Here is a 115,343-nt window from a genome sequence, read left to right as displayed (position 1 = left end):
TGCTGGCTGCACGGCAAATATATCATCAGATCAACAAGATATCATTTAACATAAAAAATGAAGTGACGCAGTTGTGTCAAAGCAAGCCATCAAGGGCATGATCGGAGAATCTGTGGGCGTCATCGAAGTACTCCTGCAGGGTTCGCATATCCTTGTGGCGCGTCACTTCTATGATCTTGTTCATCGGCTTGCCGGCAGTCACCGCCGAGGTGATGAACCCGCGACGCAGGCTATGGCCACTGACGTAGAGATCGTCAATGGTTTGACCGGTTCGCCGCTTGATCATCAAATTGATGCCCTGGGGACCGAGCGGTTCGGCCATCAGTTGGCCCCAGCGGTTCATGCGCCGAAATAGCGGCCCCTCGCTGATCCGGCTTTTGTGTAGCCACTTTTGCAGTGCCGACACGGGGCAATAGTGTTTGCCCGGAATCAAGGCTATCTCGGTTTCGTGCAGCTGATGCTTACTCGGTTTGAGGCGAAGGCGGATCCCCTGCCCCACAAAATCGAGATCGCACACCTCAATCCGGGCTGCTTCCGAGCGGCGCAAGGCGCCACTGAACATCAAGAGCAGCAGGGTGTGATCACGCAAACCCGCGAGGTCCCTGGTGTCGATGCCATCCAGCACCTGGGTCAAAGGCTGCAGCGTCAGGGCACCGGTTTTGCGCTTGCGGTTATCCCCCAACCTGACAATACCGCGCATCATCTCCTTGATTTCGGGATGTTCGGTGGGCATGGGATGAATGCCTTTCTGCTTGAAGGCATAACGGATCCCGGCAAGCCGTCTCACCAGGGTTGCCGGTTTACGAGGTTCACCGTTGCGTAGCTCCCCTTTTCCCTCTTCTTTATCCAGCCATACCCAGTCTGCCAATACGCCGTCAGCCTGATCAGCAAGAAAGTTCATGATGTCGTGATGGGTTGTTTGTAGCGGATCCAGTCCATGCAATTGGCACCAGAAGACAAAAATACGGGTATCTGCCTGATAGGCATTGAGGGTGGAATCCGCTTTTGCACTGCGCAAAAAGCGGCGTGCCCGACTATTTAGCTGTGCATCGAAAACAGTCTGCAGTGACTGATGAGTCGGATTGGACAAGGATGGATATGCCACGGAACACTATGATTCATATGATGTTTGAGAGGATCTTACAGGATCCTTCACACACATCAAGTATCGATAATGAATATTATCGATACTAATAGCATGCTGTTTTAATACCCATTGGCCACGGTGAACGGACGAGAAACATAGAAGTATTATTCGACCCGGTTTTGTATGAATGAACGAGTTGAATTGGTTGGGCGAGTGAGAGATAACGTAGCGCGATGTTAATATTCAGGTGGGTAAAATCAGCTTGGTATTTGAAATGTAAAAGCCCCGAGCAACGGGGCTTCTGTGTTATTTTTTCGCCAGTTTGAATAGTTCAAAGAAATTCCGGCTGGTGGCTTCTGCCAATTCATTAAGCGGAATATGACGCAGATCGGCAATAAACTGCGCAACGTCTCGCACAAAGGCAGGTTCGTTCTCCCTCCCCCGATGCGGCACGGGGGCAAGATAGGGCGAGTCGGTTTCGACCAGCAATCTGTCGAGGGGCAGAGCCTTGACCACCTCTTGCAGGGCAGACGCATTTTTGAAGGTGGCGATCCCGGAGATTGAGATATAGAACCCCATCGCCATTGCGGCTTGCGCCATCTCGAGAGACTCGGTGAAACAGTGCAGCACACCGCCAACCTGATCCGCGCCCTCTTCACGCATGATCTGCAAGGTATCTTGCTGGGCATCGCGGGTATGGATGATCAGCGGCTTGTTCAGCGCGCGAGCAACCCGGATATGTTCGCGGAAAGAGGCTTGCTGAACTTCCTTGTTCTCGGGCGAGTAAAAGTAATCGAGACCGGTCTCACCGATGGCCACCACACGTGGATCGGCAGCTTGCTTGAGCAGCAACTCGGCATCGACACCGGGTTCCTGATTGAGCGGGTGTACCCCGCAGGAGGCAAACACCTGGGGATAGGGAGCGATCGCCTCGAGCATGGTCGGGAACTGTGCCTGAGTCACACTAACACAGAGAAAATATCCCACGTCCAGTTTCGCGGCCTTGGCAAGTACATCAGCCATGCTGGTCTGCTTGCTGCCATAGCTGAGGCGATCGAGATGACAGTGGGAATCAACGAGTAACATATAAAACCTTTCTGCTTGTCGGTACTTATAACCAGCGACTGAGCCAGTTCATCAGATGGATGGTGGGATTGGAGAGCTGACCCGGCTGACATGCGGCTTTCAGGGCAACCAGATCTTGTTCTGCCGCCAGCAGTTTTTCGCTAGAGTGCTGCTCCGCCAACCGTTGACTCAAGATGGCCAGATCAGGCATGGCCAGCTGATGGTGACCACATCCGGCCTGGGTTTTCAGGGCATCACACAAGATAAGCTGCAACCAGTGCAACCTGACCTGCGTCTCCTGACCAAGCTGGCTGCACAGTGCCGTCGCCTTGACCGGACTTTGACTCAGGGCGACAAACTGTTCCAGCAATTCACGGCGAGTACCGTCCTGTTGCTGCTCGATATAGTCGAGTACCCGCAGCGGGGCCCCTTGACAGATCCGCACCTGAGCCAACGTGGCCTGATGACCCTGCTCGGCCAACCAGCGTACTGTCTCCCCTTCTGCAGGCAACTGACAGACATGTTTGTGACAGCGACTGAGAATGGTGGGAAGCAACCGGGAAACCTGGGAGGCAATCAGCAACAGCAAGCTGTCGCCGGCCGGCTCTTCCAGGGTTTTCAGCAGGGCATTGGCTGCCGATTCGGTCATCCGTTCCGCATCAGGAATGATCACCACCTTGCCACGGCCGAGCTGGGCAGAGCCCTGCAGCCGGGTGCAGATCTCGCGAATAGCCTCGACCCCGATGGTCTTGCTGTCACGAGTTATGGTGCCGAGATCCGGGTGGTTGCCCTTGTCAAACAGTTGGCAGGAGTGGCACTGACCACACGGTTCTCCGCGATCAGGTTGCTGGCAAAGGTGCAAACGCGCCAACCGCTCGGCCAGCTGCTCCTTGCCAAGACCGGGATCGCCCAGCAACAACCAGGCGTGGCCGAGACGACCGGACTGGGCCGTCTGGCTCAGGGCATGCCAGTCGGGGATCAGCCAGGGATACATAGTGGCTCGTTCGACAGATAGTGATCCAATGCACGCTCGATGGCAGCTTTGACGAGTTCCGGCGTTTGCGCCGCATCGATCACCACAATGGAATCATCCTTGGCGGCCAGTTCGAGATAACGAGTTCGGGTACGCTCGAAGAAGCTCAGTTGCTCCAGTTCAATGCGATCCAGCTCGCCGCGATGGCGGGCGCGCTGCAAGCCAAGGGCAGGATCGATATCGAGATAGAGGGTGAGATCCGGCTTGAAGTTGCCGAGCACCGCCTGCTTGATGGCTCCGATAAGCTGGGCATCGATACCACGGCCACCGCCTTGATAGGCCTGGGAGGAGAGATCGTGGCGATCCCCCACCACCCAGACACCGTCGGCCAGTGCGGGTTTGATGCGTGTCTCCACCAGTTGTACCCGGGAGGCATACATTAGCAGCAGTTCCGCCTCGATGGTGAGGCGTTCGTCGTGCACCTCTTTGACGATGGCCCGCATCCGCTCGGCCAGCGGCGTACCACCCGGCTCGCGGGTGCACTCGATCCGGTTGATGCCGTGGCGCTGCAGATAGTCGGTCACATAACGCACGGCCGAGCTCTTCCCTGCCCCTTCCAATCCTTCGATCACAATAAATTTAGACATTAAGGTTTCTTCAATATGTATTCGCGAACCGCCCGATTGTGCTCATCGAGGGTCTTGGAGAAATAATGGGCACCGCCCCCCTTGGCGACAAAGTAGAGATAGTCGGTCGACTTGGGGTTGAGCGCAGCTTCGATGGAGGCCTTGCCCGGCATGGCAATAGGCGTGGGCGGCAGACCGTCGATCACATAGGTGTTGTAGGGATTCTTGTCGGTCAGATCGCTGCGGCGAATATTGCCATCGTAGCGATCTTTCACCCCGTAAATGACGGTGGGATCGGTTTGCAACTTCATGCCCAGACGCAGTCGATTGACAAACACCGAGGCGATCTGCGCCCGCTCGTCCGGCTGGCCGGTCTCTTTCTCGATGATGGAGGCCATGATCAACGCCTCATAGGGGGTCTTGTAAGGCAGGTTGGCCTGACGTTTCTCCCAGCTCTGCTGCAGGAAAGTCTCCATATCCTGATGGGCACGACGCAGGATCGAGAGATCGCTGGCATGGGTGGTATAGGCGTAGGTTTCCGGCAGGAACCACCCCTCCAGCTTGCCATTCTCGATGCCGAGCTCCTGCGCCAGGTCGGCTTCTGATTGCTCGACGGTCAACCGCTCAAGATATGGGGCGCTGGAGAGCTGCTTCTGCCAATCCTCGAAACGGGAACCTTCGACGAAGGTGAGGCTGAAGTGAAACTCCTTGCCCGATGCGAACAGAGAGAGGGTTTCCTTGAGAGGGGTCCCTTCCTTGATTTCATAGGTGCCCGATTTGATGGCCACCAGTTCGGGATGGCTGCGCAGCCAGAGCCGCACCGCCCAGGGGCTGGCTTCCCCCTCCCCCAGTTCGGCAATGAGGCGCGCCGCATGGGCGCCCTTCTCCACCGTAAAGAGCCGGGTCGGCCCCTTGTTGGTGAGCGTTTCTACCTGTTGCCATTTGTAATGTACATAGCCCCCGGCAGCGGCTACCGTCAGTGCCGCCCCCGCGAGCAGGGTGTAAAGCCGATTAAACTTCAATGACCAAACGCTCCTGTAAACGGCGACTCAATACCGCTGGGGGATAATGGATATCCTCGATGCCATTGACCGGCACGACCCCCATCAGGGTATTGGTGAGCCACACCTCTTCAGCCTGCCATAGTGACTCCAGCGGAGCCTCTACCACACGCAACTCAATACTCATCTGTTTCAACATCGCCATCACCTGGCGGCGCATGATGCCATCGACACCACCGCGGGCGAGATCGGGCGTAAACACCGTCTTGCCCCGACGCCAAAACAGATTGGCACTGACCCCTTCAATGAGAAAACTGCGACTGTTAAGTACTATCCCTTCGACTGCATTTCGGCTGACAAGTTCGCTTTTCAGCAATACCTGCTCCAGACGATTCAAGGTTTTAAGCCCGGCCAGCATGGGGGCATCGCCGATCCGCTGGCGGCACACCACCATCTCGATCCCCTCCTGTTGCCACTGTCCATAGTGAGTGGGAAATGGCGCCAGAGTGACAATCCGGGTTGTGTGCTGACATCCGCTGCCATCATAGCCTCGCCCCCCCTCGCCGCGGGTCAGGATCACCTTGGCCACGCATTGTGGCTGGTCGGCCACCATCTCTTCAACCTCCCGGGTCAAGAGAGCCCAGTCCGGCTCAACCAATCCCAGCCGGTTGTTGGCCAGCTGCAACCGTGCCAGATGGGCAGGCCACTGCAACACGCGACCCTCCCTGACCGCCATGGTGGTGAAATGACCGTCACCATAGGCCAGCCCCCGATCATGGGCCGAGATGGTATCAAGCTTCATTCCATTGATAAGCAAAGGGATCCCTCCGATAAAAAAGGCCCGATACCGGCAGTATCGGGCCTGTGTCTTTGCCCTGCGGCAAATTATACGCGTTTGAAGATCAGTGAGCCATTGGTGCCGCCAAAACCAAACGAGTTGGAAAGGGCGTACTCGAAGCTACCTGGCTTGGCCACATGGGGTACCAGATCCAGATCGCACTCATCATCCGGGTTGTCCAGGTTGATGGTGGGCGGAGCCACCTGATCACGCAGGGCCAACACAGTGATGATCGCCTCGATGGCACCGGCGGCGCCCAACAGGTGACCGGTCATGGACTTGGTGGAGCTGACCATCAGAGATTTGGCGTGCTCACCAAACACCGACTTCATGCCACGCAGCTCGGCCACATCACCCAGCGGTGTGGAGGTGCCGTGCGCGTTGATATAACCAATCTGCTCGGGGGCAATGCCGGCATCCTTGATGGCATTTTTCATGGCGCGAGCGCCACCGTTGCCATCAGCAGGAGGCGCAGTCATGTGGTACGCGTCACCGCTCATGCCAAAACCGACCAGCTCGGCGTAGATCTTGGCGCCACGGGCCTTGGCGTGTTCGTACTCTTCCAGCACCAGTACACCGGCACCGTCACCCAGCACGAAACCATCGCGATCTTTATCCCACGGACGGCTCGCTTTTTGCGGCTCGTCGTTGCGGTTGGAGAGTGCCTTGGCGGCAGCGAAGCCACCCATCCCCATCGCGGTGGAGGCTTTCTCGGCACCGCCGGCGACCATCACGTCGGCATCACCGTAAGCGATCATCCGGCCAGCCATGCCGATGGCATGGGTACCCGTGGTACAGGCGGTGGTCACGGCGATGTTCGGCCCTTGCAGACCTTTCATGATGGAGAGATGACCGGACACCATATTGATGATGGTGGACGGAACGAAGAAGGGACTGATCTTGCGCGGGCCGCCGTTGACCAAGCTTTCGTGGTTCTGTTCAATCAGACCCAGACCGCCGATACCGGAGCCAATCGCCACGCCGACACGTTCGGCATTCTCTTCATTGATGGTCAGGCTGGAATCATCCAGCGCCTGCATACCGGCCGCGATGCCGTATTGAATGAAGAGATCCATCTTACGAGCGTCTTTACGGTTGATACCGTACTGCTCGGGATCAAAATCCTTCACCAGACCTGCGAAGCGGGTTGCAAACTCGCTGGCATCAAAGTGTTCGATAAGGGAAATGCCGCTCTGCCCGTTGAGCAGTGCTTGCCAGCTGGATTCGGCAGTGTTACCCACCGGGGAAAGCATCCCCAAGCCGGTCACCACGACTCTGCGTTTTGACACTGAGGTAGTCTCCGAGAGGTGTTTTGAAAAGGAACAAATACAAAAGAAGCGGCCCTTGGGCCGCTTCTTTCAGAACAGGAACTTATTCCTGATTAGCGGTGATGTAGTCGATAGCCGCTTGAACAGTGGTGATCTTCTCGGCTTCTTCATCAGGAATTTCGGTATCGAATTCTTCTTCCAGCGCCATTACCAGTTCAACGGTATCCAAAGAGTCAGCGCCCAGGTCGTCGACGAAGGAGGCAGCGTTCTTAACGTCTTCCTCTTTAACACCCAGTTGTTCGATGATGATTTTCTTTACGCGTTCTTCGATGTTGCTCATGACCTGAATTTTCCTTTAAAAATACGCTATTTGCGTCTGGTTGGGGTAGTTTATTCAATTGACGTGAGTTTGCAAGTAGCTTGCCGCTGGTCAAACCACGAAATGTGCCAAACTTCGGCGTACTATCGCAAATTTGAACAGATCTTACGACAAATTGATTACACCATGTACATCCCGCCATTAACATGCAGGGTTTCGCCGGTGATATAGGCTGCTTCATCAGAAGCCAAGAATACCACAGCTGCGGCAATTTCTTTTGGATCACCCAAACGGGCGGCAGGCACCTGACTCATGATGCCGGCACGTTGATCGTCATTCAGGGCACGGGTCATGTCGGTTTCGATGAAACCGGGGGCAACCGCGTTCACTGTGATACCACGGGATGCCACTTCCCGCGCCAACGATTTGGTAAAACCAACCAGACCGGCCTTGGCGGCAGCATAGTTGACCTGACCGGCATTGCCCATGGTTCCCACCACGGAGCCAATGCTGATGATGCGACCGTGACGTTTCTTCATCATGGCACGCAACACCGGTTTGCTCAGACGGTAAAGCGAGGTCAGATTGGTATCGATGATCTCGTTCCACTCGTCATCTTTCATCCGCATCAACAGGTTGTCTCGGGTGATCCCCGCGTTGTTGATCAGGATGTCGATGTCGCCAAAGCGCGCCTTGATGGCGGCGAAGACGGCTTCGATGGATTCCTGGCTGGTCACGTTCAGTGCCATGCCGCAACCATTCTCGCCCAGATAGGCGCTGATCGCCTCGGCACCGCTCTCGCTGGTCGCCGTACCGACCACTTTCGCGCCACGGGCCACGAATGTTTCGGCAATCGCACGGCCGATGCCACGACTGGCACCGGTCACTAACACAACCTTATCGGTAAAGCTCATCACTTGCTCCTGTTTACTTGATCTGGGCCAGCGCCTGCTCGAAAGAGGCCGCATCGTTGGCGTGAATACCTTCCACGCGCTTGTCGATACGCTTGGCGAGCCCGGTCAACACTTTGCCCGGTCCCATCTCGATCTCGAGGGTAACCCCCTCGTTGGCCATCTGCTCGACAGTCTCGGTCCAACGAACTGGGCTGAACAGCTGACGTACCAGCGCTTGCTTGATGGCGGCCGGATCCTGTTCACAGGATACGTCGACATTATTGATGACCGCGATGGTTGGAACCTTGATCTCGATCCCGTCCAGCGCAGCTGCCAGTTTTTCTGCGGCAGGTTTCATCAGCGCGCAGTGAGACGGTACGGAGACCGGCAGCGGCAGCGCACGCTTGGCGCCCGACTCTTTCATCAGCACGTTGGCACGCTCAACGGCCTCTTTGTGACCGGCGATAACCACTTGGCCCGGGGAGTTGAAGTTGACCGGAGAGACCACCTGCCCTTGTGCCGCTTTTTCGCAGTTGGCTGCGATGGATTCGTTATCCAGACCGATGATAGCCGCCATGGCCCCGGTGCCTTCCGGTACCGCTTCTTGCATGGCCAGACCACGCAGCTCAACCAGTTTGACCGCATCGGCAAAATCGAGTGCGCCGCTGCAAACCAGCGCGGAATACTCACCCAGGCTATGACCCGCCATGACGACAGGGGTTGCCCCACCCAGCTGTTGCCACAGGCGCCACAGGGCGACAGAGGCAGTCAGCAGTGCAGGCTGGGTGCGCCAGGTTTTGTTCAGATCTTCAACCGGACCATCCATCACCAGGGCAAAAAGGTCATAACCCAGCACCTGACTCGCCTCAGCGAAGGTCTCCTTGATCACGGCATGTTGTTCGGCCAGCTCGGCCAGCATGCCTACGGACTGGGAACCTTGTCCCGGGAAGGCAATGGCAAATTGGGTCATCATTGATTCCTTTTAGATAAGACAAAAATGAAATCGGTGACGGGATGATGGGCGCACCATCCCGCCGAAGATCAGAGGCGAACCAGCGCCGAGCCCCAGGCAAAACCGCCGCCAAAGGCTTCCAGCAGTACCAGCTGACCCGGTTTGATCCGGCCATCCCGCACCCCTTCGTCGAAAGCGACCGGAACGGAAGCGGCAGAGGTATTGCCGTGCTTGTCGAGGGTCAGCACCACTTTATCGAGGCTCATACCCAACTTCTTGGCGGTGGCGCTGATGATGCGGAAGTTGGCCTGATGCGGCACCAGCCAATCCAGCTCGCTCGGTTCAATACCAGCAGCGGCCAACGTTTCAGTTACGATCTCGCTCAGACGGGTGACAGCGACCTTGAAGACATCGTTGCCCTTCATATACATGTAGGCTTCGAGCTCGGCACCCGGCATGCCGCGACGGGGATGAGGCAGCTTGAGCAGTTCGCCATAACGGCCATCGGCATGAAGATGGGTAGAGAGGATACCCGGCGTCTCGCTGGCACCGACAATCACAGCCCCAGCCCCATCACCAAACAGGATGATGGTGCCGCGATCTTGTGGATCGCACATGCGGGAGAGTACATCGGCCCCGACGACCAGCACATGGCGGGCGGCACCGGATTTGACGAACTGATCGGCAATGGAGAGCGCATAAGTGAAGCCTGCGCAGGCAGCTGCCACGTCAAAGGCAGGGATGCCCGGTACGCCGAGCAGCCCCTGCAGCTCGCAGGCGGCAGCCGGGAAGGCATTTTCAGCACTGGTAGTGGCCAGCACTATCATATCGAGATCGGCAGCGGTCAAACCGGCTGCATCCAGGGCGCGCAGGGCGGCCTGGTAAGAGAGGGTGGCAACGGTCTCGTCAGCCCCGGCAATACGGCGCTCACGGATACCGGTGCGTTCCACGATCCACTTATCACTGGTCTCAACCATCTGCTCGAGATCGGCGTTGGTACGCACTGAACTCGGCAGGTAGCTGCCAGTACCCAGAATTTTGCTATGCATAGAGTTCTTATAGATCCCTGTCAGAGAAGACAGCTTCAAGGCGATCTGCTATTTGCAGTGGAAGTTGATGTTTGGCCTCTTGTGCGGCCAGCAGGATCGCATTACACAGAGCGCGCCGTTCGGCCCGCCCATGACTTTTTACCACAATGCCGCGCAATCCTAACAGACTTGCCCCGTTATACTGGTCGGGGTTCAGGTAAGAAAAACGCCGTTTGAACATAAATCCGGCGATCCGGCCAAGAAAAGTGCGTTTCTTGCGGGGATATCCGGCCAGCTGGGCCATCATCCGCACCACCCCTTCTGCCGTTTTGAGGGCGACATTGCCGACAAAACCGTCGCAGACGATCACGTCGCTGTCGCCGCTGAAGATGCGATCCCCTTCGACGAACCCGACATAATTGAGCGCGTGGCACTGACGCAACAATTCGGCGCTGTGGCGCACCAGATCGTTGCCCTTGATCTCCTCCTCGCCGATGTTGAGCAAGGCAACACGGGGGGATGCAATGCCTTCTACCTTTTCGGCCACGACAGAGCCCATCACCGCAAACTGAAGCAAGGTATCCGCATCGCAACTGACGTTGGCGCCAAGATCCAGCATCACCGTGCGTTTGCCACTCAATGTTGGCAACGCCTTGATGAGGGCGGGTCTATCTACCCCGGGCAGGGATTTGAGCACGCACTTGGCCATCGCCATCAACGCACCGGTATTGCCGGCACTGACGCAAGCATCGGCCGCACCGGCTTTCACCAGATTGAGTACCACCCGCATGGAGGAGTCTTTCAGAGTACGCAGCGCCACGATCGGTTTATCGCCCATGCCAACCACTTGGGATGCATGTACGAAACGAACGCGGGGATGATTCAGCAAGCCATGTTGCTGCAGCAGAGAGGAGGTCTGGTGTTGGTCACCGACCAGGATCAGTTTTAGCTGGGGTAAAAGAGACAGTGCCTGCACGGCGGCAGGCACTGTTTCCGAGGGGCCAATATCTCCCCCCATGATGTCTAGCGCGACAGTTTGCGTAGACAAAGGCAATCCTTAAGCGATTACCTTTTTACCGCGGTAGAAACCATCGGCAGTCACGTGGTGACGACGATGAATTTCGCCACTGGTCTGATCAACAGTCAGGGCAGCGGTGGTCAGCGCATCGTGGGAACGACGCATGCCACGCTTGGCACGGGTTTTACGGTTCTGTTGTACGGCCATTGTAGGCTAACTCCTAAATTCACTTACGTTTAAGCTCTTCAAGAACTGCAAAGGGATTCGGCCGCTCATCAGCAGGCTCGATTTCACCCCAGGTCATCTCCATGTTTCCTCTCGGGCATGCATCCAGAGAATGCATTGCAACTTGAGGCAACGAGAGGATGAGTTCATCCTCCAGGATTTGATGAAGGTCTATCTCGCCGTTTTCGTCCAACTCAATGGGCTCATAAGCTTCCGGCAGTTCTTCCTCGTTTGTTCTTTCGAACAGCGGAGTGTAGATAAATTCAGCTTCACAGAGGTGTTCGAATGTCTCTCCGCAACGTTGGCAAACCAGGTCAACCTTGGCATGGGCAGTGCCTTTCATAACGGTCAACTTCTGGACATCTTTGCCAAAGTGCAGTGATACCTCGATATCATTCTGCAAGCCAGCGGTTGATTCCTCCAGCCTGGGCATCTGCGACTTTTCCACTATCCCGATGTAATCGAGCAGCTTCAAGGCACTACGGACTGGATCAACCTTAACGGGCAACTTCACCTTTTGCATAGGGCGCGAATAATATAGGTCCAACAACTGATAGTCAAAGGAAAAAGTCCTTACCGCCGATGATTTTAACGTCACAAGTCCCTAGAATGCCGGTACCTGCTTTCATCGGTAACTCGATTATGCCACAGAATCTGATCCTCGCCTCAACTTCTCGCTATCGCAAAGCCCTGCTGGAGAAGCTCGGACTCCCCTTTGAATGTGCCGCCCCCGATGTGGATGAGCAACCACTGGCTGGCGAATCCGCCGAGGCGCTGGTGGCCAGACTGGCTCGTGCCAAGGCTGATGCCATCGCAGGGCAACGTGATCACGGCTTGATCATCGGCTCTGATCAGGTGTGTATCTGTGATGGGTACATCCTCGGCAAACCGGGCACCATCGACAATGCCATCGCCCAGCTGATGGCGGCTCAAGGTCGCAGCGTCACCTTTTACACCGGGCTGTGCGTACTTAACGCTGCAACCAATGAGATTCATCAATTGATTGAACCGTTTACGGTCCACTTTCGCGATCTCGACGAATCCGCCATTCGCCGCTATGTAGAGGCTGAACTGCCCCTCGATTGTGCGGGCAGTTTCAAATGCGAAGGGATGGGGATCGTGCTGTTCAAGGGGCTGGAGGGGCGCGATCCTAACGCCTTGATCGGTCTGCCACTGATCGGCCTGATCGAACTGCTGGAGCGCCACGGTATTGCCCTGCCCTGAGTGCGGACGAATAGATAAGCTAGACACGAGAATATAAAAAGCCCAGTCAATAGACCGGGCTTCTGTTATCAATCAGATCGATGTCTCTTAAAGAGAGGCGTCTATAACAGCCCGCGAAGAGCCGTCATGGAGTCCACCACCGCCACAGGTCCGTGACGACTGAGGGCATCGCGGCTATCCACCCCCCAGGTGACACCAATACGCGGCATGGCGATCGCCTCGGCCATCGCCATATCGTGAACAGAGTCGCCGATCATTACCGCCTGCCGGGGTGACAGCCCCAGCTCGTCCAGGATCTGCTCAAGCATCAGCGGATCAGGCTTGGAGCGAGCCTCATCGGCCCCGCGACTGGTTACAAACAACGGACGCAGTCCGGTCTCGTCCAATACCCGATCCAGCCCACGGCGTGATTTGCCGGTAGCGACGGCCAGTTGCAGCCCTCGTGACTGCCAGTCATGCAGCAACTCCCCTGCCTCGGCAAACAACGGGCTGGGGGTGGTGTCGTGCAGATAGTGATGACGATAGCGATCGATGAGCATGGCAATCTGGCGCTCATCAATGGCGGTGCCACTGTCGCTACGTAAAGGGAACAGGCGGGACATGGCAACATCGAGGCTCAACCCGATGATCTGCCGGATCTGGGACGGTGCAGGTACCGCCAGCTCACAATCTCTGGCGGCACCCTGCACACAGGCCACAATCCGGCCCACCGAATCCATCAGGGTACCGTCCCAATCGAAAATGGCGAGCCGGATATCCTGCATCAGCGTGGCAAGGCGTTGAGGAAGTTGTCGAGTTCAGGTGCCAGCGGTGCTTCTACCTGCATCTCGCGACCATCGGCCGGATGGGTGAAGCTGAGCTTCCAGGCATGCAAAAAGAGCCGTTTCAGCCCTTGGCTGCGCATTTTCTCGTCAAACGCCGCTTCACCGTACTTATCGTCACAGGCGATCGGGTGACCTGCATGCAGGGTGTGCACCCGGATCTGGTGAGTACGACCGGTGATGGGGCTGCACTCGACCAGGGTCGCTTCGGCAAATTGACGCACGATACGGAACCGGGTTTCCGATGGCTTGCCATCGGCGCTGACCCGTACTACCCGTTCGCCAGACTGCAGGTCGTTTTTGCGCAGAGGTGCATTGACCACCTTGACGTGAGCCTGCCATTTGCCACGAACCAGCGCCAGATACTGCTTGCGCATGGTCTTGACGCGCAACTGCTCATGCAGGCTACGCAGGGCGCTGCGTTTTTTAGCAACCAGCAGTACGCCAGAGGTATCACGGTCGAGACGGTGAACCAGTTCGAGGAAACGGGCTTCTGGACGCAGGGCGCGCAACCCCTCGATAACGCCAAAACTCAGGCCGCTGCCACCGTGTACGGCCATGCCGGAGGGCTTGTTCAGCACGATCATGGCATCGTCTTCGAACAGGATCTGGCTCTCCAGACGCTGGATAACCCCGAGGTTTGCCGAAGGCAGCTCATTCTTCTCGGCAACCCGCACGGGGGGCACCCTCACCTCGTCACCTGCGCAGAGTTTGTACTCCGGTTTGATGCGCTTTTTGTTTACTCGCACTTCGCCTTTACGAAGGATGCGATAGATCAGGCTCTTGGGGACGCCCTTTAGCTGAGTCTTGAGAAAATTGTCGATGCGCTGCCCGTCATGCTCAGCTTCGATGGTGAGCAGCTGCACTTGTTGTTGTATCTGTGTCATGGCGCGGATTTTAACACTGCCAGCGCCCCTTGGCTGCATAGTTTGTTGAAAAATGGCGCCTTGCTATAAAAGAGGTTTAAATGGGATAATAAACAAGGTTTTGTCATTGTGTTCAAGCCTTGTACTAAGTGGCCAAAAAGTATGCCACCCAATCCCGAAACACCGTGTATACAAGAACATGACGGTTCCCGGGTGCGAGGTACAACGCATGGAGAACACAAACATCACCGTTTATTTGTCTCCATTTCGGCATCCTTATTCATTCCTTCTCGAGAAGTGATGACCAGAACGCCCTTAGTTTGCGCCTCATGCATACCCCAACCGGGAGGTTGCCCCAGTATGCTGAAGACCCGAGGCCGGCGCTGGCAGGACCCAGATGGAGGAAATCAAAATGACACAATAATGAGAACTCAATGAAAAGAATGCTTATCAACGCAACTCAAGAAGAGGAGTTGCGCGTAGCGCTGGTTGACGGACAACAGCTCTACGATTTGGATATTGAAAGTCCGGGACACGAGCAGAAGAAAGCGAACATTTACAAGGGTAAAATCACCCGCGTAGAACCCAGCCTTGAAGCTGCTTTTGTCGACTACGGCGCCGAGCGCCACGGTTTCCTGCCGTTGAAGGAGATCGCCCGCAATTACTTCCCCTCCGGTTACTCCTATCAGGGTCGTCCCAACATCAAAGAAGTGGTCCGCGAAGGTCAGGAAGTTATCGTCCAGATCGACAAGGAAGAGCGTGGCACCAAGGGTGCAGCCCTCACCACCTTTATCAGCCTGGCAGGTAGCTACCTGGTACTGATGCCCAACAACCCCCGTGCCGGTGGTATCTCCCGCCGTATCGAGGGTGATGAGCGGACTGAACTGAAAGAAGCCCTGAGCGGATTGACCGTGCCGGAAGGCATGGGCCTGATCGTACGTACCGCCGGTGTGGGCAAGTCTCCGGAAGAGCTGGAATGGGATCTGAACGTTCTGCTCAACCACTGGGACTCCATCCACAAAGCCTCCCAGGAGCGCGCCGCGCCGGTACTGATCCATCAGGAAAGCAACGTCATCGTGCGTGCCATCCGTGACTATCTGCGTCGCGATGTGGGCGAGATCCTGATCGACAATCCGGTGATTTTCGAACGCGCCAAGGCCCATATCGAGCTGGTGCGTCCGGATTTCCTCAACCGTGTGAAGCTGTACAAGGGTGAAGTTGCCCTGTTCAACCACTTCCAGATTGAGAGCCAGATAGAATCAGCCTTCCAGCGTGAAGTGCGCCTCCCCTCCGGCGGCAGTATCGTTATCGATCCGACCGAAGCGCTGACCTCCATCGATATCAACTCCTCCCGCGCCACCAAGGGCGGCGATATCGAAGAGACTGCGCTGCAAACCAACCTGGAAGCGGCCGACGAAATTGCCCGTCAATTGCGTCTGCGCGACTTGGGTGGCCTGATCGTAATCGACTTCATCGACATGACCCCGGTTCGCCATCAGCGCGAAGTGGAAAACCGTCTGCGTGAAGCGGTGCATCAGGATCGTGCCCGCATCCAGCTTGGCCGGATCTCCCGTTTCGGTCTGTTGGAGATGTCTCGCCAGCGTCTGCGCCCCTCCCTCAACGAGTCCAGCAGCCATATCTGCCCCCGTTGCCAGGGTCAAGGCGTGATCCGTGACAACGAATCCCTCGCCCTGTCCATCCTGCGTCTCATCGAAGAAGAGGCCATGAAGGACAATACCGAGCAGGTTCACGGCCAGGTGCCGGTGGATGTTGCCGCCTATCTGCTTAACGAGAAGCGTGCCGCCATCGCCAGTCTGGAACAGCGCAATGATGTGCGTGTTTACATCATTCCGAACCAGCATCTGGAAACCCCGCACTACGAAGTGACTCGTATTCGTCAGAACGAGATCCCGGAAGCGGCCAGCTATGAGCTGAAAACCGAGATTGCCAAGCCGGTCTACCAGCCGAAGCAAGCTCAGGTGATCGAGCGTGAGCAACCGCTGCTGCAAGGCTTTGCCCAGCCGACTCAACCCGCGCCAGTTGCAGCACAGCAGCAGACAGCCCCGGCCGTTGCCGCTGCACCTGCCGAAGCAGGTTTCTTCAGCAAACTGATCAAAGGCATTACCGGCCTGTTCAGCAGTGATGCAGCGCCTGCCGACGTGAAAGCACCCGCAGAGAAACCTGCAGCTCGTGAAGCACGCAAGGATGAAGGTCAGCGTCATCAGCGCGAAGAAGGTCGTGGCCGTGGTCAGCGTCCTCGTCGTGACGACAATCGTGGCAACCGCAACAATGCGGAAGCTGGCGAGAAGCGTGAAGGTGGCAACCGCGAAGCCGGTGAAAACCGCAATCGCCGTCCACGCAAAGAGCGCGAGCCTCGTCAGGAGCGTGAAGCTCGTGGCGAAGTGCGCAGCGAACAGCGCATGGAACGTGAACCCCGTCAGGAGCGCGAGCCTCGCGAACCGCGCCAGGAACGTGCGCCACGTCCGGCCCGTGAACCTCGTGCTCCGCGTGAGCCGCGCGCCGAAGTCGTTGTTGAAGCGGTAGACGCCGTTGATGCAACTGCCGTCCAGCCACGTCAGGAAAAAGAGCAGAAAGTAGCCGAGCGCCGCGAACGTCGCCAACTGCGCAAGCAGATCCGCGTCGATGTCGCCGCCGCTGACACCCCTGCCCTGCCGGTTGACGAAGTACCAGCGCAAGCTGAAGTGATCGATGCCACCGTGGGTAACGAGCAGGAAGAGCAGAGTGAAGGCCAGCGCCGTTCACGCCGCACTCCGCGCAGCCAGCGTATCGAAGGTCAGCGCCGCAAGCGCATCAACGAAGATGCCCGCAGCCAGCGTGACGAAGAACAGCAAGATACCACCACTCTGACCACCGCAGCCCAGGCAGATATTGCCAAAGCGCAGGTTGAAGAGCCGGTAGTGCCTGTTGTTACCATCCCGAGCGCTGAAGCCGTCGCTGCTGCCCTGCAAGCCTCTGCGGCACTGACCGAGCATGTGGTTGTCGAAGCCGTTGCTGAAGAAGCTGCCGAGCAGGCTGCTGCCCAGGTCGAAGCAACTCAAGTCGATGTGATCGCTAGCCCGGTTGTTGCAGCTGTCGCAGAAGTCGTGGTTGCTGCAGAGCCAGAAGTTGCCGTTGTCGCCGCTCCGGCTGTCGACGTGGCTGCCGCTACCGTGGTTGAAGAAGCCCCTGCAGTCAACACTCCTGTCGTGGAAGCTGAACCGGCTGCAGTCGAAATGCCAGTTGCTGTTGTCGAAACACCTGCACCTGTCGCTGCCGTTGCGGTGGAAGAGACTCCGGTCGTTACCAAACAGGTAGCTCACGGTGCTGGCCTGCTGGCTCGTGCCCGCAAAGCATCCGCCCCGATGGCAACCCCTGCCGAAGCCCCTGCCCTGCCCGCTCGTGAGCCGGTTAACTACCCGCCGCTGGTACGCAACGAAGTGAGCACATCAGGTCGTCATGGTGGCAGCACTGCCGCCGTCAACGTGGCCACCTGCCCGGCCGGTCGCCCCTAAGCAACCCGGGTTGACCCCCTAAACAAAAGCCACACCAACCGGTGTGGCTTTTTTATTTCTCTTTTCCCCTGTGCACTCACAGACACATTAATACCCATGCTCTGCAAAGCCGCTTTGTCTGTTATCTCTCTATCATTGAACACTGCGTTAACTCATGTTTACTTTTTCACGTAACAGAGAAAGCCAGTTTTTCAGCATTTATGTTCAGCATGAGGCCAACTGATTTTGTCTGTTTAAAATCTTGTTTGTTGGCATACAAAAAGTTGTATAGATGACGGTCTGCAATGGGCTGGTGTGGGGTTCAAGATTCATTTGATATGGAACCCTCTGGTTCAATGCATACTTGCCAACCAGGGCATTCGGTTGTACCGAAACCTGAATCCTCCTTTCGCAGAAATGAGGAGGTTCGACATAAAGCAAACCTGCCTCAGGTCTTGTTTAACTGATGATCAACTCAGGTTGCATCTACACAGATGTACATATAGGTAACTGTCGCTGATACAGATTTGCTTCCCGAAAGCTCGCCAGTTCCCCCCTATCCTAGCGGCAGCACAATCTATACACGGGATATTGGTTACGGCCCTTCCCCACACAATTAAGTGTTGAAACTGAGCCTGACGCTGGCCCTGATACGCGAGACTTCAGTAACCGCTGCTCAACGATTCTGTTTAAAAGGCATATAAAAATGCCGCCCGGCTTTGTAACCGGGCGGCATTGAACATCTTCTGTTATTGAGAACTAACTATCAGGCTGTTGCCAGCTTGGCCTGCTCTTCACCGCGCTTGAGCATGGCGTAGGAGACACCGGTCAGCAGCGAGCCTGCCGCAATCGCCACGATATACATCATGACGTTGCTGATGGCATGCGGGATAAAGAGCACGAACAGACCGCCGTGGGGTGCCATCAGCTCGCAGCCGAACAGCATGGAGAGCGCACCGGTCAGGGCGCCGCCCACCATACAGGCCGGGATAACGCGCATCGGATCCTTGGCGGCAAACGGAATGGCCCCCTCGGAGATAAAGCACAGACCCAGCACGAAGGAGGCTTTGCCCGCTTCCTGCTCCGCCTTGATGAACTTGGTGCGGGCCAGGAAGGTCGCGATCCCCATCCCCAGTGCCGGCACCATACCAGCGGCCATCACCGCAGCCATCGGGGCGTAGGTTTTGGAGGCCAGCAGGCCGACACCGAAGGCGTAGGCCGCCTTGTTGACCGGGCCGCCCATGTCAAAGCACATCATGGCACCGATGATGACACCCAGCAGCACGGCGTTGGCAGAGCCCATGTTGTTGAGGAACTCGGTCATGGCATTCATGATGCCGGCCACCGGGCCACCCACCACGTAGATCATCACCAGGCCGGTAAAGAGGCTGGCAAACAGCGGAATGATCAGGATGGGCTTGAGCGCTTCCAGGGTAGTCGGCAGGCGCACCTTGTCGCTCAGGTACTTGGCGCTGTAACCGGCCAGGAAACCGGCCACGATACCGCCAAGGAAACCGGCGCCCAGCGAGCTTGCCAGCATGCCGCCGATCATGCCGGGAGCGAGACCCGGGCGGTCAGCGATGGAGTAGGCAATGTAACCGGCCAGCACCGGGATCATCAGGGCGAAAGCGGAGCCACCACCGATCTTCATCAGGGCAGCAGCCAGGGTGCCTTCCACCTTGAACGCTTCGATACCGAACACAAACGAGAGCGCAATGATAAGGCCACCCGCCACCACCATCGGCAGCATGAAGGAGACACCGGTCAGCAGGTGCTTGTAGGGGCCGGCTTTTTCCTCTTTCTTGGGCTGGCTGGCACCGCTGTGGCGATAGAGTGTCGCCTCGTTCCACGCCTTGTCGAGCTCGGCGCGGGTTTTCTTCAATGCCGCGCCGGTGCTGGTGCGATATACCGGCTTACCGTCAAAGCGCGCCATGTCCACCTCGATATCGGTGGCGAGGAACACCAGATCGGCAGATGCAATCTCCTCGGCAGTCAGGGCATTCTGGGCACCGACCGAGCCTTGAGTCTCGACGCGGATCTGATAACCCAGCTGTTTGGCCATGGTCTCCAGCGCTTCTGCCGACATAAAGGTGTGGGCCACACCGGTCGGACAGGCGGTCACCGCCACAATGCGCTTGCCAGCGGCGGCGGGTTTAGCTGCTGCGGGAGCGGCTTGATGACGATAGACGCTGGCACCGCTGGTTGCGGCTTCCAGCAAGGCAGCCGGATCCAGCAGGGCGAGAGCCATGCTGCCCTGATAGACTCGCTTGCCATCATAGGCGGCGAGATCCACCGGGGCGCTGGCGACAACCAGCACCAGGTCGGCGGCGGCAATCTGCTCCTTGTTCGGCACCTGACGGGGTTGCACGCTGGAACCGACGTCGAGAGTGAGTTCCCAGCCAGCCAGTTTGGCCTGCTGTTCTATCCGTTTTGCAGCGAGAAAGCTGGTGGCAATGCCCGCCGGGCAAGCCGTAACCAAGATTGCTTTCATTGGGCATCTCCTGAGTTTTTCATTGAGGGGGTATTGCACTGAACCGGTGCCAGCTCATCCAGAGCCTTTACGCGCACCTGCTCAAGTAAAGGGTTGAGCACATTGATATCGTCAAAGCCGACCGCGACCTGACTGACCGCAAAGGCCGAGACGGCGGTGGCCAGCCGCAGAGTCTGCTCCGGCGCCCAGCCCAGGCTCAGACCATGGGCGAGACCTGCCACCAGAGAATCGCCAGCACCCACCGTGCTGACCACCTGCATCCGCGGCGGAATGGCTTGCCAAACGGCATCCGGGTCAAACCAGATGAGGCCATCGGCGCCGTTGGAGATCACCACGTTGGGGATGCCGCTGGCCTGCAGCGCGCGGGCACACTCGGCCTGCTCGCTCAGCGTCTTGATGGGGCGGCCCGCCCATTGGCTCAGCTCCTCCAGATTGGGTTTGACCAGGGTCGGCGCCGCCTTGATCCCTTCGCTTAACGCCGCACCGCTGCAATCGAAGATCACCTGCTTGCCCTTGGCCTTGAGCAGGCGGATCAGATGGGCGCAGTAATCGGGGGCCACCCCTTTGGGCAGGCTGCCCGCCAGCACGAACCACTCGGCGTGAGGTGCCAATTGGTCGATGGCCTGCTCCAGCGCGCTCACTTCCCCTTGCTGGATGGTGAGCCCCGGCAAGTTGAGATCGGTGACCCGACCGGACTGCTCGGAAATCTTGACGTTGATGCGGGTGCTGCCCGCGACACGGACAAAGTGATCATCCAGCGCACGCTCTGCAAACAGGGAGACAAAGCTCTGCTCATTGTCAGCGCCCAGCCAGCCGGTGACGCCCACCTCACGACCCAAGTCCTTGAGCACCATGGCGACGTTGATCCCTTTGCCCGCCGCACGCAGGTTGGCCTCACTCACCAGATTGACCTCGCCCAGGCTCATTGCCTCAAGGCGAGTAGTGAGATCAAGGGCAGGGTTAAGGGTAATGGTGACAATCTTCATCAATGCGCCCCCTCGCCGAGACCAGCGGCAATGGCCTCACCGATCCCCTTGAGAGCCGCTTCGGCATCTGCCCCTTCGGCGCGAAATGCCAGACGGTGACCGCACTTGACCCCAAGGCCGATCACCTTCATCAGGCTCTTGGCGGAAACCGCTTCGCCGCTGCCATCCAGATTGGCCACCCGGATGTCGGATGCAAACTCTTTGGCCACCTTGACCAGCATGGCGCCGGGACGGGCATGCAGGCCGTGGGGGTTGATGATGGTGAAGGTTTCGGAAAGACCGCTCGCGGGGCCCGCTTGCAGCATGGCCAGTCCCTCGCCGCCCGCCAGCGTCGCCAGCTGACCGGCAGCCGCCAGTTTGGCCAGATTCTCCAGCTGCGGCAGATGGCCGCTATCTGCGGCGCACAGCAGCAGCATGGCGCTGACCGGCAGCTCCTCTGCCGTGAGGGCGCTACTCGGGGTGGCCAGCACCCACCCGGTCTGAGCCGCTTGCGCCCGGGCCAGCCAGATGCCCTCGCCCAGATAGGCAGGTTCGCTTGCCAGCAGGGCGCTCACCATGGCGGCATCGCCCCAACCGGCGGACTTGGCGCGGGCAGCGGCGCCCAGCAGCAGCTGGTCGCGATCATCGGCCGGGAAGTCGGCCAGGGTCAGGTATTGCACCTCTTTGGCGGCAGTGGCGCCGGTCAGGATATTGATGATGGTGTCGGCATCGGTGGCCTCTTTGAGCTGGGCTGCCGCCTGCTCGTCACCCAGCACATGGGTGAGCTGGCGCAAGATGCCCAGATGCTCGTCTGACTTGGCGGCGATGCCGATGGCGACATAGGCGATCTGCCCCTCATCCCACTCGATACCATTGGGGAACTGGGCCACCATGACGCCTGTGCTCTTCACCAGATGACGGGTATCGGTGGTGCCGTGGGGAATGGCGATGCCGCTGCCAAGATAGGTGGCATGCTGCGCTTCACGAGCCAGCATCCCATCCACATAGCCCGCTTCCACCAGACCGGCTTCGGTCAGTTTGCCTGCCAGCAGGGCAATGGCGTCCGACTTGGTTGCCACCGACTGTCCCAGCAAGATCTGCTCTCGCGCCAACTTCAACATAGAGACTCTCCATCAGGTTCCGGCCGCGCCGGTACGTCACAATTGAACATTCGGGTAACTCGCCAGCTGACAATAGACCCGAACACGGTTGACTGTGATCGGAGCCTGATTTTCAGGCCACTGGGTCTCTTCGCTGCTGACAGGCTGAATCGTTTCACCTACACTCAGACTGAATCGTTTCAGCGAATTGATCAAGTACCCACAAAGAGTGCTTTTCAATGATATGATCCCGCGCACACTTTTCGGTGCCCTCACCCGGCAGTGACCGTGGGCCTTGCAACTCAAACAGAGCCAATATGATGAAACTGGATGAAATCGCCGCCCTCGCCGGTGTCTCGCGCACCACGGCAAGCTATGTGATCAATGGCAAGGCCGACCAATACCGCATCAGTCAGGCCACCCGCGACAAGGTGATGGCCGTTGTCACCGCCCATAACTATCAGCCGGACAGCCGCGCCGCCTCTCTGCGTGGCGGCCAGACCAAGACTCTGGGCTTTATCCTGCCCGACCTTGAGAACGCCAGTTACGCCAAACTGGCCAAACGGCTGGAACAGGGGGGCCGGGCGCAGGGCTATCAGCTGCTCATCGTCTGCTCGGAAGATGAGCCCGCCACCGAAAAAGAGCTGGCCCAGATGCTGGTGAGCCGCCATGTGGATGCCCTGCTGGTGGCCAGTTGCCTGCCGCCGGACGACCCCTTCTACGGCAAATTGCAGGCGCAAGGCAGCCAAATCCTCGCCATCGACCGGGCGATGGCAGCCGACAAGTTCGTCACCGTCGCCAGTGAAAACGAGAAAGCGAGCTTTGATCTCACCAGCTCCCTGCTCACCCCGAACTTACGCCATATCGCCTTGATCACCGCGCTGCCAGCACTCACGATCAGTAAGGAGCGCAAAGCCGGTTTCGAGCAGGCGGTCGCCAGTCACAGCGCGGCTCGCCACCTGTGCGAGGGGGATCACTTCTCTCGCCTTGAGGGGTATCGCCTGATCAAAGATCTGCACCAGCAGCTGGGTCAACTGCCCGAAGCGCTAATCACTACCTCCTATATCCTGATGGAGGGGGTACTCGACTACCTGTTGGAGCAAGAGATCGATATGAGCCAGCTCGCCATGGCCACCTTCGGCGACGATCGGCTGCTCGACTTCCTCCCCTTTGGCATCAACTCCCTGCCCCAGCAGCACGATGCCCTGGCCAGCCAGGCGCTGGAGCTGGCGCTCAAGGCGGTGAACGGCGAATACCAGAGCGGGCTGCACTATGTGAGCCGCACCCTCAAGCGCCGTCGCTAACCTGACCGCAGCAGACCCGATTTGCTGTCAATGGGTGGGTAAAGAAAGCAGATGACAATAAGGCTGCCAGCATCGGCAGCCTTATTGTTTTCCCCCACAACCCTACCCGCCCGCTTTGCTTTCTCTACCGTCTGGCCGACTAAACAACCGGCCTCCACACTCCTTTCACCCCGCAACTAAACGCCAACGCCACGACAAGGCACTCCCCCATCCGTGCTGCAACCACTTGGCTGACTCGTATCAATGAGCCCCTGCCAGTCATTTTTTCGGTGTTTTTTCTGCAACTAGCCATCACTGTCATCATTTATTTCCACTTGTTGCCATAAGCCAGCACAAGATCCGTATAAAAGGGGTTGTTTCCGCTATTTTGATCCGCTAACGTGGCAACCATCTTTTACAACTGACAGGTTTTAGGTACAGATGTTCCCGTTCCGATATTGCTAGCCTCCGGCCCTATCACCGGAGGCACCTTCTGATAACGCCAATCGGCCCCCTCTTGTTGACGTCACTGCTGACATCGCCTGTTTGCACTGATACCGCTACGTTCGGATGGATAACATGAATACCAAAACCCTAGGTTGTACCCTGTTGATTGCCGGCACCACCATAGGTGCCGGCATGCTGGCCCTGCCGCTGGCCTCCTCCTCCCTCGGCGGCCCCGCCACCCTGATGTTGATGGTCGGCCTCTGGGCCCTGATGGCCTTCACCGCCATGCTGCAAGTAGAGGCAAGCCTCAACACCGGCAAGTGGTACCTGCACCAGCTGGCGGATCATCTGCTCGGCCCCTGGGGCAAGCGCATCGCCTCCTTCTGTATCCTGATGCTGTTCTACTCGCTGGCCTCCGCCTACATCAGCGGCGGCAGCAGCCTGCTAGCACAGGCGCTGGTCGATGCGGGCATGACCCTCACCCAGGAGCAGGCCGCCTGGGCCTTTACTCTGCTGTTTGGCGGCATGGTCTGTGTCGGCACCCGCTCGGTGGATTACCTCAACCGGCTGATGTTCACCGTCAAACTGGTGATCATGGTGGTGGTGCTGGCGTTGCTGCTGCCCCGCACCGAAGGGCAGCATCTACTCTCGATGCCGCTGGGTCAGGGCCTGTTGCTGGCGGGCCTGCCGGTCATCTTCACCTCGTTCGGCTTTCACGGCTCCATTCCGAGTGTGATGCTCTACCTCGGTGACTGCCCCAAGCAGTTGCGCCGGGTCTTTGTCTGGGGCTCAGCCCTGCCGCTGATCCTCTACGTGCTGTGGCAGGTAGCAATCCTCGGTCTGCTCGGCCAGCAGGCCCTGCTGCAAACCGGCGGCGCGCTGGACAGCCTGCTGGCCAACGTCGGCAAGCTGGTGAGCTGGCCTGCGTTTAATCAGGCGATGCACCTGTTTGCCGATCTGGCACTCGCCACCTCCTTCCTCGGGGTAACGCTGGGGCTGTTCGACTTTATGGCCAAGGTAACCCGCCGCAAGGACAACTGGCAGGGCCGCACTCAGACCGGCCTTATCACCTTTGTGCCGCCCTTGCTGTTTGCCCTCTACTTCCCGCAGGGCTTTATCATGGCCCTCGGATACGCTGCCATTGCGCTGGCGATCCTCGCGGTACTGCTGCCGGTTGCGCTGGTATGGCAGAGCCGCAAACAGGCGCCAGCCCACCACTACCGCGCCCCAGGTGGCGTAGTGGCGCTGGGAGTGGCCGCCGCCATGGGCGTGCTGATTGTTGGCGTACAGATCAGCGTCAGCCTTGGAATACTGCCAGCGCTGTAATCCCCGATACTAAACGCTCCAAATAGCCAAGCCCCGCCAATTAACTTGACGGGGCTTTTTGTTGGAAAAGAAATCAAGTGGATACAGGCATCAGCCATTAATTAAGACAGCGCCCCTTACCAAACAAACACCCAAACCTTCAGCTATATACCGACCTTTTTACTACCCAACCCTGAATAATCAGTTCAAAAACCGTTCATGCCCCTTCGCTACACTGCCCGCTCGTTTATCGCTATCAGGAGTTTGAAAACAATGATGTTGCACCTCAAGAAGAGCACCCTTGCCCTCGTCCTGCTTGCCGCCAGCGGCGCACTCAGCGCAGCCGAAATCGCCAACAACAATATTACCGAGGCGGAGATCAAGGCCGCGCAGGATGGTTGGGGCGCGGCGCTTATCAAGATCAGCGATGACTATCGCGCCGGTGGGATTGAGCGCGCCAAGGCGACCGCCGAGTCGGTGCTCGACAGCGCTTATGGCTACCAGCAGGGGCCGGTGCTGTTCAAGCCGACCCTTGCCGGTGGCGAGCAGACCTTTCGCACCAACCGCGAGGGGGCGCTGGCCTACTTTGTCGGCAACAACAGCGCCTACCCCACCGACAAAGGGTTCGCCCTGAAAAACTGGCAGAGCTATCGCTATGACAATGCCGCCGTCTATATCAACGGCGACATGGCGCTGACCATGGGCAAGGTGCATCTGGTAGATCGCGACAACAAGGAAACTACCGTCGACAAGACCTGGGGTTTCAAGAAGGGGGATGATGGCAAGGTGCGCATCGTGCTGCACCACTCCTCCCTCCCTTACGAGGGCTAATGACGGAGCCCTGCTCTGCCCACCATCAATATGATCAAAAAACAGCCCTGCCACCTCGGCAGGGCTGTTTGTTTTGCGCCTGCGCTTGGCCGATGGCAAGTGAATAGATGACGGTCGTGCTAAAGCAGTTTGCTGCTACCCTCAAGGCAAGCCATTGAGATGCCGAGCAATATCGCGTCTCTGAACACCAGCCACTCGATATCATCACACAAGGAGCCAGATACCATGACCATACTGCCTGTTTACGCGGCCCTGCTCGCCCTGCTGTTTGTGTTGCTGAGCATTCGAACCATTCGCACCCGCCATAGCCGCAAGGTGGCGCTGGGGCATGGGGATGACCCCGCCATGTTGCGCGCCATGCGGGTGCATGCCAACTTTGCCGAGTATGTTCCCCTCGCCCTGCTGCTGATCTATTTCGTCGAAACCGGCAACCAGACCCCCTGGCTTATCCATCTGCTGGGGAGCGCCCTCTTGCTTGGCCGTCTCTGCCACGCCTTTGGCATGAGCCGCACGCCGGAGAACTTCCGTTATCGGGTGGCGGGAATGGGGCTGACCTTCACAGTGATCCTGATGAGCGCGGCCCATATCCTGATCACGGCGCTGCTCCCCTGACCCGGCCGTCACGAATAGCTGGCGAAGCGGTCTGGCAGCCATCCCCATCGGCTATTCTTCACTGCACAGATAGTCGCAACAGTGCTGCTTAAACAAGCCCGATTCAGGAGTACGATATGAAGTGGATTGTCTGGTTACTGCTTGTCGGGCTGACTCCCGTTGCCCACGCAACCCCGCTAAAGCTGGCGGCAGCGGTCGAACACACTGCGATATTGCGCCCTTTTATTCATGACTGGTTTGGCCGGGCCGGCATCGACTTTCAGTTGATCCCCTGCACCTATGCCCGCTGCGAAAAGTTGATTGAGGCAGACCATGCCGTCGATGGCGATATGGCCCGGATCAAGGGCTTTGATGAGACCTATCCCCACTTGCTGCAGATCGGTGCCCCCATCTCGGAGGCGGCGATTTATGGTCAACCAAGGGATAACCCGAGCTGGCCCCCTGCCAAAGGTACCGTGATTGGCTGCCTGCGCGGCATCCAGTGGTGCGAGCGCTTCCTCGGCAACTATCAGGTCATCTGGTTGAACGATGAGAAGCAGGGGCTTGCCCAACTGCATCGACGCAAAGTGGACTGGCTCATCAAGATGCGCCCCGCCTCTCAACCTGCACTGGCATCCCCCTGGCAGAAGATCACCAAAGAGCAGGTCTTTCTCTATCTCGATAAAAAGCACCGGGCGGAAATTGCAGCCCTGCTCAAGGTACAGCTGGCGTTTATCAATAACGGCCGCTGGCTGGCGATGCAAAAGCAGTACCTCTCCGCCATCTAGCGCGGTTCTCGCAGCACCACACAGTGCCGATTACATGGCTGAAAAAACAAAAAGCCCTGCCAGATTGGCAGGGCTTTTCAGTCAACCGCATAGCTGGGGAGTCAAGCTCCCGAGCCGCTTACTGGTTGTGGGTAGAGCGACGTGGACGACGGGCCTGAGCCGGTTTGCCAGCGCCATCAACAGGGCGCTGACCACCTTGCGGCTTGGGCTTGCCACCGTTACCGGTACGTGCACCACCCGCATTGCCATTGGAGGCGGAACGACCGGCCCCCTGACGCTGGCCTTGACCTTGCGGACGCGGCGCACGGCGCTGCTCGCTCGGATCGCGGGGCTCTTTGCGCAGCGGCGCGCCGATACCACGGGCGATGTTGTCGAGGGTCTCGCGGGAGGCTTCAAAACCGGCCACCTGCTCGCACGGAATGTTCTGCTTGGTCAGACGCTCGATCGCCTTGATAAGCTTGCCTTCATCGGCAGCAACCAGGGAGATGGCGTGACCGGCAGCACCGGCACGGCCGGTACGACCGATACGGTGCACGTAATCTTCCGCCACGTTGGGCAACTCGAAGTTGACCACTTGCGGCAACTTGTCGATGTCCAGACCACGGGCGGCGATGTCGGTCGCCACCAGCACCTTGACGCTACCATCCTTGAAACCGGCCAGCGCGCGAGTACGGGCACCCTGGCTCTTGTTGCCGTGGATGGCGGCGGCGCTGACGCCGTTCTTGTCGAGGGTCTCGGCAACACGGTTGGCCATGTGCTTGGTACGGGTGAACACCAGTACCTGCTGCCAGTTGTTGCTGGTGACCAGATGACTCAGCAGCGCGATCTTGTTGGCCTTGTCGCACGGATGCACCAGCTGCTCGATACGCTCGGCAGTACTGTTGCGCGGGGCCACTTCGATCACCGCCGGGTTATCCAGCAGACCGGTGGCCAGTTCGCGGATCTCGTCGGCAAAGGTGGCGGAGAAGAGCAGGTTCTGACGCTTCTTCGGCATCAGAGCCAGGATACGGCGGATGTCGCGGATAAAGCCCATGTCGAGCATGCGATCCGCTTCGTCCAGTACCAGGATCTCCACTTCGTCGAACTTGACGGCGTTCTGGTTGTAAAGATCCATCAGACGGCCGGGACAGGCCACCAGCACGTCCAGACCACGGCGAGTCGCCATCATCTGCGGATTGATGCTGACGCCGCCGAACACGACGTGGCTGCGCATCGGCAGGTGTTTGCCGTAGTTACGCACGCTCTCGCCCACCTGGGCGGCCAGCTCGCGAGTCGGGGTCAGCACCAGCGCACGAATGCGGTTCGGAGAAACCTTGCGCTTGCTCTCCATCAGACGTTGCAGCATCGGCAGGGTAAAGCCTGCGGTCTTGCCGGTCCCTGTTTGGGCCGCCGCCATCAGGTCGCGGCCAGCCAGAACGGCGGGGATCGCTTGCTGCTGAATGGGAGACGGGGTGTCGTAGCCTTGTTCGGCAACGGCACGCAACAAGGGTTCGGCCAGACCGAGGGAAGTAAAGCTCATAATTACCTGCTAGAGATAGGGGCGCCGGGGATTTGTGGTGGGGCTCCTCTGCTGAGCCGATGCCATCTCACAAGATCTGGGCCTATTGAGAAAACAACGATTTCCCCGGGGAGCAGAGCAAAGGGGAAAGAATAGAGGCGCAGTCTAACGGAGTTGCCCGGGATAAACGAGAAAAATGTGATGCTCCTCCCAGCACGAACAGAAAATCCCCCTCCTGCCCCCCCGAATAATCCCGTTGATTGATGTAGCACGCACCACACTATTAACTGGCAACACAATATCAGCCCTCGCAGGCATGGCTCGCAGGGCAAAAGCACGGGATAAAAGAACACAATAACGAGGTTTAGCTATGACCACGCCATATCGTCCCCGCGGCAGCTGGCAGGCAAGGATTGGCCTGCTGCTTCTGCTGCTAAGCCCTGCCCTGCAGGCCAGTCAGACTCTGACCGTGGCCTGGAGCCACTGGCCCCCCTTCAGCCAAATCAACAACCGGGGTGAGCTGGATGGGCTGGATGTCAGCCTGACCCGCCAGATCCTTACCCAGGCGGGCTTTGCCCCCAAGTTTCGCGAGCTTCCCTGGGCGCGGGCACTGCATCTGGTAGAATACGATCAGCTGGATGTGGCGATGGCCGCCCTCCCTCTGCCGGAGCGCCAGAGCTATGCCCGCTTCTCGACCCCCTACCGCCAGAGTGCCTATGTGCTGCTGAGCAATGACCCGATTCCCGGCCATCAGGATCGCTGGGCGCAGCTCGATAATCTGCCCGCGTTGTGCAACGAGAAAGGGCTCAAGATAGGCAAATTGCGCGGCACTCGCCCCATGCATCAGATGGATAGCTGCCCGGCGCTTAAAATGGCGACCGAATACAACGCCGATGAGCGGATGATCGATCTGCTGCTGGCTCGCCGCCTCGATGGCATCATCATGGAGTGGCAATATGCCCGCTACCGGCTGGCCCAGCTGGGGGCCGAAGAGTTTATCAGCTGCCAGCTGTTGCTACACCACCAGCCGGTCAGTCTGATGTTTGCCAAAAACAGCGTGAGCGAAGAACAGATCCTCAAAGTCAACGAGGCCATTCATGCCTTGCCCAAACCCCACAACAAGTTCTCGCCCCCCAGGTGTCGCCTCAATGCCGATCCGGGCGCCGCGGATCTGCTGACCCGCACCCTCAGCAAGCAATGACGGGATAAGCCGCCACCTGAAATAGCAAAGGCGACCCGAAAGTCGCCTTTTTGGTATTGTCGAACTTGTTCCCCAAACAGGGAGCGATCAGCCGATGAGCAGCAACAGCGATCAGCGCAGTTGCGGGGTATGGGTCAACACCCCTTGATTCTGGGCGCGATGGCGCAGCAGGTGATCCATCAACACCAGCGCCAGCATGGCTTCGGCGATGGGTACGGCGCGAATGCCGACACAAGGATCGTGACGACCCTTGGTGATCATCTCGATTGCCTCGCCTTCGGTATTGATGGTCTTGCCCGGCACAGTGATGCTGGAGGTGGGCTTGAGCGCCATGCTCACCACAATATCCTGACCCGACGAGATCCCACCCAGAATGCCGCCCGCATGGTTGCTGGCAAAGCCCGCCGGGGTCATCTCGTCGCGATGCTCGGAACCTTTTTGCTCCACTACCGCAAAGCCGTCACCGATCTCCACCCCTTTCACCGCATTGATGCCCATCATGGCATGGGCAATGTCGGCGTCGAGGCGATCAAATACCGGCTCACCGAGACCCACCGGCACATTGCGCGCAATGACCTGCACCTTGGCACCGATACTGTTGCCCTCTTTTTTCAGGTCACGCATATATTGATCCAGTTCTTCCAGCTTGCCCGCATCGGGGAAGAAGAAGGGATTCTGCTCAATCTGCACCGCGTCAAACGCCTCAGCCTTGATGGGGCCGAGCTGGGAGAGAAAACCGGTGATCTCTATGCCATGCACCTGTTTCAGGTACTTCTTGGCAATGGCCCCCGCCGCTACCCGCATCGCGGTCTCGCGTGCCGAGGAGCGACCACCGCCGCGATAGTCCCGCTGACCATACTTCTGGTGGTAGGTGTAGTCAGCGTGACCCGGCCGGAACAGATCCTTGATGTCGGAGTAATCCTTGGAGCGCTGATCGGTATTCTCGATGAGCAGCCCGATGGAGGTGCCGGTGGTCTTGCCCTCGAACACCCCGGAGAGGATCTTCACCTCGTCCGGCTCGCGGCGCGGCGTGGTGTAGCGAGAAGTGCCCGGCTTGCGCCGATCCAGATCCCCCTGCAGATCCGCCTCACTGATCTCCAGCCCAGGCGGGCAGCCATCAACCACGGCGCCCAGCGCCAGGCCGTGGCTCTCGCCAAAGGTAGTGACCCGAAAGAGTTGACCAAAACTGTTCCCTGCCATGCGCGCTCCTGCTTAGTTCTTGTAGATGGCGAAATGATCCTGATACTGCACCAGCTCGTCACGGGTCATCACAAAGACGCCGTGGCCGCCGTTTTCGAATTCAACCCAGGTAAAGGGGATCTCGGGGAACTGGGCTTCCAGATGGATCATGCTGTTGCCCACTTCGACCACCAGCACGCCGTTATCCTTGAGGAAATCTGCCGCATGGGCTAGCAGACGCTTGGTCAGCTTGAGACCATCGGAGCCGGACGCCAGCGCCAGCTCGGGTTCGTGACGGAACTCATCCGGCAGATCCGACATATCTTCGGAGTCCACATAGGGCGGGTTGGAGACGATGAGATCGTACTTGTCGCCCGCCGGCAGATCGCGGAACAGATCGGAGCGGATAGGAATGACCTGCTGCTCCAGCCCGTGATCGTTGATGTTGCGCTCAGCCACGTTCAGCGCATCGATGCTGATGTCGATGGCATCAACTTCCGCTTCCGGGAACTCGTGGGCCATGATGATGGCGATGCAACCTGAGCCGGTGCAGAGATCCATGATCCGGGTCGGTTCATGTTTGAGGAAGGGTGCGAAACGGTTGGCCACCATCTCGGCAATGGGGGAACGGGGAATGAGCACCCGCTCGTCCACGTAGAACTCCCAACCGGCATACCAGGCCTTGTTGGTCAGATAGGCGGCCGGTACCCGCTCCTGTACGCGACGGATAATCAGCTCGGCGATACGGTGACGCTCGCTGCTGGTGAGACGGGAGTGGCGCATGGCCGGGTCTACATCCGGTGGCAGATGTAACGCGGGCAGTACCAGCTGCACAGCTTCATCCCAGGCGTTGTCGGTTCCATGACCGTAAAAAATCCCGGCGTCGTTGAAACGACTCATGGCCCAACGCAACATGTCCTGGATGGTGTGCATCTCGGCAACCACCTCATCGATAAATATCTTGTCCAAATCCACCTCCAAGTCGAGTAATATCCGGCCCGAGCCCCGTTTACCTGACGGGCAAGACGCATACCTAATACATGAGCATCTGATGAAAAAAACGCCCTCACCGACAGACGAGGAAACCCTGCTGTTCCGCGATGCGATAAAAGGTACCCGGAAAATCAAGCAAGATACCATAAGGGCCGAGTTACGCCCGGTCAAGCAGAAACGCGAATTGCGCGAAACCCGCGAAAAGCTTGGGGTTGACCACTATTTCAGCGATGAGTATCAGCCCCATCTCGATGATGATGGGCCGACCCGTTACGTGCGGGAAGATGTGTCAAAATTTGAGCTGAAAAAGCTCAAGCGGGGCATTTATCCGCCGGAGATCTACCTGGATCTGCACGGCATGAACCAGCAGCAGGCAAAACAGGAGCTGGCGGCTCTGCTCACCCTCTGCCAGAAAGAGAACATTCACGTCGCCTCGGTGATGCACGGTATCGGCAAACATATTCTCAAGCAGCGCATTCCCAGCTGGCTGGCCCAGCACCCCAATGTTCGCGCCTTCCATCAGGCTCCCCGCGAATGGGGCGGCGACAGCGCCATTCTGGTGTTGCTGGATATCGAAGAGTAGTTAGCCAAACGACCACACTATACTGAATATCAATATGTTATTCGCCGTGGAGGTCGCATGTTTACACAGGGTTCCCATGCCGACATAAAGTCATCTCTCGACGCCATCGGCGCCGCCGTGGCGGTGTTCAGCCTCGACAAGGATGATCACTTTGTGCTGGTCTCTGCCAACGATACCTTTGCCAAGGCGTTCGAGCTGGATGTCCTTGGCAGCATTGGCAAACAGCTGAGCGAGATGTTTCCCCGCTACATAACCAATACCATCGAGCCGCCAATGCACGAATGTGTGCGCATGCAGACCGGGCTCGAGAGCGAGCTGCCTATCGACAGCCTGTCGCGTACCAGTTGGTGGCGCTTTATTCTCTCCCCCATCATCCCCGAGCAGGCACGGATCAACCGGATCATTGTCACCGCCATCGACATCACCGCCAGGATGCAGCTGGAAGAGGCTCTCACCACCAGTCGCCGTCGCTTCGAAGCGGTGGTCAACTCCGCCTATGACGGCATCATCAGTGTCAGCAGCGAGTCACGCATCGAGCTTATCAATACCGCTGCCTGCGAAATGTTTGGGATCGACGAAAGCTATCTCGGCAAGCGGCTGGAAACCCTGCTTCCTCAGCGTTTTCGCGCCAATCACGAAACCTATTTCAAAGCCTTCAGCAGCTCCCCCATCAATTCGCGCCCGATGCATGCCCGCGCCTCGGTGATGGGTCTGCGCCGCGACGGTAGCGAATTTCCGCTGGAGGTGACCATCGCCAAGATCAATCTGGGCCCGACCACCGAGATGACCGCCATCTTGCGGGATATCTCGGAGCGAGCCCGACTGGTGGAGGAGTTGAAGGTCGCCGCCACCACGGATCCCCTGACCGGCATTGCCAACCGGCGCCGCTTCAACGAGCTGGTCAACGCCGAAATGCAACGCTGCCAGCGTTTTGGCCATACCATGAGCCTGCTGCTGATCGATGTCGACCACTTCAAGGAAGTCAACGATACCTTTGGCCATCAGCAGGAGATCTGGCGATCCTGAGTCTGGTGAAACGGATCAGCAAACAGCTGCGGGAGGTGGACATGCTGGGTCGCTGGGGTGGCGAGGAGTTTATCGTGCTGCTGCCGGAAACCTCCCTCGAGCTCGCCTGGGCCAGCGCCGAGCGGATCAGGCTCGCCATCGAATCCCAGCACCATGCACTGGAGGGGGCTCTTGAGATCTCCCTCACCATCAGTATCGGGATCAGTGCCAGCAAGGGCAGCCATGACACTGTAGAGAAGATGGTTAGACGGGCCGACACCGCCCTCTATCTGGCCAAGAAACAGGGGCGCAACTGCTGCCGCAAAGAGGAGCAGGAGCCGACTTAAGGACGCATGCCACTGCCCTCTGGTGACACAGCTAACCTTTGCCTGCAGAGATAACCAACCGCAACGAATACAAAAGACAGCGCTACTCTCTTCGGTAGCGCTGCTTGTTTCGTTCTGCTTTTGGTGCACTTTTCAATCACAACCATCAAGGGGACGGCTAAAGCGCAGTGGGCCACCATCAGCCAGAGAGAGCCTCACCGACAGCATGCCGCCGTTGGGCAATTGCCATTCAAAGAAGTCATCAAAACCGGCAATCGTTACGGCGCGGATCACCTTGGCGACCACACCGTGCGCCACCAGCAGTATCCGCTCCCCTTGCATGGTCGAAGCAAGTTCCGTGAGTCCCTGCGAGACCCGGGCAATCACCTCATCAATGGTTTCACCACCGGGAGGAGCTTCAGCCCAGCGCCGAGTGATATTGCGCGCCCACAGTTCGGGATAGCGTGTTCTTGCCTCTACCTGCGTTAGCCCTTCAAACAGGCCGACATCCCGCTCACGAAAGGCAGGCACAAGTTCCACAGGCAATCCCAACTGACGAGACAAGATGGCAGCGCTCTCCCTTGTTCGCAGCAGGGGAGATGCCAGCAACCGATCGAACGGCTGCTGTGCCACAGCCACCTTCTCAGCCAGACAAGAGATCTGGCGCACGCCATCGTCATTGAGCCCGATATCCAGCGAGCCTTGATAGCGCCCTTCCGCATTGGCCTGCGTCTCTGCATGGCGGATCACCACCAGTTCCATGGTGCACTCCTCTTTCCTGCTATCTGCTTAGTGATTAAACCACATACGACTTCCCATTCGGATAACGAGACGACAATCCCCATTCATCTGCGCACTTTAACGATTCTTTAAAATCGAGCAAGATTACCTCGCTCGCAGTAAAAAACATCCGCCGAACTACATACTCTCATCCGTAAACAAATAGATACATATGACTTTTACATCCAACATGTTCATTTTTCTCTCTGTGAAATAAATGTCGCCAAGGTGATACCATGCATTGATAGATAGGAAGAATAGACACCCTCATCATAAATACGACAAAGATGGCGTCATGGGTGTGCTCTGCGAACCCATCGTTTAGCAAAACATCACTCAACGCTTTTTAATATTGCTGCGCAGCAAGGTTAAAACATTAAATCCAGCCATCAATAAAATTTAATATGGATCGTTTACGTCACTTTAAATGGGAAAGAAAAGTTGGCTGACAAATACAGTTTCCCTTCCAGATTGACGGTTCTTTTTTTAATCGCTGCACATATTGCCCCCTGCGCAAAAAATATATTAAAAGGGGGCTAAGCCCCCTCTCCTTATCAATGGATGGACTGTCTCTTTATTGGGTCGTCACCAACGCCCAGGGGCCACCTTTGGCGGGATCATCCCCTTGCGTCCACCATTTGGCCTGATAGACGGCGCCCTTGTAGCTCACCTTGTTGCCAGCGGTGTAGACCTTGGTCGCTTCCCAGGCCGGGTTGCCACCGATGGGGGGTTCACTCGGATCGACCGGCGGTGGAGTCAATTTGTCCACGATCCGCACTTTCGGCCAGTTGGCGTGGGAGCCGTAGAAGTTGGTCACGCATTTCTCGTAATCACCCGGCACCAACGCAGAATAAGCGGTCTGAAAGCCCACCAGTTCGCACTCGAAGGAGTAACCGCCCGGGCGATCCGGATAGTATTTCCAGTTGCCATCCCAGTTGGTGTAGAGCACGTCGGTAGCGCCGTTAAGATTGAGGCTGCCATAGGGAGTCTGCTGCCAGCAGGTGTTCTTCTCATCCGCCTTGATCGGGATCTGGTAGTGGTTGGCCAGCCCTTCCCAGTAGCGGATACGATTGACCGGCTGCCCCTTGTCCTTGTTCTGCTCACCGCACTCGATACCACCGTTGATCACGTTGATGGTGGTACCAAAGCCATAGCCGATACCCGCATCGGCCTCCCGCTTGGAGGGTACCCAGGTGCGATCAATCACGTGCAGCATGGCCGGTTTCGGGGCCTGCGGGGTAAGGAAGAACCAGATGGCAGAAGCGAGGTTGAGCCAGGAGTCCGCCACCAGACCCGGGTTGTTGAGCAGCACGGAGGCATCGCCATCGAACATCGCCTCGGAGAAGGCGCCGTAGTTAAAGTGGTAGGAGAGTTGCTTGGCGCCGCGGCCAAAGTAACCTTGTCCGGTACTACAGGGCCACTTCTTGTTCTGCCAGTCGTTCTGGCCACAGCCAGTGGTATAGCCGGTCTGTCCCTCTGACCAGCCCATCTCCCGCACATGCACCAGCGCCTGTTGCCACTCCTCCAGCCCCAGCGGGTTGTCGGAGACATTGTCCTTGGAGATATGGCCGCCCGTCTCCTGAGAGAAGTGGGCAAAGGCCGTCACAATGGACTTTTTACAGATCGCATCAGAATCACGCCCGTCAGTATATTCGCCACAGAACGCAGGGAATTTACCAATGGCTCGCAAGAAGCGGACATAAGTATATTCCGGCGCTGCCATCTGGGTTAAATATTCCCATTCAGATTGGGGAAATACCCGTTCAACCCGCTTTACGTTGTCAGGATTGCTTGCCAGACCCGGTTCAATGGCATCAACAATTTTATTGGACCGGGTGGCCAATGCCTTGGCCCATATTGCATACATGGGATTAGCCGTCTTGGCTTTTTCCATGGCAGCCAGATCCGGGGCCGCAATCACATATCCTCCCGCATTTTGCGGATCGGGTTGAATATTCATGGCTGCACTCATTGCGGCATAGCTTGGCAATGCGCAGGCGGCAGCGATTAGCCAGGCACAACGCTTGGGTTTGAACATGTTTATCGTCCTTGTTTGAATTAATGCGTTCCAAGAGTAGGTGTTTCAACAACTAAATTCACGATGAGAATTAAGAAATAAGCAGAATTTGTGAGCCATTTCACCTTGTGATATTCAGTGCAGCTGAAACAAAGAAAAAGAACCCAAACGAAAACGCCACGGCGTGATCTGTCGCCCATTTTTAGAACAGTTGAGACGGCCAGGTGACCTGCCATACGGTCATTGTTCGTGATGAAAAAAATGGCTGACAGGCTCAACCTGTCAGCCATCATCAATGTTCAAGAAAAATGCTCAAAATAGCCGGATGTCAGACACGCACGGCACGGATCAGGATATTGCGCGGGGTCATGGGTTTGGCACAAAACTCCCCCACTTCGACCCGATAACCCTGCTCTTGCAAAAAGAGCGCGCGATCCAGCGCCAACCAGATCTCGAGGGGACGGCGAAACAAATGACGCACCAGCTCCATGCGGGCGACATCACCAAAGCGGCGCTCCCCGTGTTCCAACCAGGCGGAATAGTTGAGCCCGGCGGGCAGCACAATCCCTTTGCGCTCGGCGGCCCAGTTGCAAAATGCCGTGAAACTGCCGGTCAGCAGGCTCTTTTGCATATTGGGCACCGGCAGATACTCATCCACCCCGCGCACCTGACGCTGCAGGCAGTCAAACCCGAGCCGCCACACCACTTCCTGCTCGCGCAGGCGGGCGATCCGCGCGCCACCGGTCACCGTCTCCTGTAGTGGCAACTTGAGATCCGCCTTGCTCAACACCAGCTCGCTGGCATTGGCCGCGGCCGACAGCGGGCGATAGTGGCTGGTACGGACCAGGTGGTAACAACAGGGAGAGATTGTCACGCCGCTGGCACTGCGCTCGGCCACCCGCTCCAGCAGATGGGTGTGGAGCTCGCCGCAGGCATGGAGTGCCATAGCGTGATGTTCGGGGGCGATCAGCGCCGCCGACTCGGGGGCAAAAGCATCGGCGCAGGTAAAGGTCATATTGGCGCCATCCCGCTCGGCCAGCAGCCGACCTTCGTCACAAAGCTGCCCTTGCAACTCCAGACTGAGGATCGGAGCCTGTCGATGAATTGATACCAGCCGCCCAAGGTGGCCCTTGCCGGCACACCACTCCAGATAGGGGCCCTGATGGGCAGGCAGACAGGCGGTGAACGACTCGATCTGAGCCTGCTTGCGCCCCGGCATATGCAGCGCCATCTCCTTGCTGCAGGTGATGGGCTCAGGGGTAAACGGGGCAAGCTGGCTGAGTTGCTGCAGCTTGGTCCCCTCGGCAATCCAGGGGGCAAGCAGACTGCTGAGTGCATCCATATCCGCATCGAGCTCTGCCAACTGGCCGAGCGTCAGCCCATTGAGCAACGCCGCCAGTTCGGGCGCCTCATCGGCAAAGGCCATGGTCAAATGATGATATGGCTGATATTGCCACCAGCGTCGGTAGCGCGTGAGCAGTCGATCCAGTTGTTGAAAACGTTGAGCCAGCACGAATGCCCCTGCCTTGCAGTCAAAAAGGAGGCTCATTCTAGCGATCCCGCTTCAAATTGCACTCTCAATACCTGACGATCAGCGCCGCAGAACAGCCCCCCCCTGTGAGCCAGGGCAGACCTGACAAAGTGCGGGGTTTTATGCTATATTCCGCCCCCTCTTTCACGCGCCCCGCCCAACGCGGGTCGCTTTACCACTAGCTATGGGACCAACAACATGACCATCAACGCCATTCTGCAAGCGCGCGCGGGCGCCAAGTGTGAACTGTGCAGCGCCGAGCAGGCGCTGACCGCCTTCGTGGTGCCTCACTCCCCCGCCAGCGACGATGATCACAGCGTTGCTATCTGTGACACCTGCCGTGGTCAGCTGGAACAACCGGATACCCTGGTGGTCAACCACTGGCGTTGCCTGAGTGACAGCATGTGGAGCCAGGTGCCTGCGGTGCAGGTGATGGCATGGCGCCAGCTCAAAGCGCTCTCCGGCAAGGGTGAAGTGTGGGCTCAGGATCTGCTGGACATGATGTACATGGAAGACGAAGCCAAGGCCTGGGCTGAAGCTGGTATTGCTGACGAAGATGACGACAGCGTACCGACCGTTGACTCCAACGGCGCCGTGCTGCAAGAGGGCGACTCCGTCACCCTGATCAAGGATCTGGACGTGAAAGGCGCCGGTTTCACCGCCAAGCGCGGCACCCTGGTCAAGGGCATCCGTCTGACCAACAACCCGCTCCATATCGAAGGCAAGGTCAACGGCGTGCAGATCGTACTGGTGGCCGCCTACCTGAAAAAGGCCTAAAGCCAAGGACGATTGCTCTGCTGTCTACTACCAGAGCACAAGCACAACGAAAAAGGATGGCGTCACGCCATCCTTTTTTTATACCTGCTTGCCGCAAACGGCCAACTTGAGCCCATAACAGGCCAGCCAAAGCAAAAAGGCGCATCCGGATGGACGCGCCTTCTTTACAGGGCCGATACCGTTAACCGGCAGCGGAAACGGTCACTCAGGAGGAGAGCTTGCCATCCAGCTCGGCAATCTTGGCAGACCAATAGGCCGGGCCGGTTTCGTGGATATTGTTGCCTTCGGAGTCGACCGCTACGGTCACCGGCATATCTTCCACTTCAAACTCGTAGATCGCTTCCATGCCGAGATCGGCAAAGGCTACCACGCGCGCCTTCTTGATAGCCTTGGCCACCAGATAGGCTGCGCCACCGACGGCCATCAGATAGACGGCCTTGTGTTGCTTGATGCTCTCAACGGTTTTCGGGCCACGCTCGGATTTGCCGATCATGCCGATAAGGCCGGTTTCACCCAGCATCATGTCGGTGAACTTGTCCATCCGGGTGGAGGTGGTGGGGCCTGCCGGGCCGACCACTTCGTCGCGCACCGCATCAACCGGGCCAACGTAATAGATAAAGCGGTTGGTGAAATCGACCCCTTCCGGCAGCCCTTCACCACGGGCCAGCATGTCGGCGATACGCTTGTGGGCGGCGTCGCGACCGGTGAGGATCTTGCCGGAGAGCAGCACGGTATCACCGCTCTTCCAACTGGCCAGCTCGGCCTTGGTGATGCCATCGACGTTGACGCGGCGCACGTTTCCACCCGCTTCACGGGTGATCTCCGGCCAGTCACTCAGTTTCGGCGGAGTCAGTTCGGCAGGGCCTGAACCATCCAGCTCGAAGTGAACGTGGCGGGTGGCGGCGCAGTTGGGGATCATCACCACCGGCTTGGAGGCGGCATGAGTCGGCGCAGATTTCACCTTCACATCCAGCACGGTAGTGAGGCCGCCCAACCCCTGGGCACCGATCCCCAGCTTGTTGACCTTGTCGTAGAGCTCGACCCGCAGCTTCTCTTCAGTGGTTTGCGGGCCACGGGCGATCAGCTCCTGAATGTCGATGTGCTCCATCAGGGCCTCTTTGGCCAGCACCGCCGCTTTCTCGGCGGTACCGCCGATGCCGATGCCCAGCATGCCGGGGGGGCACCAGCCTGCGCCCATGGTCGGCACGGTTTTCAGTACCCACTCGACGATATCGTCAGAGGGGTTGAGCATCACCATCTTGGATTTGTTTTCGGAGCCGCCGCCTTTGGCAGCGATGCTCACTTCCACCTTGTTGCCGGGGATCATGTCGATATGGACCACGGCAGGGGCGTTGTCTTTGGTGTTTTTGCGACTGCCGGCCGGATCGGCCAGCACGGAGGCGCGCAGCGGGTTGTCAGGATTGGTGTAGGCACGACGGGTCCCTTCGTCCACCATCTCCTGCACCGTCATGTCGCTGTCCCACTGGACTTGCATGCCAATCTTGACGAAACAGGTCACTATGCCGGTGTCCTGGCAGAGCGGACGATGACCTTCGGCGGACATGCGGGAGTTGATCAGGATCTGGGCCAGCGCATCTTTGGCGGCCGGGTTGGCCTCACGGTCATACGCCGCTTTGGCAGCCTGAACAAAATCCAACGGGTGGTAATAGGAGATGTACTGGAGGGCATCTGCGATAGAATCGATGAAATCCTGTTTTTTTATAATGCTCATATCATCCTCACTGGTCCTTGTCTCTGCCACGGAGCAGGGCAAGGGCTTCCATATGATGGGCCATGCTGACGTGCTGGCTAAAAACTATCAACCAGCAAAAAACGAACGACACGGCAGTTTTTTCTTAAGTCACCGACACCTATGATACGCTTGCCCACCAGCACCGACTAGGGTTCGGGAACCAAACTGTTGCCTGTGTAACATAAAATGACGCCAACACTTCATATCCATCATCTAGACCATAGTGCTGAACTCCATCAGCTTTTTGCCCGCCTGCAACATCAGCCGTGGGCTATGTTGCTGGAATCGGCGGGACCACTCGGCGCCGATAACAGCTTTGATATCATCACTGCCGATCCGCTGGCGACCCTCGAAACCCGCGGCCAGGTCACCACTCTCACCTGGCATGGTAAGAGCAGCGAACACAGCGAAGATCCCCTCGCTCTGCTGGCCCATACCCAACAACAGCTGCTGGGGGAGCTGGCACTGTGCGCCACTCACCTGCCCTTTATTGGCGGCGCCCTCGGCCTGTTTGGCTATGATCTGGGCCGCCGCTTCGAGCGACTGCCGGTGCAGGCCGCCGCCGATATCGCGGTGCCGGACATGGCGGTGGGCATCTACGACTGGGCACTGCTGCGCAATGTGGCGACCGGCGACTGGCAGCTGGTGCACTGGGGGGATGAAGCTGGCCTTGCCAACCGGCTGGCCTGGCTTGAACAGCAACAGGCCAAACCGGCCCCTGCCTTTGCCTTGCAGGGGTCGTGGCAGAGCAATATGAGCCGCGCCGAGTATGGCGAGAAGTTTGCCCGCATTCAGGAATACCTTGCCGCGGGGGATTGCTACCAGATCAACCTGACCCAGCGTTTCAGCGCCCCCTATCAGGGGGATGAGTGGCAGGCCTATTGCCTACTGGCAACCGCCAACAAGGCCCCCTTCTCAGCCTTTATCCGCCTGCCGGACAGTGCACTGCTGAGCCTCTCCCCCGAGCGGTTCCTGCTGCTTGATGGCCGCCATATCGAAACCAAACCTATCAAAGGCACTCGCCCTCGCCACCCCGATCCGGCCACCGATCGGCAAGTCGCGCGGGAGCTGGCACAGGCGGACAAGGACAGATCAGAGAATCTGATGATCGTTGATCTGCTGCGCAACGATATCGGTCGGGTCAGCCGGCCTGGCTCGGTCAGCGTGCCTCATCTCTTTGCGGTGGAGTCGTTTCCGGCGGTACATCATCTGGTCTCCACCATCCATGGTGAGCTGGATGCACGCTGGCAAGGGGTCGATCTGCTACGGGCCTGTTTCCCTGGTGGCTCCATCACCGGCGCCCCCAAGATCCGCGCCATGGAGATCATCGAAGAGCTGGAGCCCCAGCGCCGCAATGCCTATTGCGGCAGCATCGGCTACCTCAGCCAGCATGGCCGGATGGATACCAGCATCTGCATTCGGACCCTGATCGCCGAAGCGGGTCGTCTGCACTGCTGGGCCGGTGGTGGCATCATCGCCGACTCTGACGCCGACAGCGAGTATCAGGAGACCTATGACAAGGTTGCCCACATCCTGCCACCGCTGTCGGCGCTGTAACCCTCCCCACCGTCAAGGCAACATACAGGAGAGCTCCCCGCCATGGATCGCCACGAACTGCTGACCCGCTTCCAGTTGCAGCGACCCGCCCCGGCCCATCGCCTCGCCATCGGCGGGCTCAGTCCGGCGGCGGTGTTGATCCCGGTGGTGATGCGCGACGAGGGGCTCAGCGTGTTATTGACCCGGCGCAGCCCACGGCTGCGTCATCATGGGGGACAGATCAGCTTTCCTGGCGGCCGACAGGATCCCGGCGACGAAAACCTGATTGCCACGGCGCTACGGGAAACCGAAGAGGAGCTCGGCATTCCGGCACGGCTGATTGAAGTGATCGGCACCCTCAACCCGCTCAATACGGTGTCACGATTCGAGGTGCTGCCGGTGCTGGGGCTGCTCGATGGCAACTATCCCCTCATCCTGAGTCCGGATGAGGTGGATCACGCCTTTGAAGTGCCGCTGACCCATCTGCTGGATCGGCGCAACCACATCCCCCTGACCCTTTCCAGAGGGGGGAAAGCTCACACCATCTACTGGATCCCCTGGCAACAGCACTTTATCTGGGGGGCTACCGCCAGCATGATCAACCAGCTAGCCCAGCATCTCGCAAAATAACAATTTACCTACATTTTGCTGAGCGAGATTTAATCATTAACACTAAAATAACGTGCCAATTGATAAACAATAATTGAATTCTTCTTGTTTTGATCACATTTCCATAAGAAAGTGCGGTTTTTCGTGTCGTAAAGATGAATTTGATCAACATTTTTGATTAGAAAAACCGTATCCTTGCGCCGACTTAATAAGAACCACACATTCGGGGTGAGATAGATGTCAAACACAGTCACTGGCACGCAGGGAGTTGCGGCGTCAACAGAGCAAGGGATCCGCTCTACTCAAACCACTCGTTGGGAAAAACGCGACTCTACCTGGGTCATCAGTCTGTTCGGGACCGCGGTTGGCGCGGGGATCCTGTTCCTGCCGATCAACGCGGGTATGGGCGGTTTCTGGCCGCTGGTCGTCATGGCGCTGCTGGTAGGTCCCATGACCTATCTGGCACACCGTGGTCTGGCCCGCTTCGTCCTCTCCTCCAAAAAGCCAAATGCAGACATCACCGAAGTGGTGGAAGAGCACTTTGGCGTGGGTGCCGGTAAATTAATCACCCTGCTCTACTTCTTCGCCATCTACCCCATCGTGCTGATCTATGGCGTGGGTATCACCAACACCGTGGAAAGCTTTATGGTCAATCAGCTGCAGATGAGTGCCCCACCGCGCTGGATCCTCTCCATTGTGCTGATCATGGGCATGATGTCGGTAATGCTGGCCGGTGAAAAGCTGATGCTGAAAGTGACCGAGCTGCTGGTTTATCCGTTGATCGCCATTCTGGCCGGTATCTCTTTGTACCTGATCCCTGACTGGACCGGTGCTGCGCTGGAGCAAGTGCCCTCTGCCAAGGATTTCGCCACTACCCTGTGGCTGACCATCCCGGTACTGGTTTTCTCCTTCAACCACAGCCCGGCCATCTCCAGCTTCTCTCTGGCCCAGCGCCGCGACCACGGTGATCAGGCTGTCGAGAAGGCCGATGCCATCCTCAAGCGTACCGCCATGGTGCTGCTGGGCTTCGTGATGTTCTTCGTCTTCTCCTGCGTCATGAGCCTGACACCGGCCCAGCTGGCAGAAGCCAAGGCCCAGAACATCGCCGTGCTCTCCTATCTGGCCAACCAGCATGCCAGCCCCATCATCTCTTACTTCGGTCCGTTGGTTGCGTTCGTAGCCATCGTATCCTCCTTCTTCGGCCACTATCTGGGTGCCCGTGAAGGTCTGAAAGGGATGATCGTGCAGAACATGCGCAAGTCTGGCAAAGAGCCGAACGCCAAGAAAGTCGAGATGTTCATCATCGCCTTCTTCATCCTGACCCTGTGGGGCACTGCCATTGCCAACCCCTCCATCCTGGGCATGATTGAATCCTTGGGCGGCCCGATCATCGCGACCATCCTGTTCATCATGCCGATGTACGCCATCAAGCGCGTACCGGCCATGGCGAAGTATCAGGGCCATATCAGCAACGTATTTGTCGCTGTGATGGGGATGATCGCCATCTCCGCCATCCTCTATCAACTGGTTGGTTAATCCTCCACCTACCGCTGATAGCAAAAAGCCAGCCGAATAGTCGGCTGGCTTTTTTTATTGCATTTGTCCCGTCCTGAATAGTCTTGCCACTCATCACGCAGTTATTGCAGCCACAGCACCTGAACTCACACAACAACCAAGGAAACAACCCTTATCCGGCAACCACATCATGATGTTTCAGGGCTTCGCACCGAACCTCGACCAACAAAAATGCCAGTCGGGTAAACGACTGGCATCTCTTGATAAACACGCACTATCTCTGGCTGATTAGAGTGGTTGCGCTTCCAACAGGAACGGCGTGATACCGGTGATTTCCGGAATACCGAGCACCAGGGTGTCTTTCTGACCATTGCTACCCGGTTTCATGGTCAGATATGCGGTGACACTGGCGTTACGATTGGCAAAATCGCGCATCTTTGTTTCCCAGAGCCCCTCATAAATTTTTCCCTCTTTGATATCAGCAGGCCCTGTCAAGGTATTGAAACTGCATGACCGATTGTTCCAACCAGTCAACGTCAGCTTGTTCAAACCTTGAGTGTTGGCCTCTGTCTCACCGCTTACAGAACACCCTTCTTTAAACAGGATGGTCAGCTTGATCCCCAAGCCATTGTTGCTGCGCTCGGTTTTGAAATCTTGAAACAGTGCACTCTCCCCAAGGTTGTACCAGGAGTCCGCGTTGATAGGCGCAGTGACCATCGGCTGCAATGCCACTTGGCCGCCCCAATTCTGAATAGTGAGTGCAGAATCGATTTTGGCTTTGACGGGTCGATAATCGAGTACCCAGAGTGACTGGCTGCTTCCCGCCGTATCTGGCACAGACGCCACCTTGACCAACCCATCAACATTGGTATTGGACTTTTGCTCAGCCGAGTCGAAGGTACTGGGTTGGCTTTTGTTCACCAGCAACGACAACGTCAGTGGGTAACCCTCACCTTTATTCAGAGAAGAGAAGCCTTGAGGGAAGGTATAAGTGCTGACTGTGGCACTTCTTTTCTCAGCAATGTTCATCGCCCAACCCGTGCCCTCTGTGGACGCCGGATAGACAAGACCGACCGCACGATAACTGTCGTTGACCGGACGGTTGATTAACTGCCCCTGAGCGTCCATCAGGACGGGGAGATAGACGCCAGCCACCGGCAGCGCCCTCGGTTGCGGCTCCGGTGGCGTGGTACCACCACCACCACCACCACCACCACCACTATCTCCGCCACCACCACCGCAACCAACCAAACCTAATGCACCAATAATTGCCCACGAAAGCGTAGTTTTTTTCATTATTTAATCTCGTTTTTTAGCCTGAACCTTATTATTCCGCAGCTATTTTAACGGGGCAGCACCCGCACTGTCTGTCGGCTATTTGTAACCAAACATTTCATCAAAATGAATGTTTTCTTGCGCACTCCTCTCCTCAACACATTTAGGCCCGCTGATATAAAAAGCCCCTCACAGAGAGGGGCTGAATCGAAAAATCGAGCTACCGGCTCACACCTCGCTGCTGGGCAGCGCGGAAGGTTCCAGCAGGGTTTCATCTTCGGCCATGCAAGCAGCGGCGGTGAACAGCACGTCGGTGGAGCTGTTCAGCGCCGTCTCGGCAGAATCCTGCAGCACGCCGATGATAAAGCCGACTGCTACCACCTGCATGGCGATATCGTTGCTGATGCCAAACAGGCTACAGGCCAGCGGGATCAGCAGCAAGGAGCCGCCCGCCACACCGGAAGCGCCACAGGCACTGATGGTGGCGACCACGGAGAGCAGAATGGCCGTTGCCATGTCCACTTCCATCCCCAGGGTATGTACCGCCGCCATGGCGAGCACAGTGATGGTGATAGCGGCACCCGCCATATTGATGGTGGCACCCAGCGGGATGGAGACCGCGTAGGTATCTTTGGGCAGGCGCAGTTTTTCACACAGCGCCATGTTGACCGGAATGTTGGCGGCAGAGCTGCGGGTAAAGAAGGCGGTCACGCCGCTCTCTTTGAGGCAGGTCAGCACCAGCGGATAGGGGTTGCGCTTGATCTTCCAGAAGACGATCAATGGGTTGACCACAAAGGCGATAAACAGCATGCAGCCGATCAGCACCACCAGCAGTTGAGCATAGCCAAACAGGGCATCGAAGCCGGTCTCTGCCAGAGTGGAGGCAACCAGACCCAGGATCCCGAGCGGAGCACAGCGGATCACCGCTTTCACGATGGCGGATACACCGTGAGACAGGTCAGTGATCAGCGCCTTGGTGCTCTCGTTGGCATGGCGCATGGCGATACCCAGACCGATGGCCCACGCAAGGATCCCGATATAGTTGGCATCCATCAACGCCTTGACCGGGTTGGTCACCACGTTGAACAGCAGGGTCTGCAGTACCTCGGTGATCCCGCCGGGCGGGGTGATCTCGGCAGTATTGGCCACCAGATGGAGGTTGGAGGGGAACAGGAAGCTGGCAATCACCGCGACCACGGCCGCAGAGAAGGTACCAAACAGGTAGAGCGCCAGCAGCGGGCGAATATTGGTCTTCTGACCCTGCTTGTGACCAATGATGGCCGCCATCACCAGTACGAATACCAGCAGCGGAGCTACCGCTTTCAGTGCACCAACGAACAGACTGCCAAGCAGACCTGCCGTTTTCGCCCACTCGGGCGCAAACAGTGCCAGCAAGATACCGAATACCAGACCAACCAGGATCTGGCTGACCAGGCTGGTGCTATTGACCAGCCGAAGGAGGGGGTGTTGTTGTGTCATCAAAAAAGTCCCTAAGCACCGTAGTGCATGAATCATGAGTCCTGTCTGCAACCACTCATCGGGAGACCCCTGTCGCCCGAATGTGGTGTCTGTGGCCAGCCTTCTGTCGGGCCGATCCGCCAGTCACCGGATTGCATGACGGAATATCCCATTCGCCATCTTTTTTTTCCAGAGACTCACCAAAAAATATCCCGTTTCCATCACAAAAAACCGCAACAAAACCTTAACCACAGCGCAACCACCCATTTTTGTACGTTTTATCGACACTCTCTGCCCTTGCCCTCACGACCATTCCTGTGCCACCCGTGACCGTGTCGCTGTGCTATTATCCCCCATTTGCCGCGGAGCCTTGCCATGATCCCATCCCTGCTCAACCAATATTTTGGTTTCTCCGCACTCAGGCCAGGTCAGGAGGCGGTGATCAGCCGGGTGCTGGCAGGTCAGAGTGCCGCCGCCATCTTTCCCACCGGCTCCGGCAAGTCCCTCTGTTATCAACTGCCTGCCCTCGCCCTGCCTCACCTGACCCTGGTGATCTCGCCGCTGCTGGCGCTGATGCACGATCAACTCGCCTTCCTCAAAAGCAAGGGAATAAGCGCCGCTACCCTCGACTCAAGCCAGAGCCCGGAGGAGAGCCGACGAGTGATGCAGCAGGCGCTGGATGGCCAGCTCAAGATCCTGATGATTTCGGTAGAGCGACTCAAGAACGAGCGTTTTCGCCGTTTTATCCAGCAAGTGCCGCTCTCGCTGCTGGTCGTCGATGAGGCGCACTGTATTTCGGAGTGGGGCCACAACTTTCGCCCCGACTACCTCAAGCTGCCGAGCTATCGCCATGATCTGAAGATCCCGCAGGTGCTGCTGCTCACCGCCACCGCCACACCGGCGGTTATTCAGGATATGCAGACCAAATTCGGCATAGCGCCGGAGGGGGTCGTGGTCACAGGTTTCTACCGCCCCAATCTTGATCTGGCGGTCATTCCCCTGTCGCCCGACGCGCGGGATAGCTGGCTCGCACAGGAGCTGGCCAACGCTCCGGCGGCCCCCACCATCGTCTACGTCACCTTGCAACACACCGCCGAAGCCTGCGCCGAGCACCTCATTAGAGAAGGGATCAACGCCCGCGCCTATCATGCCGGGCTCGACTCGGCGCTGCGCAGCCAGATCCAGCACGACTTCATGGCGGGCAAGGTGGATTGCATCGTCGCCACCATCGCCTTTGGCATGGGGATCGACAAAGCGGATATCCGGCGGGTCATTCACTACGATCTGCCCAAATCTATCGAGAACTACAGCCAGGAGATTGGCCGCGCCGGACGGGATGGCCAACCATCGCGCTGTATCGTGCTGGCCAACCAGAGCCAGCTGCCGGTGCTGGAGAACTTCGTCTACGGCGATACGCCGGATTTGAGTGCCATCCTCCAGCTCCTTGCCATCATCAAGCAGAGCGGGAACGAGTGGGAATTCACCCTGCTGAGCCTATCCAACGACACCAATATCCGCCAGTTGCCCCTTAAAACCCTGCTGGTCTATCTGGAGATGGCGGGCATCATCACCCCGGCCTACAGCTACTACGCCGACTACCGCTTCAAGTTTGTGCTGGATAAAGACGAGATAGTGAGTCGCTTCAATCCGGATCGTCGCCAGTTTCTGGAGCAGCTGTTCGCCTGCGCCCCGCAAGCTCGCAGCTGGTGCACCATGGATTTTGACGCCCTCTGGCAGGGCTATCAGGGGGAACGGCAGCGGGCCGTTGCGGCGCTCGACTACCTGCAGCAGCAAGGCTGGATCGAGCTTGAAAGCAAACAGATGACCGAGGTCTACCGGATCACCCGTCAGGGGTGGGACAACGAGCAGGAAGCAAATGCCCTGCACGCCCTGTTCCTGCAAAAAGAGCAGAGCGAGCTGGCAAGACTGCAAGCCATGCTCGACTTTTTCACCTCGAATGAGTGCCTGAGCCACCGCCTCGCCCGCTATTTCGCCGATGAGGTGGCGCCGGTTCATTGTGGCCACTGTTCGGTTTGTCGTGGTGAGGTGGCACATCTTCCTCCCCTGCCCCAACTGGCCATGCCAAACGAGGCGGGGATCCGTGCCTGGTGCGATCCGCTGATTGCCAAGACAGGTTCGGTGGATGCTCGTGTTCTGGCCCGCTTCCTGTGCGGTATCACCACACCGCTGACCAGCCGGGTCAAAGCCAAATCGCTGGCGGGTGCAGGCCAGTTGGCCGCGCACCCGTTTGCCCGCGTCTTGGCGGCAGTGCAACAAGCCTACCCTTGCTAGGTGAGCGCTGGCTGCGTCAATAGCCACCAGCAGAAACAAGCGTTTACAGACACAGAAAAAGAAGACCCTCGCGGTTGCGAGGGTCAAGCCAACGGAAACGTGCTTAAACAGAGCTTGGTGAGGCAACAGTCAACTCTCTTGCTAAAGCATCTTGCTGCTCACACATCGCCAATCTAGGGCACTCAAAATGTAGCGTCAATGTAAAAATTAGAGCCAAAACTCCAAACAAAGTGATTTACGTTGACGTTCACGTAATGACATTCTCATCCATAACCCCGCCAACCCGCAGCCCTATTGCCTTTCGTCAAACCCCTTAATCTTTTCGCAATAAGTTCCCTGTTTCCCATAAACATTTATTTTTTATGTCTTTGACATTTACCTCACTATCGTGGCAAAAATAATTTAACAGTCAGTAACATAGCGGTGTTGTTGACTGACCCTCCCCGCACAAGGATCGGGCAGGTTTCTTCAGAATTTAACCTATCAACCGTGATGGATTACTGGAGTCTGTTGACTAGGCTTTAAAAGCGCACAACACAAAAGCAGTCATCCACTTTTTTCAGGGTAAGCGACTATAACGAGGGCAAAGTTATGGGCATATTCGAGCATTACCAACAGCGATATGAAAAAGCGAGAGAAGAGGAATATACCATCCAGGAGTTCCTGGATATGTGTAAGCAGGATAAAGCCTGCTACGCCTCCGCAGCCGAACGTCTGCTGACCGCCATCGGTGAGCCGGAGATGGTAGACACCTCAGCCAACCCCAGACTGAGCCGACTCTTCTCCAACCGCGTCGTGGCACGCTATCCCGCCTTCAAGGATTTCTACGGGATGGAAGAGGCCATCGAACAGATCGTCTCCTACCTCAAACACTCCGCCCAAGGGCTGGAGGAGAAGAAACAGATCCTCTATCTGCTGGGCCCCGTTGGCGGCGGTAAATCCTCGCTGGCAGAGAAGCTCAAATCCCTGATGCAGAAGGTACCCATCTATCGCATCAAGGGCTCACCGGTCAACGATCACCCCTTCTGCCTGTTCGACATCGAAGAGGATGGGGAGATCCTTGAAAAAGAGTACGGCATCCCGCGCCGTTACCTGCGTCCCATCATGTCCCCCTGGGTGGCCAAACGCCTGCACGAGTTTGGCGGCGACATCACCAAGTTCAAGGTGGAGAAGGTCAACCCCTCCATCCTCGATCAGATTGCCATCGCCAAAACGGAACCCGGTGATGACAACAACCAGGACATCTCCTCACTGGTCGGCAAGGTCGACATCCGCATGCTGGAGCACTTCGCCCAGGATGACGCCGATGCCTACTCCTACTCAGGTGCGCTGTGTAAAGCGAACCAGGGGGTGATGGAGTTTGTGGAGATGTTCAAGGCCCCCATCAAGGTGCTGCACCCGCTGCTGACAGCAACTCAGGAGGGGAACTACAACGGTACCGAAGGGCTCTCCGCCCTCCCCTTTGACGGCATTCTGCTGGCCCACTCCAACGAATCCGAGTGGCAGCAGTTCCGCAACAACAAGAACAACGAAGCTTTCCTCGACCGGGTCTACATCGTCAAGGTGCCTTACTGCCTGCGCGTCTCGGAAGAGGTGAAGATCTACGAGAAGCTGCTGGTCAATAGCGAACTGACCGAGGCCAAATGCGCCCCGGGTACCCTTGAACTCTTGGGCCAGTTCTCGGTGTTGTCACGGCTGAAAGAGCCGGAAAACTCCAGCATTTACTCCAAGATGCGGGTCTATGATGGCGAAAGCCTGAAAGACACCGATCCCAAGGCGAAGAGCTATCAGGAGTATCGCGACTACGCCGGTGTAGACGAAGGGATGAATGGTCTCTCTACCCGCTTTGCGTTCAAGATCCTCTCCCGCGTCTTCAACTTCGACCACGCGGAAGTGGCCGCCAACCCGGTGCACCTCTTCTATGTGCTGGAGCAGCAGATCGAGCGCGAACAGTTCCCGCAAGAGCTGCACGATCGCTACCTTGAGTTCATCAAGGGCTATCTGACTCCGCGCTATGTGGAGTTTATCGGCAAGGAGATCCAGACCGCCTATCTCGAGTCCTACTCCGAGTACGGTCAGAACATCTTCGATCGCTACGTCACCTACGCCGACTTCTGGATCCAGGATCAGGAGTACCGTGACCCCGAAACCGGCCAGCTGTTTGACAGAGCGTCTCTCAACAGCGAGCTGGAGAAAATTGAAAAACCCGCCGGGATCAGCAACCCGAAAGATTTCCGTAACGAAATCGTCAACTTCGTGCTGCGTGCCCGGGCCAACAATGCAGGCCGTAACCCCAACTGGACCAGTTACGAGAAGCTGCGCACCGTGATCGAGAAAAAGATGTTCTCCAACACGGAAGAGCTGCTGCCGGTTATCTCCTTCAACAGCAAAACCTCGGCCGAGGAGCAGAAGAAGCACGATAACTTTGTCGAACGGATGATGGAGAAAGGCTACACCCGCAAACAGGTGCGACTGCTCTCCGAATGGTATCTCAGGGTACGCAAGTCATCCTGACCCTGACTGTTCAAGGGGGAGTTATGGCGCATTTTATCGACCGCAGGCTCAACGGCAAAAACAAAAGCGCTGTCAATCGGCAGCGCTTCATCCGCCGCTACAAGAAGCAGATAAAACAAGCGGTCTCGGATGCTGTCTCCAAGCGCAGCATTCAGGACGTAGACAAGGGTGAGAGCATCAGCATCCCGACCAAGGATATCGGCGAGCCCCATTTTCATCAGGGGCACGGCGGTAAACGGGAGATGGTGCATCCCGGCAATGACCAGTTCGTCTCCGGCGACAAGATTGACCGTCCCAAAGGAGGGGGCGGTGGACAGGGTTCCGGCGAGGGACAAGCATCCAATCAGGGAGAAGGGGCCGATGATTTCGTGTTCCAGATCTCCAAGGATGAGTATCTCGATCTGCTGTTTGAAGATCTGGAGCTGCCCAGGCTGCAGAAAACCCAGCTCAACCAGCTGATGGAGGTGAAAACCTACCGGGCGGGCTACACCTCAAACGGGGTGCCCGCCAACATCAACGTGGTGCGTTCCCTGCAAAATTCGCTGGCACGTCGCATGGCGCTGCAAGCAGGCAAGAAACGCCAATTGCATGAACTGGAAGATCGGCTGGCCCTGCTGGCCACCGATCCCAACGAGCACTTTGCCGAAATCGCCCTGCTCGAGAAGGAGATCAGGGAGCTGAAACGACGGATCGATGCGGTGCCGTTTATTGACACCTTCGATCTCAAGTTCAACAACTTCGTCAAACGGCCCGTCCCCTCCAGCCAGGCGGTGATGTTCTGTCTGATGGACGTCTCGGGCTCCATGGATCAGGCCACCAAGGAGATGGCCAAACGTTTCTATATCCTGCTCTATCTGTTCCTGAGCCGGACTTACAAGAACGTAGAAGTGGTCTATATCCGCCACCATACCCAAGCCAAGGAGGTGGATGAACACGAGTTCTTCTACTCCCAGGAGACAGGCGGCACCATCGTCTCCAGCGCCCTCAAGATGATGAATGACATCATCAACGAGCGTTACCCGGCCAACCAGTGGAACATCTATGCGGCGCAGGCGTCGGATGGTGACAACTGGGCTGATGACTCACCACAGTGCAGGGAGATCTTGGCGCGGGACATCATGCCAAGGGTGCGGTACTACTCCTACATCGAGATCACCACCCGTGCTCACCAGACCCTGTGGCACGAATATGAGTCGGTAGCCAGCCAGTTCCCCCACTTTGCGATGGAGCATATTCGCAAGGTCGAGGATATCTATCCGGTGTTCCGCGAGCTGTTCAAGAAACAAGTGGCGTGAGGAGGTCACATGATCGAAACAGAAAAACGTGTAGCGCCACTGGATGACGGACCAGACTGGAACTTCGATCTGCTGGAGACCTATCACCAGGAGATCGCCCGGGTCGCCCGTTTCTACAAGCTGGATAACTACCCCAACCAGATCGAGGTGATCACCGCTGAGCAGATGATGGATGCCTACTCCAGCGTCGGCATGCCCATCGGCTATCAGCACTGGTCGTTCGGCAAGCGCTTTATCCATACCGAGCGCAACTACAAGCGTGGCCAGATGGGACTGGCCTACGAGATCGTCATCAACTCCGATCCCTGCATCGCCTACCTGATGGAGGAGAACACCATGCCGATGCAGGCGCTGGTGATGGCCCACGCCTGCTACGGTCACAACTCCTTCTTCAAGAACAACTACCTGTTCAAGGCCTGGACCGATGCCTCCTCCATCATCGACTACCTGCTGTTCGCCAAGAACTACATCACCCAGTGCGAAGAGAAACACGGCATCGAGGCGGTGGAACAGCTGCTCGACTCCTGCCATGCCCTGATGAACTTCGGGGTGGATCGCTACAAGCGTCCCCAGAAGATCTCGATGGCTGAGGAGAAGCGGCGTCAGAAGGCGCGGGAAGATTATCTGCAGACTCAGGTCAACGAGCTGTGGCGAACCCTGCCCAAGCAGCATAAAGCCGCTGGCGTGGAGGACAGGCGCTACCCCGTAGAGCCCCAGGAGAACATTCTCTACTTCATCGAGAAGAATGCCCCCTTGCTGGAGCCCTGGCAGCGGGAAGTGGTGCGCATCGTGCGCAAGATAAGCCAGTATTTCTATCCACAAAAGCAGACCCAGGTGATGAACGAGGGGTGGGCCACCTTCTGGCACTACACCATCCTCAATCACCTCTATGACGAGGGCAAGCTGAGCGATCGCTTCATGATGGAGGTGCTGCATAGCCACACCAACGTGGTTTATCAACCGGCTTACAACAGCCGCTACTACTCGGGGATCAACCCTTATGCGCTGGGGTTTGCCATGTTTACCGACCTGCGCCGCATCTGCGAGAACCCGACCGAGGAGGATAGATACTGGTTCCCCGACTATGCCGGCAGCAACTGGGTCGAAACCCTCCACTTTGCCATGCAGAACTTCAAGGATGAGAGCTTTATCAGCCAGTTCTTAAGCCCCAAAGTGATGCGGGATATGAAGTTGTTCGCCATTGATGACGACGATCTGAAGAACTATCTGAAGGTCTCCGCCATCCACAATGACGAGGGGTACCGTCAGGTGCGCAATACCCTGTCGGCCCAATACAACCTCAGCAATCTGGAGCCCAATATTCAGGTCTACAACGTCGCCGTGAAGGGGGATCGTTCCCTTACCTTGCGCTATGTTCCCCACAACCGTATCCCTCTTGGTGACTCACGCCACGAGGTGCTCAAACACCTGCATCAGCTGTGGGGATTCGATGTGGTGCTGGAGCAGGATAACGGTGATCTGCCTGCAGATATCATAGGTCGTTGCCCGGAGCGCAAACCGGGGATCTGACCCGTGACGTGATATCTCGACGGCCCACTTCGGTGGGCCATTTTTTAATCGGCCGCCTCTGCCAGCATGAGCGCAGCCCAAGCCGTACAACCCGAACAAGCCACAACATAGAAAGAGGCCCGCATGGGGTGCGGGCCTCTTTGCCTTGCGGTCAATCGGCAGCAGTTATCAGTAGAAGGTCTGCTGCTCTGCGGCCATCGCCTTGAGGCGGGCACAGGGGGCAAACCGGTCGCCATGGCGCTTCTGGTAATACTCCAGACGGCCAACCAGATGATCAATTCCTAAGGTGTCCATGTAGCGGAACGGGCCGCCAAGGAAAGGCGGGAAACCGATACCGAAGATGGCGCCGATATCGCCATCACGGGCCGACGCCACCACACCGCTATCCAGCGCCATGGCCGCTTCGTTGAGCATCAGCAGCACGCAGCGCTCGGCAATCTCCTGACGGGCCAGCTTGGCAGAAGGCTTGATGCCGAGCACGCCATAGACGCTCTCGTCCACCGTCTTCTTGCCCTCTTTGCCGGTCAGCTTGTTGCGCGGTGCCGCCTTGCCATAGAGGTAGAAGCCCTTGCCGTTCTTGCGTCCCTTGCGATCATTTTGCAGCAGCTTGTCGAACGCCTTGGGCGCCTGGAACTGCTCGCCGCCCAGCTCTTTCTCGAGAATGGGGGAGATCTTGGCGCCCACATCGATCCCCACCTCGTCCAGCAAGGTGATGGGGCCAACCGGGAAACCAAAGTCCAGCAGCGCGCTATCCAGCACCTCCACCGGCTCGCCTTCCAGTACCAGTCGCGCCGCTTCATTCATGTAGGGCGCCAGGATGCGGTTGACGTAGAAACCGGCTTCGTCTTTCACCACGATAGGCGTTTTACCCTGAGCACGGGCAAAAGCCAGAGTGGTGGCGACCGTCTCGGCACTGGTGCCAGCGTGGGGGATGATCTCCGCCAGCGGCATCTTGTCCACCGGGCTGAAGTAGTGCAGCCCCACGACTCGCTCCGGGTGCGCCGCCTCTGCCGCAATCTGGTTTATGGGCAGGGAGGAGGTGTTGGAGGCAAACACTGTGTGCTCACCGCACTCACGCTCCACGTCCTTCACCATCTGGTGTTTGAGCGCGAGATCTTCAAACACCGCCTCCACCACCATGTCCACCCGGTGAAAACCGGAGTAGTCGAGGGTACCGGTCAGCAGGCTCATCTGTTTTTCCAGCTCGCTGCGCAGAATGTGACGACGCTTGAGCTTCTTGGCCAGAATGTCGTAGCTGTAGCGCATGGCATTGCCGAGCCCGGCGCTTGCCACATCCTTGATCCGTACCGGCACGCCCGCCTTGGTAGCGGTGACGAATGCTATGCCGCCCCCCATCAGACCACCGCCCAGCACGGCCGCGTGGCCCACCTTGCGCGGCTCGGCCCCCTGATAGGTGACCTCTTTCTTCATCTCGGTGGTAGCAAAGAAGATGGAACGCAGGGCGGCAGACTCAGCCGTCATCACCAGCTCACCAAAGTGGCGGGATTCGGCGGCCAGACCGGCCTTCATCCCCTCCTCCACGCCTATGCGCACCACCTCGAGGATCCGCTCCGGCGCCGGGTAGTTGCCACGGGTCTTGGCTTTCACCCCCTTGCTGGCTTGATCGAACAGCACCTTGCGACCCAGTTTGTTGGTCTCCAGCACCTTGCCTTGCAGATCCCGTTTCAACTGATGGCGCGGTTTGCCCTTCTTGGCCAGCTTGATGGCAGCATCCAGCAAAATTGACGGCGGCACCACATCGTCCACCAGCCCCAATTTCTTGGCTTGTTTGGCCCGCACCTGCTTACCGGTCAGCATCAGATCCAGCGCCTTGGCCACCCCGATGAGGCGCGGCAGACGCTGGGTACCGCCAGAGCCCGGCAGCAGACCGAGCTGCACTTCCGGCAATCCCAGCACGGTTTTACCGTGATCGGTCACCACCCGACCATGACAGGCCAGCGCCAGCTCCAGCCCGCCACCGAGGCAGGGGCCGTGGATAGCGGCGATCACCGGAATGGTCAGCCCCTCGATCTCGGCAAAGATCTCCTGCCCTTCCCGAGACAGGGTCTCGGCATCCTTGGCACTGGTGCAGGCGGCCAGCATGGTGATGTCAGCGCCGGCGATGAAGGAGTCCTTCTTGCCGGAGGTGATCACCAGACCGATCAAATCCTTGTTGCGTTTCACCTCGGCCAGTACGGAGCGGATCTCCTCCACAAAGGCGGCCTTGAGGGTATTCATGCTCTCGCCCGGCACATCCATGGTGAGGATACCGATGCCATCTTTGCGAACATCCAGGGAAAAAGTCTTAGCGCTCATCATTCAACCTCCAACACCATAGCCACGCCCAATCCACCCGCCGCACAGGCGGTGTTGAGCCCCAATCCCCCGCCGCGACGACGCAGCTCGTGCAGGGTCTGGGTGATCATCCGCGCACCGGTCGCGGCAAAGGGGTGGCCATAGGCCAGCGAACCACCGAGGACGTTGAACTTCTCCATGTCCACCTCGCCGATGGCCTGATCGCGGCCCAGCTTGTCACGGGCAAACTCGTGGCTGGCAAACATCTTGAGGTTGGCCAGGGTCTGGGCGGCAAAGGCTTCGTGCATGTCGATCAGGGTCAGATCGCTGAGCGTGATGCCAGCTCTGTCCAGCGCCAGCGGCGTGGCATAGGAGGGGCCCATCAGCATGTCCTGCCAGACATCGATGGCCGAGAAAGCGAAGCTGCGGATATAACCCAACGGTTCGAGGCCCAACTCTTTCGCCCGACCTTCCCGCATCAGCAACACGGCAGCGGCGCCATCGGTCAGCGGCGTGGCGTTGGCTGCAGTGACTGTGCCATGAACCCGGTCAAACACAGGTTTGAGCTTGGCGTAGCTCGCGAGATCCGAGCTTTCACGGATATTGTTGTCCTGCTCCAGCGGTGATTTGTAAGGCGGTACATGGGCGGTAAACACCTCGCCGCTGAGCTTGCCATCGGCCCAAGCCTGCGCGGCCAGGGTGTGGGAGCGGTGCGCCAGCGCATCTTGCGCCTCACGGCTGATCTGGTGGCTCTTGGCCATCTGCTCAGCGGTCTGTCCCATGGAGAGACCGGTCGAATATTCCGCTACCGCAGGCGGCACCGGCAGCAGATCCTTGACCCGCAGCTGGCGCAGAATATTGAAGCGCTGCTGCAGATTGCGCGCCTTGTTGAGATCCACCAGGGCGCGGGCCAGCTTCTTGCTCACTCCGATAGGCAGTACGGAGGAGGAGTCAGCACCGCCGGCGATGGCGATGTCTACGGTACCGGCCATGATGGATTCGGTGACGTTGGCCACCGCCTGAAAGCTGGTGGCGCAGGCGCGGGAGACGCTATAGGCATCGGTATTGACGCTCATGCCGGTACCGAGCACGATCTCGCGAGCAATGTTGGGGGCTTCCGGCATCTGAACCACCTGACCAAACACCAGCTGGTCGATAAGCTTGGGATCGAGATCGGTGCGGGCAAGCATCTCGCTCACCACCAGTTTGCCGAGATCGACTGCAGGCACGCCATGAAAGGCGGTGGCCTGCTTGGCAAAGGGGGTACGCAGCCCCGCCACGACGGCAATCCGTTCGCCCTGGCGAGTCGTCAGTTTCAATGGCTGTTTCATCCTGGCTCCTTGGTTTAAAAGGCAGAGGTCTGACCTCATTGCGCCACATCTTAACAATCCAATCACAAGTTTCATACAGCTGATTGAAACTAAATTAAGCACGGCAAGGCCCCTTTGCTCGCCCTTGGGAAGCAACTGGAGTATAAAAAGATCAACTTCCATAAAAACAACGGGTTTATCGCATGGCAGCGGCCGAGTTCAGAACACTTAGGGACTATCTTGGCAGTCAGATCCTGGGGCAGGAGGAGCTAATAGAAGGGCTCCTGATTGCCCTGTTATGTGAAGGACATGTGTTAATCGAAGGGGCTCCCGGGCTGGCCAAAACCCGCGCCGTCAAGGCGCTCGCTGGCGCCGTCGAAGGGCGCTTTGCCCGTATCCAGTTTACCCCCGACCTGCTTCCTGCCGATCTCACCGGCAGCGAGGTGTTTCACCCGCAGGATGCCAGTTTTGTTTTCCAGCCAGGCCCCCTCTTCAACCATCTGGTGCTGGCAGACGAGATCAACCGGGCGCCAGCCAAGGTACAATCAGCGCTGCTGGAAGCCATGGCCGAACACCAGATCACCGTGGGCAAAAAGAGCTGGCGGCTGCCACCCCTCTTTATGGTGGCCGCCACCCAGAACCCCATCGAGCAGGAGGGAACCTATCCCCTGCCGGAGGCGCAGCTCGACCGATTTCTGCTCAAGCTGATGGTGGATTACCCGAGCCCCACGATGGAGCTCGCCATCTTGCAGCTCAACGCCAGCGGCGAACAACTTGGCGCGGCGCCGGTGACCCTGAGCCAGACCACCTTGCAAGGTGCTCGCAGCGAAGTGCTGGCGGTGACCATGCAAAGCAGACTGGAGCACTATCTGGTGGAGCTGGTCTGCGCCACCCGCCCGGGTAGTGGCCTTTGCCCTGCCCTTGAGCCACTGATTGCCGTAGGGGCCAGCCCCCGCGCCACACTTGGGCTGGCTCGCTCCGCCCGCGCCCGAGCCTGGCTTGCCGGACGTGATTATGTGCTGCCGGAAGATATTCAGCTGCAAGCCTATCCGGTGCTGCGCCACCGCCTTATACCCAGCTATCAGGCACTGGCCGACAATCTGGATAACGATATCCTGATCGCCCAACTGCTGGATCAGGTGCCATGCCCCTAGAACCCGGTCTGCATCCCGATATCGCCCTGTCGCTGCCACGGCTGCTCAATATCCGGCTCTGGGCCAAGGCCAAGAAGCCACCTCACGCTGGCAGAAGCAGCAGCGAACGCGGCAAACCGGGCCGATCTCCCGGACTCACGTTTCGAGAGCCGCGCGCCTATCAGGCTGGTGACGAGGTACGCCATATCGACTGGCGAGTGACCGCACGCCTCGGTCGTCCCTATACCCGCCTCTATAGCGAGGAGCTCGATCAGGCGCACTGGCTGCTGCTCGATCTCTCTCCCGCCATGTATTTCGGCTCCACGCTGCAGCTCAAGGCGCGTCTGGGGTGCGAGCTGGCAGCAGCCTTGATCTGGCAAGGGGGGAAGCAGCACAACACCCTGATCTGCCACGGGCTTATCCCCCATCACCAGAGCCAGCGCGGCAGCGTGCTGCCCCTGCTCGAATCCCTCTGCCATCACTATCAGCAAGGGCTGACCCGCCGGGCGCTTTCTCACTCGCTGGCCGACACCTTGTCCGGCGTGCAGCTGCCTCACGGTGCCAAGCTGACGATCATCACCGATCACAGACCCTGCGAGTCGGCGCTCTGTCAGCAATTGCAACTGCTCTCACGGCGCCACGATATTCACTATTGGCAGATCCGTGACCCCCTCGAGGCAGCCCTTCCCTCTGATGGCCAACTGCCGGTGGCCATTGATCGGCCAGGGCAACACTATCAGGGCTGGCTGGATGGGGGCCATGCCGGTTTCTCCCAGCGCTACCGGCATGTCGCCGAGAAGCAACTAGCCCACGGCAAGCAGTTGCTGTTGCCATTGGTGCAGCGTCTCTATCTGCTCGATAACGGCCAGACGCTGCAACAGCAGTGGCAGGAGGGGTTATGTCATCAGGGATGATCTCCCCAGCCGAACTCGACAGCGCCAGTCCAGCCTCCGACGCCATCACTCCGCCGCTGGCCGCCCTGATGCGCGACATCCATCCGGGGCCGGATCTGATTGAACAGAGTCTTGACCCCAGAGTGCTGGCGCTATTGTGGCTATTGATCACAGCGTTATTGCTGCTGCTGATCGTCCTGATTGCCCGCAGGGTGATACGTTACCGCCGCTGGTGTCGTCAGCTGGAGGGAGAGCCGGCACTGCTGGTGGCACGCATACAGGAGGCCCTGCGTCATGAAGCACTGCAACGTTGGCCCGAGGCGCGCCAGCTGCAGGGAGAGGCGTGGCTCGCCTTCGTCGATCGTCACGGGGACAGCAATTTCAGCCAGTTCTCACCTCACTGGAGCAGTTGGCTCTATGGCAGCCAGAACCCGACTCGCGAGCAGTGTGAACAGCTTCGGCAACATTATCGCCGTTGGGGTCAAACCCTCTTCTTCCAACTTCACCCCCGCTCGGGGCGTAAAGCCGGACGGAGGCATCCATGATCCTGGCCTGGCCCTGGTTTGCGCTGGCGCTGGTGCTCCCCTTGCTGGTGCGCTTCGGCTTGCCACCCCTGCGCCGCGGCTATCTGGCTCACCCCGGGTTTGCGCTGCTGCGCCCCCACGCCGGATTGCCGCTCTGGCGCGCCATGCTGCTCTGGTGCGCCCTTATCCTCGCCCTCTGCCGCCCCCAGTGGCGGGGGGAACCGGTGATCCAATATGAAGGGAGTCGGGATCTGCTGCTGGCAGTGGATCTGTCAGACAGCATGCGCACCCCTGATATGCTCGATAACGGCGAGCAGCAAGCGCGGCTGACGGCGGTGCGTCAGCAGATCAAAACGCTGATCGCCAAACGGGCCGGAGACAGGGTGGGCCTCATCGTCTTTGCCGATCACGCCTACCTGCTCTCTCCCCTCACTCAGGAGATCCCGGCGCTGTTGACCTTGAGCGACGAGCTCGATTTTGATCTGGTCGGCCGAACCACCGCCCTTGGCGAGGCGATCCAGCTGGCACGTCAGCATGGGGATCCTGGTCGCCCCACCGCCCTGCTGCTGGTCACTGATGGCCGCAATACCGCAGGCAATGCCGACCCGCTGCAGGAGGCCAAACTCGCCGCAGCGCAGGGAATACGGATCTACACGCTGGGGGTCGGGGCCGATCCCGATACCTTTATCCAACCCTATGATGAGGCAGGCAGCGGTCAGGCCGATCCCAGCACCGAACTGGACGAACCGCTCCTGAAAGAGCTGGCAAAAACAGGACAGGGGCGCTATTTCAGGGCGCGAACCCAAAGCGATCTCGATGCCATCAATGCGACCCTCAATACCCTTGAACCTGCCCCCATGCCGATTGCCCAGTACCAGCCGGTGATCGAGCTCTACCCCTGGCCGTTGGCACTGCTTTGTGGCTTGCTGCTTCTGCCATCAGGACACGGCAGACTGGAGTTTCGCATGGTGCGTAACTGGCTGGCACGAGGCGCGCGCAGATGGAGCTGATCTTGCTCCGCCCCCTGTGGCTGATCGCACTCATCCCCTGGCTCTGGCAAGGGTGGCACCGTCGTCGCCAGCCCCCGCTGCTCGCACCTGCGATGCAGGCTTATCTGCTGCCAGCCTCCCGTCCTCAGCGCCCCTGGCTCTGGCTGGCAACCCTGCCCGTGATTTTGGCCCTGAGTGGTCCCGCACTGCGCGGTGAGCTGCAACAGCAGCCTGCGGCACCGCTCGATATCTGGCTGCTCGACTTGTCACGCTCGATGACCGCCACCGATCTCAAACCGGATCGGGCAACCCGGGTCAGATGGCAATTACAGCAGCTGCTGAGCCGCGCCAAGGGCGAGCGCATTGCGCTGATCCTCTACGCTGGTGATGCCTACCTCGCCATGCCGCCCACCCGGGATCATCAAGCCCTTTCGCTGCTGCTGCCCGACTTGCGCCCCGATATCATGCCGCTGCAGGGCAGCAACCCGGCACGGGCGGTGGAACTTGCCATGAAGCAGCTGGCCCCTGGAGAACAAGCGCGTCTGCTGCTGATCACCGACGACCTCACCCAGAATCAGATGACCCAAATCGCCGCCCTGTGGCCCTGCCAGCAACGCCTTGTTTGCCGCGACACCCAGTCGGCACGCCTCGATATTCTGCTTGCCAGCAGCGGTCAACCGGCCCCCATGCCCGCCATTCCGGCCAATGAGTTGGGGTTTGCCACCCGCATGCCCGCGCAGTTGCCCGCTCCCGATAGTCAGGCCATTACTGCCTTGGCCAATCGCCTCGGCGGTGAGCTGCAGTGGCTTGGGAGCGATATCCCCCGCTTTGCTCCCCTCCCCACCACGACCTCGGCCCTCACCCCGGCGCCACTGGATCTTGGCCCCTGGCTGCTGATCCCCTTGTTACCACTGGCCTTGCTGGCCAGAGTCGGCGCCCGGTTGATGGTGGCGCTGATGATGGGTGCACAGCTGCTTGCGCCACAAGATCTGCAAGCGGCAGAAAGGGCGGATCTGCAAGCGATGCAGGCTTATCAACAAGGGGATTTTCAGCGTGCCGCTCGCACCTTCAACGATCCAGTCTGGCGCGGCAACGCCTGGTATCGGGCCGGAGCCTACCGACAAGCTATCTCAGCCTATCAGGAAGCGACGAGCGCCACCGCCCACTACAACCGCGGCAATGCCATGCTGCAACTGGGTGAGTTTGCGGCGGCCAAAGAGGCCTATCTGGCCGCCCTGGCGCTGGAGCCCGGCCATGAAGATGCGCTCTATAACCTCTCTCTGTTACAGGGCGGCGCGGCGGCCGCTCCCGATAGCAACAACAGCAAGCAGCCCGAACCAGCGACGGATCAGCAGGCGACAGCAATGCCCCTGCCACCCTCTCCCCCGGTGTTGCTGTTGGAGCAGCGACTGCGCAAAGAGGCGCTGCGCCGGGATCTGATCAAGGTGGAGGAGCCCTGGTGACGCGGGCAGGATGGGGACTGTTGCTCGCACTGGCGAGTCCACTTTGCTGGGCTTTGCCCCCTCGGGCAGAGCTGCTGCCGGGGGCCGCCCCCAGCGATTGGCTGCTGATCATCGAAGCGGATGGCGAGCGCCAGAGCAGCGAGCTGGAGATCACCCCCCTACTGCGCCAGTTTGCAGTGGGCAGAGTGACCATGAGCCGGGTCACGACCCCGGTACAACAACTGACTCGCTGGCAGATCCCGCTGCACCAGAGCAATTCACCCGCTAATACCGAGGTGGTGATTGCCCCGCTCAAGCTGGGAAATGAGTTTACCCCCTCGCTCACCCTACCATTGAGAGAGGCGAAAACAGCCGCGCTGCCACAGCCCGAGGCACCCTCGCCCCTCGAGATGCAGGCCAGCCTTGATCATCAGGGCCCGCTCTATCCCGGCCAGCCGGTGATCTACCGGCTGACACTGTGGCTGCCCACCAGTATGCAAAACCCGGCGCTAAGCGAGCTTAGCTCTGCCCACTTCACCATCCGTCGCCTCGGTAGCGACGAGTGGATCGCCCCCGTTCAGGCAGGTCTGCCTGGCCGGCTCACCCGCAGCTGGCTCGTTCAGGCAAAAGCGCCTGGGCTATGGCTCCTCGACTCGCCCCGCTTGCAGGGGCAGCTCACGCAGCAAGGGAACAAGCCGCAAAAACTCTCGGCCCGCGCGGCACCACTCGAGGTGAGGGTCGACAAGGCACCCGCCACGCCGGTGGCAACCCGGCTGACCCTGAGGCAGCGGCTTGAACCGGCCTCCAAGGGGGAAGTGGGTGAACCGCTGATCCGGATCCTCACCCTGACCATGGAAAATGGTGACAGCGGCCAGATACAGCTTGCCCCCCTGATGGCACATCAACTGCCAAACGGCATACAGGCACATCCCGATGGCGAGCAACAGCAGGAGCGTTACCGTGATGGCAAGCTGTTGTTTGAGCGACAGTGGCGCCAGACTCTGGTCGCGGATCAGAGCGGCGACTATCAGCTCCCCCCCATTGATCTGCCCTGGTTTAATACCCAAAGCGGCCGGATTGAGCAGGCCAGCCTGCCCGCCATCACGCTGACGTTTCAGACAACGACAAATCGGCAACCTGATCAGCAGACATCGCAGGTGGCACTGCGAGAGAGCCTTTGGTGGGTCGTGCTGGCCATAACGCTGCGTGCGCTATGGCGCAACTGGCCCCGCTGGCGCGCCTTCTATCAACTGCAACGTGCCCTTGCCCAACACCAGCCGGATGCCAGTCGCAAGGCGCTGATCAAGTGGGCGACCTTGCGCTGGCAGGTCTCCTATTATCAATTAGGCCAGTTGCCCGACGCTGGGCATAATCGGCTCGGCAACGCGCTAGCCGCACTCGAGCGAGCCTGTTTTGCACGGCCCTCTTCTGGCCCGCCCATCGAGTGGCGCGCTCTGGCGCGTACCCTCAGGGCCGATGAAACCGCCGGTATTGCGTACCTGATTTACCTGCTGGCACACGGGAGTTCCCGCTCCCGCCGCCACGCCCCCTGACAAGGATTGCCCAATGGCACTGCTGTTTTTTAGAAAAAAACGTGCTCAGCAGCATATTGGTGGAAATGATCCGGCCACTTCGCCGGTCTCTGATCCCATGGCTGACAAACAAACCAAATTTGAAGCACTGGTTCATGCGCTGCATGGCGATCTCTACCGGTATGCCTACTGGCTGACCCGGGATCCCAACGTAGCGGAAGATCTGGTGCAAGAGACCTTCCTGCGTGCTTGGAAGGCTATCGACACCCTGCAGGATGACAAGGCGGCCAAAGGGTGGCTGATCACCATCCTCAGACGGGAGAACGCCCGCCGCTTTGAACGCAAACAGCTGGAGCTGGTGGATCTCGACGATCACCCTCAGCCCCAGCACGATGCGCTGCACAGTGAACAAGAGATGGAGAACGAGTGGTTGCACCGTCACATCGCCCGGTTGCCCGAGGAGTACCAGGAGCCACTGCTGCTGCAAGTCGTGGGAGGATTCAGTGGTGAGGAGATTGCCGAGATGCTCGGCCTCAACAAGAACACCGTCATGACCCGCCTGTTTCGCGCCCGCAGCCAGATCAAGGAGGCGATGGAGCAGAAGAACCAAGCAAGAGGACACGGACATGGATGAACTCGAATTTCGCCGCAACGCCATGATCCAGCCCAACGATCAACAACCGGACTTTCTCAAAACCGCTGAAGCAAGCCAGGCTAATCGGAACTATCTCGACGAGATGAAGCAGTTCGACAGAAGCCTCAAGCGTGCCATGCAGGTAGAGGTTCCCGCCGGACTGGCCGAGCGGATCCTGCTCAGGCAAGCCATGCTGCAAGACAGTGATGCGCCAGATGATATGCCGCCATCCCGACCCCTTGGCACGGCGCCAGTCAAGCTCCGGACATCGACATCCTGGCGCCAGATCGCCCTGGCTGCATCGGTCGCCTTCCTGCTGGGAATGAGCACCCGCTGGCTCACGCTGCCAGAAACGGCTCCTGCGGCCCTCTCCCTCGCACAGGTGGCGATGGCTCATGTCTATGGCGAAGAACCCTTTATTGAAGGTGTCGATGAGCAGGTCAATCTGCATAACATCAATGCCAAGATGGAGAAGTATGGCGCCACCTTAAGCGGGATGGATGGGCTCAAGGTGACCTATGTCAATCACTGCTCGTTTTATCAGGGACCAGCCTTGCACATGGTGATCCAGGGAAAGATGGGGCCAGTCACTCTCTTTTTAGTGCCCAAACATGTGCCATTAACCCTGCAACAGGCCACCTTTGAAGATGGCACCCTCAAAGGGGAGATTGTCCAGCTCAAAGGCGCCAATATGGTACTGATTGGCGAGATGAAAGAGCCACTTGCCCCCGTTGCCAACGCCCTGCAGTCACGTCTGCAGTGGGACATTTAACATAGCCGGTTAACAACCTCAGAACCATTCTCAATTGAAGGCAGCGGTCACGAGCCGCTGCCTGTTCTCCCCCTGATTACTCCTCTTTGTCACTCATTTGCCTCAAGATTTCGAAAAATTGACAAAATTATTTTTGTGACGGAGATCGGCAACCCAGGTCAATATTCCGCCTTTAGACCGTGAAAATGATGAATTAAACAGCAAGTTAAAACAAATGATTAACACATCGATCACTTTTATGTATTCTGCTGTCACTGGTCTGATTTCTTACCTCCTACCAGATCCATAGAATCACGCCAGAATTGATTGGGAAGAAGCTGAAATAAAAACGGATTTTGTCGAGGTTTGCATTGAACGTGCAGCCAATATCGGCAAAAAAATCTGCCTACAAGAGAGAACACCATGACGACAACTATTTTCAAGAAGAGCCTGATTGCCGCCACCATCGCGCTGGCCACCGGTCAAGTCCATGCCGCGGCATTCCAGTTGAACGAGCACTCGGCCTCCGGTCTGGGTCGCGCCTATGCCGGTGAAGCGGCTATCGCCGACAACGCCTCTGTTCTGGCCCGTAACCCGGCCGCCATGACCACCTTCGACAAGATGGCAGTTTCTGTCTCCGGCACCTACATCAAACCGGATGTCGATGTGGATGGTGCTGTTTACGCTGGCGCGAACAAAATGGCTCCAGCCAGCGAAAGTGGCATTGCTCCGGCAGCCTTCGTTCCCGCCTCCTACTTTATTCAGCCGCTGAATGACCAGTGGGCTTGGGGTATTGGCATCTTCTCCAACTACGGTCTCTCCACCGAATACTCCAAAACCTTCCCGGCTGGTGCCGGTGCTGGTGATACCGAGTTGATGACCTTCAATATCAACCCGAACATTGCCTATCGTGTCAACGAACACTTCAGTGTCGGTGCCGGTATCAACGCCGTTTACGGTGCCGCCGAACTCAACCGCTATGCCGGTCTGCTGGGCCCGCTGAACCCACCTAGCCAAGGTGGCCCGCTGCCAACAGATACTCGTCTGGCTCACCTGAAAGGCGACACCTGGGGCTTTGGCTGGAACGTTGGTACCCTGTATGAAGTCAATGAAAACCATCGCTTTGCTCTGACCTACCGTTCACAGGTCGATATGAGCTTTGATGGTGACTTCCAGGGGCTCACTTCAGGGAACCGCACTGTTGATGGCAATCTGAAACTGGATCTCCCTGCTCAGGCCGAGTTTGCCGGTTATCACCGTTTGAATCAGCAATTCGCCGTTCACTACTCTGTCAACTGGACTGACTGGAGCGCCTTCCAGGAGCTGAAAGCAACCAGCGGCCAATGCGCTGGCGGCGTATGTCTGCAAAAAGATGAGAAGTTTAAAGACTCTACTCGTTACTCAATCGGCGGTACCTGGTATATCAACCCGGCATGGGAAGCTCGCATGGGCTTTGCCTATGACAACACCCCGATCGAAGCTGACTACCGCAGCCTGAGCATTCCCGACTCAGACCGTATCTGGTACAGCGCCGGAGCCACCTATCATATCAACACCGATATGAGCGTTGACTTTGGTATGGCTTATCTGGACGGTAAAGAAGTTGACGTCAACGAAGGTCTGCGTAGCCACTCCGACAGCCTGCGTTGGAAAGGTACTTCCCACGGCAACGCCTTCCTGGCTTCAGCCCAGTTCAACATGAAGTTCTGATTATTGATAGAATGGAAAGAGCGCCGTCAGGCGCTCTTTTTTTATCCGCAAAAGCCAGTTCAGCGCACACATGTAGCACACACCTGTTTATTTTTCTTTTTTAATCAAGCTATTAGAGTGCATCCTTCCAGCATTTAATCTTGTTTTATCCAGATACTGGTCATTACCGTTGCCTTACTGGTCATACCATATAAAATCCTGCCTCCATTCATATGACCTATTGAACCTTCGGGTAACAGCAAGGATTTTGCCATGCATCCCATCATCAAACCGTCCGCCATCGCCCTGCTGATGATCGCGGGTCAGACCCATGCCGCCGGGTTCCAGCTGGCTGAACAGTCCGCTACAGGCCTGGGACGCGCCTTTGCCGGTGAGGCCGCCATCGCGGATAACGCCAGTGTGCTCTCCCGCAATGCAGCAGCCATGACACGCTTCGATCAGGTGGCGCTGTCTGGCGGAGCCATCTATGTCAGTCCTGACGTCAATATTGAAGGCAACACCCGCATACCGACCAAAGCCGGCATCGTCACCTCCGATGCCAGTGCACACGATATCGCCGCCGCAGCCTGGGTACCCAACGCCTATCTCATCATTCCACTCAACGAGCAGTGGCGACTCGGCTTCTCGGCGACCTCTTACTACGGTCTTGGCGTCAAGATGCCGGATAACTACAGCGCGGGACACTTTGGTAATGTCTCCGATATCAAGACCATGGATCTGGGTACCTCACTCGCCTACTGCATCAATGAGATGTGGTCAATTGGTGCCGGGATCTCTGCTATTCAGGGCGAAGGCGAAGTCGGTGGCACCTTCCCTTCTCGCAACCTGATCGCAAAACATTTGCAAGGGGATGGCTGGGCATGGGGCTGGAATGTCGGCACCTTGCTGGAGTTGTCCGAACAAACCCGGATCGGCCTATCCTACCGTCACGATGTCACTTTGACCCTCTCGGGAGATGCTATCGTAGGCCGACCCAATGCAGATGGCTCCGTTACCGAGATCAGAGATACCGGCAGTCTGGACCTGCCGTTGCCAGCGACGGCAGAGTTGGCGGCGTTCCATCAGCTGACTGACAAGCTGGCTCTCCACGGCAGCCTGAACTGGACCAACTGGAGCAAATTCGTTCAGTTGGAAGCTGACCTCAACAATTTGCAGAACATGCACATCAAGGAAGAGCACTGGGAAGATAGCTGGCGCTACGCCATCGGTATGACCTATCAGGTCACTCCCAAATGGCAACTGCGCTCCGGTGTGGCCTATGACGCCAGCCCTGTACCAGCCGATCGTCGTACCATTTCCATCCCGGATGCCGATCGCCTCTGGTACAGCCTGGGAATGGGGTATCAGTTCACGCCCAACCTGACCGTGGATCTGGGGCTGACCCTGATCGATGGCAAAAAGGTGGATGTCACTGAAAAAATGGAGCTGCAACCGGGTAATCCGATGACGACCTCCACCTTCCAGGGCACTTCCGAAGGGGATGCCTGGCTGGCTGGTGCACAATTGAGCTATCTCTTCTAAATTCCTTCCCTGCAAAAAACGCTATGCCAATTATTGCCTTACTCAATAAGGTGAACACTGGCATAGTGTTCTGCAACACCATAAAATCAACCCAGTACCTTTACTGGAGCAAGGCATGTATTCCTACGTAGCAAGACAGCCGATCCTCGACAGAGACCTCAAAACTCATGCCTATGAGCTGCTCTTTCGCGATAGTCTGAATAATGTCTTCCCGAGTATCTCCTCCCAGCAGGCGACGTCACGCCTGGTGGTCGAACAGTTTCTGCAACAAAATATCGATCAGCTGTTGGGGGGCCGCCCCTGCTTTATCAATTTTCCCCACTCACTGCTGCTGGAGGGATTGGCAGAGTGCCTGCCGCCCGAAAAAGTGGTGATTGAGATCCTAGAAGATTCCCCACCGGATGATGCCCTGCTGGAAAAGGTGAAACAGCTGCACAAGCTGGGATATCAACTGGCACTCGATGACTTCACCATGTCGCCGGATTGGGAGCGCTTTCTCCCCTTTATCCACATCATCAAGTTTGATCTTCGTGCCACCCCCCTGATGCAGATCAAGGTGTTTATCCAGCGGCATCAGACGCTGGGGCTCACCTATCTGGCGGAAAAAGTAGAGGACAAGGCGGAGTTCGAGCGGGTCAAACAGCTGGGGATCCAGCTGTTCCAGGGCTTTTTCTTCAGCAGACCCGAGATGGTCAAGCAAGCCACCATGGAGCCGGCACAAGTCGTGGTGATGCAGTTGCTCAACGTGGTCAACGAGGCAGAGCCTGATATCAACAAGATTGAGCAGCTGCTCGGTCAGGATATCTCCCTCTCCCTCAAGCTGCTGCGCTACGTTAACCATCTCAAAGGTCACACCAACCCTATTTCGTCATTTCGCCAGGCAGCTATCTATCTTGGCAACACCCAGCTAAAGCGCTTTGTCTCGCTGGTGGCCGCGACCAGCGCCGGCAAGGGCAAGAGCGCCGAGCTCTACCAGATGTCGATGATCCGTGCCCGATTCTGTGAACTGCTGGCTCATGCCCACGCCCCGAGCCAGCAGGCACAACAGGCCTTTATCACCGGTCTCTTCTCCCTGCTGGATGTACTGATGGAGCAGCCGATGGACAAGCTGCTCGGCACTATCCCTCTTATCGACAATATTCGGCTGGCGCTGCTGGAGCGCAAAGGCAATCTGGGTTTCTACCTCGCGTTTTGTGAAGATTACGAAAGCGCCAACTGGTCACGGGTCACGGCCAGAACAGCCCGCCTGGGGCTGAGCGAGGATAAGGTGAGTCACCTCTATCTGGCCGCCACCACCTGGGTCACGGAACAACTGCTGGCGATGGAAGCCACCAATTAATTCGTCTCGTCATTCACCTCGACCGCGATAGCGGTCGCCTCCCCGCCCCCGATACAGAGCGCGGCCACGCCTCGCCGCAAACCCCGTTGCCGCAGCGCGGCGATCAGCGTCACCAGAATGCGTGCGCCACTCGCCCCCAGCGGATGACCGAGTGCACAGGCCCCTCCATGGACATTGACCTTGTGATGAGGGATGCCGACCCCGCTCATGGCCAGCATGGTGACCATGGCGAAGGCCTCGTTGATCTCGAACAGATCCACCTCTTCCACCGACCATGCAAGACGCGCCAGCAAGCGTGAAATGGCGCCAATGGGCGCAGAGGTAAACTCGGCGGGCAATGCTGCATGGCTCTGATAACCGACGATCCGTGCCAGCACTGGTACCTGCCAGGCTTGCGCCGTGGCGCCATCCATCAATATCAGCGCCGCCGCACCATCCGAAATGGAGCTTGAATTGGCCGCTGTAATAGAGCCTTCCTTGCCAAACGCAGGCTTCAGGGTCGGGATCTTCTCCGGTCTGCCCTTGCCGGGCTGCTCGTCTTCGGCCAGCAACAAGCGCTCACCGCGATAGACACTTGCCAGCTCGGATGCAAACGCGCCGGCTTGCTGCGCATCGCGGGCCCGCTGCAACGACGCAAGAGCAAACTCATCCATGGCACTGCGGGTCAAACCGGCCTGATCGGCGCTGCGCTGGGCATGTATCCCCATCAGCTGGCCATCATAGGCATCTTGCAAACCGTCGAGGAATAGGTGGTCCAGCACCTTTTGATGCCCCATCCGAAAGCCGCTGCGAGCATTATCCAGCAGATAGGGGGCACGGCTCATACTCTCCATCCCCCCCGCGACCACCACCCTGTTGTCACCAAGGCGGATGGTATCCGCCGCCAGCATCACTGCTTTCATGCCAGAACCGCACACCTTGTTGACCGTGGTAGCAGGCACACTATCTGGCAACCCTGCTTTCAACAACGCCTGCCGAGCTGGCGCTTGCCCCACGCCCGCCGCCAGCACATTGCCCATAAACACTTCATCGACCTGCTCCGGACGCAGCTCGCTTTGCTGCAGTGCCGCCTCGATGGCACAGGCACCCAACTCAGGCGCAGTTACCTCTGCCAATGCCCCCTGAAACGCCCCCATCGGAGTCCGTTTTGCCGCCACAATTGCAATATCCATTTGCCTGCCTCTGTTTGTTACATGGCCATAACATAGGGGTTCTGACGCGATGGAACAAGAGTTGCAGTGCAGTTTACGTTTAGGTAAGGTGCAGACAGGATTTAGTTCGCCAAGAAGTCTGTATGAACAACAAGGATGAAGGACGGCGCTTCAGCATCAGTGAGCTGGCCCGGGAATTTGATATTACGACGCGCAGTATCCGTTTCTACGAGGATCAGGGGTTGCTCAATCCCGCACGAGAGGGCCAGACCCGCATTTACAGCAAGCAAGATCGGGTTCGCCTCAAACTCACCCTGCGCGGCAAGCGGCTCGGGTTCAGCCTCGCCGAGATCCGCGAGTTGTTTGATCTCTATGATGCCGACAAGAGCAGCCGCACCCAGTTACAGACCATGCTGGGACTGGTTGAGGAAAAACGGGAGACACTGCAACAGCAGATGGAAGATATCAGGATGGTGCTGCTGGAGCTGGATGCCGCCGAGCAGCGCTGCCAACAGGCCCTTAGCCAGCTGGGGTAACCGGCTTGCTGGGCTGACCAGGTAGCTCTTTCAGCCCGCTCACAAGATGCCAGATAGCAAAAAGCCACTCCTGAGAGTGGCTTTTCTTCGACCTGACGGTTCGCTATTAAACGCGAACGAAGTCCAGGTGGATCAGCTTGTAACGTACCGGGTGACGCTGGATAGCTTTCACTTTTACGTTAACTTCTTCACCGTTGATAACCAGAGTCAGTACAGACTCATAGAATTCCGGCTTCTCTTGAGCCAGGATCATTTTCTTGTGGTCAACAGTGATGGACAGGGCTTCTTTGCCTGCACCGTAAACGATGGCAGGAACTTGGTCAGCTTGACGCAGGCGGCGGCTCGCACCTTTCCCCAGGTCAGAACGGACTTCAGCTTGGAATACGAAAGACATAGTATGTATCTCTTTTGGATGAATTTATGGTGCTAACTGCGACCGGTCAACACCTCGCAAAACGAGCGCGAATACTACCACGGGCCAACTTCGGATACAAGGTACCGATTCTGCATTTAGCGCCCCTGCTCCAACCGGGCGAATTGCTGCTGACGCTGGGCCGGGCTCAGGGCATCAAACTGCGCCAGAGTCTCGGCGCGCGGGCAGTAGAGAGCCTCCCCCGTTCTGACTCGAATGCTCTTGCCAAGCCGCTGCTGGTTCTCTGCCACCAGTGCCAGCAAATAGCTGTAGGTATCGGCTCCCCGGGCGCTGGATAACTGGTTCGCTATACGCCACAGGGTCTCCCCTGCGGCGACCTGATGACACACAGTTTGTGGACCGCCGGCCGCAGGAGCCGAGAGGGTAAGAATGGCGTCACTGCCTGCGGATAAGCTAGCCGTGTGGCTGGCGAGCGCCATATCGGCGCTCGCTACTCCCTCATATCCTTGGGCACCACTCATCCCCGCTGTGCGAAAGGTCACCCCCAGCTGAGCGAGCAGAGGTTCGCTCTCGTCGGGGTCGCTGGGCATATCAACACCACCGAACGCGTCTTGGGGTGTACGGAACTCGGCGATAAAGGGCGCGACAGGTTGCGCGTGATAAGCAGGGAATCCACTCCCCTGCTGCACGATTGCACCAGCCGCAACAGCCTGCCCGGGGACAACCCCGTAAGCCATCTCGTCGATGCGCCGCAGTCTTGCCAGATAGGTTTTGGAGAGCTCGGCCTCCCCCTCGAACAGATCGAAGGGGGGGACCAGCCGGGCGGGAAAGAGGATCTGCCAGCGACCATGCTTCTGCTTTTGGGCCAGCAGCGGAAACTGATTGCCACGCCAGGCCACAAACATCGCAGGCGGCGTGCGCGCCAGCGGGTAATATTCCGGGTTCAACTGCACCCAGGTTTGTTCCGCGATGGGTTGATAACCGCTGATCACCACCTGCGCCACACTCAACCAGATCCCCAGCATCCTTGCCTCCCTGACTTGCGGTTTGAAGGGGCTACCTGACCGGCAACCCCTTCTCTGCACCCGCTATCATGCTGTTAAAACAGTTAGATAGCAGCTTAGCACTGAGCGATGGCGTTAAGCACCCGTTTATCGGAGACCGGATAAGGGGTCCCCAGATTCTGGGCAAAGAATGACACCCGCAGCTCCTCAATCATCCAGCGGATATTGACCACCTCGGTGGGAATAAGCTGGGATTTGGGGATCTTGGCCAGCAGCGCCTTGTACTCCGACTCCACGCTGTGCACTTTGAGCATGTAGACCCGATCCCGGTTGGGATCGATGGCGAGCTTCTCCAGGCGGCGCTCGATGGCGCGCAGATAGCGCAGCAAATCAGGCAACCGCTGCCAGCCGGTCTCGGTGACAAAACCTTTGTGAATAAGGTTGCCGAGCTGCTGCTGGATATCCGACATGGCAAAAGCGGTGTCGAGCTGCATCTTCCCCTTGAGCCGCTTCTTGATCTCATGGGACAGCGTCAGCACGGCTTCCACCTGCTTGGCCACCTCCACCACCGCATCGTTGAGCTCGGCACGGACAAACTCCTTGAGCGCCTCGAAACCGGCCTCGTCCCAAGCCAGCCCGCCATGCTGCTCGATCAGCTTGTCGCAGCCACAGGCGATACAGTCATCAATCAGCTCCGCCACCTTGCCAAACGGGTTGAAATAGAGCCCGAGCTTGGCCTTGTTGGGCAGCTTCTCCTGCAGATACTTGATGGGTGATGGCACGTTGAGCAGCACCAGCCGGCGCTGGCCCGCCCACATCAGCTGCTGCTGCACCACAGGGCTCTCCACCAGCTGAATGGCGACCGAATCCTTCTCGTCTACCAACGCCGGATAGGCTTTCACCTCGAAGCCGCCGCGCTTCTGGCTGTACTCCTGGGGCAACTCGCCAAAGCTCCACAGGGTGAGGCCGGACTGCTCGATATCATCATCCGCCACTTGCGACAGGGTCTCCTGCACCTTGCCACGCAGGGACTCTTTCAATGCTTCCAGGTCTTTGCCTTCCGCCACCTTCTTGTGCTTGTCATCCACCACCCGGAAGGTGAGTTTCAGGTGATCGGGCACCGCAGCCCAGTCCCAGGATTCGCGGGGCACGGTTACGCCGGTCATGCGGCGCAGCTGACGCTCCATCTCGTCCAACATCGGCCCCTTCTCGGGGTTGATGCTGGCGAGCAACGCGTCGGCGTAGTTGGGCGCCGGCACGAAGTTTTTGCGCATCGACTTTGGCATCGACTTGATGAGAGCCACCAACAGCTCGTGACGCAGCCCGGGGATCAGCCACTCGAACCCCTTCACCTCCACCTGATTCAGGAGCGGCAGCGGGATATGCAGGGTCACGCCATCGGCGGCCTCCCCCGGCTCGAACTGATAGGTCAGCTTGAGCTTGAGACGCCCCTGCTGCCAGAAGTTGGGGTAGTCGAGATCGCTGATGTGGGCGGCATCCCCCTTCATCAGCATCTCTTTTTCGAAGTTGAGCAGCTCGGGATCCTGCTTTTGCACCTCTTTCCACCACTTGTCGAAGTGGCGGCTTGATATCACATCCTCCGGCAAACGGGCATCGTAGAAGCGGAACAGATCCTCGTCATCCACCAGAATGTCGCGCCGACGGGACTTGTGCTCCAGCGCCTCCACTTCGGCCAACAGCTTGCGGTTATCGCTGAAGAAACGGTGACGGGTCTCGAAATCCCCCTCCACCAGTGCGCGGCGGATAAAGAGCTCGCGGCACAGCGCCGGATCGATACGGCTGAAGTTGATGGTGCGCTCATTGACCAGAGTCAGACCATAGAGGGTCACCTTCTCCTTGGCCATCACGGCACCGTTTTTCTTCGACCAGTGGGGGTCGCTGTGGTGCAGCTTGATGAGGTGACCTGTCAGCGGCTCCACCCACTCGGGTTCAATCTTGGCGTTGATGCGGGCGTAGAGGCGCGAGGTTTCCACCAATTCTGCGGCCATCACCCACTTGGGCGGCTTCTTGAACAGACCCGAGGCCGGGAACAGGTGGAAGCGGCCATTGCGAGCACCAAGGAACTCGGGCTTTTCCAGATCCTTGTTACCGATGTGGCTCAAGAGGCCGGTCAGCAGGGCACAGTGCACCGTCTTGAAATCCGCCGGTTCATGGTTGGCTTTAAAACCCAGCTCCTTGACCGTCTGACGCAGCTGGAAATGGATGTCCTGCCATTCGCGCACCCGCAGATAGGAGAGAAACTCCTTCTGGCACATGCGGCGGAACGGGTTGCTGCCAAGGGCATCCTGCTGCTCTTTCAGGTAGTTCCACAGATTGACGAAGGCGAGGAAGTCGGAATCCTTGTCCTCAAAGCGCCTGTGCTGTTCGTCGGCGGCCTGCTTCTTCTCCATGGGCCGCTCGCGGGGATCCTGAATGCTGAGGGCCGCGGTGATCACCATCACCTCGCTCAGGCAGCCAGTTTGCGCCGCGCTGATCACCATCTTCGCCAGACGCGGATCAAGGGGGATGCGCGAGAGCTGGCGACCGGTTTCGGTCAACTGCAGTTTGGCCTCGCGATCGCCGGTGGCGGGCAGCTCGCGCACCGCCTCCAGCTCTTTCAAGAGAGTCAGACCATCCTTGATATGGCGGGACTCGGGTGGCTCGACGAAGGGGAACGCCTCCATGTTGCCAAGGCCGAGCGCCAGCATCTGCAGGATAACCGATGCCAGGTTGGTGCGCAGGATCTCGGGGTCGGTAAAGGCGGGACGGCTATTGAAATCCTCCTCCGAGTAGAGGCGGATACAGATACCGTCTGCCACCCGGCCGCAACGCCCTTTACGCTGGTTGGCGCTGGCCTGGGAGACCGGCTCGATGGGCAGGCGCTGCACCTTGGTACGCCAGGAATAGCGGCTGATACGGGCGGTGCCCGGATCGATGACGTAGCGAATGCCCGGCACCGTCAGCGACGTCTCCGCCACGTTGGTGGCGAGCACGATACGCCGCCCGGCATGTTGCTGGAACACCTTGTTCTGCTCGGCGTTGGAGAGGCGGGCATAGAGCGGCAGCACCTCGGTATCGCGCAGATTGAGCTTGCGCAAGGCATCGGCGGTATCGCGGATCTCCCGCTCGCCGTTCATGAAGATAAGGATGTCCCCAAGCCCCTCGCGGGCCAGCTCTTCCACCGCATCGAAGATGCCCTGCAGTTCGTCGCGCTCTTCCAGCCCTTCACTCTTGTCACTGGTGAGTGGACGGTAGCGCACCTCCACCGGGTAAGTGCGGCCGGAGACCTCGATCACCGGCGCTTTGTTGAAATGGCGGGAGAAACGTTGCGGGTCGATAGTGGCCGAGGTGATGATCACCTTGAGATCCGGGCGCTTGGGCAGCAGTTGCTTGAGATAGCCCAGGATGAAGTCGATATTGAGGCTGCGCTCGTGGGCCTCGTCAATGATGATGGTGTCGTACTGGGTGAGCATCCGGTCGTTCTGGATCTCCGCCAGCAGGATACCGTCGGTCATCAGCTTGATGTGGGTCTGCTCGCTCACCTGATCGGTAAAGCGAACCTTGTAACCCACGTAGTGACCGAGTTCGGACTCCATCTCCTCGGCAATACGGGCCGCGACGGTGCGGGCTGCCAAACGGCGTGGCTGGGTGTGGCCGATAAAGCCCTTCACCCCGCGCCCGAGCGCCAGACAGATCTTGGGGATCTGGGTGGTTTTGCCCGAGCCTGTTTCCCCTGCAATGATCACCACTTGATGTTCTTGAATGGCCTTGGCGATCTCAGCCTGCTTCTGGCTCACCGGCAGGTTGTCCGGATAGGTGACCTTGGGCACTCCGGCCAGACGGGTTTGATAGCGCACTTCGGCGGCGGCCAAATCAGCGGCGATGGTCTCCAGCACGGCAGCCTGTTTGCCTTCAGGCAGCTTCTTGACCCCGTGCAGACGGCTGGAAAGGCGGCGGGCGTCGAGATTCATGCAGGCAGAGAGACGGCGGCGCAGCGCCTCGATAGAGAGAGACAAGGTACGAATTCCTTAAATAGGTGCCCAGAGGGGCCATATCGATTAGCTGCGAGCGATCCTAAAGAGCGAGCGGGAACGGTGCAAGCCTTAACGTAGCGTTATATATGGGAAGACAGAGAGATTGGCTGATCCTCATATATGGCAAAACAATTATTGTAAGATGGCATAACATGAATAAATCGCAGCATATGAAATAGCCAAGGCAAGCCGAAGCTTGCCTTGGGAGAGAGGAAAACAGGGCTAACCGTGGGTGTGATGGACAAAACAGGTAGTGAGCTGGGCGTGAATGGCCTGCATGACGTTGTGGCGATTGATAACCCCGAGCAGACGCCCCTCCTCCACTACCGGATAGATCTTCGGCTTTTGCCCCATCATCATCTCCGCCAGGCTCAAAATGCTGGTATCGGGTCCCACCGACAACACCTCCTTGCGCATCACATCCTTGACCTGCGCCACCTGTTCGCAGTGATAGGCCTCCTTAAGCAGCACTGCGATGCAATCCTGCTCGGAGATCCAGCCAATCAGATGGCCCTGCCCATCCACCACCGGGCCACCGAGCTGATGACTGTTCAGAAATTTCTCGACCGCAGCTTGCACCATCATGTCGGCAGTGAAGGTGATGGGTCTGCTCTGCATATAATCCTTGGCTTTTAGCGATTCCATATCTGCTCCCCTACGGTAGTCCATCAAGCTGGCGTCTTGTGCGCCGGTACCGGCACCATGCTCGGCTTGTTCCAAGCATAGCTGGCTCGCGGCGGTATGAGTCAGCGGCCAGCCTCTCCCTCAATTGATGGCATGATCCGGCTCGCGATCCGGAATGGCTGCCATCATCATCTGCGGCAGGTGATCGGCCAGCACCGCCACCACCGCAGGATCGACCCGTCCCTGATCCGCCAGTTGCTGCATAAAGGTCAATGCGTCACGGGCAGGCAGGCCGCGCCGATAGGGTCTGTCCTGCACCATTGCCTGAAAAATATCAGCGACCCGCAGGATCCGCGCTTCGAGCGCCATGGCGGATGCCGGCAGGTGGAACGGATAGCCCTCCCCGTCAGGCTCCTCATGGTGATAGGCCGCCCAGCAGGCAATCTCCTCAAACCCTTCGATGTGGCGCAGGATCTGGTAAGTCTCGAAGCTGTGGGTATTGATGATGGCCCGCTCCTCTTTCGTCAGGCTGGCAGGCTTGTCGAGGATCTCGTCCGGCACCCTGAGCTTGCCCAGATCATGCAGCAAACCAGCGATCTCCAGCATGTCACAATGGATGGCACTGACTCCCATCAATTCTGCCAACGCACGAGACAACCTGCTCACACCGAGTGAATGCGTCATCGTGAATGGACTTTTGGCGTCGACAATGCCGGAGAAGATCTGCGCCAGCGCTTTAAGCTCCCCGTTGAAGGTCAGGCAAGGCTCCCGCACCTGCAGCATCTCCAGCATGTAATCATTGATAGAGCGCGCTTCCAGCTGCAGCCAAAATGCCTCAGAGCGAGACGCCTTGAGGAAGGCATCCACCAGCTCGGGGGCAAAGAACTCGTCACGGAAATCCTGCAGGCGTGCGCGGATCTCGTTGGTATGCATCAACAATGAACCATCACCATAGTAGGGCGCCGCCAACGCATCGCAGCGATCCACCAGAAAGATAAGGTTGGCCTGACGGGCTACATTGGGGTCCACATCGGCCATCTCGCGCAACAGGTGCCAGTGGGTATGGTGATAACGGATAGGCAGGGCCAGCGGGGCCAGCAAACGGAAATCCTTGAGCAGCTGATATCCCACCTCGCAGTGGCGCTGGGAGGACTCCCAATCGAACTCGCTGACCAGATGATGATGGGTGATGGTCGAGGAGACACCGATATCATGCAGCACTCCCAGCTCGAACAGCAGACAGCGTTCGGCCTCACTCATCCCCAGCTCCCGGCTGCACTCGGCAGCCATAATCCCGACCCGTTTACCGTGGGCCACATCGCCAATGCCCACCAGATCCAGCGAGGCTGACAGGGCATACACCACCTGCCTTAGATCCACTTGCAATGAAAAGGGGGCTGCGCCCTGCGCTCTGTCCATGATCCGGGTCCCATGCGATGTTGTCGTATCAAACTGGCGCTGTTTTATGCTTCGCCTTATATCAACTTAGTCAATAGCCGAGCCTTTTACCTTGTTTTTATAGGCATTTATGAACCTGCGCACCTTGAAAAGGAAAAAGATCACGGCTGGATTTATTTGGCCACTCCCATTCAAGTCATATTTATCCATTCAAAAATATGCAAGTAGAGTTTTTAAATCTCGCGTAGAGATTGTGAGCAATTTTAAAACTCATATCTGAGCGAAACAATCAACACCCCAACTTTACTTAATTATGACTTAATCAGAATTAAAGAGTGCTCGGCTTGCCAGTAAGAATTTTGAATAAAGGCACACCACAACGCTCATAACAGCTCTCATGCCTAAATTGATTAGCCGAACTGTGAACTCCATCACCCATTTATTCGCCTTGTCGCCATCGATAGCAGTAGACACCTCCGCCTTCTGGATACAGCTTCCCATGCTCGCTCGCAGCCCACCCGATAGCCTGCGACCGAAGAGTTGGAGAAAAAATAACGGATAACCAGCGGTTATATTCGCTATAAGGCGACAAGGATAAACGGGATTTATAGAGTGAAACTGTTGAAAGCTGATTTTCAAGCTGCGGTTAACTCGGGCTATTCAGGTCATATCACTCTTTGCAGGTCATAACGACAGCGATAAAGGGGGAATGTGCCCATCCGGGTATTCCATCCCCTCCAACAGCCTGCACGGGATGATATTTCCACCGCGTTAAACGCACGCTGCTTTCATCGCCCATTTTGTGTACCAATTCACATCAGATTAGGAGTGGAGCCAATAATGGCCATTCAAATAAACAAAATAGCCATGAGCCTTGCCTTAATGGCCACCGCTGGTAGTGCCACAGCAGCCGCCAAGCCCAATATTCTTGCCATCATGGGCGATGACATCGGCTACTGGAACATCAGTGCCTACAACCAGGGGATGATGGGCTACCAGACCCCGAACCTGGACAGGATCGCCAATGAAGGGGCCCTCTTTACCGATCACTACGGTCAGCAATCCTGCACCGCCGGCCGTGCCGCCTTCATTACCGGTGAAGAGCCATTCCGTACCGGTCTGCTGACCATCGGCATGCCCGGCTCTACCCACGGCATTCCGGATTGGGCCCCCACCATCGGTGATCTGCTCAAAGAGCAGGGTTACATGACGGCTCAGTTCGGCAAGAACCATTTGGGCGATCAGAACCAGCATCTACCGACTAAGCACGGTTTCGACGAGTTCTTCGGTAACCTCTATCACCTGAACGCGGAAGAGGAACCGGAAACCTACTACTACCCGAAAGATCCGGAGTTCAAGAAGAAGTTCGGCCCACGCGGCGTCATCAAATCTTCTGCCGACGGCAAGATTGAAGATACCGGCCCCATGACCCGCAAGCGCATGGAGCATGCTGACGAAGAGTTCCTCGAGTCCTCGCTGGCGTTCATGGAGAAAGCAGTCAAGGCCAAGAAGCCCTTCTTCATCTGGCATAACGCCACCCGCATGCACGTCTGGACCCGTCTGCAAGAGAAGTATCAGGGTAAATCCGGCGTCAGCATCTATGCCGATGGCATGCTGGAGCACGATGATCAGGTGGGGATCCTGCTCGACAAACTGGACGAGCTGGGGGTCGCCGACAACACCATCGTGATCTACACCACTGACAACGGCGCCGAGACCGTCAGCTGGCCGGATGGCGGCACCACCCCCTTCTATGGCGAGAAAGGCACCACATGGGAGGGCGGGATGCGGGTTCCGCAACTGGTTCGCTGGCCGGGCGTGATCAAGCCAGGCACCAAGGTCAACGCCATGATGGCCCATCAGGACTGGATGCCGACACTGTTAGCCGCAGCCGGTGTACCGGATGTGAAAGAGAAGCTGGCCAAGGGCTACAAGGCCAACGGCAAACAGTGGCGGGTGAAACTGGACGGTTACAACTTCATGCCGTACCTCGCCGGAAAAGCTGGCACCTCCCCGCGCAACTCCATGCTCTACTTCTCCTCAAACGGCGAACTCAACGCCGTGCGCTGGAATGACTTCAAGCTTAACTTTGCCACCATGGAGGGCAACATCACCGACGCGGCGCGTGTGACTCCGAACTGGCCGCAGATCATCAACCTGCGCGCTGATCCGTTCGAGAAGGCACCGCATGAGTCAGGCATGTATCTGCGCTGGATGGCAGACAACATGTGGCTGTTCGTACCTGCACAGGGGATCCTGAAAGAGTTCTTCGACACTCTGCCCAACTACCCGATGCAGCAGAGCTTCCAGATGAACCCTGCCAGCATTAGCTCCCAGAGCCTGATGCTCAAGGGCAAACTGGCAGAGCTGGATGCACTCAAGCAAAAAGTCGCCACCATCAAGTAAGGCGGTGACTCCAACGCCCATCACTCTCTGGTGGGCGTTTTCAATTTCCAGCCGGCTCGCCCCGTGCCGGCTGGAAATTGAAAACCCGTTGGCCCCCTCCTAGCCCTATCTCTGTCTCGTTAAATGTACCCTGTGGAAAACCCTATGAACCCCTTGCAACAACAGATCTCTCAACTCATCGAACAGGTTGGTCACAGTGTGGTCGGCCAGTCCCATGTGATCCGCGCCCTGGTCATCGGCCTGCTGACCAATAGCCACGTGCTCCTTGAAGGTTTGCCCGGCACCGCCAAGACCCGCTCGGTCAAGTCGCTGGCAGAAGCCCTCAATACCAGCTTCGGCCGCATTCAGTTCACCCCCGACCTGCTCCCCTCGGATGTAACCGGCACCGAGATGTATCAGGAGCATGACGGAGCCCACCAGTTGCGTTTCCAGCCAGGCCCCATCTTCAACAGCATCGTATTGGCCGATGAAGTGAACCGCGCCCCCGCCAAGGTACAAGCGGCGCTGCTGGAGGCGATGGCCGAAGGCACCGTCACCGTCGGTGACAAGAGCCATCGCTTGCCCGAGCTCTTTATGGTGCTGGCCACCCAGAACCCCATCGAGCAGGAGGGGACCTACCCACTGCCAGAAGCCCAGATGGACCGTTTTGCCCTCAAGGTCTCGGTCGCCTACCCCGATGATGAGGCAGAGCTTGCCATCATTCGGCTGGTGCGGACCGAAGAGCGAGGTACCCGTGAGCAGAACGAGGGATTCGCCCCCCTCTCCCCTGAGCTCATCTTGAAGGCCAGATCAGAGCTCTCGGTCATGACGGTCTCACCGCTGGTAGAGCACTACATCATTGCGCTGGTCATGGCGACCCGACACCCCGATCGCTACCCGGCCACCGGGCTGCCACAGTGGATTGCGCTCGGCGCCAGCCCCCGCGCATCCATTGCTCTGGACAAGTGCGCACGCGCCTATGCTTGGCTGCAAGGGCGCAACCACGTGCTGCCCGACGATGTGCGCGCCATGGTGCCCAGCGTGCTTGGTCACCGCTTTACCCTCAGCTATGACGCGCTGGCAGATGGGGTGGATCACCAGCAGGTGGTGATGACTCTGCTCGATCACGTCGTCATCGGGTAAGCGATACCATGACACCTCGCTTCTTATCCCATGACAGGCTGACACAGTGCGGGCAACCGCTCAGTAGTGACCCCCGCATCCACTGTGACTACCTGACGCTGGTCCGGCTACAGGGGCTGGTCGGCCAGTTTTCACTGCTGCCCCGGTTAAACAGCGGCAACCTGCTGTGCGGCCGCCACCCGTCACGCTTTCGCGGCCGTGGACTCAACTTTGAAGAGCTGCGCCACTATCAGCAAGGGGATGATATTCGCACCCTGGACTGGAAAGTGACCCTGCGCACCGGCCGCCCCCATGTGCGCAGTTATAGCGAAGAGAAAGATCGTCACGTGCTCCTCTGCGTTGATCAGCGCAGTTGCATGTTCTTCTCCTCGGTGGAGGTGATGAAGTCGGTAGTGGCCGCCGAAGTCGCCGCCCTGCTCGGCTGGCAAGTACTCAAAGAGAGCGATCGGGTCGGGCTCGCCATTTTGCACTGCGATGGCGTGGCGTGGCTGCGCGGCCAGCGCTCCCGTGGCCACTGGTTGGCAGGGCTGCGCCAGCTCTGTGCCGCCAATCATGCTCTCTCGGCCACCAGCCGCGACAGCGAGGCGACCGGTATGGCCCCCCTGCTGGCGATGCTGGGCCGCCTCAAGTTGAAAAATACCACCCTGATCTTTCTCAGCGACTGGGCCGGCGTCACCGAGGCCGACCTGACCCGCCTCGGTTACTTGCAGCAGCACAACGATGTACTGGCACTGCACATCGCCGATCCCCTCGAGTCGACCCTGTCGACCACTGCCGCTGACGCCAGCTGGGTAGTCGGCGATGGCCAGTACCAGCTCAATATTGCTCCCCACCAGATCCCTGTGCTGGATCAGGGGCTAGCACGCCAGCAGCAGCTGAAAAAAGATCAACTGCTGCGACTGATGGCCTTCAAGGGATTGCCGCTTATCACCCTCGACACCGGTGGCCACCACCTCGCCCGCCTCATTACCGCAATGGGAGGAGATCACTGATGAACCACAAGCTGCCCGGCACCTATATGCTGCGCGAATTGCAGGACGTGACCGTACCACCCACCATCAGCTGGCAACCGCAAACCGCAGGCTGGCTGCTGCTGGCGCTGAGCCTGGGGGCGCTGGCGCTGCTCTGGCTCTATCACCGGGCACAGCGCTGGTGGCAACAGCGTTACCGCCGTGAAGCGCAGGCGGCCCTGCGCACGATCAACTGGTCTGATGCCGGGGCCAGTCTGGCGCTATTTCACCTGATCAAGCAGGTGTTGACCCACCTAGATCCCCGGCACGGCAAGCTGTTTGGCATGGCATTGCTGCAGACACTCGACAATGCCATGGCTGATAGGCAGCCCCGTTTCGCGAGCGAACTGGGGGAGCGCTGGCTGGTATCGCTGGTCTGTGATCAGGTGGTGTTAAGCGTCAGTGATCAGCTCTGCCTCGTTTCCCTCTGCAACGACTGGCTTGCCCACCACCAGACTCTAATACAAACAGCCTCGTTGGCGACGGAGGCCCATCATGCTTGATGCCGGTCTCGAGTTTGCCCACCCCCACTGTTTCTGGCTGCTGCCCCTGCCGTTGCTGGTGTTTCGCCTTATTCCGGCCTATCGCACCCGACAGAGTGCCATCAAGGTGCCCTTCTTCGATCTGCTGATCGATCTGCTGGATGAACCGCCGCGTGAGGGGGCAACCCAGCTGACTGCCAGCTGGTGGCAGCGGATCGCCCTGATCACCGTTTGGCTACTGGCGGTGCTGGCGCTGGCCAAGCCCACCATTTATGGCCCCCCACAAGTGCGCGAGCGGTTCGGGCGGGATGTGATGGTAGTGCTGGATCTCTCCGGCTCCATGGCCGAGACCGACTTCTCTACCGACCCCGGCAAGTCCCTCAGTCGGCTCGACGCCGCCAAAGAGGTGCTTAAACAATTTGCTGCAACGCGCGAAGGAGATCGACTCGGGCTCATCCTGTTTGGGGATGCCGCCTTTCTCCAGGCGCCGTTTACCGCCGATCTCGACACCTGGCAAACCCTGCTGCAGGAAACCGATGTCGCCATGGCAGGCCAGAGCACCCATCTGGGAGATGCCATCGGTCTGGCAATCAAAGTGTTCAACAACAGTGATCGCCACGGGCAACTAGACCAGAACAGCGCCAAGCGGGAGAAAGTCGCCATCATCCTTACCGATGGTAACGACACCGGCAGTTTTGTCAGCCCGCGGGATGCGGCCCGGGTAGCCGCGGTCAACGGCGTGCGGCTGCATACTATCGCCATGGGGGATCCGGCCACCGTCGGCGAACAGGCACTCGATCTCGATACCCTGCAACAGTTGGCGACCCTGACCGGCGGCCAGTTGTTTCAGGCTCTTGATACGGCGCAGCTGACGCGCGCTTATCAGGTGATCGGTGAGCTGGAGCCACAACGCTACGAAAGCACCCGCTTTCAGACCCGTGAAAGCCTGCACCATTACCTCATCGCCGCCAGCGTCGGCCTCTATCTCACCCTCTTCTCCCTGTTGACCCTCAGGCGCTACCGCCTGCGCACTGCTCTCTCAGGAGACACGCCATGATGGATCCTCTCTACTGGCAACAGCTCTGGCTGAATGCCCACTTTCTGCGCCCCTGGTGGCTGCAGGCCTTGATCCCCCTTGTCGCCATCCTGCTGCTGCGCTGGCGCATGGATGAAGCGAACAGCTGGCAACAGCGGCTGCCGCCCCATCTGCGCGAGGCGCTGACGCTGGGGAACACCGGCTGGAAAAAGAACCTGCCCCTCAAGGTGCTGGGGCTGCTGATGGGGCTCGCCATCCTGATCTGCGCAGGGCCGACCTGGAGCCGTGAACCCTCCCCCTTTGGCGAAGATCAGGGCGCCCTGCTGATCCTGCTCGATAACAGCGACTCCATGCTGGAAACGGATATCGCCCCCAACCGGTTGACGCGGGCCAAGCAGAAGATCAGCGATCTGCTGGCGACCCGCGATGGCGGGCGCAACGGGCTGGTGGTCTTTGCCGGCTCGGCCCACACCGCCATGCCGCTGACCCGTGACAATGCCGTCTATGACCCTATCCTCGCCGCCATCCGTCCCGAGATCATGCCTAAAGCGGGCAAGCGCACCGAACAGGTGCTCCCGCTGCTCACCGAGCTTCTGGCCGATGAGACCGGCAGCACCGTTTTGCTGGTGAGTGATGGCATCAGCCCCGCCGCCATCGCCCCCTTGGCTGACTATTTCCGTGATCAATCCCGTCAGCTGCTGATCCTGGCCGCTGGCGACCCGGCCCTGAGTGGTAAACGCCCGCTGGAGCTTGCCTCATTACGGCGACTGGCCAGTGACAGCGATGGCACCCTGCTCACCATGACGGTGGATAATGGCGACGTAGAGCGCATCAACCGGGGGATTGAACGCAACTTTTTGATCCATAACGACTCCCTGATGCCCTGGCAGGACATGGGTTACTACCTGCTCTTTCCGGTCGTCGCCCTGCTGCTGCTCTGGTTTCGCAAAGGCTGGCTGGTGCAGTGGGGTCTGGTGGCAGCCATCGGTCTCTCCCTGTTACAGACGACGCCTGCGCAGGCCACCACCTTCTCGCTGGCGCCCGCAGAGCCGACAGAGCCTGCGATCAATCACTGGGCAAAGGAGCTGAAACAGCAGTGGTTCAACCTCTGGCTCACCCCGGATCAGCAGGGGCAGTGGTACTTCCAGCAAGGTGACTATCTGGAGGCGGCTAAACACTATGAAGATCCCTTCTACAAAGGGGTGGCCTACTACTATGGCGCCGAGTTTGCGCTGGCTCAGTCAGCATTCCTGCAAGCCGACTCCGAACAGGCTCTGCTCTATGCCGGCAATGCCCTCGCCAGACAGCGTGAGTATCTGGCCGCCCGCCGGCTGTTCCGGAAACTGGCTGACGAGGCCTGCGCCCCGAGCGTGCGCCAATCAGCCGCCCACAACTATCAGGTGATGAGCGGGATTGTTGACGAGATCAACCGCGCCAGTCAGAGCCAGACCGGCACGCCGGATGGACCTGATCACTCCAGTGAACTGCCCGATGAAGAGCCACGCAGTGCCGACGGAGCGGAAGAGACCGTGGTTTCATCCCTGATGGCGCGCGAAACCCTGACCGCAGATCAGATCCTGGCCAATCCGGCGCAGGCCGAAAAGTGGCTGCGCCGGGTGGAGTCAGATCCCGGTGACTTCCTGCAAGCCAAATTCCGCCTCCAGCTACAAGCGCAGCAAACGGGCGCAACCGTCCGTCCTCGTTCTGCCACCCACAAGGAGCCTACCCATGTGCAACCGGCACAATAAACTCCGCCACTGGCTGTGCAGATATGTGGCGACCGCTACCCTGCTCGGGGCCGTGCTGCTCACGGTCGAAGCACAGGCTGCCGAGGCCGCTGATGCGACTGACGCCACTCAGGTAACCCTCAAGAGCTGGTTGAAAGATCAGGGGGAGGAGAAGCGCCCCTATGCCGTCAACCAACAGATCACCCTCTATCTGGAGCTGGCCACCAACCGCTGGTTTACCGCGGGTACCCGCATCGGCCAGTTCGAGCTGCCGGGGGTCATGGTCAAGCAGCGCAGCGAGCTGGCGACCAACTTCACCCAGCGCCGCGATGGCGAGACCTGGTCGCATCAGCGCTGGGAGCTGACGCTCTATCCCCAGCAATCCGGCCAGTTCGAGATCCCCGCCATCGCGGTACGGGCCACCGTGGCGCGCCCTGAAGGGGGCTCCCGGCAGATCACCCTCACCACCCACCCTCAGCGTTTTGCCGCCGCTCTGCCCGACCCAGCCCTGACGGTCGGCGGGCGTTGGCTGAGCGCCAGCAATCTCACCCTGAGCCAGCGTTGGCAGCGCTCTGCGGATGACCATGCTGACGGCGAGCTGCGGGTAGGGGATGCTATCACCCGCACCGTGACCGCCAGCGGGCAGGATACCCTCTCGGTGCTGATCCCGCCGCTGATCACTCCGCTTGCAAGCGATGGGCGGGTACAGGACTATCCGGCGCAAGCCCGACTGAACGATACCCAGGAGCGGGGGGAGTACCTCTCGACACGGGAAGATCAAACTACCTATATCGTGCAGCGCGGTGGTGAGTTGACCATGCCCGCGCTGGAGCTTGCCTGGTGGAACAGCCAGACTGGCCAGCTGCAGACCCTGACACTCCCTGGGCAGACCCTGCAAGTGCGCCACACTCCCGCCTCCTGGCTGGCGGCCTACTGGCATCGGTTGCTTGGAGTAGCCGGTGGTGCAGCCCTGCTGGTGCTGGCGCTCCTGGCTATAGCCCGTTACTACCGTCACCACCCTAGCCCGCTCGGCTGGCAATATGGAGCCGCCATCTGGTTCAGGCAGTGGGGGGCGGTGCGGGTACTGGCCTATCGCTATCTGCGGGCCAAGAGGGGTTGGCTGGAACTTAGCCGTGTCAGTTCCGATCCGGCTTGGCAGCAACAACAGGTTGTATTCCAGCAAGATCCCCTTGATCGGGCTGATGCGCTCAGGATGGGTTGGTGCCTGCTGCTGCGCCTGCAAAGGCGACGGGGCACCAGTCTTGGCAACATCCGTTCACGGTTGGGCCACATTATCGGCTGGCAAGCGGCCCTGCCGGAACTGACCCCCCTGACTGGCAAACCGACCTCAGCGGGTCAATCATCCTGCAACGCCAACAGATAAATAAAGTGCGCCACGCAGCAACCGCTCCCTGCACTGGTTGTCCCACTTTGCCCACTTCATTACACTGCCAAAGTGGGATACCCGCTGGCTGCCACGCCACCTGACTGGCGTGGCAGGTTCTCCCCTCCGGCTACCCGACAGTGCCAAGGCAGTGTGATTTTCCACGAACATGTAACGAGGCCTCTCTTGTTAGACATCAGAAGTACCGAGCTGAACCTGATCCCGATCTTTGTCGCCATCTATGAAGAGCGCAGCCTCTCCCGGGCGGCGACACGCATGGAGATCAGCCAACCCGCCGTCAGCAAGGCCCTCAAGCGACTGCGGGAGATCTACGGCGATCCTCTGTTTAATCGCAAGGTCGTGGGGATGGAGCCCACCTCGTTTGCCATCGACATCTATCCGGCTATGGCGGCCGCGCTGAAAAACTTCAGCTCGACCCTCTCGACCTCGCGCACGTTCAATCCACGCACTTCCCAGCGAGTCTTCTCCATCGCCTGTGTCAGACTGGTCAGCGCCCAACTGGTTCCGGCGCTGCTGTGCAATATCCGGGCACACGCCCCAGGTATTTCGCTCGAGGTGCATCCCCTCTTTACCGAGGATATGGAGAGTGACCTGCGGATGCAGCGTTATGATCTCATCATCGACATGACCCAGAGCGGGCGCAGCATGCTCAAGAGCGAGGTGCTCTATGGCGAGCAGGTGAAGGTGGTGTGTGCCAGCAACCACCCGCGACTGGGCAGCGACTTGACGGTGGAGGCCTATTTTACCGAGGAGCATGTGGCGTTGGCCCAGTGGCAGGTCAGAGGCAGCATGATCACCGCCGAGCACCTGCCGCAAATGGCCAACCGCAATATCGTGGTACGGGTGCCGACCGCCATGGAGATGCTGCCCATCATTGCGTGCAGCGAGATCATCGGGGTTTTGCCCACTTCCATCATAAATACCTTTGCCGGCATGTATGATGTGCGGGTACTCCCCTTCCCCTTCGAGGAATCAGTATTCAGCCTGTCGGCCATCTGGCATCCCAGCCGGACCACCGAGGCGGGCCACCGCTGGCTACGCCAGCAGCTGTTCGAGGTGGTCAGCGAGCTGGGGCTGACCACCTCCATCGTTCAGTCCTAACGGGCATCACGCACCAGTCGCAATCCCATGTCAGCCATCATCACCGACTGGCTGGCGAAATCACGCCGGAAATTTTCAGATAATTCAGCCTCATAGGCGTAGCTGCCGCCTCGCACCGACTTATGGGCGAGGTGGCTCTTGCTCTCCTGGGCATTGTTCGGGTTCTCTTGAGGACTATGGCGATAGAAGGTCTCTTCATAGGCATCAGCCACAAACTCCCCCACATTGCCGGTCATGTCGTATAGCCCCAGCTCGTTGGGCTTTTTCAGCCCCACCGGATAGGCGCGATTCTTGGCGTTGCCGCTGTACCAGGCCACTTCGTCAATCTGATCGGAGCCGCTGTAACGATAGCCTTTACTCAGCTTGCCCCCCTTGGCTGCATACTCCCACTCAGCTTCGGTGGGCAGGCGGTAGTGAGCACCGGTCAGCTCATTGAGCCTTGTCACAAACAGATTGGCCTGTTGCCAGCTGAGGTTGTTGACCGGTACATCCGGCGCCTGGAAATAGCTGATGGAGGGGCCCATCACCGCCTCGAACAGAGCCTGGGTCACCTCGAATTTTGCCATGTAGAAGCTGTTGAGCGAGACCGTATGCTGCGGCCCTTCGCTCGCTTTGGCGCTAGGGTCGTTGGAGCCCATCTCAAAACGGCCCCCTTCCACCAGCACCATGTCCGCTTCAACCTTCTGTCGCAGCGGATGGAGCGGCTGGTTGCCCTGTTTGACCGAGAGGGTGCAGCCAGCTACCAACAGGGTGGTCACCAGCAACGGAATTGCGCATTTGAACGGTATGATCGTCATAACCTGACCTGTGCAGTAAGAGAAGTGGCAGCCATTACTGGCCAGCGGAAACCGGCGGCGTGCTCGTCTTGCTCGCACGCTTGCTATTGAGCTCGGCCAGCACCTCGGGGGGCGCTATCTTGCCAAGTTCACTCATGCAGGCGTCGCTCTTGGGGTGATCGTGGCGAAGGTAGATATCGCACACCGCATAGAGCTGCTCCGGCGCGCCGGAGATCCGGTAGGCCAGCTCGAACGAGACGATGGCTTTCTCGAGATCCAGCGGCTCTTGCAGCACCCCGTTGAGATACCAGAAGTAGCTGTTATTGCCAGCGAGCTCCGCCGCCCGTGCCATGGTGACTGCCGCTTCGCTCTTCTGATCGAGGCGCACTTGGGTCAGCGCCTTGGCGTAATGGAGGTTGGCATTCTGCGACAGCACAAGGATCCCCTTGTTGAGCAAGGCCAGCGCCTCGGCATCCCGTTGCTGGGCCCGCAAGTTGTCAGAGAGACCAAGCCAGATCAGGGGATTATCGGGCTGATTGGCCAGCAGTTGTTCGTAGCTTGCCTGCGCCTTGTCCCACTGCCGGGTCCAGCGATAGAGATCTGCCTGCAACAGCTGCTGCGCAGGGTCCTGCTGCCGGGCGAGATACTCGCTCACCTCCGCCAGCGGCTGGCCAATGGCGCTCAGTTGCCCCTCATTCATGACGCCATAATCGCGAGCCAGATTGAGGGTAGCGGCACGGCGAACCTCGGCACTGCTGTCAGCCAACAGCGGTGAGAGCAGCCGCCAGCGGTGCGCAAACTGATAAGGGTCAGCAGCCACGACCGCAGCTTCTCGCACCAGCTCACTCTCGTCGCGCAGAGTTCTGGCCACCGCCACCAGACTGTTCTGGTTCGGATAAGACGCCAGCTGACGCAGGGCATCGGCCCGCTCCACCACTGGCAGAGAAATATCCTGCGCGCTGTAGGCCCACTGCAGGATCTGGGCGGCTGAGGGCGAACTGGCCGCCACGGATGCGGTGGGTGCCCCATTCGCTGATGTGGTGACCGGCGGCGCAGGGCTGGCTACCGCCAGTGCTGGGCCAGACAGGGTCATGCCAAGGGCCAGCCACAAGGCGCCCATGGTGCCGGAGCGGGTGTGACGGAACTCGTGGCGACTCAACATGCTCTGCATCGCTTATTTCCTCTGACCATGTGTCATGACGCCGTTATTCATCACCGCATCACGATACTTGCCATGGACCACCGGATAACCGGCACGGCGCAGGATATAGGCCATCGACTGATCGATATGGCTGAAAAACTTGTACCAACCGGCACAGAGGTAATTCAGACCTGCCTCCCCTTCGTGGGTGCGAATAAAGCGGTTCTTCGGGCACTCCCCATAGCAGGCAAACTGGTAGTCACACTGCTGGCACTGGCGGGTCAGACTGCGCGATTTGGCAAAGCCGAAGGCTTGCTGGGCGGGCGAATACGCCAGCTCACTGAGTGGCTGATGGTGGATATTGCCGATCTTGTACTTGGGATAGACATAGTGGTCACAGGCAAACACATCGCCGTTGGGCTCCATCGCCAGCCCCTTGCCGCAGATCTCCCCCAAGGTACAGAGGGGGTTCTTGCGTCCCATCCAGGTCTCGATACTTGCCTCGAAATATTGCACGAAGACCCGTCCCAGATCCCGCTGCACCCACTCATCGAAAATGGTGATGAGAAAATCCCCCCACCCCTCGGCCGAAACGCACCAGGGCTCGACCACCGAATTTTTGTGCCAGGGATTGAGGCGCTTGTCCCCCTGCTTGAGTTGCTCCTGCGGTTGCCAGGTCTGGGGCGCGGTGGTGCGAAAGCTCTTCTGCTCGACGATGGGGATAAACTGCATCTGGGGCGACTTCACCTCATCACGCAGGAAGCGATAAACCTCCAGCGCATTCTTGCTGGTGAGGTTGTTGACGCAGGTCAGGGTGGCAAACTTCACCTTGTATTTGTGCAACAGCGCCACCGCCGTCATCACCTGATTGAAGGTACCGCGCCCGGCTCGGTTGACCCGATAAGCGTTGTGCAGCAACTCGGGGCCATCGATGCTCAAACCGATGAGAAAGTTGTTGGCGGCCAGAAATTCACACCACTCATCGTTGAGCAGGATGCCGTTGGTCTGCAGGTCGTTGGCAATCACCACCCCTTGCGGCTGGTATTTGCGCTGCAACTCGACCACTTTGCGAAAATAGTCGAGCCCGAGCAACGTCGGCTCGCCCCCCTGCCAGGAGAAGATAATCTCGGGGGTATTCTGTCCCTCGATATATTGACGGATATAGGTCTCAAGGGTCTGCTCGTCCATCTGGGGCGAACACCCCTTCTTGTATTCCAGCAGATCCTGCTTGCTGAGGTAGTAGCAGTAGGTACAGTCGATGTTACACACGGCCCCGATAGGTTTGGCCATCACATGCATCCGCTTGGATGCCTTGCCGTTGAACTGTGGACCCTGAGTAATCACCATAACTGCACCACCTGCAATATTGCTGTTTTGAGGCCTGCAGTCTAAAGGCTCCCGCTGTCACACGCTGGTTATACCCCTTATAACCAGCGGATATGGGACCAGGCTAACATTCTGATGTCATAAAAAATCATCGCATCCTACGAGATAAATTGGTCGTATAGTCCCGGTGAGCCAGACAGAAGTGCATAAGATATCGGAAGCAACCGCCCAATAAACCGCCACCTGCGCGGCTCGCCCTTCGTTCTGCCTGCGCTATGGTTTACCATGCACACAATTGTGGTGCCTGACACCGCCCACCTAGGCGCTAGCCGCCGTCATCGGATACCTCATCTCGAGCAACATGAGCAAAACAGCACACGCGGGCAACGAGCCAACATTCTATTTCCACGTTTTGCAATATGTCTTTTTTAATGTTCTGATTTATATGAGTTTATATCTCTAAGGTTGATGGCTGTGGTACACAATTGGGACATGATGAAATTTGAGGATCATTGCTACAAAAAGCAACGGCGTTCGACTGAGCAACTAAACCGACAGAACTTCACCCGTTTTTGCCGTAATAGAACCAAGCCAGACCCGTCCAACTGTTTCATATTTGAAACACCACATGCAGAAGTTCGTGGGCATAAACTGCAGAAGTTCATTTTCCTGTTATATTTAAATCACTTGCTGAAGAATTCAAACAACCTCACTCGAGCCTGAAAGGCTCCCCCATGTAGAAAGCCCCCACCAGCAGACCGTAAACAAGCCGCACTCGCTCATCCCGCCCCAGCAGTAAGCCGAGCAATACCTCGCCGCTGGCCGAATCGTCCCCATGCCAGAAGCACCAGAAAGCGGCTTCTACCACATCCAGCCAGCTGGCATGGCCCAGCTGATTGCGAGACTTGCGCCGCCAGCTACCACGCACCACCGAACCAGTATTCGGGGATCTGGCCGCCAGCGCCCGCTGCTTCATCACGCTTGGTGTGAGTGCATCCAGCTTGGCCTGACTGTACAGATCTAGTTATCACCTGACACAACAACAAGCGGCACAATCCTGGTCCCCCTATAGTGACGCCACCTATCTCCCCCTCCCCTCCAGAAACGACAAAGCCCGCACCAGGCGAGCCAGAAATGAAAAAGACCAAGGTCACGGTGACTCTGGTCATCTTTAAGCAATACTAACGCGGGGACGGCGGGGTGAATTCAACCAGAAGCATTAATCACAACATGGTCATGTTTGCCGCTATCTTGCTCATCTATGCATTCAATGTATCTCTGCAACATATTTTTTCAAAAAAATTAAGGAACGGTCGTCATCAATGACAGTACTTCGCAAACATGACTGAGCGCGAATAGCACGAAAACGTTAAAATAATAGTAAGCTGTTTAAAAACAATGGATTATATGAATGATAATTTCCGTTCTTCTCTGATGTAGTCAACTTGGCGATAAGCTATGCCTGATATCAATCATATCAGCTGCGCTAGATCTCTGCCTTAGAACCGTGCATATTACCCCACTTAATCTGCTGACATAGATAGCCTTAATTATCCCTGTTCATGTTGCTGTATGTGAAGGCTCCTCCTAAGGCACTAAACAGATTAGCGATGTGTGATTGTTGCAAACAACTACACTTGATGTTACGGGAATGGTTATTAATAATGGTGTCTTTATGAGCAAAACAGCAATAAATTTTTCTGATATTTTTATTAAATATTTTCCTGGGTTTCTATCAGTAAGGGACAGCAAACACCGGATTGTCTATATAAATGAACCATTTAGAGAATGGGTTGCAAGTCTCACAGATATGAACATTATCGGTTTAACGAATGATGATATCTGTGACTTAGTCGATGGCAATGTCGCAAATGTATTTTCCCAATGCCATGACTTGACTCTAACATATATGGATAACAATGAAGAATCCAATAAGATTATGTCGTTTAAATTTGACGATAACGTGCATTATTTTGATGTCACAAAATTTAAGAGTGTAGTGGAAGATGAGGTATATATATTCACCTTAGCAACAGATATAACTGACTCATACAATGAAAAAATGTTGTACCAAAAACAAGCTAAAACGGACCCACTGACTGGAATTTATAATCGAAGTGTTCTAGAAGACCTACAATTAAAATCAGATAACCTACTGATTTATATGGACCTTGATAATTTTAAATACATCAACGATTCATTTGGTCACTTAGCAGGTGATAAGGTTTTGTGTGATGTAGCCAATATTTTGAAGAAAACCTTCCGGCATGATGACTACATTGTGAGAATGGGGGGTGATGAGTACCTTATCATCATCGACTGTACTGAAGATGTAGATGTGAAAGAGGCATTACAAGAAATCGAAATACGATTCAAAACTAAATTCCAAAAGAATTACCCTCAGCTTTCATTTTCATTTGGTTACAACCGCTTTGAGTCAAACATAGATACGACCTTAGATATCATTGACAGGAAAATGTACAAAAATAAAGCAACCAAAAAAGCAACGCCTACATGAGTTAAGCGCAGTGACTCCATGGGAGCTGACACGATAGGAAGAACCTCACTCCATGACCATTTCCCGAACCTGCCGCTCCATAGCCTTAGTGAGATCTGACGCTTGGTAGATCACCTCATCCACCATGCTCTCTACAGATAGTTGTACTTCCCCTCCGAATCGGCGGGAGACCAGAGCAATGTCAGGGGCCACACGCCCGGTATCATGACACTTGGGACACTCGCCACCGATTCGTAGCCGCCTGCCGGTTCCAGTGCAATGTGGACAACGCCCGGATATCAGCATCTCATCAACACAGCGACCATGCGCGGTATTTAGGATGGCATTACGCTCATCTAGCAGGCGCAGATATTCATGATCATTACCGTGACGGTGAGCCCGCTTGGCCTTCTCCATTACCACTGCAGCACGGCGGCGCTCTTTGTCATAGTAGGGATGAGATAGAACGAGCCTCTCCAATTGCTCTGGCAGTGGACGTCGTAGCAGGATAGCCAATGCCATACGCCCTACCTCCGCATTACACAGGCCATCGTTGAAGTGAGCCTGCAGCGCCTCTATAGCTTGTTTGTCGATCAGGTGATCAACCATCAGATACTGCAACCCCTGGGGATTATCCTTGGAGGCTATCTGTAGCGCACCAATCAACTCGTCACGCCCCAGAGCGCTGAAATTACGGGAGGTCGGTTCATGGAGAGCTCCTTTTGGTGAAAACAGGCGCAGTGCCATTTCCAATGCTTTGCTCATGGGGTGGTCCTCAAGTGATTGGTATTCCGGTCAAATGCTTTCAGCAACCAGGCGCGCAGCTGGCCAGTCTTGATATGCTCAGGAGTAACTTCGATGACGGACCATCCAAGCAATGTGGCCTCATTCATCTTCACTCTGTCCTCAACGAACCCTTTGCCCCGGGTGTGCCGCCCCCCAGCGCGGATCCCGCCGTGGATCTCAAGGGCGATCATGTTGAGTGGCCAGGCATAGTCAAACCTCCATTTTCGAACTGGGTGGAATAGCAGCTCGGTCTTTGGCTCCGGAAAACCAACTAGCTCGGCCATCACATTGCCATGCAAGCTGTCTACCTGTTGAACTGTCTTCAGTTGCTCAACTTTCCGCTTAGCTTTGGGGTATTAGCAAGCAGACGACTAGCTTCAAGGGCTGATAGGTGGATCATGTTGCCTCTTTCACACTAATAAGCCCGCGCACTACCCACTGATGCAGTTGGCGGATCAGGGCGAAGTAGAGGACTTCCTCCTTCTCTCCCGGTAGCCAGCCATAGTTGAATCGTCCATCGATGGCATCGTGGCACGCTGCACAAGCCTCGACTGCAATCAGATCATCACCCTTCAGGGCCATCCCATGAGGCATACTCGGCAGATGAGCCAACACCGTCGTCTCGGTACCGCCTTGGCACACACCAAGCAACTGCAACTTGCACAACTGCCCTCTGGCGCTATTCCGCAGTGCTTTCGAGCGAATAGGGCTAGTATCAAACCTCATCCAGAAAATCCCATCAGCTGAGCAATGGTATTCTCAGCCTCAGAGCCAAACTGCTGATTCAACACATAGCGCCAACACACACCGAATACAGCTCGATATAGATCTGAAAATTCGGCCTGTTCCATCTTGTTAAACCGAATGCTTTTTGGTTCTTTGCGCATCCCACCATCCGGCAGTATAACGATAGTGAAATATCCAGCCTCGACAGTCAGCCACTTGCGCATTACCTCGAATGACTTTTCAGCTTGAGGTCCATGACGCTCGACCCTGTTAATGGCTAACAGCTCGATGAACTCATCCTTCGCTTGGTTAAGTGCCTGAGATGAGCCAAAATGTGAGAGGTAACGAACAAAGCGATTCAAGATCCCCTGCTCTGCTGGTGACACCATTCCGCCTGCAGGTTCCCAGTAATCGAAAGTCAGATTGAGTAATGCGAAGAAGCGGCGATGAAAAGCAGGATTACGGCGCCCGCTTCCTTTGGCTTGAATAAATGAGCCAATGGGTAATGATCGGATCGCTTCAGCATCAGCTGGGGTGGAAGGAACCAGCACGCCGCCAGACATTTTCAGCAGAGTCAGCTCCATATAGTGCTAATAAAGACTGGTCTGGTTTGAAGAATTTTAATATTCTTGGTCACGCTTGGCCCTTTTTAGGTTAATAGCCGGATGGTCTAGTTTCGGCATAACCATGGTAAGGCCAAAGTTTGATCAATGTTACGCACCAGTAATTGTGATATTATTGTGTTAGCGAGATATAGAAAACAATCGAGTCTAATCGAATTGATTTTAACAGAAAATAATTCATATCGGTTTTCAATCAAGCCCCAAGCATAATGCTCGGGGCTTTCTCTCAACATCGTAAGCTCGCTACAGAATGGCCCACATTAACCTTATAAAGCTTAGCCACTAATTTTTACATAAAGCTTGAAATCATGCTTGGCTTTACTGCTTTTGTCTGCCCCCATCTGATAAACTCGAATGGTATAAGTCCCTTTCATCGGCAGCTCACCTTCAAAGCGGTCACCTTTCATAGCACCAGAGAACATGGCATCAGCAGTACTACCAGGAGGAAGGATATTAAAATATGTGTTGTACTTGGTGTCCAATGTCACAAGCATCTTCTGGCCCTTGTTGGCCGTTAACTTATAATCCAAGTTCTGATCACCTTTGATCGAACTGTTAATTGTTGTCTCCGACATCCCTTTTTTAAACTGAACCTGCTGAGCCTTGCTATCATTTGCAGCAAATGCAGGCCAACTACTACCAAACAATCCAATCGAGCAGGCCAATACTAGCATCGTTTTTTTCACGTTATAACCTTCTTGTTGGGTGAGCCTCGCCAAATTTTACTGATTCAGAGATGAAGGTCTATCTGAAATTTACGTATAAGCTCTAATAACAAAAACAGTAATATCTATTGCTATATCTGTGGTTTCTTACAACCGTCAAATATTGAATAAGCGCCAGCACTTGTCTAATAAAAAACACCGGCTATCAGCCGGTGTTCAACAAAGACATATCCTTTCCCAGGCTTAAATGCGGAATTTCCTGACTACATCTTGTAACTGAGTAGCTAAGTGGTTCAAGTCATGGCATGCCTGGGACATCTGCTTAGCGCCTGCTGCGACTTCTTCCGAAGCATTGCTGATGTTGACCACGTTGCGATTCAGTTCTTCACTCACAGCCCCCTGCTCTTCTGTAGCAGTGGCAATCTGGATATTCATATGCGAAATACTGCTGACAGCACTGCTGATCTCCGAGATTGACGCCCCTGCTTCCCGGGCGATGGTAACCGTTTCAACCATCATGGTCTGACTTTGCTGCATCGTGGCTCCCGCTTCATTCGCTCGTTCCTGCAGTTCGGAGATGATACCGTTTATCTGGGAGGTGGAGTCTTGGGTTCGTTTAGCCAGCGTTCTGACCTCATCGGCCACGACTGCAAATCCACGCCCTTGTTCGCCAGCTCGAGCTGCTTCAATCGCTGCGTTCAGCGCCAGCAGATTGGTCTGCTCCGCAATGCTTTGAATTACCTCCAGCACCATGCCGATATTGCGGCTATCATCGCCCAGCTGGCGGATCACCACTGCAGTATGCTCTATCGATTCACCCACCTTCTCGATACGTACGATAGAGTTGTTCACTGTGTTACTACCCTGAAGGGCTGTTGTACTTGCCTGGGTTGCAGCACTGGCAGCATCGTTAGTATTGCGGGCTACCTCCTGCACAGTGGCCTGCATCTCATTCATAGCTGTGGCCAGTTGGTTCAGCTCATGCTTTTGACCATCCATATTATGGGCAGACTGCAAGGCAACGGCACTGATCTCTTCGGTTGCAGAAGCGAGCTGAACCACAGAGCTTGAAACCTCATTTACGAGCATCCGCAAGTTGTCCTGCATCTCGTTCAAGCCCTTGGCCAGCATGCCGAGTTCATCATGGGAAAAGACTTTCATATCGAGCTTGCTGGTGAGGTTACCAGCAGATACCTGATGAATTTGCTCTAACAAAACCATGATCGGATTGCGGATCTGACGGATAAGTAGTAGAGCCGCCAGGATCACAAAAACCACCGTGCCTGCTCCCATTGAAATGCTGAGTGTCTTGGCGTTGTCATAAACTGCCTTGTCATGAGCGGCCATCTCATGAGCAATCCGATCATTTTCTGCACGCAGACTCAAGGCATCCTGCCCAGCCTTTTCCAAGGCTTGCTTCGATTCGTTATTGATAAGGGACTTTGCTTTGGTCATGTCACCTTGCTCAACGGCCGTCAACAGAATGGAATGGACAGAAAAGTAATCCGATGCGGCTGCGACAAGGTTCTCGAAGTATTGTTTGTCCCTCTCTGAGACAAAATCCATCTTGGAATATTGTTGTTGCGCAGCCTCAAAGTCACGTTTACTGCTCTCAAAACGTTGTTTGTTGGTACTAATCGCACTCTGATCACTATCTTGAATACCAATCAGCATGCTCAACTCAGCCCGGCGAGCATCAAGCAAGGCCGTATGCATTTGGCTTGAAGCTCGTATTGACGGAATGACGTTGTTAGTGATCTCGGTTGTATCACGGTAAATGTTCGATAGTTGGGTAACAGAAAACCAGGCAAAACCCAGCATCAGCACCACAAGGGCCGAAAAAACAGTTATCAGTTTATTGCCTATTGTCATTGATTTACGCATCTGCCCATCCTTATTAACCTTCATATCAACGCTTTATGTTCCACATTTAATATCGGCGTCAAATGTTAGCACCTTAACAAAAAACGATGACCCTAAACTAATAACATTTCAAACAATACATAGCCCTCTCCTACAGCAATAAAATTGCCTAACCGTAAGTATAGAATATCGTAACTAAAAATTGATCTAGATTGGCATTGAGATTTTTTCGCTATAACCATGATCATGTGTTAAATCAAATTTGGTTTTTATTAAGAGTAAAAAACAAATCCGGCCTCACAAAAATCACATCACACAATTAAATATAATTGACCATCATCTACCGCTCTTTTTAAAATCCCCTGGCTTGCAGAAAATAATAAAAAGCTGAACCATACAGGAGTCTTTTATGAATAAGCTTGTAATACCCGCCATTTTACTTGCCAGCTCTACGCTGGCGCACGCAGATTCAGACACAACAATAAATGGCTTGGATTTTGGTCCCTTGGCACAGCTAGTGGGAACATGGAAAAGCACGGACACTGGTGGTGTAGACGTAGCCCCAGGGCAAGAAGGGAGCAAGGTTGGTAAGGGTGGACCTGCGGTCGAACCGTACTATGAGACCTTTACCTTCGAGCCCGCTGCGGATGCAAAAAACGCCAGTGACCAATATTTAGTTGCGATGTATTACAAGCAAGAAGTATTCAGAAAAAGTGACAACGGTAAGTTTCATGACCAGCGTGGTTATCTGATTTACGATAAAAAAAATCAGATGATCTACAACTCATACTGCATACCTCGTGCAGTTTGTGTTGTCGTCGAAGGTAAAGCAGGAAATAAGGTTGATTTTAAAACAGGAAAGCGTGGAATTGCTGAAAGTAGTTATATGTCAGCAAATGATTCAACGACTGACTTTATGATGTCGCTTGATTTCTCTGTTAAAGATCAGCTCAAGTATAATCAGACGACAAGTCTGCAAGTGTACGGTAAACCATTTGCACATTCTGATAGTGGTACATTAATTAAAATCAAATAATGTGAAGAGCCAAGGTGATTTCACCTTGGCTTTTTTAACTGCAAAATTCATATAAATTCCGTATGCAGTTCCAGCTCATCACTAGACCAATTGGTATTCAACACATTTGCATACCATAGCGTCAAAACCACATCCATCTGATTGTTATGCTTCAATGAAGCTGCGGCATCACACGCTGCAATAACTTCTTGCCATAAGTCATCAGGGTTAATCGGTGTGGATTTATCTTTAGAGGAAAGGATGTCGAGTGCTGTCGCGACATATTTCTTAGTTTTGATGGCTGTATCATAGTGGATTGGCATAATGCAACTGATGCTACCCAAGCTGCAGAGGGTCAGGAATGTTACCTTCGGGTTGTTTTTATACTGCTTTTTTTCGCCTAAGTCCTCTCCGAATGCTTCAAATATTGCCATATCCCAAGCAGTGATATGATCATAGTTGTTCTGCACCATTAAATGTACGGCCCTAAGTGCTGCTCCGCCGTATTTTCCATAGATAATCATAGGCACCCCCAAATTTTCCACATCATATACCACAATTAGCAGGGTGAGTTTTTTAATTATCTATTGCTGTTATCGATGAAATCTATTACTGACAACTTCAGTTATAAGAAAAAATAGAATTTGATTTAGATCAAATATATTGTGCTATTAGGCTACATTAATTGATGTTAATGTCAGAATAAACATATTGGAATATGAAGCTGAAAGATGAACCACGCAATTCTTTCTCAACTAGCCCGAGCACCTAGGGCTACCTCCCTACATGCGCCGGGGCTAGACTGCCCCCCCGACCTCAATTACTGCTGTTAAGCATTCCAACTCATCATGAGCCTGCCTAGTTTCAGATATTTCTTGAGTTACCACTAAGTAAGAATTCTCCGGATACGCAACCCCCTCCCTTTCCTTAAGCTCCCTCTGCCTCTGCTACCACTAATCCAGCCCGAGCCACAAACAGTGTCAGAATTGTTATCAAATGACGCCATCTGTCGTAGTCAGCAAGCCTCGCAACTCTGTGTGTCTACACCGGCAACAAGGGAAGGCGGGGCACAATAGAGTCCCCCTAGTTTATTAAACCTCGGATGTAGGCCAAGCAATTCGTAGTGCTGTTTATTGCCTCAATAGTTGTAGGAAAAACAAGGTCTCGAATGGCAGGCTACCGAACATGATTAATTGATAACAATTCCTATTTCCAAGCATTGACTAAGTTTTGCACAAGGTTGTATTTATCCACCTCGCCACTCCCGATGTGAGTCGGGTTCGGAAAGCTACAGATCTCTACACCTGAGACGGCTGAGCTGCAGATTGAGTATGGCATCAGTTATCAGTTCTCAACCCTCTGTGTACTTTCGCCATATCCAGGATGTTGATCGATTTAACGACAGTGCCATTGGTATCGCTCCAGGTTGGGAAGCTCGCAGTCTCTCTCCCCACAGTTGTTGACACCAGTACACTAACCCTCTTACAGGGTGGCACTCTATATTTCAGTCTGTGGAAAGAGGTTATTTCCTCATGATGAGTACAAATGAACAACCCATCCAGATCGCTCTACTAGGGGCATCGATGGATCGTGTTACCCAGCATATAACCGATTGGTCTCTATGGGACCCAGCACAGCAAGCAGTGCTGCTACTCAATTTACCAGCAGATGAGCAAGACCAGGTCTTGCTGGCGGTTCGCCGTGATCCCGACCGTTATTTGCATCCCGTTTTCTGCCTAGAAGCCAGCCCGCTCTCGCCCATATTGGCAGATGGTCTGCTTGGCCAACTGGATGAGCGGGCACCTCATATACTTGAACGTCTGTCCCTACTGACACTGCGTGAACACCCAGATGAGATGGATAAATTAGCCTGGTACAGCTGGCCGCGCGCTCACTTCCGCTTGTTACCACACTGGCAGGTAGGTTGCCGTCAAGGCTACAGTTATCCTCTGCTCGATTGTCTATTAGGCAGCGAGTCCATAGGCTCTTTGCCACAACTGGTGTCTGAACGTCTGTTGCAGAGCGAACAACTGGTGGATCGCGTGCGCCTGTGCAACCGCTGTCGCTCAGCTCACCTGAACTTTGTCGATGTTTGTCCGGAATGCTCCCATATTGCCCTTGAGGCTAAACCGGCTGTTCACTGCTTCACCTGTGGCCACGTTGATGACCAAGATTCCTTCATGCAACAGAGCACGTTGCGTTGTCCCAAATGTGTCACCACCTTGCGTCACATAGGGGTGGACTATGATCGCCCACTGGAGAAGTATCGTTGTCTCTCGTGTAACGCTCGTTTCATCGAAGCTACCGTATTGGCGCGCTGTTATGAGTGCGGTCAGTCAAGCAAACCGGATGATCTTGTGGTGACGCCCATCCATGAATATCGCATTGGCAAGCTGGCGCATCATATTGCCCGGGAAGGCAGCCAGCGGTTGCATCTCCCCCTAGCTTGGGGAGCTCCTATGGCTATAGAACACTTCCCTTGGTTGCTGCAGTGGAGCAACCGCCTGCTACAGCGTCACGGCGGCAGCCATACGCTGCTCGCTATACAGGTTGAGCATCTGGCCGAGTTTCGAGCAGAACTGGGGTTGCTAAAAGCTTTCCAGAGGCTGGCAGCTCTGCTTACTCGCCTACAAGCACAATTTCGGGATACAGACGTAGTTTGCCAGTACGCAGATGACTTGCTGCTGCTCCTGCTCCCATACACGGATGCAGATGACAGAGAGATATTGCAGAGCCGGATCCTGGCGATGAACAATATTGAGGGACTGGACACACTGACACTCAATGTGAAGATGCAACCCCTACCTGTCAGCCTGGGTGAAGACGCCAACCTATGGCTGAGTCACTGGCTGGATGGGAGCATCCAGCATGCATGATTGGCTGAGAACCGTTTATTACATCCTGATAGATATACTGGGCAGTCTGTCGGTTTCACCTCGGATGATTCTGCTGCTGTTGCCCATGCTGCTGTTGGTTGAAGTTCCACTAATGGCGCTGACGCTGACCGGAATCCTCAAGTGGTATGCCCGTCAGGAGCCCAGAGTGTCCGACCTACCGCTGTCACGACGCTGCCCCAGCGTCTCTTGTATCATCACCTGTTATGGAGAGGGGAATGCGATCCGCTCCACTATATTGACCCTCAAGGAACAGCTATATCGCGGTCATATGGAGATCATCGCGGTCATTGATGGCGCCAATGCCAACGCTCATACCTACCAAGCGGCCTTGGACTGTGTCCGCGAGTTTCAGGGATGCGAGAACCGAACCCTGGTGCTGTTGCCTAAGTGGCAACGTGGCGGACGGGTATCGACCCTGAACGCAGGCCTATCGGCGGCAACCGGTGAAATAGTGATGAATGCCGATGGGGATACATCCTTTGACAACAATATGATCGATGAGATTGTCGCCTGTTTTGATGATCCCAATATTCCAGCCGTCGGCGGAGCATTGCGAGTGCGCAACCTGCAGGCTGGGCTGCTGACCCGGATGCAGGGGATTGAATACATGATCTCCATGCAGGGCGGCAAAACCGGCTTAAGCGAGTGGAATCTTATCAACAATATTTCGGGGGCATTCGGGGCATTTCGTCGTGATTTCCTTCGCCAGATTGGGGGATGGGATACACACACAGCAGAAGACTTGGATCTGACATTACGGATCAAACACTACCTCAAGCGTCACCCCAGTCTGAAGATAGGGTTTGCCCCTAAAGCCATAGGCCATACTGATGCCCCTTCGGATCTAGTCACTCTAGCCAAACAGCGTCTGCGCTGGGATGGTGACCTGCTTTTCCTCTATCTGCGCAAGCACAAGCTGTCACTTACACCTCGCATATTAGGATGGAAAACCTTCCTGTTCACTCTGGTCTATGGGGTGGCGCAAAACGTGGTGCTGCCACTGCTAGTCATGGGATACACGTGGTGGCTGATCTTCAGTTATCCGAGTCAGTTTGTGATGGCCTTAATGCTCTGTCTCTATCTGGTTTACCTATTTCTCACTTTGATCAATTTTCTGGTGTTCCTGCTCGCAATATCAGAACGGCCCAGAGCCGATCTGAGACTGTTGCCTTGGTTGTGCCTCTATCCGGTTTATACCCTACTGATGCGTCTGTGGTGTGCCGTAGCACTTTTGAATGAAATATTCCGGCGCGGCCATGAAGAGAGCAGCATGGCGCCATGGTGGGTTCTGAAACGAGGAAACAAATTCTGATGAAAGTCACATTCACCCCCCCTAAAAAACAGGATGCCACCTCGGAACAGGGGATCCGAGTATTGTATGCCCCCGCGAAACGGATGGCATTCAAGGTGCGATGGTATCTGATCCTGATACTGGCCTTCAGTCCTGTCATCATACTGCTCTGGTATCTGGGACGAGAGTGGTGGCTAACTCAAGCACCAGCCATTATCACGACAGAGCCCCAGTTGGTGGTGGCCAATGGCGATGGCTTTATCCGCAATATCTACATGACACCGGGACAACCCGTCTCACAGGGGGATGTCTTGATGCAGTTTGAATCCCCTACACTCAATGTAAATATTGAGGCGCGCAAAGCCCGTTTGAAGGCGATTGTACTTAACAAGCAGCTCGACGAGCTTGAGATACTGCGCATCCTTGATGGACAAATCAGCATTGCTGAACGAGGCTCCCGTGAGCAGGAAGCTATCTACAAAGAATATGCAAACTACCGGCAGCAGAAACTGGTATCCAGCGCTGAATACGCCAGCGTTCTTCTGAGCTGGACACAGTCACTTATCGCGCTGCAAAAAGCCAAGGTAGACAAAACGCAACACATCTTACAAGTCAAAGAAGATCACCTGACAGGACCACTGGCCAGTGCTCGCCACTCTCTAGAACAGGAGTTGACGGAGATGGAAACCATGGCTATGCAGCAACAACCAGTAGCGCCTACCAGGGGCAAGGTCTCCGATGTGCTAGTACAAGCAGGGGACTGGGTCTTCTCGGGGGCTCCACTTGCGCTGATCTCCAAACGTGAGGATCCTCTAGTCCTTGCCTATGTGCAGCCCAAGTATTTGTCATCCATGGAGACGGGTCACAGGGCCATCGTCAAGTTACCCAGTGGTGAGCGTCTGGCAGCCAGAGTAGCTAGACCGGTCGAGCTAGCCGACAAATTGCCAGCACAATTGGCCGCTCCGTTTGAAGGGGAGAAAGCAACGCTCAAAGTAGCACTATCATTGGATGATAAGTTACCGCTCAGTCTTCAAGTTGAGGGGCTACCAGTCACAGTGCTATTTGATTGAGTCAAGGATTCAGCTCTAGGACGCAAGGGCCAGCCATATAGAAAGGTGGCTTCGTCTATGATTTTGACGAGTTTACACGTTGCTGCGATTACCTAGGAGGTTAATCAATAGCAGGAGCTCATGTACAGGATCTTTAGCGGCAACCAATTGAAATAGATATAAAAAGGCTTCGTTTGTGATCTGATTTTATCGCCAAACGGCGTTGTTTCCCAAATCAACCATCAAGCCACACCTGCCCCAGCCCCAAGTGACCGCTACACTCGGGGCTTTCTGAGAGGCAGGCCAAAGGTATTCAGTTTGTTTATGGCGCTTACATACGCCATGACTTCTCCCACTTGGCCGTTGTAGTTACGCAGGCTGATTTTCCCGCCAGCAACTGCTTGAACCGATACATCGCTGCCTCTGCCAGCGAGCGACGGTGATACCCCGATATCTTCTTCCAGTGCGCCAACCTTTCCTTACGCATCACCAGCACGGCCTCATTTCTTGGGTGCCCCTTTTTCCAGAGTCCAGCGTTATTGCGAGGCGGGATACAGACTGTCGCCCCTTTGCGTGAGATAAGCTGATGGCTGGCTTTGCTGTCATAGGCACCATCCGCATAAACACGTCCCAGCTTGCGCCGCAGAGGGTTGAGCAAGGTCGGCAACACCTCGGCGTCATGGACATTTTCCAACGACACTTCCGCCGCCACGATATCGTGGGCCACCTGCAACTTGCGCCACACTCGCCGCTTCTCGGCGCCGTGTTTTCTGACCTTCCACTCGCCTTCGCCAAACACCTTCAGCCCGGTTGAATCGATAACCAGGTCGGTGATACGTCCCTTGGCGGGTTGTCGATAGGTCACTTTCACCGTGCGAGCGCGCTTGCTGATACAGCTATAGTCCGGCGCACACAGCGGCACATTCATCAACTGGCACAGGGGGTCGAGTCATCCCTGAGTGGCCCGCAGAGTGAGGTTGAAAATCCCCTTGAGCATCAGGAAGGTAGAGATGGTTTGGTCAGTGTAAAGCTAGCTGCGGCCCGCCGCCCATGATGGTCGTGGTGGAACCAGTTGTTCATGGCCTCGGTATCAACCCAGAAGGTGAGTGAACCACGATTAATCAGAGACTTGTTGTATTTAGGCCAGTTGGTGATGGGTGGAAGCGACGTGCCCATGATACAGACTTGAAGAGGATCGTGGTGATCAGATCATCGAGTCCTCAGTAAGTTCCCTTCAAACTGCATCGATTTGGGAAACAACACCATTATCGTCAAAATCCGGATACTTATTGATGCGTCCATCACTTTACCAACGAAGCTTACTCAACAGAATTTCCACATCAAAACAAAACGTTCAACACATTTGAATCATTCCCACATAAAACTCAATACAAATACCTATAAGGGAATAGCATAAAGACTATAAATATAATGACAACCCTGTAATTAATCAATGATATGCGATCTCATATGGCGCTCAAAAATCTAATAACGTACAGTACTCGAACACTTCACAGGGATAAATAAATGTCGAGTAAACTTCCATTTTTAGACTTGGCTCGCGGTTTGGCTGCAATATTTATGGTGTGTACTCATGTAGTGAGTATTAACACAAAGACTCAAATTGCAGAACATTCTATCTTTGGGAGAGTTATAACATTACTAGGTGAAGCCCCTGCCGCCCCAGTATTCATGGTTGTCATGGGGATTCTATACGCATATAAGAAAGAGCATCAATTTACGCACGATATAAAGCGCTCATTTTCATTGTTTGCTAAAGGGTACTACCTTAATTTATTACGATTAGCAGTCCCCTTAACCCTCTTCTTATTTTATATGCCATTTGATACAAGTGAGCCGGATGATAAATTAACAAACTTTGCCGATGATATCATCTCGAATTTACTTGTGGTTGATATCCTACAAGTCGCAGGCCTATCATATTTGATAATGGCGATAGTCAATAAATTACAACTTAATGATGTTTGCATAACGCTTCTGATACTATTGGTTTTGGTGTACTCCCCTTTTATATGGGGCCTTGGAACCTATGTTCCATTTTGGGGAAGGTTACTCGAACCATTATGGGGTATTAATGGGGAAATGGTTTCATTCCCTCTATTCCCATGGGTCATCTATCCATTGATTGGCATGATCCTTGGTAGAAGATATAGCAATCCACTTACACTAACAACACAGGCAATGGGGTATCAGTTTGGCTTCGGTGTATTGTTATCCTTTATTGGCATACTCATATCAAAAACTAATATCTCATTTCACTTTGGTGATTACTGGAGAACCGGTCCTGGCGGATTAATATTATACATTGGTTTTATTATGCAATGGCTTGCACTCATGTTCTTTGCATCTCCATACCTTCATAAAGGTTTTTTGAACATAATTAGTTTTATAAGCACACACATCACCAACTTCTATATTGTTCAGTGGGTTATTATTTCAGCAAGCATTGTCGTGCTTGATCAATATAAACTTGATATAACCGAGTCACTCGTAGCTATTATCATAATAATAGCAATGTCGTTTTTAATTTGTAAAAAATTACAGAAGCACAATGTAAACTTATAGTAGGAGAAAACTTATGAAAATATTTATATATATGCTAGGTTTGGTTTTATCTAGTGGTGTCTTTGCAAAGGATAATCGAGATGGGATTGCCTATTCGATAATATCACTTAATCAAAAGATCATAGACTTCGACAACTCATTGAACCTTGATAACTCCATTCGAGAGCAAGGTGTAGATTTTCTATACGACAGCTTATCTCTTGCCAGTGAAGTCTTTATCGAAAAGGCCTCTATCGGTTCCCCATCATTCGTTGATTGGATCACTACATCACGTAAAACAGCCGGTGATAACCCTTGGACACGCTATCGCTCCACAATGATCAAAGGTGAGAGCAGTTATGTTTTAGAAGGTAAAATCGGAGATACGCTTTACCTTGGCATCCAAGTTTATACATTACGTGATGGAAAGAACGTGGCTCTTCCAGAAAAAAATGTTTCAACAGACAACATCAAAGTTGGGGATAATGGAACTTTCCGTATCGAGATCGGTCCTAGAGCTGCAGCAAATGGGATCACGACTGATGCCAATGACTACATGCTGATTGTTCGCGAGTATTATGCTAATGGAGCCGTTAGAAAAAATGCTCCAGCCGAGTTGATGATCAAACAAACTGATGGTGATTTTGACACTCCATTCATTGCCTCATCATCGGATCGAATTACACGAGCCAGTGCCTTTTTGACTAGTTTGGTTGAAAGCTCGCTTGACCTCACTTCCCAGATGAGTAAAAGCAAAAATACAAGTGCAGAGGTAAACCCTAGACCTGACCTCGTTCAAGCGCTCTTTCCCACCACTGATAATCGCTATGATGGTTTCTACATTCAACTTGAAAATGACAAAGCAATTAAATTGACAGGTAAGATACCTGCCAACTTAAAGTATGCATCCATCACATATTATAATCCTTACTATGCTACTGTTGATTATGAGAAGCATAAGACATACATCACTAAAGATGAATTGGAATTAAATGCAGATGGCAGCTACGAAGTCTATATAACCAAGTTTGACATCAAAGACAAAAAAAACCTCATCACTACTCAAGGATATAACGAAGGCGTTATATCAATACGATACCTTGGCAAAGAAGAACTTGATTTTGAAACCAAGGTTATCGATGTAAATGACATACCAAACAAGGACATTAAGAAGGATGACCGTAATGGTGGTGGCGGTTCAGTACCTGCTGAGTTATTAATTCTAGGTGCTATTTACATGGCAAGAAAGAGCTTGGCAAGCTGACATTAAGCATAAAGCCACCATTACCGGTGGCTTTATGCCACCTCAATACTGACAGGTATATGGGATTTCTGTTGTAAAGCTAATGACCTTTTCTACGGACACAACTGCATCATAATCTTCTGCAAACCCATCGTTCGCCTTCCCTTCATCAACACCATAAAATTCTATATAAACCTTCGGATACATATATCCACTCTCGGCTCTAATTTTGTTTGTTGCCTTTTCAACATCATCCATAACCTGGGGTTGTTTCGCATATAACCAAAAGTCCTTTCCCCCACCACAAGGGGTAAAAGCACTTACTTCAAATCCTTCTGAATAGACACCTCGCCAAGGCTTTTGTTCTGTGACCGAACTTGAGCAACCTGTAGCAAGTGAAGCAATAAAAACTGAAAATAATAGCTTTCTCATTGAAAACTCCAATTGAATTGAGGCTTGTAATTTTCTTTTATATCATATCACCAAGTTCCCTTAAAATAAAACTATGACAATCACCCTTACTTGGGTGATGTCATTCTTCTGTCAATATCACATCGAACATATATAAATAAGACATCGGCTCAGGCCGATGTCTTATTCTTGCTAAACCACATCATTAGTTTACGTTTTGGTTAGCCATTCAATTACTTTTTCCCCTACAAGGGTCTCTTGGCCAGCAAACCAATGATTGGTACCTGGAGCGCATAACGCAAATTCACCCGGATTCATCGGTGCCTTATCTACAGGGCCATCAATTTTCACCAGTGGCGTGTATTGAGCCTTTTCTGCAGCATCAGCATAAAGAGTTGATGAACAGGCATCATTGGTGTGATGAACAAGTAAGGTAGGTTTACCAAGTTGGCTAAAGTCAATTGCTGAAAGCCCTGTGCCACCGGGCGCTTCCTGAGGAGCATCCGCAGGTTTTGCCGCAACCTTATAGCGAGCACTGAGCAAGACTGTGGCATCAACTTCACTTGCCAAAGCACGCGACACATAACCTGCCGAAACCGAACCACGGCTATGACCCATCAGCACAACCTTCGACTTTGGATACCGTTGCTTCAACTCTGAAAGAACTTTTCTCATATCAGTGAAATGTTCTTCAGACTGTCGAAATGACTCACCAAGGCCTTTGCGGTCTGAAGGTGTGTCGATAACCGCTACTGCAAATCGGGGAGAAGTGAAAAGCTCACGCTGTTTTTCTAAAAGGTAAAATTTCTCAGCTTCAGCTTTCCCATCTTTCATCTTCAATCCGATATTACCGTTAGATGAGGGGAAAAAGACGATAAGGAATTCAGGCTCCTGACTTTTCGCCTCCCACAGTAAAACTGGCTGAGTTACACCAGTTCTGGTCTCTAACTGGATCAATTCATCTGCTTTAGCCTGAGTTGTTAATGGCAACATCAACAATGGAATTAGTTTTATTATACTTTTCATCGAATGCTCCTTATTAACAGACTGCGGTTTAGGTGGCTAGCATCATTGATGCTAGCCATTACGGCCACTACCAATGGCGATTGGAATACGATAACTAATATCATGTTCGCCAAACTGGATGTTGATTTCACCACTTTGATGACGTGGGATCTTGATCATGCTCTTCTTCATAGTAAGCATGTCGGTGGAAATAACTTCACCATTGCTATTCTTGACAATTACTTGTCCCTTTATGAAGTTGTCATCTTTAAAATTCAAGAAGAGCGACCCTGGATTGTAGCTAACTATAATATTCGCTGGATCTTTCATTACCATATCTGATGCCATCGTACTGGCTTGAGCAGTATTGAGTAGCAGCATGCTAGCGAGACCTGCAAGAATGATTTTTTTCATATGTATACTCCGTGTTTATATGGATGTAACCCAATCAGGCAACCAATTTATCGCCCAAATCTCTAATATTTTATCGAATCCGGTGAATATCATTGTGCTCAACAAAATCAGAGCGATAGCCAGAATATATTTTCCATATCTTGCACTATTACCTATTTTTTTGAGCTGCACACCAGAGGCATAACCGATCCCCACCAGAGGGAGTGCGCAACCAAGTCCAAAGGACAGCATGACAAAGAAAGCCATCACCATATTCTGTCCGGAAGATGCCAAGGCTATGGCTGTACCAAGGGTTGGCCCAACGCAAGGCAACCACACCAGTCCAAGCGACATACCTACAACGAGTTGAAAGGCAGCTCCAGATCCTTGCACATTTCCCCCTGGCATCCTGCTTACAAGCAGGGAGAGCCAGTAAGACATGCGGTCGTTCAGTGCTGGCGTTAGCAACACTGTGCCCATCAACAACATCAAGCTCGCCGAGAAGTACCTCAATATGTCTGGTGAAATCCCCAAGCTAAGCAGAATAAAGGTGATCAGGCTACCGGCAACGGCGAAGGTAACGCTGATCCCCACTGCCAGCAAAATGAGACCCGTGCGTGAGGCCTGCATGGCAGAGCTAGCCACTGCGGGTATCATGGGTAAGACACAAGGCGATAGCAGGCTGAGGATTCCGGCCATAAATGCCAGAGGAATGGATGACATATCCATTACATGGCACTCTCAGCATCTTTCAGAACTTTGAAAATTTTATCTTCACGGGTTTCCGCCACGCTAAACCATATCTGTTTATCCCCTTTATAAAGCATCAGGGTTGATTGGCGAGGCGCCTTGAAATAGGTGACCCAATTTTTCTGTGTATCGAAATTGATAATGAGCTGATTTATTTTACTATTGGGGTTGTCCTTAAAGTATGAGCTAAGGACTTTGTGCTGAGCTTTGCATGTTGGGCACCAGTCAGCATGTACCACCAATAATGTCACTTGATTTTGACGTTGAGCCTCTTTCCAAGCTTGCTCAGTAAAGTCCATGCTTTGTGCGTTATCCATTGCATTAGCAGTACTAAAAAAAAGACCAAAAACAAACGTCATAAAAATTGTGCGTATAGTTCTCTTCATCTTCTACCCTCACTTCTAGATGTTACGACTCACTTCTAAGTAGACCCGACTGACGAGTATTAACTTTCAAAGAATAAAAATTATTTTCTGGAGTAAGTCGCTAAAAAAATGCGCCCGGGAGGGCGCAAAGGCATCAGTACTATTGAGTAGTGAGCAATGCTCGGCATTGATTCAAGTAGTACCAACTCACACCAAGGAACACGATATCCTTAAGGATGAAAAACTCAGTAACGGGGACGCCATCAACCAGTTTCCAAACACCCGGTAAGGTCAACAGGAAGCTCAGGGTCGCCACGAAGGTGACTACAGCCCCCCAGCTACTCCAATAGCCGATGCGTGGCTGCCAGAGCCCTATCACCAACCCTGTGGCGATAACTATCTCAACCAAGCCGATCAGGTTGGATACCCCTTGCTCTGAAAGAAGGCTATAGAGCCAGTTCATCAGAGGATGGCTTGCCACCAGAGGACGAATGGCTGCTGCTTCGGTTGGCGTAAATTTGAACACGCCAATCCAGAGCAGGGTCAGTACTACGCCACCAAGGGCAACCAGAAAGCCTTTATCGTATCGCTGCATACAGACTCCTTAGAGGGTCAGGGCGACGATCGGGAAGTCGATCTCGGTGCCGGCAAGGTGATTGCCGTAGTTAGTCATGGTGTTGACTACTACCTGACCAAGCACCTCCAGCACTAACTCGTCATCCAGCCCGGCGTTGTAGGCATTATGTAGTTGCTCATCACTGACAACCCCCCGTTGGGTGACCAGCAAGATGGCTAGTTGCAGTAAGGCATGATCGACAGGATCTGACGCGTTACCTTGGCGGGCCTCTTTAATGTCTTCAGGCGTGAAGCCCATTTTGTCGGCCAACAGGGTATGTGCGGATAAGCAGTATTGGCATTTGTTGGCTTGGCCTATCGCGAGAGCCAGCAGTTCACGTTGGCGTGCGGTCAATCGCCCTTTGCTCAGTGCTTCAGCGAATGCCAAGAAGCCGTTGAACAGGGCTGGTGAATGGGCCAGTGTGGCATAAAGGTTGGGGACCATACCCAGGTTACGCTGCATGGCGGAAAAACTGGGAGCAACGGGCGGTGAAGGTTGGGTTACGGGTTGAATGCGGCTCATGGTAGTGCTCCAGTGGGTTCATTGAGGTGCAGAGGTAGTTTGCCGCGCATCGTGATATGGTTTATTACCCATAGTCTCTAAAAACTTACTATTCGTCTCAAATATGGATCCTCTTTCTGTTCTTCTGGCGCATACCACCCCACGCGCCCAACTGTTTTTCGCTGGCAACCTGT

General features: G+C 56.1%; 99 protein-coding genes, 2 pseudogenes and 1 riboswitch (1 of these 102 running past the window's edge). Of the genes and pseudogenes, 46 read left to right on the top strand and 55 right to left on the bottom strand.

The genetic code is table 11. From position 1 onward, the window contains the following. Nucleotides 1-76: 76 nt before the first annotated feature. The 14 genes from AB5Y71_RS11160 to yceD all read right to left on the bottom strand — a co-directional run bounded on the left by AB5Y71_RS11160 (nt 77) and on the right by yceD (nt 11,816). Nucleotides 77-1,105, bottom strand: a complete 1,029-nt coding sequence (locus tag AB5Y71_RS11160) for a site-specific integrase (RefSeq protein ID WP_368171582.1) — start codon at nt 1,103-1,105, stop codon at nt 77-79. 288 nt (nt 1,106-1,393) lie between these two features. Continuing rightward, nucleotides 1,394-2,173: a TatD family hydrolase gene (locus AB5Y71_RS11155; RefSeq protein ID WP_005345529.1), complete on the bottom strand. Its 780-nt coding sequence runs from the start codon at nt 2,171-2,173 to the stop codon at nt 1,394-1,396. 25 nt (nt 2,174-2,198) lie between these two features. Continuing rightward, nucleotides 2,199-3,146 (bottom strand): DNA polymerase III subunit delta', encoded by a 948-nt coding sequence (gene holB / locus AB5Y71_RS11150; protein ID WP_368171581.1) that lies wholly within the window; start codon nt 3,144-3,146, stop codon nt 2,199-2,201. Next, entirely contained in the window at nt 3,131-3,772 is a 642-nt protein-coding gene (gene tmk / locus AB5Y71_RS11145; RefSeq protein ID WP_368171580.1) for a dTMP kinase, read from the bottom strand. Before tmk ends, holB begins: the two co-directional genes overlap by 16 nt. Further along, entirely contained in the window at nt 3,772-4,773 is a 1,002-nt protein-coding gene (mltG, locus tag AB5Y71_RS11140) for an endolytic transglycosylase MltG (protein WP_368171579.1), read from the bottom strand. The genes tmk and mltG overlap by 1 nt, the downstream gene beginning before the upstream one ends. Then, entirely contained in the window at nt 4,763-5,569 is an 807-nt protein-coding gene (gene pabC / locus AB5Y71_RS11135) for an aminodeoxychorismate lyase (RefSeq protein WP_368171578.1), read from the bottom strand. Before pabC ends, mltG begins: the two co-directional genes overlap by 11 nt. A 68-nt stretch (nt 5,570-5,637) precedes the next feature. Next, a complete protein-coding gene (fabF, locus tag AB5Y71_RS11130; RefSeq protein WP_368171577.1) occupies nt 5,638-6,879 on the bottom strand; it encodes a beta-ketoacyl-ACP synthase II in 1,242 nt (413 codons plus the stop codon). Nucleotides 6,880-6,961: 82 nt separating this feature from the next. Beyond that, on the bottom strand, nt 6,962-7,198 hold the full coding sequence (gene acpP / locus AB5Y71_RS11125) for an acyl carrier protein (RefSeq protein WP_005300909.1): 237 nt from the start codon (nt 7,196-7,198) through the stop codon (nt 6,962-6,964). A gap of 158 nt (nt 7,199-7,356) precedes the next feature. Next, nucleotides 7,357-8,091, bottom strand: a complete 735-nt coding sequence (fabG, locus tag AB5Y71_RS11120; protein ID WP_005333159.1) for a 3-oxoacyl-ACP reductase FabG — start codon at nt 8,089-8,091, stop codon at nt 7,357-7,359. 13 nt (nt 8,092-8,104) lie between these two features. Next, nucleotides 8,105-9,040 (bottom strand): ACP S-malonyltransferase, encoded by a 936-nt coding sequence (fabD, locus tag AB5Y71_RS11115; RefSeq protein ID WP_139734943.1) that lies wholly within the window; start codon nt 9,038-9,040, stop codon nt 8,105-8,107. 71 nt (nt 9,041-9,111) lie between these two features. After that, nucleotides 9,112-10,071: a beta-ketoacyl-ACP synthase III gene (locus tag AB5Y71_RS11110; protein ID WP_368171576.1), complete on the bottom strand. Its 960-nt coding sequence runs from the start codon at nt 10,069-10,071 to the stop codon at nt 9,112-9,114. Between the two features lie 7 nt (nt 10,072-10,078). After that, nucleotides 10,079-11,098, bottom strand: a complete 1,020-nt coding sequence (plsX, locus tag AB5Y71_RS11105) for a phosphate acyltransferase PlsX (RefSeq protein WP_368171575.1) — start codon at nt 11,096-11,098, stop codon at nt 10,079-10,081. Between the two features lie 9 nt (nt 11,099-11,107). Then, nucleotides 11,108-11,275, bottom strand: coding sequence for a 50S ribosomal protein L32 (gene rpmF, locus AB5Y71_RS11100; RefSeq protein ID WP_005300935.1), 168 nt, complete (start codon nt 11,273-11,275; stop codon nt 11,108-11,110). Nucleotides 11,276-11,294: 19 nt separating this feature from the next. Next, nucleotides 11,295-11,816 carry a 23S rRNA accumulation protein YceD gene (gene yceD / locus AB5Y71_RS11095; RefSeq protein ID WP_368171574.1) on the bottom strand — a complete coding sequence of 174 codons (522 nt, stop codon included), beginning with the start codon at nt 11,814-11,816 and terminating at the stop codon, nt 11,295-11,297. 119 nt (nt 11,817-11,935) lie between these two features. Between yceD and AB5Y71_RS11090 the strand changes: the two genes are divergently transcribed. Beyond that, on the top strand, nt 11,936-12,517 hold the full coding sequence (locus AB5Y71_RS11090) for a nucleoside triphosphate pyrophosphatase (RefSeq protein WP_368171573.1): 582 nt from the start codon (nt 11,936-11,938) through the stop codon (nt 12,515-12,517). A 101-nt stretch (nt 12,518-12,618) separates the two neighbouring features. Here the strand turns inward: AB5Y71_RS11090 and AB5Y71_RS11085 are convergent, their stop codons facing one another. Both AB5Y71_RS11085 and rluC read right to left on the bottom strand, forming a co-directional pair. Then, nucleotides 12,619-13,281 carry an HAD-IA family hydrolase gene (locus tag AB5Y71_RS11085; RefSeq protein WP_368171572.1) on the bottom strand — a complete coding sequence of 221 codons (663 nt, stop codon included), beginning with the start codon at nt 13,279-13,281 and terminating at the stop codon, nt 12,619-12,621. Beyond that, nucleotides 13,281-14,225, bottom strand: a complete 945-nt coding sequence (gene rluC / locus AB5Y71_RS11080; RefSeq protein WP_368171571.1) for a 23S rRNA pseudouridine(955/2504/2580) synthase RluC — start codon at nt 14,223-14,225, stop codon at nt 13,281-13,283. The genes AB5Y71_RS11085 and rluC overlap by 1 nt, the downstream gene beginning before the upstream one ends. Nucleotides 14,226-14,638: 413 nt before the next feature. On the opposite strand from rluC, the gene rne reads away from it, so the two are divergent. Beyond that, nucleotides 14,639-17,716 (top strand): ribonuclease E, encoded by a 3,078-nt coding sequence (gene rne, locus AB5Y71_RS11075; RefSeq protein WP_368171570.1) that lies wholly within the window; start codon nt 14,639-14,641, stop codon nt 17,714-17,716. A gap of 745 nt (nt 17,717-18,461) precedes the next feature. Here rne and fruA read toward each other — a convergent pair. From fruA to fruB, 3 genes are read right to left on the bottom strand one after another with little or no spacing between them, the layout of a single operon-like run. Then, complete coding sequence (gene fruA / locus AB5Y71_RS11070) at nt 18,462-20,186, bottom strand: PTS fructose transporter subunit IIBC (RefSeq protein ID WP_368171569.1); 1,725 nt, start codon at nt 20,184-20,186, stop codon at nt 18,462-18,464. Continuing rightward, nucleotides 20,183-21,172, bottom strand: a complete 990-nt coding sequence (gene pfkB / locus AB5Y71_RS11065; RefSeq protein ID WP_368171568.1) for a 1-phosphofructokinase — start codon at nt 21,170-21,172, stop codon at nt 20,183-20,185. Before pfkB ends, fruA begins: the two co-directional genes overlap by 4 nt. After that, entirely contained in the window at nt 21,172-22,272 is a 1,101-nt protein-coding gene (gene fruB / locus AB5Y71_RS11060; protein WP_108612293.1) for a fused PTS fructose transporter subunit IIA/HPr protein, read from the bottom strand. Before fruB ends, pfkB begins: the two co-directional genes overlap by 1 nt. A 296-nt stretch (nt 22,273-22,568) precedes the next feature. Here fruB and cra point away from each other — a divergent pair, with 296 nt between their 5' ends. From cra to AB5Y71_RS11035, 5 genes are all read left to right on the top strand, one after another. Next, nucleotides 22,569-23,555 carry a catabolite repressor/activator gene (gene cra, locus AB5Y71_RS11055; protein WP_368171567.1) on the top strand — a complete coding sequence of 329 codons (987 nt, stop codon included), beginning with the start codon at nt 22,569-22,571 and terminating at the stop codon, nt 23,553-23,555. Between the two features lie 558 nt (nt 23,556-24,113). Next, nucleotides 24,114-25,307, top strand: a complete 1,194-nt coding sequence (locus AB5Y71_RS11050; RefSeq protein WP_368171566.1) for an aromatic amino acid transport family protein — start codon at nt 24,114-24,116, stop codon at nt 25,305-25,307. A gap of 252 nt (nt 25,308-25,559) precedes the next feature. Continuing rightward, on the top strand, nt 25,560-26,117 hold the full coding sequence (locus tag AB5Y71_RS11045) for a hypothetical protein (protein WP_058057663.1): 558 nt from the start codon (nt 25,560-25,562) through the stop codon (nt 26,115-26,117). Nucleotides 26,118-26,342: 225 nt separating this feature from the next. After that, nucleotides 26,343-26,729 carry an MAPEG family protein gene (locus AB5Y71_RS11040; protein WP_368171565.1) on the top strand — a complete coding sequence of 129 codons (387 nt, stop codon included), beginning with the start codon at nt 26,343-26,345 and terminating at the stop codon, nt 26,727-26,729. 116 nt (nt 26,730-26,845) lie between these two features. After that, nucleotides 26,846-27,496, top strand: a complete 651-nt coding sequence (locus tag AB5Y71_RS11035) for a hypothetical protein (RefSeq protein WP_368171564.1) — start codon at nt 26,846-26,848, stop codon at nt 27,494-27,496. Between the two features lie 118 nt (nt 27,497-27,614). On the opposite strand, the gene AB5Y71_RS11030 is transcribed toward AB5Y71_RS11035, so the two are convergent. Continuing rightward, nucleotides 27,615-29,015 carry a DEAD/DEAH box helicase gene (locus AB5Y71_RS11030; RefSeq protein WP_043819983.1) on the bottom strand — a complete coding sequence of 467 codons (1,401 nt, stop codon included), beginning with the start codon at nt 29,013-29,015 and terminating at the stop codon, nt 27,615-27,617. Nucleotides 29,016-29,364: 349 nt separating this feature from the next. Here AB5Y71_RS11030 and AB5Y71_RS11025 point away from each other — a divergent pair, with 349 nt between their 5' ends. Then, a complete protein-coding gene (locus AB5Y71_RS11025; RefSeq protein ID WP_368171563.1) occupies nt 29,365-30,195 on the top strand; it encodes a substrate-binding periplasmic protein in 831 nt (276 codons plus the stop codon). Nucleotides 30,196-30,306: 111 nt separating this feature from the next. Here the strand turns inward: AB5Y71_RS11025 and aroC are convergent, their stop codons facing one another. Beyond that, the gene (gene aroC / locus AB5Y71_RS11020; RefSeq protein WP_005333196.1) at nt 30,307-31,395 is read right to left on the bottom strand and encodes a chorismate synthase; all 1,089 of its coding nucleotides are present in this window, start codon (nt 31,393-31,395) and stop codon (nt 30,307-30,309) included. 12 nt (nt 31,396-31,407) lie between these two features. Next, complete coding sequence (gene prmB / locus AB5Y71_RS11015; protein ID WP_005360393.1) at nt 31,408-32,343, bottom strand: 50S ribosomal protein L3 N(5)-glutamine methyltransferase; 936 nt, start codon at nt 32,341-32,343, stop codon at nt 31,408-31,410. Nucleotides 32,344-32,425: 82 nt separating this feature from the next. Here prmB and smrB point away from each other — a divergent pair, with 82 nt between their 5' ends. Together smrB and AB5Y71_RS11005 are read left to right on the top strand one after the other, a co-directional pair. After that, nucleotides 32,426-32,950, top strand: a complete 525-nt coding sequence (gene smrB, locus AB5Y71_RS11010; protein ID WP_005333198.1) for an endonuclease SmrB — start codon at nt 32,426-32,428, stop codon at nt 32,948-32,950. 57 nt (nt 32,951-33,007) lie between these two features. After that, a pseudogene (locus AB5Y71_RS11005) lies at nt 33,008-34,302 on the top strand (diguanylate cyclase). 132 nt (nt 34,303-34,434) lie between these two features. Here the strand turns inward: AB5Y71_RS11005 and AB5Y71_RS11000 are convergent. The 3 genes from AB5Y71_RS11000 to AB5Y71_RS10990 all read right to left on the bottom strand — a co-directional run bounded on the left by AB5Y71_RS11000 (nt 34,435) and on the right by AB5Y71_RS10990 (nt 38,627). Continuing rightward, entirely contained in the window at nt 34,435-35,043 is a 609-nt protein-coding gene (locus AB5Y71_RS11000; RefSeq protein ID WP_257123059.1) for a histidine phosphatase family protein, read from the bottom strand. Between the two features lie 592 nt (nt 35,044-35,635). Beyond that, nucleotides 35,636-37,099, bottom strand: a complete 1,464-nt coding sequence (locus AB5Y71_RS10995; protein WP_368171562.1) for a chitinase — start codon at nt 37,097-37,099, stop codon at nt 35,636-35,638. A gap of 307 nt (nt 37,100-37,406) precedes the next feature. Next, complete coding sequence (locus tag AB5Y71_RS10990; protein WP_368171561.1) at nt 37,407-38,627, bottom strand: methyltransferase; 1,221 nt, start codon at nt 38,625-38,627, stop codon at nt 37,407-37,409. 180 nt (nt 38,628-38,807) lie between these two features. Here AB5Y71_RS10990 and AB5Y71_RS10985 point away from each other — a divergent pair, with 180 nt between their 5' ends. Further along, a complete protein-coding gene (locus AB5Y71_RS10985) occupies nt 38,808-39,386 on the top strand; it encodes an alkylphosphonate utilization protein (protein ID WP_005333203.1) in 579 nt (192 codons plus the stop codon). Nucleotides 39,387-39,591: 205 nt separating this feature from the next. Here AB5Y71_RS10985 and AB5Y71_RS10980 read toward each other — a convergent pair whose 3' ends face one another. Further along, nucleotides 39,592-41,118, bottom strand: a complete 1,527-nt coding sequence (locus tag AB5Y71_RS10980; protein ID WP_005345328.1) for a fumarate hydratase — start codon at nt 41,116-41,118, stop codon at nt 39,592-39,594. Nucleotides 41,119-41,325: 207 nt separating this feature from the next. Between AB5Y71_RS10980 and pabB the strand changes: the two genes are divergently transcribed. From pabB to AB5Y71_RS10965, 3 genes are all read left to right on the top strand, one after another. Next, the gene (pabB, locus tag AB5Y71_RS10975; RefSeq protein WP_368171560.1) at nt 41,326-42,696 is read left to right on the top strand and encodes an aminodeoxychorismate synthase component I; all 1,371 of its coding nucleotides are present in this window, start codon (nt 41,326-41,328) and stop codon (nt 42,694-42,696) included. 42 nt (nt 42,697-42,738) lie between these two features. After that, a complete protein-coding gene (locus AB5Y71_RS10970; RefSeq protein ID WP_005351753.1) occupies nt 42,739-43,305 on the top strand; it encodes a CoA pyrophosphatase in 567 nt (188 codons plus the stop codon). A 216-nt stretch (nt 43,306-43,521) separates the two neighbouring features. Beyond that, on the top strand, nt 43,522-44,820 hold the full coding sequence (locus AB5Y71_RS10965) for a serine/threonine transporter (protein WP_005351750.1): 1,299 nt from the start codon (nt 43,522-43,524) through the stop codon (nt 44,818-44,820). 267 nt (nt 44,821-45,087) lie between these two features. Here the strand turns inward: AB5Y71_RS10965 and AB5Y71_RS10960 are convergent, their stop codons facing one another. Both AB5Y71_RS10960 and sstT read right to left on the bottom strand, forming a co-directional pair. Next, nucleotides 45,088-46,095: a hypothetical protein gene (locus AB5Y71_RS10960; RefSeq protein ID WP_368171559.1), complete on the bottom strand. Its 1,008-nt coding sequence runs from the start codon at nt 46,093-46,095 to the stop codon at nt 45,088-45,090. Between the two features lie 207 nt (nt 46,096-46,302). After that, entirely contained in the window at nt 46,303-47,553 is a 1,251-nt protein-coding gene (gene sstT, locus AB5Y71_RS10955; RefSeq protein ID WP_368171558.1) for a serine/threonine transporter SstT, read from the bottom strand. Nucleotides 47,554-47,907: 354 nt separating this feature from the next. Between sstT and AB5Y71_RS10950 the strand changes: the two genes are divergently transcribed. The 4 genes from AB5Y71_RS10950 to AB5Y71_RS10935 all read left to right on the top strand — a co-directional run bounded on the left by AB5Y71_RS10950 (nt 47,908) and on the right by AB5Y71_RS10935 (nt 55,163). Next, on the top strand, nt 47,908-49,824 hold the full coding sequence (locus AB5Y71_RS10950) for an ATP-dependent DNA helicase RecQ (RefSeq protein ID WP_368171557.1): 1,917 nt from the start codon (nt 47,908-47,910) through the stop codon (nt 49,822-49,824). A 591-nt stretch (nt 49,825-50,415) separates the two neighbouring features. After that, nucleotides 50,416-52,338, top strand: coding sequence for a PrkA family serine protein kinase (locus tag AB5Y71_RS10945; protein ID WP_033113275.1), 1,923 nt, complete (start codon nt 50,416-50,418; stop codon nt 52,336-52,338). Nucleotides 52,339-52,361: 23 nt separating this feature from the next. After that, nucleotides 52,362-53,633, top strand: a complete 1,272-nt coding sequence (locus AB5Y71_RS10940) for a YeaH/YhbH family protein (RefSeq protein WP_368171556.1) — start codon at nt 52,362-52,364, stop codon at nt 53,631-53,633. A 9-nt stretch (nt 53,634-53,642) separates the two neighbouring features. Then, nucleotides 53,643-55,163 carry a SpoVR family protein gene (locus tag AB5Y71_RS10935; protein ID WP_368171555.1) on the top strand — a complete coding sequence of 507 codons (1,521 nt, stop codon included), beginning with the start codon at nt 53,643-53,645 and terminating at the stop codon, nt 55,161-55,163. Between the two features lie 168 nt (nt 55,164-55,331). Here the strand turns inward: AB5Y71_RS10935 and fadJ are convergent, their stop codons facing one another. Together fadJ and fadI are read right to left on the bottom strand one after the other, a co-directional pair. Beyond that, entirely contained in the window at nt 55,332-57,479 is a 2,148-nt protein-coding gene (gene fadJ / locus AB5Y71_RS10930) for a fatty acid oxidation complex subunit alpha FadJ (RefSeq protein ID WP_368171698.1), read from the bottom strand. Then, nucleotides 57,479-58,789, bottom strand: coding sequence for an acetyl-CoA C-acyltransferase FadI (fadI, locus tag AB5Y71_RS10925; RefSeq protein WP_368171554.1), 1,311 nt, complete (start codon nt 58,787-58,789; stop codon nt 57,479-57,481). Before fadI ends, fadJ begins: the two co-directional genes overlap by 1 nt. 182 nt (nt 58,790-58,971) lie before the next feature. Between fadI and AB5Y71_RS10920 the strand changes: the two genes are divergently transcribed. The 11 genes from AB5Y71_RS10920 (at nt 58,972) to AB5Y71_RS10870 (ending at nt 71,236) form a co-directional block, all read left to right on the top strand. Continuing rightward, nucleotides 58,972-59,922, top strand: coding sequence for an AAA family ATPase (locus AB5Y71_RS10920; protein ID WP_368171553.1), 951 nt, complete (start codon nt 58,972-58,974; stop codon nt 59,920-59,922). Beyond that, the gene (locus AB5Y71_RS10915) at nt 59,913-60,815 is read left to right on the top strand and encodes a DUF58 domain-containing protein (protein ID WP_368171552.1); all 903 of its coding nucleotides are present in this window, start codon (nt 59,913-59,915) and stop codon (nt 60,813-60,815) included. Before AB5Y71_RS10920 ends, AB5Y71_RS10915 begins: the two co-directional genes overlap by 10 nt. Next, nucleotides 60,800-61,339, top strand: a complete 540-nt coding sequence (locus tag AB5Y71_RS10910) for a DUF4381 domain-containing protein (protein ID WP_368171551.1) — start codon at nt 60,800-60,802, stop codon at nt 61,337-61,339. The genes AB5Y71_RS10915 and AB5Y71_RS10910 overlap by 16 nt, the downstream gene beginning before the upstream one ends. After that, nucleotides 61,336-62,328: a VWA domain-containing protein gene (locus AB5Y71_RS10905; protein ID WP_368171550.1), complete on the top strand. Its 993-nt coding sequence runs from the start codon at nt 61,336-61,338 to the stop codon at nt 62,326-62,328. Before AB5Y71_RS10910 ends, AB5Y71_RS10905 begins: the two co-directional genes overlap by 4 nt. Beyond that, nucleotides 62,319-63,770, top strand: a complete 1,452-nt coding sequence (locus AB5Y71_RS10900) for a VWA domain-containing protein (protein WP_368171549.1) — start codon at nt 62,319-62,321, stop codon at nt 63,768-63,770. The genes AB5Y71_RS10905 and AB5Y71_RS10900 overlap by 10 nt, the downstream gene beginning before the upstream one ends. Before the next feature lie 20 nt (nt 63,771-63,790). Further along, the gene (locus tag AB5Y71_RS10895) at nt 63,791-65,302 is read left to right on the top strand and encodes a hypothetical protein (RefSeq protein ID WP_368171697.1); all 1,512 of its coding nucleotides are present in this window, start codon (nt 63,791-63,793) and stop codon (nt 65,300-65,302) included. Between the two features lie 13 nt (nt 65,303-65,315). Beyond that, nucleotides 65,316-65,915 (top strand): sigma-70 family RNA polymerase sigma factor, encoded by a 600-nt coding sequence (locus AB5Y71_RS10890; protein ID WP_139429113.1) that lies wholly within the window; start codon nt 65,316-65,318, stop codon nt 65,913-65,915. Then, nucleotides 65,908-66,687, top strand: a complete 780-nt coding sequence (locus tag AB5Y71_RS10885; RefSeq protein WP_368171548.1) for a DUF3379 domain-containing protein — start codon at nt 65,908-65,910, stop codon at nt 66,685-66,687. Before AB5Y71_RS10890 ends, AB5Y71_RS10885 begins: the two co-directional genes overlap by 8 nt. A gap of 402 nt (nt 66,688-67,089) precedes the next feature. Continuing rightward, a complete protein-coding gene (locus AB5Y71_RS10880; RefSeq protein WP_139429111.1) occupies nt 67,090-68,376 on the top strand; it encodes an outer membrane protein transport protein in 1,287 nt (428 codons plus the stop codon). Between the two features lie 252 nt (nt 68,377-68,628). Continuing rightward, nucleotides 68,629-69,897: an OmpP1/FadL family transporter gene (locus tag AB5Y71_RS10875; RefSeq protein WP_368171547.1), complete on the top strand. Its 1,269-nt coding sequence runs from the start codon at nt 68,629-68,631 to the stop codon at nt 69,895-69,897. Nucleotides 69,898-70,012: 115 nt separating this feature from the next. Then, nucleotides 70,013-71,236 carry an EAL and HDOD domain-containing protein gene (locus AB5Y71_RS10870; protein ID WP_368171546.1) on the top strand — a complete coding sequence of 408 codons (1,224 nt, stop codon included), beginning with the start codon at nt 70,013-70,015 and terminating at the stop codon, nt 71,234-71,236. Here the strand turns inward: AB5Y71_RS10870 and AB5Y71_RS10865 are convergent. Then, nucleotides 71,233-72,408, bottom strand: coding sequence for an acetyl-CoA C-acyltransferase (locus tag AB5Y71_RS10865; RefSeq protein WP_368171545.1), 1,176 nt, complete (start codon nt 72,406-72,408; stop codon nt 71,233-71,235). The two genes, AB5Y71_RS10870 and AB5Y71_RS10865, sit on opposite strands and share 4 nt — an antisense overlap. Nucleotides 72,409-72,530: 122 nt before the next feature. Between AB5Y71_RS10865 and AB5Y71_RS10860 the strand changes: the two genes are divergently transcribed. After that, nucleotides 72,531-72,923, top strand: a complete 393-nt coding sequence (locus AB5Y71_RS10860) for a MerR family DNA-binding transcriptional regulator (RefSeq protein WP_005360322.1) — start codon at nt 72,531-72,533, stop codon at nt 72,921-72,923. A 106-nt stretch (nt 72,924-73,029) separates the two neighbouring features. Here the strand turns inward: AB5Y71_RS10860 and rplY are convergent, their stop codons facing one another. The 5 genes from rplY to AB5Y71_RS10835 all read right to left on the bottom strand — a co-directional run bounded on the left by rplY (nt 73,030) and on the right by AB5Y71_RS10835 (nt 80,377). Next, nucleotides 73,030-73,317: a 50S ribosomal protein L25 gene (gene rplY / locus AB5Y71_RS10855; protein WP_005333252.1), complete on the bottom strand. Its 288-nt coding sequence runs from the start codon at nt 73,315-73,317 to the stop codon at nt 73,030-73,032. Nucleotides 73,318-73,433: 116 nt separating this feature from the next. Next, nucleotides 73,434-74,321, bottom strand: a complete 888-nt coding sequence (locus tag AB5Y71_RS10850) for a hypothetical protein (protein WP_368171544.1) — start codon at nt 74,319-74,321, stop codon at nt 73,434-73,436. Nucleotides 74,322-74,416: 95 nt separating this feature from the next. Next, nucleotides 74,417-78,316 (bottom strand): ATP-dependent RNA helicase HrpA, encoded by a 3,900-nt coding sequence (gene hrpA / locus AB5Y71_RS10845; RefSeq protein ID WP_368171543.1) that lies wholly within the window; start codon nt 78,314-78,316, stop codon nt 74,417-74,419. A 240-nt stretch (nt 78,317-78,556) separates the two neighbouring features. Then, nucleotides 78,557-78,979: a CBS domain-containing protein gene (locus AB5Y71_RS10840; protein ID WP_005333273.1), complete on the bottom strand. Its 423-nt coding sequence runs from the start codon at nt 78,977-78,979 to the stop codon at nt 78,557-78,559. Between the two features lie 120 nt (nt 78,980-79,099). Beyond that, complete coding sequence (locus AB5Y71_RS10835) at nt 79,100-80,377, bottom strand: HD-GYP domain-containing protein (RefSeq protein ID WP_031227597.1); 1,278 nt, start codon at nt 80,375-80,377, stop codon at nt 79,100-79,102. Between the two features lie 846 nt (nt 80,378-81,223). On the opposite strand from AB5Y71_RS10835, the gene AB5Y71_RS10830 reads away from it, so the two are divergent. The 8 genes from AB5Y71_RS10830 to AB5Y71_RS10795 all read left to right on the top strand — a co-directional run bounded on the left by AB5Y71_RS10830 (nt 81,224) and on the right by AB5Y71_RS10795 (nt 90,645). Continuing rightward, entirely contained in the window at nt 81,224-82,762 is a 1,539-nt protein-coding gene (locus AB5Y71_RS10830; protein ID WP_236325997.1) for an arylsulfatase, read from the top strand. A 144-nt stretch (nt 82,763-82,906) separates the two neighbouring features. Next, on the top strand, nt 82,907-83,884 hold the full coding sequence (locus AB5Y71_RS10825) for an AAA family ATPase (RefSeq protein ID WP_368171542.1): 978 nt from the start codon (nt 82,907-82,909) through the stop codon (nt 83,882-83,884). 8 nt (nt 83,885-83,892) lie between these two features. Then, nucleotides 83,893-84,876 carry a DUF58 domain-containing protein gene (locus AB5Y71_RS10820; RefSeq protein WP_368171541.1) on the top strand — a complete coding sequence of 328 codons (984 nt, stop codon included), beginning with the start codon at nt 83,893-83,895 and terminating at the stop codon, nt 84,874-84,876. Beyond that, entirely contained in the window at nt 84,876-85,397 is a 522-nt protein-coding gene (locus AB5Y71_RS10815) for a DUF4381 family protein (protein WP_368171540.1), read from the top strand. Before AB5Y71_RS10820 ends, AB5Y71_RS10815 begins: the two co-directional genes overlap by 1 nt. After that, nucleotides 85,390-86,433 carry a VWA domain-containing protein gene (locus tag AB5Y71_RS10810; RefSeq protein ID WP_368171539.1) on the top strand — a complete coding sequence of 348 codons (1,044 nt, stop codon included), beginning with the start codon at nt 85,390-85,392 and terminating at the stop codon, nt 86,431-86,433. Before AB5Y71_RS10815 ends, AB5Y71_RS10810 begins: the two co-directional genes overlap by 8 nt. Further along, entirely contained in the window at nt 86,430-88,160 is a 1,731-nt protein-coding gene (locus AB5Y71_RS10805; protein WP_368171538.1) for a VWA domain-containing protein, read from the top strand. The genes AB5Y71_RS10810 and AB5Y71_RS10805 overlap by 4 nt, the downstream gene beginning before the upstream one ends. Then, a complete protein-coding gene (locus AB5Y71_RS10800) occupies nt 88,141-89,523 on the top strand; it encodes a BatD family protein (RefSeq protein WP_368171537.1) in 1,383 nt (460 codons plus the stop codon). The genes AB5Y71_RS10805 and AB5Y71_RS10800 overlap by 20 nt, the downstream gene beginning before the upstream one ends. Before the next feature lie 186 nt (nt 89,524-89,709). Continuing rightward, nucleotides 89,710-90,645: a LysR family transcriptional regulator gene (locus AB5Y71_RS10795; protein ID WP_368171536.1), complete on the top strand. Its 936-nt coding sequence runs from the start codon at nt 89,710-89,712 to the stop codon at nt 90,643-90,645. Here the strand turns inward: AB5Y71_RS10795 and AB5Y71_RS10790 are convergent. The 4 genes from AB5Y71_RS10790 to AB5Y71_RS10775 form a co-directional block, all read right to left on the bottom strand. Next, nucleotides 90,642-91,442, bottom strand: coding sequence for an SUMF1/EgtB/PvdO family nonheme iron enzyme (locus AB5Y71_RS10790; RefSeq protein ID WP_236287797.1), 801 nt, complete (start codon nt 91,440-91,442; stop codon nt 90,642-90,644). The genes AB5Y71_RS10795 and AB5Y71_RS10790 overlap by 4 nt on opposite strands. Before the next feature lie 34 nt (nt 91,443-91,476). After that, complete coding sequence (locus AB5Y71_RS10785) at nt 91,477-92,592, bottom strand: tetratricopeptide repeat protein (RefSeq protein WP_368171535.1); 1,116 nt, start codon at nt 92,590-92,592, stop codon at nt 91,477-91,479. 3 nt (nt 92,593-92,595) lie between these two features. Then, nucleotides 92,596-93,909: an anaerobic sulfatase maturase gene (locus tag AB5Y71_RS10780; RefSeq protein ID WP_368171534.1), complete on the bottom strand. Its 1,314-nt coding sequence runs from the start codon at nt 93,907-93,909 to the stop codon at nt 92,596-92,598. Nucleotides 93,910-94,597: 688 nt separating this feature from the next. Next, nucleotides 94,598-94,864 carry an ADP-ribosylglycohydrolase gene (locus tag AB5Y71_RS10775; RefSeq protein WP_139411717.1) on the bottom strand — a complete coding sequence of 89 codons (267 nt, stop codon included), beginning with the start codon at nt 94,862-94,864 and terminating at the stop codon, nt 94,598-94,600. A 699-nt stretch (nt 94,865-95,563) separates the two neighbouring features. Here AB5Y71_RS10775 and AB5Y71_RS10770 point away from each other — a divergent pair. Then, nucleotides 95,564-96,406, top strand: a complete 843-nt coding sequence (locus tag AB5Y71_RS10770) for a GGDEF domain-containing protein (protein ID WP_235671890.1) — start codon at nt 95,564-95,566, stop codon at nt 96,404-96,406. Between the two features lie 45 nt (nt 96,407-96,451). Here the strand turns inward: AB5Y71_RS10770 and AB5Y71_RS10765 are convergent, their stop codons facing one another. The 6 genes from AB5Y71_RS10765 to AB5Y71_RS10740 form a co-directional block, all read right to left on the bottom strand. Continuing rightward, entirely contained in the window at nt 96,452-97,150 is a 699-nt protein-coding gene (locus AB5Y71_RS10765) for a TIGR02642 family protein (protein WP_139411716.1), read from the bottom strand. Continuing rightward, a complete protein-coding gene (locus tag AB5Y71_RS10760) occupies nt 97,147-97,470 on the bottom strand; it encodes a hypothetical protein (protein ID WP_368171533.1) in 324 nt (107 codons plus the stop codon). Before AB5Y71_RS10760 ends, AB5Y71_RS10765 begins: the two co-directional genes overlap by 4 nt. Before the next feature lie 97 nt (nt 97,471-97,567). Beyond that, nucleotides 97,568-97,897 carry a nuclease domain-containing protein gene (locus AB5Y71_RS10755; RefSeq protein WP_139411715.1) on the bottom strand — a complete coding sequence of 110 codons (330 nt, stop codon included), beginning with the start codon at nt 97,895-97,897 and terminating at the stop codon, nt 97,568-97,570. Beyond that, nucleotides 97,894-98,481 carry a DUF1367 family protein gene (locus AB5Y71_RS10750; protein WP_005351635.1) on the bottom strand — a complete coding sequence of 196 codons (588 nt, stop codon included), beginning with the start codon at nt 98,479-98,481 and terminating at the stop codon, nt 97,894-97,896. Before AB5Y71_RS10750 ends, AB5Y71_RS10755 begins: the two co-directional genes overlap by 4 nt. Nucleotides 98,482-98,795: 314 nt before the next feature. Then, nucleotides 98,796-99,206, bottom strand: a complete 411-nt coding sequence (locus tag AB5Y71_RS10745; RefSeq protein ID WP_041202697.1) for a hypothetical protein — start codon at nt 99,204-99,206, stop codon at nt 98,796-98,798. Between the two features lie 222 nt (nt 99,207-99,428). Beyond that, nucleotides 99,429-101,069 carry a methyl-accepting chemotaxis protein gene (locus AB5Y71_RS10740; protein ID WP_139411714.1) on the bottom strand — a complete coding sequence of 547 codons (1,641 nt, stop codon included), beginning with the start codon at nt 101,067-101,069 and terminating at the stop codon, nt 99,429-99,431. Nucleotides 101,070-101,457: 388 nt separating this feature from the next. On the opposite strand from AB5Y71_RS10740, the gene AB5Y71_RS10735 reads away from it, so the two are divergent. Next, on the top strand, nt 101,458-102,084 hold the full coding sequence (locus AB5Y71_RS10735) for a heme-binding beta-barrel domain-containing protein (protein ID WP_005360892.1): 627 nt from the start codon (nt 101,458-101,460) through the stop codon (nt 102,082-102,084). 47 nt (nt 102,085-102,131) lie between these two features. Here the strand turns inward: AB5Y71_RS10735 and AB5Y71_RS10730 are convergent, their stop codons facing one another. Beyond that, complete coding sequence (locus AB5Y71_RS10730; protein ID WP_234879982.1) at nt 102,132-102,587, bottom strand: hypothetical protein; 456 nt, start codon at nt 102,585-102,587, stop codon at nt 102,132-102,134. A 723-nt stretch (nt 102,588-103,310) separates the two neighbouring features. Next, nucleotides 103,311-103,389: riboswitch (cyclic di-GMP riboswitch) on the top strand. Nucleotides 103,390-103,595: 206 nt separating this feature from the next. Here AB5Y71_RS10730 and AB5Y71_RS10725 point away from each other — a divergent pair. The 3 genes from AB5Y71_RS10725 to AB5Y71_RS10715 are packed head-to-tail and all read left to right on the top strand — an operon-like array spanning nt 103,596 to nt 107,321. Beyond that, entirely contained in the window at nt 103,596-104,939 is a 1,344-nt protein-coding gene (locus AB5Y71_RS10725; RefSeq protein WP_139411713.1) for a diguanylate cyclase, read from the top strand. Then, on the top strand, nt 104,932-106,272 hold the full coding sequence (locus AB5Y71_RS10720; protein WP_120414204.1) for a glycosyltransferase: 1,341 nt from the start codon (nt 104,932-104,934) through the stop codon (nt 106,270-106,272). Before AB5Y71_RS10725 ends, AB5Y71_RS10720 begins: the two co-directional genes overlap by 8 nt. Further along, entirely contained in the window at nt 106,272-107,321 is a 1,050-nt protein-coding gene (locus AB5Y71_RS10715) for an HlyD family secretion protein (RefSeq protein ID WP_005351625.1), read from the top strand. The genes AB5Y71_RS10720 and AB5Y71_RS10715 overlap by 1 nt, the downstream gene beginning before the upstream one ends. A 254-nt stretch (nt 107,322-107,575) precedes the next feature. Here the strand turns inward: AB5Y71_RS10715 and AB5Y71_RS10710 are convergent. Beyond that, nucleotides 107,576-108,476: pseudogene (locus AB5Y71_RS10710) on the bottom strand (IS5 family transposase). Nucleotides 108,477-108,827: 351 nt separating this feature from the next. Here AB5Y71_RS10710 and AB5Y71_RS10705 point away from each other — a divergent pair. Then, entirely contained in the window at nt 108,828-109,886 is a 1,059-nt protein-coding gene (locus tag AB5Y71_RS10705; RefSeq protein WP_139411712.1) for a heparan-alpha-glucosaminide N-acetyltransferase domain-containing protein, read from the top strand. 13 nt (nt 109,887-109,899) lie between these two features. Continuing rightward, nucleotides 109,900-111,129, top strand: a complete 1,230-nt coding sequence (locus AB5Y71_RS10700; protein WP_139411711.1) for a DUF1214 domain-containing protein — start codon at nt 109,900-109,902, stop codon at nt 111,127-111,129. A 42-nt stretch (nt 111,130-111,171) separates the two neighbouring features. On the opposite strand, the gene AB5Y71_RS10695 is transcribed toward AB5Y71_RS10700, so the two are convergent. From AB5Y71_RS10695 to AB5Y71_RS10665, 7 genes are all read right to left on the bottom strand, one after another. Next, complete coding sequence (locus AB5Y71_RS10695; protein ID WP_224970025.1) at nt 111,172-111,540, bottom strand: hypothetical protein; 369 nt, start codon at nt 111,538-111,540, stop codon at nt 111,172-111,174. Nucleotides 111,541-111,729: 189 nt separating this feature from the next. Then, on the bottom strand, nt 111,730-112,545 hold the full coding sequence (locus tag AB5Y71_RS10690; protein ID WP_120414201.1) for an alpha/beta hydrolase: 816 nt from the start codon (nt 112,543-112,545) through the stop codon (nt 111,730-111,732). Nucleotides 112,546-112,596: 51 nt separating this feature from the next. After that, the gene (locus AB5Y71_RS10685; RefSeq protein WP_139411709.1) at nt 112,597-112,938 is read right to left on the bottom strand and encodes a hypothetical protein; all 342 of its coding nucleotides are present in this window, start codon (nt 112,936-112,938) and stop codon (nt 112,597-112,599) included. A 15-nt stretch (nt 112,939-112,953) separates the two neighbouring features. After that, nucleotides 112,954-113,646, bottom strand: a complete 693-nt coding sequence (locus AB5Y71_RS10680) for a cytochrome c biogenesis CcdA family protein (protein ID WP_115523135.1) — start codon at nt 113,644-113,646, stop codon at nt 112,954-112,956. Then, nucleotides 113,646-114,053, bottom strand: coding sequence for a thioredoxin family protein (locus AB5Y71_RS10675; protein ID WP_201944848.1), 408 nt, complete (start codon nt 114,051-114,053; stop codon nt 113,646-113,648). Before AB5Y71_RS10675 ends, AB5Y71_RS10680 begins: the two co-directional genes overlap by 1 nt. A 139-nt stretch (nt 114,054-114,192) precedes the next feature. Then, nucleotides 114,193-114,627 (bottom strand): DUF417 family protein, encoded by a 435-nt coding sequence (locus tag AB5Y71_RS10670; protein WP_045790060.1) that lies wholly within the window; start codon nt 114,625-114,627, stop codon nt 114,193-114,195. A gap of 9 nt (nt 114,628-114,636) precedes the next feature. Next, nucleotides 114,637-115,170, bottom strand: coding sequence for a carboxymuconolactone decarboxylase family protein (locus AB5Y71_RS10665; RefSeq protein ID WP_368171532.1), 534 nt, complete (start codon nt 115,168-115,170; stop codon nt 114,637-114,639). A 103-nt stretch (nt 115,171-115,273) separates the two neighbouring features. On the opposite strand from AB5Y71_RS10665, the gene AB5Y71_RS10660 reads away from it, so the two are divergent. Then, a protein-coding gene (locus tag AB5Y71_RS10660) for an AraC family transcriptional regulator (RefSeq protein WP_115545162.1) crosses the window boundary here: on the top strand, nt 115,274-115,343 show its 5' end (the start). The gene runs 752 nt beyond the window's last position; 70 of the gene's 822 nt are visible here — the first part of the coding sequence; the start codon lies at nt 115,274-115,276; its stop codon lies off the right edge, out of view.

Origin of the sequence: Aeromonas sp. R9-2 (assembly GCF_040908025.1) — a bacterium.
Taxonomy (GTDB): Bacteria; Pseudomonadota; Gammaproteobacteria; order Enterobacterales; family Aeromonadaceae; genus Aeromonas; species Aeromonas veronii.
The sequence above is the reverse complement of the archived record's forward strand: the minus strand, read 5'-3'. Positions and strand labels throughout refer to the sequence as shown.

Bases quoted from the DNA above. Each gene is read 5' to 3' on its own strand.
- AB5Y71_RS10950 (WP_368171557.1), top strand. From the start codon at position 47,908: ATGATCCCATCCCTGCTCAACCAATATTTTGGTTTCTCCGCACTCAGG.
- AB5Y71_RS10765 (WP_139411716.1), bottom strand. From the start codon at position 97,150: ATGAGCAAAGCATTGGAAATGGCACTGCGCCTGTTTTCACCAAAAGGA.
- fabG (WP_005333159.1), bottom strand. From the start codon at position 8,091: ATGAGCTTTACCGATAAGGTTGTGTTAGTGACCGGTGCCAGTCGTGGC.
- rne (WP_368171570.1), top strand. From the start codon at position 14,639: ATGAAAAGAATGCTTATCAACGCAACTCAAGAAGAGGAGTTGCGCGTA.
- AB5Y71_RS10705 (WP_139411712.1), top strand. From the start codon at position 108,828: ATGTCGAGTAAACTTCCATTTTTAGACTTGGCTCGCGGTTTGGCTGCA.
- AB5Y71_RS10680 (WP_115523135.1), bottom strand. From the start codon at position 113,646: ATGGATATGTCATCCATTCCTCTGGCATTTATGGCCGGAATCCTCAGC.
- AB5Y71_RS10725 (WP_139411713.1), top strand. From the start codon at position 103,596: ATGATGAGTACAAATGAACAACCCATCCAGATCGCTCTACTAGGGGCA.
- AB5Y71_RS10850 (WP_368171544.1), bottom strand. From the start codon at position 74,321: ATGCTGGGGATCTGGTTGAGTGTGGCGCAGGTGGTGATCAGCGGTTAT.
- holB (WP_368171581.1), bottom strand. From the start codon at position 3,146: ATGTATCCCTGGCTGATCCCCGACTGGCATGCCCTGAGCCAGACGGCC.
- AB5Y71_RS10990 (WP_368171561.1), bottom strand. From the start codon at position 38,627: ATGAGCCTCCTTTTTGACTGCAAGGCAGGGGCATTCGTGCTGGCTCAA.
- AB5Y71_RS11090 (WP_368171573.1), top strand. From the start codon at position 11,936: ATGCCACAGAATCTGATCCTCGCCTCAACTTCTCGCTATCGCAAAGCC.
- AB5Y71_RS11050 (WP_368171566.1), top strand. From the start codon at position 24,114: ATGAATACCAAAACCCTAGGTTGTACCCTGTTGATTGCCGGCACCACC.
- AB5Y71_RS10820 (WP_368171541.1), top strand. From the start codon at position 83,893: ATGACACCTCGCTTCTTATCCCATGACAGGCTGACACAGTGCGGGCAA.
- AB5Y71_RS10970 (WP_005351753.1), top strand. From the start codon at position 42,739: ATGGATCGCCACGAACTGCTGACCCGCTTCCAGTTGCAGCGACCCGCC.
- AB5Y71_RS10870 (WP_368171546.1), top strand. From the start codon at position 70,013: ATGTATTCCTACGTAGCAAGACAGCCGATCCTCGACAGAGACCTCAAA.
- AB5Y71_RS10810 (WP_368171539.1), top strand. From the start codon at position 85,390: ATGCTTGATGCCGGTCTCGAGTTTGCCCACCCCCACTGTTTCTGGCTG.
- AB5Y71_RS10755 (WP_139411715.1), bottom strand. From the start codon at position 97,897: ATGAGGTTTGATACTAGCCCTATTCGCTCGAAAGCACTGCGGAATAGC.
- AB5Y71_RS10675 (WP_201944848.1), bottom strand. From the start codon at position 114,053: ATGAAGAGAACTATACGCACAATTTTTATGACGTTTGTTTTTGGTCTT.
- AB5Y71_RS10900 (WP_368171549.1), top strand. From the start codon at position 62,319: ATGGAGCTGATCTTGCTCCGCCCCCTGTGGCTGATCGCACTCATCCCC.
- AB5Y71_RS10995 (WP_368171562.1), bottom strand. From the start codon at position 37,099: ATGTTCAAACCCAAGCGTTGTGCCTGGCTAATCGCTGCCGCCTGCGCA.
- AB5Y71_RS10815 (WP_368171540.1), top strand. From the start codon at position 84,876: ATGAACCACAAGCTGCCCGGCACCTATATGCTGCGCGAATTGCAGGAC.
- AB5Y71_RS10690 (WP_120414201.1), bottom strand. From the start codon at position 112,545: ATGAAAAGTATAATAAAACTAATTCCATTGTTGATGTTGCCATTAACA.
- rluC (WP_368171571.1), bottom strand. From the start codon at position 14,225: ATGACACAGATACAACAACAAGTGCAGCTGCTCACCATCGAAGCTGAG.
- AB5Y71_RS10945 (WP_033113275.1), top strand. From the start codon at position 50,416: ATGGGCATATTCGAGCATTACCAACAGCGATATGAAAAAGCGAGAGAA.
- smrB (WP_005333198.1), top strand. From the start codon at position 32,426: ATGAAAAAAACGCCCTCACCGACAGACGAGGAAACCCTGCTGTTCCGC.
- AB5Y71_RS10780 (WP_368171534.1), bottom strand. From the start codon at position 93,909: ATGGTGATTACTCAGGGTCCACAGTTCAACGGCAAGGCATCCAAGCGG.
- AB5Y71_RS10720 (WP_120414204.1), top strand. From the start codon at position 104,932: ATGCATGATTGGCTGAGAACCGTTTATTACATCCTGATAGATATACTG.
- AB5Y71_RS10920 (WP_368171553.1), top strand. From the start codon at position 58,972: ATGGCAGCGGCCGAGTTCAGAACACTTAGGGACTATCTTGGCAGTCAG.
- aroC (WP_005333196.1), bottom strand. From the start codon at position 31,395: ATGGCAGGGAACAGTTTTGGTCAACTCTTTCGGGTCACTACCTTTGGC.
- AB5Y71_RS10715 (WP_005351625.1), top strand. From the start codon at position 106,272: ATGAAAGTCACATTCACCCCCCCTAAAAAACAGGATGCCACCTCGGAA.
- AB5Y71_RS11000 (WP_257123059.1), bottom strand. From the start codon at position 35,043: ATGGAACTGGTGGTGATCCGCCATGCAGAGACGCAGGCCAATGCGGAA.
- AB5Y71_RS10700 (WP_139411711.1), top strand. From the start codon at position 109,900: ATGAAAATATTTATATATATGCTAGGTTTGGTTTTATCTAGTGGTGTC.
- fruA (WP_368171569.1), bottom strand. From the start codon at position 20,186: ATGAAAGCAATCTTGGTTACGGCTTGCCCGGCGGGCATTGCCACCAGC.
- AB5Y71_RS10885 (WP_368171548.1), top strand. From the start codon at position 65,908: ATGGATGAACTCGAATTTCGCCGCAACGCCATGATCCAGCCCAACGAT.
- AB5Y71_RS10960 (WP_368171559.1), bottom strand. From the start codon at position 46,095: ATGAAAAAAACTACGCTTTCGTGGGCAATTATTGGTGCATTAGGTTTG.
- pfkB (WP_368171568.1), bottom strand. From the start codon at position 21,172: ATGAAGATTGTCACCATTACCCTTAACCCTGCCCTTGATCTCACTACT.
- AB5Y71_RS10730 (WP_234879982.1), bottom strand. From the start codon at position 102,587: ATGATTATCTATGGAAAATACGGCGGAGCAGCACTTAGGGCCGTACAT.
- AB5Y71_RS10985 (WP_005333203.1), top strand. From the start codon at position 38,808: ATGACCATCAACGCCATTCTGCAAGCGCGCGCGGGCGCCAAGTGTGAA.
- AB5Y71_RS10775 (WP_139411717.1), bottom strand. From the start codon at position 94,864: ATGAAGCAGCGGGCGCTGGCGGCCAGATCCCCGAATACTGGTTCGGTG.
- AB5Y71_RS10750 (WP_005351635.1), bottom strand. From the start codon at position 98,481: ATGGAGCTGACTCTGCTGAAAATGTCTGGCGGCGTGCTGGTTCCTTCC.
- AB5Y71_RS11155 (WP_005345529.1), bottom strand. From the start codon at position 2,173: ATGTTACTCGTTGATTCCCACTGTCATCTCGATCGCCTCAGCTATGGC.
- AB5Y71_RS10670 (WP_045790060.1), bottom strand. From the start codon at position 114,627: ATGCAGCGATACGATAAAGGCTTTCTGGTTGCCCTTGGTGGCGTAGTA.
- fadI (WP_368171554.1), bottom strand. From the start codon at position 58,789: ATGAAACAGCCATTGAAACTGACGACTCGCCAGGGCGAACGGATTGCC.
- AB5Y71_RS10825 (WP_368171542.1), top strand. From the start codon at position 82,907: ATGAACCCCTTGCAACAACAGATCTCTCAACTCATCGAACAGGTTGGT.
- fruB (WP_108612293.1), bottom strand. From the start codon at position 22,272: ATGTTGAAGTTGGCGCGAGAGCAGATCTTGCTGGGACAGTCGGTGGCA.
- fadJ (WP_368171698.1), bottom strand. From the start codon at position 57,479: ATGAGCGCTAAGACTTTTTCCCTGGATGTTCGCAAAGATGGCATCGGT.
- fabD (WP_139734943.1), bottom strand. From the start codon at position 9,040: ATGACCCAATTTGCCATTGCCTTCCCGGGACAAGGTTCCCAGTCCGTA.
- AB5Y71_RS10865 (WP_368171545.1), bottom strand. From the start codon at position 72,408: ATGGATATTGCAATTGTGGCGGCAAAACGGACTCCGATGGGGGCGTTT.
- AB5Y71_RS10835 (WP_031227597.1), bottom strand. From the start codon at position 80,377: ATGGACAGAGCGCAGGGCGCAGCCCCCTTTTCATTGCAAGTGGATCTA.
- AB5Y71_RS10785 (WP_368171535.1), bottom strand. From the start codon at position 92,592: ATGCAGAGCATGTTGAGTCGCCACGAGTTCCGTCACACCCGCTCCGGC.
- AB5Y71_RS10805 (WP_368171538.1), top strand. From the start codon at position 86,430: ATGATGGATCCTCTCTACTGGCAACAGCTCTGGCTGAATGCCCACTTT.
- AB5Y71_RS10875 (WP_368171547.1), top strand. From the start codon at position 68,629: ATGCATCCCATCATCAAACCGTCCGCCATCGCCCTGCTGATGATCGCG.
- AB5Y71_RS10940 (WP_368171556.1), top strand. From the start codon at position 52,362: ATGGCGCATTTTATCGACCGCAGGCTCAACGGCAAAAACAAAAGCGCT.
- AB5Y71_RS11035 (WP_368171564.1), top strand. From the start codon at position 26,846: ATGAAGTGGATTGTCTGGTTACTGCTTGTCGGGCTGACTCCCGTTGCC.
- AB5Y71_RS10965 (WP_005351750.1), top strand. From the start codon at position 43,522: ATGTCAAACACAGTCACTGGCACGCAGGGAGTTGCGGCGTCAACAGAG.
- AB5Y71_RS11025 (WP_368171563.1), top strand. From the start codon at position 29,365: ATGACCACGCCATATCGTCCCCGCGGCAGCTGGCAGGCAAGGATTGGC.
- AB5Y71_RS10915 (WP_368171552.1), top strand. From the start codon at position 59,913: ATGCCCCTAGAACCCGGTCTGCATCCCGATATCGCCCTGTCGCTGCCA.
- tmk (WP_368171580.1), bottom strand. From the start codon at position 3,772: ATGTCTAAATTTATTGTGATCGAAGGATTGGAAGGGGCAGGGAAGAGC.
- acpP (WP_005300909.1), bottom strand. From the start codon at position 7,198: ATGAGCAACATCGAAGAACGCGTAAAGAAAATCATCATCGAACAACTG.
- cra (WP_368171567.1), top strand. From the start codon at position 22,569: ATGATGAAACTGGATGAAATCGCCGCCCTCGCCGGTGTCTCGCGCACC.
- AB5Y71_RS11110 (WP_368171576.1), bottom strand. From the start codon at position 10,071: ATGCATAGCAAAATTCTGGGTACTGGCAGCTACCTGCCGAGTTCAGTG.
- AB5Y71_RS10980 (WP_005345328.1), bottom strand. From the start codon at position 41,118: ATGAGCATTATAAAAAAACAGGATTTCATCGATTCTATCGCAGATGCC.
- yceD (WP_368171574.1), bottom strand. From the start codon at position 11,816: ATGCAAAAGGTGAAGTTGCCCGTTAAGGTTGATCCAGTCCGTAGTGCC.
- AB5Y71_RS10905 (WP_368171550.1), top strand. From the start codon at position 61,336: ATGATCCTGGCCTGGCCCTGGTTTGCGCTGGCGCTGGTGCTCCCCTTG.
- AB5Y71_RS10880 (WP_139429111.1), top strand. From the start codon at position 67,090: ATGACGACAACTATTTTCAAGAAGAGCCTGATTGCCGCCACCATCGCG.
- sstT (WP_368171558.1), bottom strand. From the start codon at position 47,553: ATGACACAACAACACCCCCTCCTTCGGCTGGTCAATAGCACCAGCCTG.
- AB5Y71_RS10860 (WP_005360322.1), top strand. From the start codon at position 72,531: ATGAACAACAAGGATGAAGGACGGCGCTTCAGCATCAGTGAGCTGGCC.
- AB5Y71_RS10695 (WP_224970025.1), bottom strand. From the start codon at position 111,540: ATGAGAAAGCTATTATTTTCAGTTTTTATTGCTTCACTTGCTACAGGT.
- AB5Y71_RS11040 (WP_368171565.1), top strand. From the start codon at position 26,343: ATGACCATACTGCCTGTTTACGCGGCCCTGCTCGCCCTGCTGTTTGTG.
- AB5Y71_RS10830 (WP_236325997.1), top strand. From the start codon at position 81,224: ATGAGCCTTGCCTTAATGGCCACCGCTGGTAGTGCCACAGCAGCCGCC.
- AB5Y71_RS10740 (WP_139411714.1), bottom strand. From the start codon at position 101,069: ATGCGTAAATCAATGACAATAGGCAATAAACTGATAACTGTTTTTTCG.
- AB5Y71_RS10890 (WP_139429113.1), top strand. From the start codon at position 65,316: ATGGCACTGCTGTTTTTTAGAAAAAAACGTGCTCAGCAGCATATTGGT.
- rplY (WP_005333252.1), bottom strand. From the start codon at position 73,317: ATGTCTTTCGTATTCCAAGCTGAAGTCCGTTCTGACCTGGGGAAAGGT.
- AB5Y71_RS10735 (WP_005360892.1), top strand. From the start codon at position 101,458: ATGAATAAGCTTGTAATACCCGCCATTTTACTTGCCAGCTCTACGCTG.
- AB5Y71_RS10910 (WP_368171551.1), top strand. From the start codon at position 60,800: ATGTCATCAGGGATGATCTCCCCAGCCGAACTCGACAGCGCCAGTCCA.
- AB5Y71_RS10935 (WP_368171555.1), top strand. From the start codon at position 53,643: ATGATCGAAACAGAAAAACGTGTAGCGCCACTGGATGACGGACCAGAC.
- AB5Y71_RS11045 (WP_058057663.1), top strand. From the start codon at position 25,560: ATGATGTTGCACCTCAAGAAGAGCACCCTTGCCCTCGTCCTGCTTGCC.
- AB5Y71_RS11030 (WP_043819983.1), bottom strand. From the start codon at position 29,015: ATGAGCTTTACTTCCCTCGGTCTGGCCGAACCCTTGTTGCGTGCCGTT.
- AB5Y71_RS10770 (WP_235671890.1), top strand. From the start codon at position 95,564: ATGAGCAAAACAGCAATAAATTTTTCTGATATTTTTATTAAATATTTT.
- AB5Y71_RS11085 (WP_368171572.1), bottom strand. From the start codon at position 13,281: ATGCAGGATATCCGGCTCGCCATTTTCGATTGGGACGGTACCCTGATG.
- pabB (WP_368171560.1), top strand. From the start codon at position 41,326: ATGACGCCAACACTTCATATCCATCATCTAGACCATAGTGCTGAACTC.
- rpmF (WP_005300935.1), bottom strand. From the start codon at position 11,275: ATGGCCGTACAACAGAACCGTAAAACCCGTGCCAAGCGTGGCATGCGT.
- AB5Y71_RS10840 (WP_005333273.1), bottom strand. From the start codon at position 78,979: ATGGAATCGCTAAAAGCCAAGGATTATATGCAGAGCAGACCCATCACC.
- AB5Y71_RS10800 (WP_368171537.1), top strand. From the start codon at position 88,141: ATGTGCAACCGGCACAATAAACTCCGCCACTGGCTGTGCAGATATGTG.
- AB5Y71_RS10685 (WP_139411709.1), bottom strand. From the start codon at position 112,938: ATGAAAAAAATCATTCTTGCAGGTCTCGCTAGCATGCTGCTACTCAAT.
- AB5Y71_RS10790 (WP_236287797.1), bottom strand. From the start codon at position 91,442: ATGACGATCATACCGTTCAAATGCGCAATTCCGTTGCTGGTGACCACC.
- AB5Y71_RS10665 (WP_368171532.1), bottom strand. From the start codon at position 115,170: ATGAGCCGCATTCAACCCGTAACCCAACCTTCACCGCCCGTTGCTCCC.